A 98,697-nucleotide genomic window follows, 5' to 3' on the forward strand; every position below is an offset into this window, starting at 1 on the left:
CAGAACAGAGTAAATCTGTTAAGGCAGGTGCGAAAAATCCTTCGGGAAAGAAGCAGAAACCTAAATCGTGAGGTTTGGGAATCACCGTCCGTTTACGGCGGTGAGGATGTCAAAATTAAAGAAACATCTATACTGATAGCCGGTTAATTTTTATGAAAACTGTTGCCGATACGGACCTGCAAAGGCTAGAAGACTTAATTATCAACGGACAAAAAGCGATCGAGACTCGTTTCACGGCGATCGAGACTCGTTTCACGGCGATCGAGAATAGTATCGTCGAAATTAAGGCTGATATTGGCGAAATTAAAGCTGATATTAAGGAAATCAAGCAAGATGTTAAATCCCTAGAGATAGGACAGGCAAAATTAACCGAAAGAGTCGAAGGGATGGATAATCGCCTCAAAATAGTGGAGGGCAGTCAAAAAAATCAAATTTGGGCATTGATAACCATTTTAGGGGGTTCACTGATTACCGCTTCCGTCGGTTTGCTGATCGCTATTTTACGCTTTGTCTTGTTTAAGTAAAAAATTATCTTTATGGATGAAACTAAAACCGAAATAAATCAAGAAATCGACTCAGAAACCGAAAAAATTGAGCCATCAGCCTCGGTAATGTCGAGATACGCCCAAATCCACCTAAAAAGTGAGGGTGAGAAATTGGTGCTAATTTTGCCCAAAACCGGCGCCGGGGAGACAAGTCAGGATTGGACAGATATCTTGACAGGATTAAAATATTATCTCCGTAATAGCGGCCAAAACTGCCCCGCTAGAACACCAGTACACCTAAGGGCCAACGATCGCCTGATGGATACGCGCCAACTACAAGCGATCGCCACAATTTTAGACAGTGCCGAATTACCCCTGCATACCATCCAAACCCAAAGAAGACAAACCGCAGTAGCAGCGGCAACCATGGGTTACAATGTCGAACAAATGCGCTCGAATCCGACGGTTTTCGGGGACGAGCAACCGCTGCCATCCCTCCTCGCCGAACCTTTGTACTTAAAAACCACCCTGCGATCGGGTGTAGAAATCCGTCACCCGGGTACAGTTATAGTCATGGGCGATGTCAACCCCGGCGGCTCGATCGTCGCTGATGGCGATATATTAGTTTGGGGGAGTTTACGCGGTGTGGCCCATGCTGGATTCCGCGGCGATCGAGCAGCGGTAATTATGGCCCTGCGAATCGACTTAACTCAACTGAGGATCGCTGAATTAGTGGCACGCGCTCCGGCTTTAGATAGCGATCGCATGGAACCAGAAATTGCCTGTATCAGCGAAGGAGGAATCCGCATCATTGGGGCTTATAATTTTTCCAGAACCTACACCTTTAAAGATAAAGTGGGATGGGTCGAAAAAAAGTGATCAGTGACCGGTAAACAGTGATCGGTAAACGGTGATTCAGTGACCAGTAAAAATAGGGATTAACTGCGTTGAGATGAAAAACTCTATCAAACCAATAACTGATAGCTGATAACTGATAACTGATAGCTGATAACTGATAACTGATAACTGATAACTGATAACTGATATAAATTATGGCTCGTGTAATTGTGGTGACATCGGGAAAGGGAGGAGTCGGTAAAACGACAGTCACGGCGAACTTAGGTTCAGCTTTATCTCAATTAGGCTGTCGAGTCGCCCTTGTCGATGCCGATTTCGGACTGAGAAATCTCGATTTATTGTTAGGATTAGAACAGCGTATCGTTTATACTGCCCTCGATGTGGTGGCGGGAGATTGTAGCCTTGATAAAGCTTTAGTTAAGGATAAAAGACAGGAAAATCTGGTCTTATTACCGGCGGCACAAAACCGCACCAAAGAGGCAATTACTGCCGCTCAAATGAAGGATTTAGTCGCCCAATTGTCAAAAAGTTATGACTATGTATTGATTGATTGCCCAGCAGGAATTGAAATGGGTTTTCGCAATGCGATCGCCGCTGCTCAAGAGGCGATCATAGTTACTACCCCAGAAATGTCGGCGGTGAGAGATGCCGATCGGGTGGTGGGATTACTAGAAAGCGAAGACATCAAGAGTATCCGTCTGATTGTCAACCGGCTGCGGCCAGAAATGATCCAACTTAACCAGATGATCAGCGTCGAGGATATTCTTGACTTATTGGTAATTCCCCTTTTGGGGATTATTCCCGACGATCAAAGAATTATTATTTCCACTAATAAAGGGGAACCATTAGTATTAGAGGAGAAGACCTCTCTCCCCTCCATGGCCTTTAGAAATATTGCCCAACGTTTACAGGGTCGCGATGTGCCGTTTCTAGATTTAATGGCCGGTCAGGAAGGTTTTCTTACCCGTCTGCGTCGTCGCTTATTTGGGCCTTAAACTCTCTCATCTCAACCCCTTAACCTACTATGAATGACCTGATCGATAAACTCCTCGCATGGCGCGGTTCGGGTAAAAGTGGCGACCAAGCTAAAAAACGCTTAAAACTTATTCTGGCCCATGATCGCGCCGATCTTAGTCCCGAACTTCTCAATATGATGCGTCAAGAAATCTTAGAAGTGGTCAGTCGTTATCTTGATATCGACACCGAGGAAACCGAGTTACTTCTAGAAAGTGACCAACGAACTACAGCCCTGATTGCTAATTTTCCGATTCGTCGGATCAAACGCCGTCCTTTAACCGAGAAATTGCCATGAAAACTCAACCGATCGAGCTTTGGCTTAGTCTAGCGGTCAGTCCCTTTCTTTTATCCTACTTGGGACTACGTTCTATTAATAATTGGTTGATAGAAGTCGGGAAAGACAGCGAGGAAATCTTTCGGGGCGATCGCTTGCCCCTTCTCAATATTCCCGATCAGTTACCGGTCAACAGTGACCAATAATCTTTTCTAGAAAAAGTTACCGAAAAAAAGTCCTTTTGCCCCCTGAAAAGAGGCAAAAATAGTGAAATTTTTGTTAAAAATAGGAAAAAATGTGATTCTTTGGGATATAATCTCATTTCTGACCAACCCTAAGAACTAATCCCGATAGATCAGCAATTGAATTACAGCGTTTTTCATTTCAACAAAGTACATCCCGATATATCGGGGAACAGGGGATAGGGATTTAGGGAGATAGGGATTTAGGGAGATAGGGAAATTTCAGCCCCACTGCCCCACGACCCCAACACCCCACTCCTGACTCCTGACTCCTGACTCCTAACTCCTAACTCCTAACTCCTTTTCACTTTTTACTGAAATTATGAGCGTCCTTGTCCCCTCGACCGAAACCGAACAGGATATTTTCACCACTTCCAACCTGTTTCTGCAGCAAAGACTGAAATTAATCGAAGATTTATGGAAAGAAGTCTTAGTCTCCGAATGTGGTCAAGAATTAGTCGATTTACTGGAATTACTGCGCCATCTCTGTTCTGAGGAAGGACAAGTGACCGATGATAGTCCGGAAGCAATGATCGCCAAAATGATCGAAGACTTGGAACTAGGGGAAGCGATCAAAGTTACCCGCGCTTTTGCCCTCTATTTCCAGTTAATAAATATAATCGAACAACACTACGAACAAAGGGATCAGCAACTACTGCGACGGACGGTGATCGGGGAAGAAAACGAAAGTCCCAAGGCTGACCCAACGCAAAAAAGCCTTTTAGCCACCATTGTCGGGGCTGATTGGCTGGAAAAAACCCTGAACGAGTCCGATCACTCCACCCCAAAATCGGGACTATTTCACTGGTTATTTCCCTATCTCAAACAGGTGAACGTCCCCCCCCAGGAAATCCAGCGTCTTCTCGATCAATTAGATATTCGTCTGGTTTTTACGGCCCACCCCACGGAAATTGTCCGTCATACCATTCGCATTAAACAGCGCCGCATCTCGGGCATTCTCGAAAAACTCGACCAAGCAGAAGAAATCTTTCGCAGTATGGGGTTAACTAACTCCAGAGAAGCACAAACAGTCACCAAACAGTTAAAAGAAGAAATTCGTTTTTGGTGGCGAACAGATGAACTACACCAATTTAAACCCACCGTCGTCGATGAGGTGGATTATGCCCTGCACTACTTCGATGAAGTTCTCTTCGATTCCCTACCCCAGTTAACCCTGCGTCTGCAGCAAAGTCTAGAATCCTCCTTTCCCCGTTTACGAGCGCCGAAAAATAACTTCTGTCGCTTCGGTTCTTGGGTCGGGGGAGATCGGGATGGCAATCCCTCCGTTACCCCCGAAGTCACCTGGAAAACCTGCTGTTATCAGCGCAATCTCGTTATTAAAAAATATCTCGATGCTATTCGCGACCTGACCAGTATTTTAAGTGCCTCCCTGCACTGGTGTCACGTCTTGCCGGAGTTACTGGACTCCCTGGACAGAGATAAACAGCAAATGCCCGAAATCTATAGCCAGTTAGCAATCCGCTACCGTCAGGAACCCTATCGCCTCAAATTGGCCTTTATTCAAAAACGTCTGGAAAATACCCGTGATCGCAATGATCGCCTTAATGACCCGGAAGAACGACAATTATTAACTAAACTCAACGAAACCAACATCTATCGCTCTGGTTCCGAGTTTTTAGCCGAATTACAGCTATTAAAGCGCAGTCTCTTGCAAACCGGTCTTTCTTGTCAAGAACTCGATCGACTGATCGCCCAAGTGGAGATTTTTGGCTTTGTCCTGACTCAGTTAGATTTTCGGCAGGAATCCACCCGTCACGCCGAATGTATCGAAGAAATCGCCGAATATCTCGGAGTTTTACCCAAACCCTACGGCCAATTAAGCGAATCAGAAAAAATCGCCTGGTTAGTGGGGGAATTAAAAACCCGTCGCCCCTTAATTCCCCGGGAAATGCCCTTTTCGGAAAGAACCTGCGAAACCATTGAAACCCTGCGAGTTTTAAGAAGTCTGCAAGGGGAATTTGGCTTGGAAATCTGCCAAACCTACATTATCAGCATGACCAACGAGGCCAGCGATGTGCTAGAAGTGCTGTTATTAGCCCAAGAAGCTGGTTTATACGACCCCGCCACTAGCCGCAGTTCCCTCCGCATCGTTCCCCTCTTTGAAACCGTCGATGACCTCAAACACGCCCCCGGCATCATGCAGACTTTGTTTGAATTGCCCCTCTACCGGGCAGCCCTAGCCGGCGGTTACGACCATTTAGGGGCTTTAAACGGGGAGGACGTGACCCCGGAACCGGCCATCCTCGAACCGGGTAATTTACAGGAGATTATGGTGGGTTACTCCGATAGTAATAAGGATTCTGGCTTTTTAAGCAGTAATTGGGAAATTCATAAGGCCCAGAAGGCTTTACAAAAAACCGCTAAACAATACGGCGTGGATCTACGTCTTTTTCATGGCCGGGGCGGTTCCGTCGGTCGCGGTGGTGGACCGGCCTACGCCGCTATCCTCGCCCAACCCCGGGGAACGATTAACGGTCGCATTAAAATCACCGAACAGGGCGAGGTTTTAGCCTCGAAATACTCTTTACCAGAATTGGCCTTGTATAACCTCGAAACGGCCGTAACGGCAGTCATACAGGCAAGTTTACTGGGCAGTGGTTTTGATGATCTCGAACCCTGGAATCGCATCATGGAGGACTTGGCCACCCGTTCACGGCAAACCTATCGCAGTTTGATTTATGAAGAACCGGACTTTTTAGACTTCTTTCTGTCCGTAACTCCCATTCCTGAAATTAGTCTTTTACAGATTAGTTCCCGACCGGCGCGCCGGAAAAGTGGTCAACAGGATTTAAGTACCCTGCGGGCAATTCCCTGGGTATTTAGTTGGACTCAAACCCGTTTTCTTTTACCTGCTTGGTATGGTTTAGGGACAGCTTTACAGATGTTTCTCGATGATTCTCCTAACCGAAATTTGGAATTGTTACGCCATTTTTATCACAAGTGGCCTTTCTTCCAGATGGTGATTTCTAAGGCAGACATGACTCTATCGAAGGTGGACCTACAGATGGCCTATCACTACGTCAGTGAACTTTCTAAACAGGAAGATCGAGAACGTTTTCAACGTCTGTTTGAAAGGATCAAAGAGGAATATAATCGCACTAGCGAGATTGTTCTCCAGATCACCGGCGAGAAACATTTATTGGATAATGATCCGAATTTACAGCGCTCGGTGCAGTTACGCAACGGTTCGATCGTTCCCCTCGGTTTCCTACAGGTGTCTCTCCTCAAGCGTTTACGTCAATACAATAGTCAAGCCCAATCTGGTGTGATTCATTTCCGCTATTCTAAAGAGGAGTTATTAAGGGGTGCTTTAATGACGATTAATGGTATTGCCGCAGGGATGAGAAATACCGGTTGATTACAGATAATTAATGGTAGTTTTCGGGTGGTTATCTTGAAGGTAATCCACCCTATTTTTGGGAGTTGTCAACTTTTTGTAGAACTTCTACTAATACTAAATCCGTTGAGTAACGCACAGAAAACGGGTTTCTCGGAGAAACCCGTTTTCTACTCATGCACTCATGCAAAAAGGGGAATAAATAATCAGTCTTTAATAACCAGATTTAGTATAAGTTGTTATTTTTAAAGGGAAAATCACCGCTAAAATTGGGCATTACTTCCGATTTTATCACTCAATCCAAGCTTTTGGGGGGTAGAACCCCCCAAACCCCGTAGCGTATTAGCTTTTCGGTGGGATGCTTACAGGCAGCTGCTGATCCATTTGTAATTGTTTAAAAGTCACTGATAATTGCTGATTATCGGTATTTCTGCAAATGTGAGATGCACCCAATCTGCTTAACCCGAACTGACGTTAATATTACTATCACTTATTGACTAAAAATGAAGATTTTACCGCTAACAGTTGACAATTGATGAGCGACCCCGAAGAGAAGCAATTAAGCTCACCGGTGTGTCGGAAGATTAGAGATTGTGCCAAAATGGAGAAAGTGACCCAATGATTACAGGTAAATTGTTAAAAAAAGGATCGAGTAACCGTGACTGATACGAACTTAGATATACTATCCCTGACGGATCCAGCGATCGCAGGGATTCTGCAAAAAGAACTGCAACGTCAAAGAGATCACCTAGAATTAATCGCTAGTGAAAACTTTACCTCGGCTGCCGTCATGGCCGCCCAGGGTTCGGTTTTAACCAACAAATACGCGGAAGGACTGCCAAAAAAACGCTACTATGGCGGTTGCGAATACATTGATGAAGCAGAACAATTAGCGATCGATCGGGTTAAACGACTATTTGGGGCAAACCACGCTAACGTACAACCCCACTCTGGTGCCCAAGCTAATTTCGCCGTTTTCCTGACCCTCTTGCAGCCCGGCGATACGATTATGGGCATGGATCTCTCCCACGGGGGTCATCTTACCCACGGTTCCCCCGTTAACGTTTCCGGAAAATGGTTCCGAGTAGTACAGTATGGAGTAAGTCCCGAAAGCGAACGCCTGGACTACGATCTCATCCTTGACATCGCCCGTAAGGAAAAACCCAAACTAATTATCTGCGGTTATTCTGCCTACTCGCGCCGGATTGATTTCGAGAAATTCCGCGCCATCGCTGACGAAGTGGGGGCCTACCTGATGGCAGATATCGCCCATATTGCTGGTTTAGTGGCCACTGGTCATCATCCTAACCCCCTACCCCACTGTGATGTGGTAACTACCACCACTCACAAAACCCTGCGCGGTCCTAGGGGTGGTTTAATTATGACCAAAGACGAGGAATTAGGCAAAAAATTCGATAAATCCGTCTTCCCCGGTACCCAAGGCGGGCCCCTAGAACACGTGGTCGCGGCGAAAGCGGTGGCTTTTGGGGAGGCCCTGAAACCGGAGTTTAAAATCTATTCGGGCCAAGTAATCGCTAATGCCCAAGCTTTGGCAGGTCAGTTGAAAGCTAGAGGGATTAAAATTGTCACCGATGGTACGGATAATCACTTGATGTTACTCGATTTAAGATCCGTGGGCATGACCGGGAAAGAGGCAGATCGCTTGGTGAGTACGATCAATATTACCGCTAATAAAAACACTGTTCCCTTCGATCCCGAGTCTCCCTTTGTCACCAGTGGTCTGCGCTTGGGTTCCCCGGCTATGACCACCAGAGGACTAGGAGAAACGGAATTTATCGAGATTGGCAACATTATCGCCGATATTCTCCTTAATCCAGGTGATGAAGCCCTGAGAACTGCTTGCCGTCAACGGGTAGCGAAACTCTGTGAAAGCTTCCCCCTCTATCCCCATCTCCATATTTCCGTCCCCGCCTTGGCCTAAAACGAGAGATAATAAAAACTCATAATTGGCGATTGTTCTTTGGTCGTCAATTGTGAATTAAATCGCCCCCCAATTCCCATGTCTGGAGATTTATACTATCTAATTGCTTTTCTGATCGCCCATACAGTGGTACTTTGGAGTACCCCCCTCGTCAGAACCGTCGGACTGAAAAGCGGTTACGTCGATAAACCCAACGAAAGGAAGGTCCATGAAAAGCCTATGGTTCGACTGGGGGGAGTTTCGATTTTTGTCGGCGCTTTAACTGCCCTCCTGATCGTTTGGTGGTTGGGAGGGTTTGCCGGTTTAAACAGCGATCGAGAATGGGAAGTGTGGGGCGTAACCCTAGGCGGTTTGGGCTTTTTTCTCATCGGTCTAGCGGATGATCTTTTTAATCTTTCGCCGCTCAATCGTCTGGTAATGCAGTTTAGCGTCGCTTTTCTAGCTTGGCAAGCCGGGGTAAGGATCGATTTCCTGTCTATTCCCTTCGGCGATTTATTACAAATTCATTGGCTAAGTTTACCGATTACTCTCCTCTGGTTAGTGGGGATGGCTAACGCGATTAACTGGATTGACGGTTTAGATGGATTAGCGGCGGGGGTTTCGGGTATATCTGCCGTGGTTATTTTGATTGTAACTTTGGTGATGGGACAACCCGCCGCCGCTATTATCGCCGCCGCTTTAGCGGGTGGGGCCTTGGGTTTTCTGCGTTACAATTTTAACCCCGCCCAAATTTTTATGGGGGATGGTGGGGCCTATTTTATGGGTTTTACCCTCGCGGGTGTGGCGGTGATTGGATTGGCTAAAACCACTGCTGTGACTACTGTTGCCGTTACCGCCGTCCTCTTGCCCTATCTCATCCTCGCAGTTCCTCTCCTCGATATGTCCACGGTGATTATTTCCCGTCTCAAACGCGGAAAATCCCCTTTTGTGGCTGATAAACGTCATTTACATCATCGTTTACTGAAAGCAGGTATCTCTCACCGTCTGACAGTATTATTTATCTACGCCCTAACTCTCTGGGTGGGCAGTTTAGCCCTCGGTTTCTCCAATGTTCCCAGTGGTTGGGGTTTTGCCTTTGGTGCAACTCTCCTCCTCGGTTACGTCGGTTGGCAAGTCTGGCGCAATCGTGGCAGTGAACCGTAAGCCATCTTAAACTAGAAAAAAGATTAATAATTAAGATAGCGGCAGGATAACTCTGGGAGTTTAGCAAATGTCTAACGAAACCGTAACTTATTCCCTTGAAATGGTCCTCAAGGAAATCAAAGACAGCATCAAGGAAGTCAACCACAAAGCTGATAGAATCGATCAACGTCTGACAAAATTAGAAATCGGACAGGCAGAACTTAAAGGAGAAATTAAAGCTTTAGATGAGCGACTAAGCACAAAAATTGACGGATTGACCGCTAGAGTTGCCTATCAAGAGTTTACTAATCGAGGCATTTTGATCGCCCTTGTTGTTGCTATTTTAGGAGGAGCAGCTAAACTTTTTGGGTTTATTGGCAACCCCTAGAAGTTGCCCTTAGCATCATAAATTTTTCCTATCTTATTTTTTCAGCAAGCCCTAATTAAAGTTATCAAAAGTAGGAGTTTAGCAAATGTCTAACGAAACCGTAACTTATTCCCTTGAAACGGTCCTGACAAGGATTGAGGGAAAAATCGACTCTTTACAAAGAGATGTTAATGAGCGTCTCACTAAGCTAGAGATAGGACAATCAGAAATAAGAGGGGATATTAAAGCCCTAGATTCTAAAGTTATGGAAATAGAAAAGCGTATTGACGACCTGAATGCACGGGTGAATATTACTACTAATGGGTTTCTTGGCATTGTCGGAATTTTGGTGACAGGAATACTAGGCATTCTGGGAAAAATCGTCTTTTTCCCTAATCCCTAAAAGTTATCCCTAATGGTAATTCGTCCAGATTTGTTTACTCTACAATTTTCAAGGATACAGAGAAAAATGATCTGCAAAAATCCCTCTTTCCGTTCTCCTCTCTGCGACTGTAGCGCCTCTGCGTGAAACAAAAAATATAACACTCATGCCCGAATCACAGTAATTCTATATTGATTTTCTGTCACCACAACTTCAGTGGATAATCTTTCCTCCATTGGTAAGGCATTTTTTCGCCTATCAAAGATAAATAACCAACCAAAATCTAAACCCAAACGTCCTAAATAAGATTCTAATTGTTCAATTCCATCAGCTTGAGGATCGCGTTTTTTATCCCGCCATACTTTTAATTCAATCCCTAAAATTACATCTTTATAACTCAGACATAAATCCATTCTATCGCTACCAATTGCATATTCCCTTTCTAAAACTCCCCCACCATTAACCACGCGATGTAAAAAAGCCATTAATACTATATGCGGAGCGATTTCATGATATACCGTACTACCTAATAATGGTTCGACCTGTTGTCGCCAAAACTTGAGAAATGCTGTTAATAAAGCATCAATATTTAATTCACCTTTTGCCGTCAACCAACTAGGACTAATTAAAGGTAAACTGTCTTGAGTTTCTTGGAATAAAACGCGGGGAATTACTTCACGATAAATGGGATTAGAAATAACTAATCCTCCCCTTGGATCACGTCGTAATAGTCCTAAATCTATTAAATATTGGCGATCATCTGCTAGGGTATCGGGTAAGGTTTGCCCTGCTAAAATCGGTTCAATAATGTTTTTCACTCGTTTTTCTCTGAGTTTTTCCGCCAAACTATCTAAATGAGTATCCTGACGATTAATTAATATTTCTTTGGCTGTTAAAATGTGTTCTTTGGTAATACCGATATTTCTATCTTTTACCATTTTTTCTACAATTTCTTTAGCTAAAGCATTGACTAACCAAGGTTGTCCTTGAGTTAAATCAAACGCTGTTTCTATAGCTTCTGGTGTGAAAATTTGTCCAGTTGCTGCTGTATGTTGTTGATATAATTCAACCACTTCTGCAAGATTAAAATTTCGCATAGTCAGAGAAGCAACTTTGATATTAAAAGGACTGGATGTATTTAATCTATCACTACCACCAGATGCTACTTTATAATCTCGCACATCTCGCAAACCAATTAATCCTACTGAGGTCGGGAAATTTTCTGGACGATTAGGAAAACCATCTCTTAACTGTCGTAAAACTGATATTAATGTTTGGTCTTGTAAAGAATCAATTTCATCTATAAATAATACTAAAGGTCGGTTTAAAGATTTTGCCCAACCTGTTAAAAAATCATTAATTCTATTTCCTGGTTCTTCCTGTTGCCATTGTTTAACAGGTGGTTGTAATTCTTTGGGTAAGCGGATATTTATTGTATTATACCAAGCTCTTAAAATCGCTAATTCTGCTGCACTGGGATCATGATTAAATGCACTTCCTACTTCCACTGACACCATGACTGCTGCATAATTTCCTGTATTAGTAAGTTGTTGTGCTAGAGCTAACATTGCGGTGGTTTTCCCTGTTTGTCGTGGTGCGTGAAGGACAAAATAACTACGTTGTTGAATTAGCTCCTCTAAATCTGGTAATCGTACTGTGGGAGAGAGCATATAGTGGATATCGTCTTTACAGGGACCGGCAATATTAAACCAGCGAGTCATAGAATTTTGGTAATGAGTGAACAATTTAAGTTTACACTATCTATAATTATGTTGGTATCAAGCAAGATTTTCACAGGTTATGTTTCTCCTTTAAATATTCCCATTTAGCTTGATCTGGATCAAAATCAGGAGGTGCAGGTTGGGTTTTCTCAAACCAGTTTTGCAAAACCTTGATTTTAGTTGGTCTTTTTGGTGTTTCTGGTGCTGGTTCAGTGGTTGGGGTTGTGGTATGATCAAGGGTGTCTGTGGCTGCCCAAACTACAATTTCCACGTTTCTGGGGGGTAAATTCAGGGGTTCGGTAATCAGCAACTTACCAGATTGATCAATTTTTCCTTTGAGTTTGTATGCTTGCATGATGTTTTTTTAGGACTTAAGCAAGACGTGGCTGAACGCCTTATTCTTGCGTAGGGGTAATTCATGAATTACCCCTACTTTCGGTCTTTTTTGCGTAAGTCCTGTTTTTATGATAATCTATTTTTAGATGATATCATATTGAGCAAAATTCCCTCTCTAAATTTGGGTTGAAATTATGATAACTACACTCATCGAACGAGAAGCAGAACCAATTTTAATTAGTGACTTAACCTGGAGAGAATTTAAAGCTGTTGAACAGCTAATTGAGCGCCCAGGGTTAAGGTTATCTTTTTTAGATGGAGTTTTGGAGATTAGAAAAATGCCAGGGAAAAAACAGGAAACTATCAAAAAACGTATTGCTTCTTTAGTAGAAATTTATTTAGAATTTTTGGAATTAGATTTTACTCCTACTGGTTCTGTCACCCTAGAAAATGAATTTGAAAAGGTTAAAAAAGAAGGTGATGAATCTTATGAATTGGGAGCAAATAGAAAACATCCTGATTTAGTGATTGAGGTGGTTGTTAGTAGTGGAGGAATTAATAAACTGGAAGCATACAAACGGTTACAAATTCCTGAAGTTTGGTTTTGGACGAATGATGAGTTATTGTTTTATAGTTTAGGAAATGAGGGATATGAAGCTGTTAGTAAATCGCAACTTTTACCGAGTTTAGATGTAGGTTTATTGATGCGTTGTATTAATACAGAAAATCATGCTCAAGCACTGCGGGAATTTAGAGCAGGGATAAAAATTATTGAACCAACTTAACGGAGGCAGGAGGCAGAGGGCAGCAGGCCGTTTTTGTAACGGGGATTTATGCCCCGCTACAAAAATTTTCGCCTTAAAAGACGAGGTTTTAGACCCGATTTTTTCGATAATTGGGGTCAACTAGAATTTTGGCTAATGGTTGGCGATTATCCCACTGCCTACTTCTTCGACAACTTTGTAGATTTTGTGGCCTCTAGCAACAGCATAATCTTTTAATCGGTCAGCTTGTCTATCTAGATTGTCTTTATTTTCGGCGCTGGAAACTCTTGCATAAATGCCAGCTATCAAGTCGGGTTTTGAATGGTTGTCATCCGTTATGATAATTGTACCAGAAGGCAATTGATAGCCTGTTAAATTCCCTTGTTTCCACCACCTCCAAGCCGTTCGATAACTTATTGCTGCTTTTTTTGCATAGTCTGATAGTTTCCTGTCCACATATTGCCATGCTTGACTATATCTGATTATATTTCTCTTGAAACTTTAAAATACCCTCCGCTCAAAGACAGGGACAACCTTTGATCCTAGCCCATCGATAGAAAAACTACTATTAGGGCCACTGGTAGCAACAAGGTGAACGGTGACAGAACTTAACGGCCTATGATTAAAGAAACGAGGAATCAGAACCCTAAATAAATCCTCGCTCCGCCATTGCCTTGATTCTCCCTGATAATTATGGGACTTTTTGCCCGTCACCAAAACCTCCGTCAGTGGTTTAAATCCCAACACTTCGGACGTAGCGCAACCGATAGTCGTTATGCTTTACTGGTCGCCTGTTTAATCGGAATTCTCTCCGCCCTTGCCGCTATTATCCTGAAATTGGGTATCGGTTGGTTAGGTGGTTGGCGGGTGCATCTAGTAGCCAATTCCTCTCCTTTCCTAGTTTTGCCCCTCGGCGGTTTTCTGCTCGGTTACAGTGCCGGTTGGATTGTCGAACACTTCTCCCCCGCGGCCGCCGGGGGTGGTATTCCCCAAGTAAAAGCGGCCTTAGCTAAATATCCTTTGCCCCTGTCTTGGCGGGTCGCCCTAGTAAAAATGATCGGGGCGATCTTGATCCTTGGCGGTGGTTTAACCCTTGGTCGTCGCGCCCCCACGGTACACATCGGGGCGGCCCTAGCGGCCCAATTAAGCGTCTGGCTGCCCACCAGTCCCGATCACCGTCGTCAGATGATCGCAGCCGGGGCAGCCGCCGGGTTAGCGGCCGGTTTTACTACTCCCATCGCCGGCGTCCTCTTTGTGATCGAGGAATTAATGCGCGATGTCTCCAGTATGACCCTAGAAACGGCGATCGTGGCTTCCTTTACCGGGGCCGTGGTTTCGATGATGCTGCAGAATACCCCCTCGATTATCACTGAATATGCCAATATTAGCTTCTCTGCCCAAGAAATACCCATTTATTGCCTTTTGGGGGCTTTAGCGGGCTTATTGGGGGCTTTATTCAATCAAGGCATCCTTTTTTGTAGTCAGATGCAGCGGCGTTGGCGGTTATCTTTAGCTTGGCGCATCGGTCTGGTCAGTTGCTTATCGGGAACGGTAGTGGCTTTTTTACCCGACTTTTTTCGAGATAATACGGGTTTACGCGAATTTTTGCTGGCAGGGGAATTAAGTTGGCAGAATACCGCCCTCGCTTTTGTGGTCTATTTTTTCCTGACGATGATCTCCTATAGTTCCGGCGCCCCGGGAGGACTGCTCGCCCCCGCTTTGGTGTTGGGATCCTGTTTGGGGTTTCTGGTGGGGGGAATCGAGACGAAAATGATGGGTTTCGGCAGCGAACCTAGTTATACTTTAGCCGGTATGGGGGCTTTTTTTACGGGAGTAGTCAGGGTTCCAGTAACGGCGATCGTGATTGTCTTTGAACTGCATCGCAATTTTAATGTTGTGCTGCCCCTGATGTTGACCTGTGCCGTTTCTTATATCACTGCCGAAAGCATTCACCCCGGTTCCCTCTATCAGCATTTACTTTCCGCTAGTGGTATTATTCTCAACGAGGAAACCCCTGCTAATGATGTGCTGGCCCATCTGTCGGCTATGGATGTGATGCAATCGCAGGTGGAAATTCTGGCGGCAGATTTACCCCTGGGGGAAGTGGTGAAAATTATGTCCCGTTCCCATCATCGCGGTTTTCCCGTGGTGGAACAGGGGCGACTATTGGGGATTTTTACCCAAAGTGATCTGGATAAATGGCGATCAAAAAACAGTCAAACCGTCCTACGGGAGATCATGACTCCCAATCCGATTACCGTGGCCCCCCAGGCAGCTTTAAGCGATGTTTTATTTCTCTTAAATCGCTATCAGCTTTCCCGTTTACCTGTTACCGACGGTCAAAAACTGGTGGGGATCATTACCCGCACCGATATTATTCGGGTGGAAGCCGATCAATTGGGGGGAGTTTGTCAACTGCCCCAACCCAGTACCCCTTCCTATGTGGTTTATCAAACTCGTTCCCCGGCCGTGGGAATAGGCCGGATTTTGTTACCCATTGCCAATCCCGACACCGCTACCGCTTTGTTTAAAATTGCTGCTGCGATCGCCCGTGAACGCAATTATGAGATAGATTGTCTCTATGTGATTACTGTGCCTCGTCTTAGTTCTCCGGCGGAAGTCAGGGTAGATACGCGGGAAGGACGCAAATTACTTCATCGTCTGGAAAGATTAGCCCGACGGCAGAATATCTCTGTTCATACACAAATTTCCGTGGCTCAGGATATCGCCGACGGGATTTTAGCCACGATTCGCGAACGACACAGCAATTTATTAATTATGGGTTGGACGGGGGAAAAATCGACTACTGGGGCGATTTTCGGGTTTTTAGTCGATACTTTGATTGCTGAAGCTCCCTGTGAAACCATCTTGGTAAAATTGGGGACAAAGGATTGTTTTCCCAATGATCTTAATCGGGAAAGGATTTGGCTGATTCCCACCGCCGGCGGTCCCAATGCTCAACGAGCTTTAGCATTATTGCCTAGTTTGCTGTCTTTGTCCGAGTCTTCGGATCATCCCAAACTTTGGTTATGTAAAATTTATTCTCCGACGGAGTTACTGCCAGATCTGTCCACTTTGGAAGTTTTACAAGCATCTTTACAAAAAGCGATCGCACAGATGATCGTGCCTTTACCGATTCCTTCGGCCTCTCCGGCCGAGGCAATAATTAATCTGGTAGAATCGGAAGACTGTTCCTTGGTGCTTTTGGGTGCGTCCAGGGAAAGTTTGCTCAATCAGTTCTTAAATGGCAATATCCCCTCGACGATTGCCCGTGCCGTTAATTGCACTGTGATTCTCGTGCGAGGGGAATTATCAGATTAGTTTATTAGCTAGGCGGAAGCTAAACTTAAACCGAAGGGTACGGTATTGTCAATTTTCGCCCCTTGACTTTCCTCTAGGGAATGGGGGTAGAATATTTCCCCCTCTAGTTGACCATCGGAGTCATCGTCATCCCCATCGCTGATATAAAGGCGTTCACAGGGGATATTATCGGAAAGGATGGCACTGGCCATCATCCCCGTATGAATCTCTAAGAAAGCATCGGCTAGGGTCTCAAATACTAAACGCTGCCCCGGGAAAACCACCCTTTCAAAATACCAGTTAGCAATATTGGTGATGCGAACAATTTGAATATGACTGGTCGCATTGACATAACAACAAAGAATACTATTTTTCTTGCCGTTGGGGAGGGGATCGAGAATCTGTGCCATAGCAATTGGGGTGATCTTAAAGTGGGTTTGTCATCGCTCCTTCACCCTAACATCCTTTGATCCCCGATAGTTGTAAAGATGATTACATTACTCTGATAAAAATCTACCGATCGCTTTTTCTGGTGATAGAAGGCGGTTTTTATTAAAAAATCATTAAATTTAACTACTGCCTAGTTTTGGCTATTTGTCAAGGGGGGAACTACGTTTTTTTGCTGTTTTTCTTGATTTTTTGCTAGGCTATTTATCACTCAATTTTGTTGACGGTTTCAGGATTATCGAAACCGAGGTAATTTTTGTCAAGTTAGATACCTCTTGCTCTTGATCTTATCGATCTGGTTGACTAAAAAGGGGCGGCCTGTGCTGGGACTGATAAGTTTTACAGTGCTGGGGATAATAATCCCTCGATTGTTCGGGGTTTCTAGCCAAATTTCCCCTGAGAATCCCCGTCTTTTGCAAGCGGGGAAATGTCAACTCATCCATACTTGGGACTCTATCAATCGATTTTCCCGGCCGAAGCAGTATTAACTATAAACTTTCTAAAACCTCTTGAGCGGCGGCCAAAGTCCGTTCGATATCGGCCTCTGTGTGAGCTAAAGAAGTAAAACCAGCTTCAAACTGGGAAGGAGCTAGATAAACGCCTCTTTCCAACATTCCCCGGTGAAAACGACCGAATTTAGCCACATCGGCCTTTTTGGCCTCTTCATAGTTATGCACGGGGGTGCCAGTGAAAAACATCCCGAACATGGCACTGATATGACCTCCAAAAACTCTATGACCAGCATCTCTGGCCACTTTCAGCAGCCCTTCAGTTAAGGATTTGGTCACTTTATCGAGATATTGGTAGGTGCCGGGGCGCTGGAGTAACTCTAGGGTTTTAATTCCCGCCGTCATGGCCAGGGGGTTGCCGGATAAGGTTCCCGCTTGGTACATCGGGCCGGCCGGAGCCACCATCGCCATAATATCGGCCCGACCGCCGTAGGCCCCCACTGGCAGCCCACCGCCGATAACTTTGCCGAGGGTGGTTAAATCGGGGGTGATGCCGAATTTTTCCTGAGCGCCACCGTAGGCGATGCGGAATCCGGTCATTACCTCATCAAACATTAATAGGGACCCGTATTCCTTGGTTAATTCCCGCAATCCTTCTAAAAAGCCAGCATCCGGCACGATAAAGCCGGCATTACCCACCACTGGCTCTAAAATCACCCCGGCAATCGAGTCGGGATTTTCGACAAAGAGGGCTTTTACCGCTTCCAGGTCATTGTAGGGGGCGGTTAAAGTGTTGTTAGTGGTGGTTTTGGGAACCCCCGGCGAGTCGGGTAGGCCCAGGGTGGCTACACCAGAGCCGGCTTTAACGAGGAACATATCGGCGTGACCGTGATAACAGCCCTCGAATTTGATGATTTTATCCCGGCCGGTAAAAGCCCGCATTAAGCGCAGGACGGACATACAGGCTTCGGTGCCGGAATTGACAAAACGCACCATTTCAATGCTGGGAACGGCATCAATCACCATTTCAGCGAGAATATTTTCCTGGACACAGGGAGCCCCGAAACTGGTCCCTTTATCTAGGGCATCGTGTAGGGCGGCAATCACTTCGGGATGGGCATGACCACAGATAGCCGGCCCCCAAGTTCCCACATAGTCTATGTATTCGTTACCGTCCACGTCGCGAATATAGGCCCCTTTGACGCTTTCAAAAACGATGGGTTGACCACCGACGGATTTAAAGGCCCGCACGGGGGAACTTACACCCCCCGGCATTAATTTTTGAGCGGCTGTAAAGATTTCTTTCGATTTTGTTGTTTGATACGAAGATGTGCTAACCAATCCTGTCTCCTTGTCTATTTGAGTCTATCGGTTTCGGGGAATGCCAGGAGCTTTGTTTTGTTAACTTCCTGCTGCTTGTTCCATTTTAAAGATCACTGGCCTACATTTGACGCAATTTTTCCCTAGGAAGAGCGCTGGTCGGCTCAAGTCTCGCTCTTCTTGACTTATAGCTTGATGGTTAACAGCTTATAGAATTGGCTGAGAAAGGGCAAAAATTTCACTTTTGACAATTTTTCCACAATCTTTTCAGAATTGCAGTAAAAACCTAGCAATGGGCGAAGTTATTGCTATTGATAGATTTTAGCCCAGAAAGAGCGATCAAAAAAAGCTCCGGTTTTCCACAGATTTTCCACAGGGGAATTCTTGCTATTATTTCTTAGCGTACAAAAAAACTATTCCTGCTATGAAATTTACCAGTAGTCAAAGCGAACTCAACAGCAATTTATCCCTAGTTAGTCGGGCCGTTGCCAGTCGTCCTACCCATCCGGTTTTGGGCAATGTTCTCTTTTGTGCCGATGAGGAAAAGGGCGAAATTAGCCTGACTGCTTTTGATTTGAGTTTAGGGATTCGCACCAGTTTTCGGGCCGAGGTGGTGGAAGGGGGCAAAATTACCCTGCCGGCAAAATTGCTTAACGATATTGTCTCTCGTTTGGGAGAGGGGGAAATCACTATCTCTGTGGAAGAAAACGAGAATGATGAGGAGCATAGTCTCGCTTTCCTGAAAACTGCCTCGGCACAGTTCCAAATTCGCGGCATGAAGGCCGATGAGTTCCCAGAATTGCCCACGGTGGCCGATGGGGAAATTGTTAATTTACCTATAGTTGCCTTGACAGAGGGACTAAAAGGTGCATTGTTTGCCGCTAGTGGCGATGAAACTAAACAGGTGTTGACGGGGGTACATTTAACTAAAACCGTCGATTGTCTAGAATTTGCCGCTACAGACGGTCATCGTTTAGCGGTGGTACAAACTCCCCTAGAGGAGGTAGAAAGTGCCTCTGGTGGCTTTAATGTCACCATTCCGGCCCGGGCCCTGCGAGAATTGGAAAGAATGATGGCAACAAAACAAAATATCGAGACTATTACTCTGCACGTGGATGATTCTCAAGTCATCTTTGAAATGGGGGAACAGAGGTTAACCAGTCGTAAGTTAGAAGGGGCCTATCCCACTTATAATCAGTTAATTCCTAAATCCTTCGAGCGCTCTTTGGTTTTAGACCGCAAACAATTAATCCGTTGTTTGGAATTAGTGGCGGTTTTATCGGACCAAAAGAATAACTTAGTCAAGTTTAGTCTCGATAGCGAAAATGACCGTTTATCCCTAGCGGTGGAATCTCCTGATTTAGGTAGCGCCAAAGAGTCCATGGCGGCGGAAATTCAGGGAGAAAGCGGCGATATTGCCTTTAATGTTAAATATTTGATGGACGGTTTGAAGGCTTTACCTAATAATGATATCCAAATGAAGTTAAATGCTAGTACCCAACCGGTTATTTTTACCCCCTTGGGAGGTTTAAAGATGACCTATTTGGTGATGCCGGTACAAATTCGTCAGTAATTCTGACTTAATCGGAATTGTGGGATCTGTTTTTAACCTATCCCAAGCACTGGATTGTAAGTAGCTGGTTATAATTAAATTGAAGATAGATTTTGGGTTCGATCCCCCCTTAATCCCCCCTTGATAAGGGGGGTGTCGATCCCCCCTTAATCCTAGGGCTAATTCATTCTCCGAATCTAATTCTTTTTTTTGCTACCTTTAATCGCTTACGAGGTAAGTTAGGGAGCAGGGGAGTACCGGTTTTTGCTCTCATAGTAGGTTGATTCATGAATCAACCTACAAAGCACGACGTTTTGACAAATTTTCAGCTATGTATTTCCGAGAAATCGACTAAAAACGTTACCAGATAAGGAGTTGAGAGAATGACATAAGAGAGAATGAATCAGCCCTACATCTGGGGGGTGACTAGCGATTTCTAGCTTAACCTGCGTTCGGGATAACGCTATAGAAGGGACTGTTAGAAAACCTTGGCCAATTCTAGATTCTCAACTCCTTGATTAATAGCCAATCGCTAACAAGAAGTCCCCCCTATCTATGGACTGGGTTTTACATCAATCTGCTTAAACCGAACTCAGTTTAATTTAGGCTTTTCTGCCGAAAACAAAAGATAATCATCAAACGCCATAAACCAACCCCGATTGCTTGACCAAGCTTCAAGTCCAGGGTTATCTTTCTGGAGATCGATAACTAAATCATGCTTACTAATTCCTTGGCTAATCTGGGCAAAATAATGAACCATTGCCGGCCAAACATATTCACTAATAGATAAAGCTTGGATATTAACAAATCCATGCTTTTTGAGTTTTTCCACATAAGTATGTCGGTCGTATTGATTAGCAAAGGGAATACACATTTTCTTACTATTAACCCGCAGCCAGAAGTTAATTTCTCGACCCACTCTAGGCAAACAATCCGCTATAGCCAACCTTCCACCGGGCTGCAAAACTCGAAAAGCTTCCGCGAAAAAATCCTCACGAGTGTCAAAATGAAAAGCACATTCTAAAGCGGTCAACTTATCAAAAGAATTCTCAGGAAAAGGTATTTGAGTAGCCGAGCCGACTTGAAGTTTTATCCTGTCCGATAAACCTGCTTTAGCTACTCTTTCTTGAGCAATTTCTACTTGTAACTCGGTTGTATTTAGACCGATAATTGAGCCAACATTGTTTTCTCTTACCCAGAGTAAATCCTGTTCAGCAAAACCGAAACCCACATCCAAAAGGTGATCTCCGGCTTTAAGTTCGGCTACTTCGGCTAATTTACGCGCTAAAGCGGCACAAGCTCCGTTATAAGTTGTTTCTTCTTGCCAATAACCAAAATTAAGCCATTGGGGAAAATTAGGATCATGAAGATGAGGATCGCGTTTCGCTATATTAGTATACAGTTCAGAAACTTGAAACTGATCTTGCAAAAACGCCATTTCTCGAACCGGATTAAGGATAAATTGTTTGATGGTTGCCCAGCGATTACGCCATTCATCTTTGAGGGGAATTTTGCCGATGTTTTCCAAATTATTATCCTCCTAAGGATTTTGCAGAAATATTGCCATTTTTAATTAACCGAATCCCTGAGATTCTCTAGATGCTTTAAAAAAGATTCCACACCTCCGGATTAATCATATAAGGAGGCTTCTCTCCCTGAAGCACTTGTAATATTTGATTCGCCGCCGAAACAGCAGCCGCTAGACTCGCTTCAGGGGTTACTCCGGCTAAATGAGGTGAGAGAATGACATTCTCAAAATTATATAAAGGATTATCTAAAGCCGGCGGTTCTGGTTCAAAGACATCGAGGGCGCATCCAGCTATCAATTTTTGATTAAGGGCGATCCCTAAATCCTTTTCACAAACGACTTTTCCCCGGGAGGTATTAATTAAAAAAGCTGTTGGTTTCATCTTTTTAAAAACTGAGATATTAAACATTTCCCGCGTTTCACTTGTTAGTTCAGTATGCAAAGAAACAAAGTCCGATTCAGCCAGAAGAACATCTAAATCTTTGACCAAAGTTGCTCCTACTGTCTCCGCTTTGCTGGCTGGAACATAGGGATCATAAGCTAATACTCTCATCCCCAGTGCTAGGTTACATTTGTGAGCCACCAGAGTACCAATTCTTCCTAAACCTACAATACCAAGGGTCTTGTTTTCGAGTTGAATCGGTTGCATCTGATTGCGAATTAAATAGTTACCCTTTTTCACACAATGATCTAAAAAAGGGAGCTTTTTAGCAAGGGCTAAAATCATAGATAAGGTGTGTTCTGCTACAGCTGTAGTTGACATTCCGGGATTATTAACAACGATAACCCCCTGTTCTGTTGCTGCCATAATATCAATAGAATCTGTGCCAAATCCAGAGGTACTAATTACTTTTAATTGTTTTGCTAATCGGATTGATGAAGCCTCTAACTTATTAGGATAACGCACAAATACGCCAGATACTTCTTGAATGGCCTCATTAATTTTATCCAGTGTAGGGTTGGACAAAATCTCTATATTAGTAGATTCTTCAAGAAGTTTTTGCCCCGCTTCATCATACATTTTTCCGATTAAAAGAACCCTGTGTTTTTGAATATCCATAGTCAGAGTTTTTGGTGAAGTAGTAGTCATCGTAATTTTTCCTAAATTGAGTTTTAGCAATGAAACAGTTACAGAGATTTTGAGGCTCGATAATCATCTATGGAAACAAGTCGCCAACTAGAATCCTCTAAAAGTTCTAAGACCCATTGATGATACTTAAATAAACTTTCTCGATGACCTACGCTAATAAAAGTTGTCTGTGCTTTTTGTAACTGGTGATATAAGGTTTGTTCGTTGTTCAAATCTAAAGCACTTGTGGCTTCATCTAAGATTACATAGCGGGGATGGGTTACTAACAATCGTGCAAAAGCAAGGCGTTGTTGTTCTCCTAAAGATAATATATTTTCCCAGGGAACTTCCGCATCAAAGCCATGAACTTTTGTGGCTATATTTTGAAGATTAACTTGTTGTAAAACGGATTCAAGTTCTCCATCGGTCATTTCACGGGTTGTTTTAGGATAAAGTAACTGTTCTCTTAGAGTTCCTAAAATAATATAAGGACGTTGAGGTAAAAAGAGAAATTCTTCTAAGGGAGGTCGTTTTAAACAACCAGTTCCTGCATTCCATAAGCCAGCAATAGCTCTTAATAGAGAACTTTTACCTCGTCCACTCGGTCCGACAATTAATAAACCTTCGCCTGGTTCGATAGATAGGGATAAATGTTGAACAATTACCTTTTCATAATCCGGTGTTTGTAAAGTAACATCCTCAAACTCGATCTCATTTTGTTCAAGGGTTTTAATGGTACTAGCATCCTTGGGTTGTCGGTCCATTTCTTCTAAGGCCGACGAAAATTCAGATAGACGCTCAACATAACTGGAAAATCTGCCCAAAGAACCAAATTCAAGGATTAACTCAGAAAAACCATTAGCAAACATACTGCAAGCAATAATAGCCTGATTAACTTGTCCGAAATCAATTTCCCCCCGAATATAGGCCGGAGCGAAGACGACAAAGGGAAATATTTGAATAACTGAGCGATAACTTCGACTAAAAATGTCTTGATTTTTCTCCCAATCAATCTTACTGAGAGAATTTCTGACGAGATTATTAAATCGACGTTGAATGATTTTCAACTCTTGATTTTCGCCTTGAAAAAAGGCAATAGATTCAGCATGATTCCGAACATGAGTTAAAGTGTAGGTGTAATTAGCTTTGGATTCCAGTTCTTCTTGACTAATCTTATCTAATTCTCGACTTAAAGAAACAGCAATTAGGTTGCCGACAATTGTATAAGCCACTAGAATCAAGGCGGCTAGTCGGGAAATTGAGAAAAGAATTACTAAAAAAGTAGTCATTTCTAAGACTTTTTCTAATAAAATAGCTCCAAAATTAACAGCATTTCTAGCAATGGGTTCTATTTCTTGGGCTATCCTTTGATCCGGATTATCCACATCGGATCTAAAATTAATTTTGTAATAAGCGCGATGGCTCAAATATTGGGTAACAACCTGCTGATTTAGCCATTCATACCAATCCAGAATAATTCTTTTTTTAACAAATTTAGAAAATGCAGTAAACAGGGTAATTAAAAGTAATCCTAAGCCATAAAGTAATAAACTTGTCATAAACTTAGAGGCATTTTTATCTTGAATAATGACATCAACCAAATAGCGATTAACGAAGCTATTAACTGCATTAGAGGCCACCAGTCCAACAATTACTAAAACAAGGAGAAACAGCATTCCCCATGAACTTATTACCTCTGAAAATGTCCTTCCTTTAGGATCGGTTGGATACCAGTAAGGAGCGGCAATCAATTTCAGATTGTCAAAAAATTGATGAGAACTTTTTACGGTTTCTTGTTGAAAAAATGGAGTTTGCATAGTTTGAATATAGGGTAACTTTTAGGAAATGCCTTGAATTTTTTTTAACTTCAAGCTTTCTAACTTCAAGGCTTAGGATTATTTAATCTCCTAAAAAAGCCTCCAAATCAGTAAGTTCTTGTAAGATTAAATCCTCACTAATCTCCTGCTGAACTTCAGTGAAGTTAATCATCTTCTCGGCTGTTTTTTGAACTTTTTCACCGAAAATACGGTCAAACAGATAATCAACTAAGCGTCTAATATTAGGAAAGTCAAAGACTAAAGAAGTGGGTAAGAGAACTTCTAATCCTTTCTCTAAACGATTTTTCAATTCAATAGAGGATAAGGAATCAATCCCCATTTCTATCAATCCTTGTTCTGAATCTGGCATAGATTTAATCCCTAAAATAATTCTGACTTGTTTGCTAACATATTCTAACAAATATTCCCGACGTTCTCCTAAAGGAATATCCTCTAAAAGATGCAGTACAGAGTATGATTCTTGAACAGACTTAATGGGAATTTCTGAGAGTCCTAAATTTTTTAGGAGTGGTTTCTCGCCTTTAAATTGATAGATATTTTTGAAACGAACCCAATCCACATCAGCGATTAAAACTTGTGTTTGATTAGAAGCCATAATAGCATCCATCACCCTCAAGGCCATATCGGGAGCAATTTCCCTGATGCCAATCTGTTTGAGCCAGTCCTCATAGTCTTGAGACACTATACCATGACCCGCCAATAATGCCCAATTTAAAGTCGTTGCAGGAAGTTGTTGAAGATGACGGAAATGAGCCAAAGCATCCAGCCAATGACTAACAGTATCATATAAGCCTTGTTCCTTTGCCCCCCAAATTGCACCCGCCGAAGAAAACAGCACAAAATAGTCTAATTGAGTACCCAAAGATAGTTGATGTAAATTCCAAGAACCCTTAACTTTTGCCTGAAAAACTGCTTCGAGATCCTGCAAAGTACAGTCTTTTAATTGAGCTTGTCGGCCTGAGATTCCGGCAAGATGGAAAATGCCACGCAAGGGATAAGCGGTTTTTTCAATCTGGGTAAATATGGCCTGCATAGCCTCAAAATTGCCAACGTCTGCCGAAATAACTTCGATTGATGCTCCTTTTTCCTCTAATTTTCTGATTTTTTCTGATATTTGGGCTAATTCGGTTGCTGAATCCCACAGGAAGCGAGCCGGTAATGAGCGGCGTGTCGTTAAAATGAGATGTTTTGCTCCTAAATTGACTAAATGTTCCGCCAATTCTAAGCCTAGATGTCCTATTCCTCCCGTAATTAGGTAGGTAGCCTCAGGTTGAATCTTAACGGTTGTTGTCTCTAGAGACTTGAGAGGAAGCAGACGAGCAATATAGCCTTGACCTTTGCGGAAGACCAAATGATCCTCATCGTGAGCATGAGTTAATCCTAATAGTAATGCGGTAATATTTTGATTAATATCAACGTCGGGATCAAGATCCAGCATACCTCCCCATAATTGCGGATTTTCTAGGGCAATAACACGCCCCATTGCCCAAAGAGGAGACTGAAACCCTAAAGAAGGCTGTTCTAATTCAAAGGGTTGGGCCCCCTGAGTGACAAGGAATAATTGAGGAGGATTAGGGATTTTTTGAATAGCTTTGAGAAGATTTAAAAGATAGTTACAGCGATTCAATAAAATGGATTCTGGTTGCTCTTTGCCATCACTATTCAAAAGATAAATGATCCGATCTGGAGATGGATTTGACGCAAACCATTCCTCTAATTGTTGTAGTTGATTAGCATTCAAACAAGACTCAGAAGATGATATTTGTGTATTTTTCTGCCCTTGATAAATTATCCGACAGGAATCACACTTTTTCAGTAGTTGCTCTTGAATCCCTAAGGGAAAAGTATCTTGTTCTGGGTCAATATCAGTAAAAATTAGCCAGTTTTTAGCGGTGTTAGGGGAGATTTCTGAACTTTGAGCCAGAATAATACTTTGCTGAAATAAAACACTACCTATTTTTTGATCAGGAGAAACAAATTCTACCTGAGAAAAACCCGATTTAAGCAGAATAGATTCCCAAGTCGATGCTGTAATTATAGGATGATTTGGGCGCAAATGATAATCGCTAAAACGCCACCAACCTTGAGTGACACCAAAGATTAAATCAATCCAGGAAGATTGCTGAGTTAATTCCAACAGTAATAAATGACCGCCTGGACGTAGTAAACTTTGAATATGAGGCAAGGTTTCCTCTTGTAAATTGGCGGTAGAGTGTAAGACATTAGCTGCGATAATCAAGTCATAAGAATGACTGCAAAACCCTTGTAATTTCGGAGCTTTTTCAATATCGAGTACTTTGTATTCTAGTCCAGAAAATTCAGCTAAATTATCTCTAGCTTTCTCTAGAAAGAAGGGGGAAACATCAGTGAATGTGTAGGTAATTTGACGAGACTTACAAGCTTTAAGAACCTGTTGGGTTGTAGCTCCAGTTCCCGCGCCAATTTCGAGAATGCGGAGGGAGGCTGAGGGAGCATAACTTGAGAGGAGAAGTTCAACGGTTTTAGAGATACCCAGATTGAGAATTTTTGCCGAAGATGTATTTTTATAAAACTCGCTGGCTCCTCCTTGTCCATCTTGAGAAAATAGGATAGATAAAGGAGATATTTTTCCCGTAATAATGGCCGCTAAATTTGTGGCAACTTGTCGAAATAGATTGAGTTCTATTTGAGCATTAGGATAATGATTGATTAAATCCTCTACCGCTAAATCAGGATTAGAGTGTTCGGGTTCTTTAACAATTTTCCATAGGGTATTTTGCTTTTCTAAAATGCCGACTTTCGCTAATATTTCTAGAAGATGATTCCAGAAAGATTTATATTCTTGTTTGAGTTCAGCTTGACTAAAACTTTGATCAGGATCAAGAAAGGTATTCATTTGAAAGAGTTCTAAATCTTGCAGAGCTTTAACAACAAAGTCAGCTGCCAGTTTTTCCATTTCGGAAAAAGCGCGAGAAACTCCCATCAATTCTGAGGAGTGTAATTGGGGTTCTAAGTAAACCTCTAAATCAGTTTTAAGGGGGGTCAAATTTTGTAGCTTACCGTTGGCTAAATCCCAGGGAAGCCAAGCTACTTGATAAAGTAATTTGGCAAAATTAAATTCCTCTTTTTCCTGATAATAGAGTTTAATCAACTGTTGAACAATTGCGGATATTGTTGGTTTTTCATCTTCAGAATAATGACCTGTTTCTAAGAGGGTTTGCATCAAAGTATTTTTGTCCTTTTCAGATAACATTTTGACTAGATTAGATTCCTGTGGAACAGTTGCAGATGGGGTTTTTAAAGGAATCCAGTGTTGACGTTTTTGAAAGGGATAAGTAGGTAAAGCACATCGTCTAGGATGATAGTCTTGATCAAAACTAAACCAGTCTATCTTTGCACCGCGAACATAAAGTTTGCCCAGACTTTCTAATAAAACTTGCCAATCAGAAAATCCTGAGCGTAAACTGGGTAGAGTTAGAGGTTCAGATGAAGATAGGGATGATTGAATAATTCCTGAGAGAATAGGTTGAGGTCCAATTTCAATAAAGGTATCACATCCGAGAGATTGTAGGAATAAAGCCCCTTGATGAAATTGTACCGTATTTAGTAAATGTTGAAGCCAATACTGAGGAGTCATAATGCTGTCATCAGCAATTTCTCCTGTTAGGTTAGAGACCAGAGAAATTTGAGGTTGACTGAAAGAAATCTCTTGAAGAATCGTTTTAAATTCTGCAACCATTGGCTCTACTAAAGGGGAGTGAAAAGCATGGGAAACTTTGAGTTGACGAACTTTCACCCCAGCATTAGTGAAATGGTTACAGAGTTTTTGAATTACGCTTTTTTCTCCAGAAATAACGGTATGTTGTTCCGCGTTAATGGCAGCAATAGCGATTTTTATGCCTTGGCTTTGGCACTGCTCAATAACTGAGTTCTTATCGAGAAAAATAGCGGCCATTTCCCCTTGATTTTGGGGTAATTGCACCATCAAGTTGCCTCGATGGGTGACCAGTTTTAAGCCACTTTCAAGATCAAAAACGCCAGCAAAACAAGCAGCAGAATATTCTCCTAAACTATGCCCTAAAATGGCGGCTGGTTGAATTCCCCAAGAATGCCATAATTGAGCGAGAGCAACTTCAATCAGAAATAGTGCCGGTTGGGTATAAGCGGTTTGGTTTAAGGCGTCATCTGTATCGGCAAATACAACGTTTAGCAGGGATTTACCCGTTAGTTTTTGATAGTAGTTTTCCCCTGCGTCTAAAGTTTTTCTAAAGGTGGGTTGAGTCTGATAGAGTTGATGAGCCATCCCTGCATATTGAGAACCTTGTCCTGTAAATAAAAAGGCAATTTTAGGCGGTCTTTTTTCATCAACTATACCATGAATAGTTGACTGATAATCTAGTTGCTTGAACTGACGTAATTGTTCAAGCAAATCACTGTTTTTATAGCCAGTTAAGGCTAAACGATTCGAGAAATGAACTCGGCCTGTATTTGCCGTAAATACTACATCAGACATATCCTTTTCAGGTTGACTTTCTAAAAAGTCTATGTAGCGACTTACTAACTCTTTTAAAGCTGGTTCGGTTCGAGCGGAAAGGGTGAGCAAATGATAGGGACGTTTGCTCTGATTGTCTTGAGGAATAATGGGAGGAGCTTCTTCTAGAATAACATGAGCATTAACCCCGCCAATACCTAAAGAGTTTACCCCTGCCCGTCGGGGTAATTTTTCGTCCTTGTCTTGCTTAGTAGTCCAAGAAATAGCTTCATTATTAATATAAAAAGGAGTCTGAGAAAAATTAATTTGAGGGTTAGGATTTTGGAAATGTAATGTAGGCGGAATAACTCTATATTTGAGGGCTAAAGTCGCTTTAATTAAACCAGCAATACCGGAAGCAATCTGCATATGTCCGATATTGGTTTTTACTGAACCTAAAGCACATTCTCCCTCATTTGCACCCTGATAAACTTTAGCTAAAGCATCAACTTCAATGGGATCTCCAAGGGGGGTTCCTGTGCCATGAGCTTCCACAAAACTAATTGTATTAGCATCAACACCGGCAAAGGCTAGGGCTTCCGTAGCGGCAGCAATTTGACCCTCTCCACCAGGCGCAGTAAATCCTAATTTTTGGCCACCATCATTATTAATAGCAGAGCCTCTAATAACTGCATAAATATGGTCATGATCGGCTAAAGCATCTGACAATCTTTTGAGCAGAATTACTCCTACTCCACTGCCAAAAATAGTCCCTTTTGCTTCAGCATCAAAGGCGCGACAATGACCATCAGGAGACATGATCAGTCCTTCTTGATATAAGTAACCAATTTTTTGAGGAGAATTAATTGAAGCAGCTCCAGCTAGAGCCATGTCACTTTCTCCACTAATTAGACTCTGACAAGCGAGATGAACTACAACTAATCCAGTAGAGCAAGCAGTTTGAACATTAACGCTTGGTCCCTGTAAGTTTAGTTTATAAGAAATTCGCGTTGTTAAATAGTCTTTGTCATTAGCTACCATTGTTTGAAACCCTCCCGTTGAATCTAGTGTGAAGGGTTGTAACTCGTCATTACTATCTAATTGAACCCGATTAGGATAACAATTATTGATCAAATAGGTGTTCATACTTGCGCCAGCAAATATACCAATTGATCCTTGATAAGTACTAGGATTATAACCGGCGTTTTCTAAACATTCCCAACTACATTCAAGAAGTAAACGTTGCTGAGGGTCTAGTAATTCTGCCTCTCTATCTGTATAGCCAAAAAATTCGCTGTCAAAGTATTCAACTTGATCGAGAATTGGTCTAGCTCTAACATAATTAGGCTGATTAAAGAGTTCTGGAGACACTCCCGACTCTTGTAATTCTTCTTCCGAAAAGAAAGAGATAGTTTCGATTCCATTTTTTAAATTTTCCCAGAAGGTTGTTAAATTTTTAGCCCCTGGGAATTGCCCCGCCATACCAATAATTGCAATGTCATGGGTTTCATTATGGCGACGGATCCGATTTTCGGCACGTTGACGGCTTTTTTGTGCTATAACTTGAGTGGTATTTGATTCTTCGCTTAAGCAACGGGCTAGGGTGGCAACGGTAGGATTTTTAAACATTTCAGCAAGGGATAGCTGACGGTTAAAAAGTTTTTCAAGTTCATTTTGAACTCGGATTAAGTGTATAGAATGTCCCCCTAGTTCAAAGAAGTTATCCTCTAAACCAACTGAGGTTAACTGTAAAACTTCACTCCAAACTGCTGCTATTTGACGTTCATTTTCTGATTGAGGTAAGGTTTGATTTTTCTGACGCTCTTTTGCTAAATATTGATCTATTTCTTGGATACGGCTGCTAAATAATCCCTGTTCAAAATCCTTTTTTAATTTAGATTTTTGAACTTTGCCAATAGAGGTTTTAGGAACTAAATTTCTTTCTAAGGGAATGACATAAGCTGGAGCAATTCCGAATTTTTGGGTCAAATGACTGCGAATTTTTCTAACAACTTTTATCCAGTGTTCAAATTGATCAGATTCTGGGCTAAAAGTAATAATTAATAAGTCAGTTTCTCGACTTTGATCAAAGACGGCAAAGGCGGCTGTATAAGATACTTTAACCCCTTCTAATTCTTCGATTGTTGTTTCAAGTTCATGGGCAAAGTAATTAACACCATTAATTATAATTTCTTGTTTTTCTCGCCCAGTAATAAAGAGTTCGCCCTTAAATAAATACCCCAAATCTCCCGTAGTAAACCACCCTTCTTGAAAAACTTCCTGGTTGAGTTCAGTATTATTGTAATATCCTTTAGTAACAGAATTACCTTGAATTTGAAGCTTTCCAATTTCTCTTTCAGGTAAAGGATTATTTTCCTGATCGACTATCCGGATAGTTGCTCCAGGAATCGGCTTTCCTAGAGAGACAAAACTATTTTCTTCGGTGAGTTCATTTTTACTTAAACCGGCTGACCAAGTAATCCCAGAACAGGATTCAGTCATGCCAAAAGCTGGTTTAATCGCTCTCTCCCGTAGTTGATGTTTTTCAAGAATTTCTAAGAATAGGCGAATCGTTTTTACTGAAACTTGCTCGCCAGCATTCACTAAAAATTTCATTGAGGAGAGGTTATAAGAGGCGTGCTTAAGTTCTTCTGCCTGTTGATTAATTAAGGAAAATGCAAAGTTAGGGGACCAAGAAATGCTTACTTGATGCTTTTGAATGAGTTCTAACCATTGGAGGGGTTGGCGTAGGACTAATTCCATCGGAACGTGAATTTGATGACAAGCCAAATCTACCGCCATAATTCCTAAAAATACGATAGCTCCTACATGATCTAAGGGCATCCAATTAAGGGTAACTTCTTGTTGGGTAAAGTGGTTCATTGCCACTGTACCAGCAGTCATGGACAGAATATTATGATGAGTTAATATTACTCCCTTGGGCATACCTGTACTACCCGAAGTAAAGAGTAATAAGGCTGGAGCTTGTGGATCAAGAATCGGCAATTGATGGACTTTAGAGGTGGCTTTTCTGAGTTCATTAACTGAGATAACTTGCCACCCTTCTAGATGAGAGGAAGTTCCTAATTTTTCAATTTCAGTAATTAGTTCACTATCGGATAATATCAAAGGATTGTCTAAAATTTTCCAAACATTCTCTAGTTTTTTGACGGCAGAATTTTCCAGATCATAGCTAGGAGCAACGGTCAAAGGAACTGGAATAATTCCCCCTAAAAAACAAGCCCAGAGTGCGGGAATAAAGTCTTGATTTTTGGCAATTTGTAGAATGACTTTATGCCCTAATTTTATTCCTTGTTGTTCCAGTCCATTTAAAATAACGAGAGCATCTTGATATAAGTCTTGATAACTCTGAAAATATTCAGTTGCGTCATTTTTGATATAAGTAATTCCATGATTATTATGTTTAGTGGCAGTTTCTAAGACTTCTGACAGAGTCCGCCAATTATCTTCCAATTGTCCTCCAAAACTGATTGAATGCTTAGACACTTTTTTTACACCTCTTAATCAAAAATAGAACCAATCTCGAAAACCCTATGAATCAGTATATCGCTACGCGCAAGTTAAAAGTCAGAAGTGGCCAATTCAAGTTTGAATTGTACCTCCTAGGGCTGCGATGGTCAAGGGCTTTTTGGGGTTGAAGGTTGATGGCAGTCGGTCCCTCGGTCTACCTGAGCTTGTTTGATGATTAACTGAGAAAAGTTTTGAGCGATGGTACTTAAAGGATCGATCGCTTTAATGGAGTCAATTCCTTTGAGTTTGAGAGATTTTGTTAAGAGATGAAATTCGGTACACCCAGAAATATAGGAGCGAGTGTTATATTTCTCTAATAATGCTTCTATATCCCTAAGAATACTTAACGGATCGTGTCCTCTTTTTAGCACTTTATAGATCATTTCATGAATCAACTTTTGATCGCTTTCTGAGAGAGAAATAATCAGATCTGCGGTGGTACAGCCTTCCTGAAATAATTTTTTCTGGTAAGTCCCTGTACTAGCAAGTAAAAGGGTAGGTTCATTATATTCTTGGAGTTCTTGATCCGCTATTTTAATTAAGGAAAGAAGTTTATCCTTCAGATTTTCGGAGATCTGAGGTAGAGCATAATGAGCCGTACAACAGCCAATGACTATGCAATCAGCCAGTTTATTGAGATGTTCCAGATTGACTTGGATAAAATCAATAAATTCTCTTTCTTTTCCACTATCAATAGAACCTGTGCGATCGGGTGCAGAGGGAAGAGAAAAAACGATGACATTAGGGGATTCTTGTTCCTTATCAATAAAAGGATTATATTCATAAATCGACTTAAGAAATTCGGCGGTAACCACTGGGCCCATACCCCCTAAAACGCCAAGAATCGGTAGTTTTGTCTTCATTAAAATCTCCTGCTCGTATAATTGCTGTTGACTAAAAATTAAAATCTTCTGTGAACAGATCCTGCCCCTCTTGAATAAGATTTTCTGAGGAAGCTAAGGATAAGTTGATCAAAGGTTCATGGGCAAATTTTAAAACTTGCTCTAGCCAGTTTTTGAACAAATCTATGAGCAATAAAATTCGCTCATGGATAAATATATCTGTGTTGTAGATTAGCTTGAGATAAAGTTCTTCTTCCTCAACAAAGATAAATTCTAAATCAAATTTAGCGGTCATCATTTTGGGGTCAATGGAGTTAACTGTAATTCCGTTCAATGCCAGATCTATATTTTGATTATTTTGCAGGACAATTGCCACATCAAAGAGAGCATTCCGGCTAGGATCTCGTTGTAAATTCAAATCAGATACGATCTGATCAAAGGGATAGTCTTGATTATCATAAGCCTCTAAAGTGGTGGTTTTTACTTTGCTAAGGAGATCCGTAAAACTGTCGTGATCTGTTATCTGATCCCGCAGGACGAGAGTGTTAACATAAAATCCGATTTGATCTTCTAAATCAGGATGATTTCTGCCGGCGATAGCAGAGCCGATTGTAATTTCATTTTGCTCAGTATAACGGAATAGAAAACTCTTAACCAAACTAACTAAACCCATAAATAAACTGGCTTCTTGTGCTTTAATTAACTTCTCAAAAGTATCGATCAATTCCGGTTCAGGTTGCCATGTAATTGTATTTCCTTGAAAACTTTTAACAGGTGGGCGCGGATAATCAACAGGTAAGTTAAGACGCACAGGGACAGGAGTTAATTTAGCTAACCAGTAATCCCGTTGATCTTGAAGTTTCGAGGTTTCTAATTGACTTTCTTGCCAAGAAGTATAGTCTTTATAATGAATTCTGAGAGGGGGCATTAATTGGGAATTTTCTTGTCCATAGGCGTGATAATGGCTGAGGAAATCTTTAATTAAAACCCCGGCTGACCAACCATCAGAAATGATATGGTGCATATTAAACAAGACGATGTAATTCTCTTGGCTTAGTTTAAGTAAGTTAACTTTAAGTAACGGTCCGACTTCTAAATCAAAAGTCGTTTTGGCATTATGGCTGATCGCTTCTTCGATCAAGTTTTCTTGTTCTGTGCTAACATAAGCTGTCAGGTCTATTTGTTTAATGACAAAGTTCATTTGATTATGGACAACTTGACGGGGTTGATTATTGATTAAAGTAAAGGTAGTCCGCAAAATTTCATGGCGTTGAATTAACTGTTGAAAGGCATTTTCAAAAGCATCAATATTGAGATTGCCCTTGAATTGATAAGCACTGGGCATTCCGTAAGCATTATGATTTTGATCTAGAAATTCTAAAGCCCAAAGACGACGCTGACCATGAGACATCGGATAGGATTTTTGGGGGGGAATTGCCGAAATGGGTTCTTGATAATTGTATTGAGTCTGGGAGATTAAAGTCGCCAATCCAGCAATGGTTGGAACTTTAAAGAAGTCAGCCAATTTTACGGATACATTTAGTTCTTTATGAACCCGGGTTACAACCCTTGATAAGAGTAGAGAATGACCGCCAATTTCAAAGAAGTTATCAAAAATACCGATAGGATGTTTAGAGAGAATTTTTTCCCAGATACTAACGAGATTGGATTCTAAATAATTCCGGGGTGCAACATAATTAGAATTCACCAGAGATTTACCAGTTTCTCTGAGTTCTCTCAGGGAGTGCAGGTCAAGTTTCCCATGTCGAGTTAAGGGGAATTGCTTTAAAAAAATAAAGTAACTCGGAATCATATAAACTGGTAAAAATTTGGCAAGTAATTCTCGAATCTCAGCAATTTCTAGAGTTTTGTCTGTTTGACAGTAAGCAGATAATTGAGTTTGATTATTAACTTGAACGGGTAAAACAATCGCTCTTTCAATGGGAGCATAGCGAGTCAATTGATATTCAATTTCTCCGGGGTCAATTCGATAACCATTGACCTTAACTTGATTATCTTTTCGTCCCATAAACTCAATGATACCGGGAGCAGTTTGCTTGCCTAAATCGCCGGTTCTAAAGAGAGTTTTTGTCTCATCAAGAAAGCTAGGTTTAAATTTTTCTTGAGTCATTTCGGGTTGGTTATGATAACCCGATGCTAGGGCGGCACCTTCTACACAAATTTCGCCGATTACATGGAGGGGAACGGGATTATTAAATTCATCAAGAACCCCTAAGCGATTGTTATGGAAAACTTGACCGAGGGGGATTTCGCTGTCTAAGTTTTCCTTGATTTCATACTGGGATACTCCCACACAAGTTTCTGTAGATCCGTAAACATTGCTAATAATTTCTGCCGGAAAACGTTTCCGCAAAGCTAAGGCAGTTTCCCGATCTAATTTTTCCCCTCCTACCGAGATATATTTTAAGCTGGAAATGGTTTCTCCTGGTTCAAGTAGCCCCAAGATTTCTCGATAGATAGATGGGGTGGTGTGTAGGGCATTAATTTGATTTTCCTGTAGGAAAGAAACCAAATGTCCTATATATTTTATTTCGTACATATATAGGGATGCACCTATGGTTAAGGGGAGAAAAATATTACGAATAGATGGATCATGAGTAACAGCAGCTGTGAAAATATAGCGCCATTCAGGATGTTTATCTAAATCAAAGGTAAGTCGTAAGCTTTGAATAACATTCAAAATTGAGATGTGACGGCCCATGACTCCTTTGGGATTACCAGTTGAACCTGAAGTGTAGAAAATATAGGCGGTTTGGCTAGAGTTGCGGAATATTTTAGGCTCATCTTTGTCATATTTGTTAACAATAGGATCGATTTTATCTAAGCAAATTTTCTCCATTTTTTCAGGTAACTTAGAGATAAAATTACTCTCCGTTAGGCAAACATGACAGCCACTATCTTTTAAAATAAACTCAATGCGACTGTGAGGATATTGAGAGTCTATAGGAACGTAAGTCGCTCCAGTTTTAAAGGTAGCCAGAATCCCGATGATTAAGTGGTGATTACGCTGGAGCATGACCCCAATCACTTTTCCTACACCTAGCTGATATTCCTGCTGTAAATAATGACTAAGACGATTGACTTTTTCATTTAATTCTTGATAGCTAAGGCTAATTTTTCCCGCAATTAAGGCGGGAGCATTAGGGGTTAATTTAACTTGAGCTACAAAGTCATCAATGATGGTGGCTTTTTCAGGGAGTTTGCGAGTTTTTCCCGTTAATTGTCTGAGTAACTTCTCTTGTTGGACTGGGGTTAATAAAGGTAACTGATAAAGGAGATGATTAGCATCGTCAATGATTCCCCTCAGCAAAATTTCAAAGCTTTCAATAAATTGTTTAATTGTCTCTTGTTTAAATAGTTCTGTATTGTAATTGCAGTAAATAATGAGGTTATCATTAAGTTCAATTAAGTTAAATCCTAGATCAAAAGGGGTGTAACTAATTGGTGACGGTGGCAAGGATACTTTTAAGTCTTTAAACTCAGGCAGAGTTAAACTAGGATCCATGTTAAAAGATACAGAAATGAGAGGAGAACGAGAAAAATCTCTAGGTAATTGTAAAGCTGCTAATAAATCCTCTAAAGTATAACTCTGATGGCGAAAAGCGTCGATCAGGGTTTGTTTAGTATGTTGTAAATGTTCAATAAAAGAGGTGGTAGCATCGACTTGTATCCGCAGGGGTAAAAATTGAGAACAAAAGCCTACTAAGTTGTCACTGCCTTCTATTTGTCGCCCAGAAATAGGAATACCAATGACTAAATCCTTATGACCAGAAATTCGACGCAAAAAAGCAGTATAAGCGGCGAACATCGTCATAAATAATGTAGCTTTATTTTTGCGTCCTACTTTCTGCAAATTTTGCCCAACTTCAGAGGGAATGACTTGACTTTCTTGTCCGCCAGTGTAGGTTTTAACGGCGGGACGGGGAAAGTCGGTGGGAAGCTCAAAGGTTGGGAGATCTTCCTGATAGGTTTTCAACCAAAAATCCCGATGCTCTAACATTTGTGGACTTTGCGTCTCTTGCGCTCGCAAAGTTAAATATTGCCGAAACTGCATCGGTGGTGTGAGAACCTCTTTAGTTGTGTTATTTTGGGATGAATAAAGTTGACCAATTTCCTGCAAAATTAATCCTAGTGACCAACCATCTGCCACAATATGATGAGTTTTTAAAGACAGCAGATAATGGTCAGGTTTTAAGCGCATTAAAATCACAGCAAATAAGGGAGCAATCGACAAGTCAAAGGGTTTTTGGGAAAACTGAGATCGTAACGCTAAGGCCGTCGCTTCGGGATTATCTTCATCCTTCAAATCAATGAAGTTTAATTTAATTTTAACTTGATTGACAACTTCCTGTAATTCTCCTTGTTCTATAATTTGGGTTCGCAAAGCTTCATGGCGATTAATAACTTGATTAATCGTTTTTTCTAAAATGTAAAGATCTAAAGAACCTCGTAATTCTAGAGATGTTGTGACGTTATAGGATGCTGAAGCATTACGGTCTAATTCAGCTAATAACCAAAGCTGACGTTGAGCTTCACTGGTGGGAAAGGATTGATTTAAAGATGGTAAATGTCCCCTACCATCTTCATCTTCAGAAAGCGGCTTTTTTTCTTCTTTCTTGACTTGAGGGCGTTTAGCATTAGCAAAAAAACCAGCTTGCTGTAATTCCGTAATCGCTTCTTTGACGGCTACTATAACTTTGTCTATATCTTCATTAGTATGGCAGGTGGAGAGAAAACAAACTCGTTTTTCCCATGTGTAGATTCCTTTAAGATTTAATAGGTAATAAAAGAGGGGTAATTCGATGGGTTGTAAAAAGATACTATAAGCTCCAAAGGGTTCAAAGCGGAATAAAGATCCAAAATTAACAACCCGAATCGGAATGCCTATTTCTTGAAAAAACTGATTGACTTCGGTGGCTAATCGATGAGTTAATTGATTCACTTTTTCTTGAATCGTTGGACTGTTTTCCCGAAGATGTAAAAGCACAGCACGACAAGCAGCAAGGGCTAAAGGATGACGACAAAAAGTTCCCCCAAAAGCGGTTAACTCGGTTTGGGGATGAGAGTCATCTCCGTATTGCCAGAAACCGCCGTCAACGGTATCTAAGAAATCTGCTTTACCGCAGATCATACTAATTGGTAAACCTCCTCCAATGGCCTTACCATAAATGACTATATCAGCTTCAACATTGAACCATTCTTGCGCTCCTCCCGGAGCAATCCGAAAGCCGGTAATAATTTCATCAAAAATGAGTGTGATTCCTTTTTTATGGGTTATTTGTCGTAGTTTTTGCAGAAATTCTTGAGGCTGTAAATCGGGTTTGCGACTTTGAACTGGTTCGACTAATACGGCGGCTAAATCATCAGCATGAGTAGCAATAATATCGAGGCTTTCTTCAACTCCATAACTCAAGACTATTACGTCTTCAACCATTCCTAAAGGGGTCCCTAGACTTAAGGGTTGAGCAGTGGTTTTATCTTCTCCTACTCGTGCTAAGATGCCGTCAAAAGTTCCATGGTAGGAGCCGGCGAACATAACGATTTTTTGACGTTTTGTCCGGGAGCGAGCAATGCGAACAGCCGCCATAATCGCCTCGGTTCCCGTATTACTAAAAGCGACTCTTTCGACTCGGCCCATTTCACTAATTAAAGCGGCGGTTTCGGCAGCCAGATTTGACTGCATTCCTAAGCCTATTCCTCGATTCATTTGTTCTTGAACCGCTTCAATGACAAAATCAGGACTATGCCCAAAAAAGTTAACCCCAAACCCCATAGCTAAGTCAATGTAATTATTGCCATCAATGTCCTTAAAATAAGCCCCTTGAGCGGATTCTGAAACAATCGGATATTGAAATTCTTTTAAGGCCATGCGGAAGTCAATGGTCGGTTTAACATCTACCATTGTCTTACGGCTATTTTGTGAATAGGCTTTTGATTTGGCGGTTTTCTGGTTATAAATACTCTGTAAATTTTGAATAAAGGCTTGTTGTTGTTCGGTTAAGGATTTGTTCTCAGTCAGCTTTAAGGCTAAGGGGTTTAAATTGGGAGAACTAGGTTTCTCAGGAGATTTGGGCTTCTCTTGAGAAACCGGCGGGTAAGTTTCTATTTTAGAGCTTTGGGCAGGAATGATTTGAGTCTGATTCGTTAATATTTCGGGGACTATACCTGGAAAAACGGGGGCAGCTTGAAGAACTTCTAATTGCTTGATAATGGTTTTCTCATGGAGTTCTTTTAGGTCTTTTAAAGATTGTAATTGAGCCATCATTAAGGCTTCTTTACCGGAGCTTTCACCGGAGACAGTAAGCTTAGTCCTTGCAGGAATTGAGAGGGGTTCATCTGGCACACAAGCAAGAATTAATTCTTGTCCATTGTTAATGGGAATATTGTTTTGTTTAGAGAAACTATTCGCCGTAGCAAACCCACAACTTTTTAAAACGGAACACCAATTTTCACCCCTTAATAAGGGTGTATCTGAGCGTAATTGTTGATCCTGAAAGCGCCACCATCCGGGGGTTAATCCAAAGGTTAAATTCAGCCATGAGTTATTTTCTACGGTTTCGAGGAGAACTAAGTAACCACCGGGGCGCAAAAGTTCCCGAATATGGGTTAGAGTTTCTGTAATATTTCGGGTCGCATGAAGGACGTTAGCGGCGACAACAATATGATAATTATGGGCAGGTATCCCCTGAGAAATGGGGGACTTTTCAATGTCTAGTTGATGAAAGTTTAGGTTATATTTTTTCTGAAATTTTTGCCTAGCTTGATGCAGTAAGAAGGGAGAAACTTCGCTAAAAGAATAAGTGACATGATCGAGGTTTAAGTGGTGAAGAATTGCTTCTGAAGTGGCACCAGTTCCTCCTCCTATTTCGAGAATTTGATAGGGGCGATCACTATTAGAAAAGCGCGTTAAAATCTGGTTAATAGCTTGGGCAACTCGTTGATTCATCAATCGAGATACGGGAGAATTGCCATAGATACTTTCTGCATGAGCAACGGAACCTTCTGGGAAAATTAATGTCAAGGGGTCTATATTTCCCTTGAGAACTTCTGCTAAATTTTCGCCGCAGCGTTGCAACATTTCTAATTCAGGTTTTGCAGATGGACAAGTTTTTTCTAGCTTTTGTAGGGCTTGGGGTAAGGAAAAAGACTCAGGCAAGTTTTTGACAGTCCAAATATTCCCTTGATTTTGAAGAATATTAGCTTGCTCTAAATCCTGCAAATAACGATTGAGCAAAATGTGATATTTGGGGGCAACAGGTAAGGTTTGTCTTAGGGTTTCTATTGTCCATTGTTCCCCTTGATTAAGTTTTTTACCTAAGGACTCTAAAGCCTTGATGATATAGGCTGTAGCGATGGGTTGCAATTGATCAATGACTTGCAGATAATTGCTTAATTCTGTCTCTTCATCGATAACTTTAGCTGTTATTTCTGAAGCATTTTCTAAGGGTTTTTCTTTGACAAATTGGCAGAGGTATTCGGCGATATCAACAAGAGTTTGTAAATCGGTAAACAGTTGATCTATTTTCACTTTGACTTGAAATTTTTCTTCAATTTTGCGAGAAAAGTCAGTCAAGATAATTGAGTCTGCTCCTAAGTTTAGTAATGTCTCATCCTCCGGCAGATCGTTCTCATCTTCTTTCAGCAGTAAAGCTAGAATTGATTTTAATTGATTACGGATTTCCTGTTGATGTTTTTGCATATTGAAAACTGTGGTTTCGGTATCGGTAAGGTTAGAGGTTTGTGAGTCTAGGAATATTTTGTCAATGCTCTGATTTTCTGTTCGAGGATTAGGCTGAAATTGGAAAGGTTTCCTTTGAAAGGGATAGTTCGGCAATCTGACTTTTTTATAGCCATAATTCTGATTGAATTGTTCTGGGTTGAAAGGCAGGCCATTGAGGTAGAGTTGTGCCAAGGCTGAAAGAATTGTCTGCCAGTTATCTAAGCCACGATTGAGAGAACTTAACCAGATGACCTCATCTTTATAACGACGACCTTGTTCTGCCAGTATTGGTCTTGGTCCCACTTCTAAAAATAGGTTATATCCCTTGTTGAAAGCGGTTATTAAACTCGACAAAAATCTTACTGGTTCTCGGCATTGTTTGCTCCAGTAAGTGGCATCTGGTGCATTTTCTAAAACCTCTCCATTAAGTCCTGAAAGTAAGAGAATTTGGGGGCGTTGATAAGAAATTTGACGAGCCTCTTTTTCAAATTCTTTTAAAATTGGCTCCATTAAAGGGGAATGAAAAGCCTGAGTAACGGGGAGATATTGAGCGGGAATTTTTTGCTTTTTGCAGGTGCTAATAACTTCCTCAATGCTGGCACTTTCTCCAGCAATAACAATCTGTTGAGGGTGATTAATGGCAGCTATTGAAACTGTTTGAGTATAATTTTTAATTAGGGAAATTACTGTCTCTTCATCAGCAAAAATTGAAGCCATTTTCCCAGAGGTCGTGGTTTGCATTAATTGCCCCCGTTTGACAACTAAGGCGAGTCCAGCTTCTAAGCTAAATACTCCTGCGATACAAGCTGCTACATATTCTCCCACACTATGGCCAATCAGTAAACTGGGGGTAATTCCCCAAGATTTCCATAGCATTGTTAGGGAATATTCTAGGGCGAATATAGCCGGTTGAGCGTAAGCGGTTTGATTGAGTAAATCGGTCTGTTCACCAAATAATATTTCAGTTAAAGGATGGTCTAAATACTTCGCTAATATTTCGGCACATTGATCAATATATTGACGAAATGTCGGCTGAGTTTGATAGAGTTGATGTCCCATGCCAGGATAACAAGCCCCTTGCCCTGTAAAAAGAAAAACAATTTTAGGGGATTTTTCCGATGTAAAACGTTGATAAAAAGTCAAATCATCAAGCGGGTTTTCTTCAGCAAAAGCGGCTAATCTTTGTTGTAATTCTGGACAAGTATCGCCAACAATGGCTAAACGTTCAGGTAAATCTATCCTGCCGACAGCTGCACTATAACAAATATCTCCAATTTCAGGATGAGATTCTAGGAGGGTATGAAAACGTTTAGCTAATTCTTTTAAAGCGGTTTTGTTGTGGGCTGAAAGAGTTAAGAGATGACTAGGAATTTGTTGTTGAATTTCTGAGATTTTGCTGACGGGTGCTTGTTGAACAATGACATGGGCATTTGTGCCGGAAAAACCGAAAGAACTTACCCCAGCTATAGGGACTTTATTGTTATTCGGCCAAGGTATATTTTGAGTAGGAATTTTAATAGGATGGTCTTGCCAATTAATCAGAGGATTAGGGCTTTGGAAATGAAGATGGGGCGGGATTTCACCCTGTTGAAGAATCAGAATTGTTTTAATCATTCCAGCCATGCCAGCCGCGGCTTCAAGATGGCCGATATTGGTTTTCACTGAGGCGACATAAAGAGGGTCAGAGCGCTTTCCATAAACTGAGGCAATGGCATTCAATTCGATGGGATCTCCTAAAGAAGTACCTGTGCCATGAGCTTCTATGTAGCTCACATCTTCCGGGAGTATTCTGGCATCAGCTAGAGCTTGACGGAGCAATTCTTGCTGAGCGGGTCCACTGGGTACGGTTAAACCGGCAGCAGCACCATTATGATTCACCGCCGAACCTCGCAACAGGGCAAGAATTTGATCCCCGTTTTTCTGGGCTTCTGATAAAGTTTTTAAAATCAAAACCCCACAGCCTTCCCCTCGCACATATCCATTGGCAGAGGCATCGAAGGTTTTACAACGCCCATCGGGGGACATCATTCCCGACTGAGAAAGACTAATCGTAATTGCGGGTTCTAAAATGAGGTTTACCCCACCCACTAAAGCGAGTTCACATTCACGATTTCTCAGGCTACGAATCCCCTGATGGACGGCTACTAATGAGGATGCACAGGCTGCATCAAGGGAGAGACAAGGACCGTGAAGATTGAGAAAATAAGATAGCCTTCCGGCGGCTGCGCTTAGAGCATTACCGGTGCCAAAAAAAGAGTCAATTTGATCATAGTTTGTGCCGTAAACCTTCAGAGCATGATCAATGCTAGTAATCCCCACAAATACCCCTACCTTATTATCGGCTAAATTTTTCAGAGGTAAATTGGCATTTTCTAACGCTTCCCAAGCAACTTCTAAGAGTAACCTTTGTTGAGGATCCATGGAGGCTGCTTCTCTTGCTGAGATCGAAAAGAAACGGGCATCAAATTCTGTGATATTCTCTTGAAGAAATCCCCCATAAGCGGTGTTCATTTTTCCTAAAGTTGGTTCTTGAGAATACAGTTTTGAGATATCCCAACGGCTTTTAGGAACTTCTACTATAGCATCAAGTCCGGCTTGACAAAAACTCCAATATTTTTCTGGGGAATTAATACCTCCAGGAAAACGACAAGCCATCCCAACCACCGCAATAGCTTCACTTTGTCTCGTCTCTAATTCATGGATACGAGCCTGCATGACCTCCATTTTGCTTAAGGTCGTTGCCATTAATTTTTTGTAATCTATACTCTCAACCATGCCCTATTCTCGATAATTTCTAAGTTTATAAGCCGTTAAACATAAATTAGGATGCTGTGCTATCAGTGAATATAAACAAAAGTTTAACCCCACAGAGTTAAGCTTACTCATGTTCACCTACTTAGCCTACCACATCTTATGGCTTTTGAAACATTATTTTTAAAATTTAACCTCCATATTGATCAAGCTCCGTTAATTTTTGATTAAGTAATCTTGCCAGTTCGTCTTCACTGAGGCTGTCATAGGGATTATGATTGTCAGGAATTGGATTTATTTTAATCTCAAAATCGAGATGATTGGCTAGAATTTGTTCCCTTAAGTAGGTACTTAAGCTGAGAAGATTAGGATAATCGAAAATGATCGAAGATGGCAATTTACACCCTAAATCTGTTTCTAAGCGATTTTTAAATTCTATGACCATTAGAGAGTTTAAACCTAAGTCTAAGAATGATGTTTGTTGAGGAATAACTTTGTTCCCATTTAACCCTGTCACTTCTCTTAATATTTTCTCCAGTCCTTCTACTAAAGCGGTTATTCGTTCGTCTATAGAGACAGATTTTAATTGTTCTAATAGTTTTGCTGGACTTGTTTGTTTTTGATTGTTTAGGGTTAATACCTCGCTAAAGAAGGGTTGACTAATGTTGAAAGTTTGATTAAAAATTGACCAATTAATATCGATAACTATTCCTTGGTTAATATCATCTAAAATTATCTGGTTGAGATATTGAAACGCTTGCTCAGAAGGCATCATCTGCAAACCCCAATTAGCGAAACGTTGTTGATCAATTTGGTTGCTCGTCTCCCAAGCTCCCCAATTAATACTAATACCAGGTAATCCTAAACTTTGCCGTTGCTGCATTAGAGCATCCATGAAAGCATTAGCCGCCGCATAATTACTTTGACCCGGTGAACCAAGGATGACAGCCGCAGAAGAAAAGCTTACGAAAAAGTCTAAAGATAGAGAGCGAGTATAACGATCTAATAATAAAGTTCCTGCTACTTTTGGACTCATTACCTTTTGATATTTTTGCCAACTTTGATTACTGATAAGCCCATCTTCTAAGACCGCTGCTGCATGAATTATTCCTCGTAAGACGGGCAAGTCTGCCCCAAAACGAGAGAATAAATTTTTCATATCTGTGGGGGAAGTAATATCAGCTTCAATCAAGGTTACTTTTGTTCCTTTCTCTACTAATGGGGCTATCAATTCTGTTGAAGATTTAACATGGCGACTACACAAAACTAGGTGACTTGCTCCCATTTCTGATAACCATTGAGCCACTAATCCGCCGAGTTTTCCTCCCGCTCCCGTGATTAAATAAGCCCCTGACTGATTAATAAACTGTCGTTTTTCTGAGGTAGGAAGAGATGCAGAAACTAACCTGGCTGCGTAGCGGTTTCCTTGACGTAAAGCCAAACGGAATTCATGGGGGAAACACTTTAATTCATTGAATAAAAGTGCAGCTTCATTAGCTTCTTTATGGATTGGTAAATCTAAACAAACACAACCCATTTTAGGATACTCTTGATTAATGACTGCTCCTAATCCCCATAAATGGGACTGTTGAGGAGATAAAGCCGTATCATTGCTAATCTTATTAGCCCCGCGAGTAATCAGCCATAAATGGGGTAATTTCTCCCAGTTATTAGTGAGGGTTTGCACTAAATTTAAGACGGCATGAGAACTCTGATCTACTGTATCTAGAACTTCTTCAGCTTCTGAAGATTCCCAACAAAAAACAACACCAGTCGGAAATTCTCCAGATGGATAAGCTTCTTGATAGAGACGCTGAAAATCAGATTTCTGAGCCGGATTGATCACAAAAGAATCTTGAGAATAACATTGATAATTCTGCCCCATTTCTACAGTAATTACTTTTTCTCCTGCCTTTTTGTATAAATTAATTAGGGAATTTAAGTCTGTTTCTGGACGAACCAAGACTAACCAAGAATTTTGAGGATCGACGGCAACAGTTGGCATTGAAGAAAGTTTTTTCCATTCCACTTTATAAAAGCAATTATTTGACTTTTCTTGCCATAAACTCTGTAAAATAGCTGGATTTATGCGCCGTGCTGTTAAGTCAGTAAAGCGAGCGCAAAGCTGTCCTTGTTCATCATAAATATTAACATTTACTCTCATTTCACCATTAGTATCTGAGATGACCTGAACTTCCGTCCAAACTTGCGAAGTTGGATTTAGGAATATTTCCAAGGAAGAGAATCCATAAGGTAGATGCAATTCTTGACCATGAATTTCGGGGAAAGCTGCCCCAATACTCTGTAAGCAAGCATCCAAAAGAACCGGATGAAAATAATAACGCCGATCCGCTAAACTAGGGTTAATACTAATTTTAGCTTGAGAGCCTTTTTTGAAAGAATATAACTCTTGAATCGCTTGGAACTGCTCTCCATACCTGATACCCATCTGCTGATAAAGCTCATAGAATTCACGAATAGAAATCGATTCTTTAGAGTTTTCCCTTTCTAATTTAGTTTGGTTTAATTCTGAGGCAGCCAAGCTTTGTATATCCTTAGGTTTGACTTCACCTGTAACATGAAGAACCCATTGTTCTTGTGCAGAATCACTGCTAAATATCTCAAAAGTATAAATCAGTTGAGATGATTTTTTAGGTTTAAAAATTATTTGGATTATTGAGGGAGTTGGAGATAAGATTAATCCCTGATGGATAGAGACATTTTCAAGGGTGACAAAATGCCCATTAAATATTTTCTGACTTGCGGCTAAAATGGCTTCAATAAAACCGGTAGCTGGAAATACAATGTTCTCAAATACCTTGTGTTCTTCTAAATAACTAGGGTTAAGAGAACTCACCTCACCTTCAAAGATCATGTCTCCCGTTGCTAACTTTTTAAAATCTCTAATGAAAGGATGTAACTGAGTCTTGATTTGCCCTAGAGAAAATTCCGAATTAGATAGCCAATACCGTTCTCTTTGAAAGGGATAAGTCGGTAAACTAATTCGCTTACCTTGTTTAAATACTTTAGTCCAGTCTACAGAATAACCATTAACAAAAAGTGTCGCTAAACTTCTATACATTTGTGCCTGTTCATCCTGCCCGGGTACAATACTAGGCAACCATAATAGATCCTGGTTGGCAGCAATAAGGCGAGCCATACTCAGTAATACAGGCTTAGAACCGACTTCTAGAAAACAACGATAACCCTGAGCAATTAAAGACTGAAATCCTTGACTAAACTGTACAGTATTACGCAGATGATCTACCCAATAATCAGGAGTTGTAATTTCTGAACCTACAGCTTTCCCTGTCAGATTACTAATAATCGTTAAGTTAGGTTCATGAAAAGAAATTGTTTTTAAGACCTGGGAAAAATCATCAAGAATAGGCTGCATTAAAGGAGAATGAAAAGCATGAGATACCGCTAAACGTTTAGTTTTATACCCTTGATCAATAAATTCTTTTTCGAGTTGCTCAACAATCTCTTTAAATCCAGAAATGACGGTAATTGAGCCATTGGCTGAAGCAATATTAACTTGATTTTCATAAGAAGTTAGAGCGTTTGCTACCGTCTCATAATCAGCATAAATAGCGGACATACTGCCATTGTGGGGCAATTTTCCCATTAATTTACCCCGTTGAGTCACTAATTTTAAGGCATCTTCTAATGAAAAGACTCCTGCCCAACAAGCCGCCACATATTCCCCAATACTATGTCCTAAAAGGGCTGAAGGTTGTATTCCCCAAGATTGCCATAATTTGGCGAGTGCATATTCAAGGGAAAAAATCACCGGCTGAGTGATTTGGGTTTCCTCTAATAACTCACTATTTTGCTCTTGAAAGATTAAATCTAAGAGAGATTTTTCTAAAAGGGGTTCTAGAATTTGATCACAAAGATCTAATGTTTCCTTGAAAACAACTTCTCGGTTATAAAGGGTTTCTCCCATGCCGGAATATTGAGAGCCTTGTCCAGAAAAGAGGAAAGCTATCTTTGGCGGAGTCTCTGATAAAATCGGTCGGATTAATGAGTCAGAATCTTCACCATCTTGGTAATCAATTAATGCTCGTTGTGCCGTGGTTATTGAGTCTGCTAAAATACAGATTCGTTGCGGAAAAATCCCCCGCCCTGTACTGGCGGTAAAACAAACATCAGCTAAATTGATAGACTCAGTCAAAATATCTTGATAACTTCTCGCTAACTCTTGCAGCGATTTTTCAGAACGAGCCGAAAGGGGTAATAGATAAAAATTATTCTCCGAAGGTTGAGGTAAATCAGCGTCAATTTCCCCAACAATGATATGAGCATTCGTTCCACTAAATCCAAAGGAACTTACTCCAGCAATCCTTGGACGTTCGCTGATATGCCAAGGTTTTCCTTGTACAGGAACTTCAAAAATATGAGAACTCCAATCAAAGCGGGGATTAGGATTTTTAAAGTGAAGATGAGGAGGTATTTTATGGTGTTGTAACGCTAGAACGGTTTTAATTAATCCGGCAATTCCGGCAGCACCTTCTAAATGGCCTAAATTCGTTTTTACTGAACCAATAATTAAAGGCCGATTAGGGGAGCGTTGGCCAAAAACGGCGGACATACTTTCTAATTCAATGGGATCACCAAGGGCTGTTCCAGTGCCGTGAGCTTCAATATAATCGATTTGTTCAGGCTTGAGATTAGCACGTTTAAGGGCTTGATGTAATAATTGTTCTTGAGCTTGACCATTAGGAACAGTTAGCCCACTACTTGGACCATCATGATTGACGGCTGTGCCATAAATTTTCGCTAAAATTTGGTCTCCATTCTTAACTGCTTGGCTCAATCTTTTCAGAACAACTATTCCACAGCCTTCTCCTCGCACCATGCCATTCGCGCTCTCATCAAAGGTTTTGCAATGTCCATCAGGGGCAAGCATATGGGCGCGACTTTCGATTAAAGAAATAATGGGAGTTAAAATCATATTAACCCCTCCAGCCAAAGCCAGATCGCACTCACCATTAAGTAAGGCATTATAAGCTAAATGAATCGCTACTAATGAGGAGGAACAAGCGGTGTCAATAGTCATTGATGGACCCTGTAAACCAAGGACATAAGAAAGACGACCCGCCGCCATACTAACAGAAGTTCCTGAACCAGTATAAGCATTAATGGCTTGAGGAGAATAACTTAATTGGGCATAATCTTGAGTCATGCAACCGATAAAAACTCCCGTCTGACTGTTGCGTAATTTTTGGGGATTTTGTCCAGCAGATTCTAAAGCTTGCCAGGTGGTTTCCAAGAGTAAACGCTGCTGAGGATCCATAGCGACAGATTCTCTAGGAATAATGCCAAAAAATTCTCCATCAAATTCCTCAATTTGTTCTAGAAATGCACCGTAAGGAGCGTATATTTTGCCGGGGACATCGGGATTAGGATCATACCATGTTTCCTGATCCCAGCGCTCTTGAGGAATTTCTGTTATAGCATCTTTTCCCTGTTCTAAAAGTTCCCAGAAAGATTGTAAATTCTTAGCACCGCCGGGGAATCGACAAGCCATGCCGACAATAACAATAGGATCATCATCGAGTTGTGATTTTTCTGGCTGTTTTTGAGAAATTTCTGCTTTTATTTGAGGGGTAAATACTGGTTGACAATTATCTAGAACTTCTCGCTGTAAATAATTAACTAAGGCTTCAACGTTCGGAAAACGAAAAGTAATTGTCGAAGGGAGAGAACAATTAAAGTCAGTTTGTAACAGATTTCGTAACTCTGTAGAAGTGAGAGAGTCCATCCCCAAATCAAAAAAGCCTTGTTGAGGGGAAAAAGTTTCATCATTTGAGCGTCCTAAGACAGTAGAAACACGCATAATGATATGATTAGTTAGCCAATTAGGACGCTCTTTTAAGGTTAAATTTTGCCATTGTTTTAAAAACTCAGATGAGGGGGCTGCTTGGGGGTTTCCTTGAGGCAGAAAGTTTTTATAAAAGCTTTGATGAATATAAGGAAATTGTTGCCAGTCAATCTTAATTACACCAGCGCGAATAATCTGATTTAGGAGAATTTTTTCGAGAGCATTAAGGGCTAAATCGGGTTTCATAGCCCCATATCCTTTAGCGGCTAATCTCTCCAAAACATTGCGATCTACTGCTGCACCTATTTCGCTCCAAGGACCCCAATTTATGACCGTTCCGGGTAAATGATGCGCCTGACGATAATAGATAAAAGCGTCTTCAAAGGCATTAGCTGCCGCGGCATTGGCTTGTCCAGCTGAGCCAATTAAAGATACAGCAGAAGTATAACAGACAAAGAATTCTAATGGGTCATTTAGGGTGAGTTGATGAAGCAACCAAGTTCCTTTAACTTTGGGAGCTAAAACATAATTAAAGCGCTCTGGTGTTAGTCTTAATAAGGTGGTATCGTCTAAGGTTCCAGCAATGTGAAAAACGCCCCGTACAGGATATTTAGAACGGCATTCTTCTAAGACAGTGTGCAGTTTTTCAGCATCGGTAATATCAAGTTTTTTGAGGGTAATTTCTGCCCCACTAGAGGAGAGATTGGCTAATATTTCAGGGCTAACTCCTTCTGCCCCTCGACGACTACACAAAACTAAATTCCGCGCCCCTTTTTCAATCATCCATCGGGTTGTTGCTAATCCTAACCCCCCTGTGCCTCCTGTGATTAAATAATAGCCATCAGGACTAAAATTGATATTTCCCTCTTCAAGTTTTCTCTGCACTAAACGGGGATAAAAACGCTGTTCCCCCCGCAAAGCAACCCGGTTTTCTTGGGGATTACTGTAGATTTCTTGCAGCAGTTTGTCGGCTGAGTTTACTTCATCTGGATCTAGGTCAATCGCCTTAAAATTAAGTTCAGGATGTTCTAAGACTAGGCTGAAGGCTATTCCTAATAAGGATGCTTGAGAGGGAGAGGTCAGGGTTTTAATGGCTTTTGCTGGTACTGCTCCTTGAGTCACTAAAATCAGAGCCGGCGGATTTTCTTGCTGCAATAACGCTTGTAAGAAAAAGAGAAATCTTTGACAATGAATCTCGACTTGTTGATCCATTTCTCCAGGGATTTTTTCTAAGCCCCAGAAGTACAGTATTTGACGAGTTTCTGAAGTTATCGAGTTTCTCAATATTGATAGGTAATCTTCAGCAATTTCTGGGTTAATATCTTGGGAAAAGACGCAGGAACAACTTATTCCTCTCTGTTGGAATAGAGGGATTAAACCGTTAGCAATTCCTTGACTATCTGCCCAGATTATTTGATGATAGTAAGATTTTGCCGAAAGAGAAGGTAATTGCTCACTGCTGCGACTAATGATGACACTTTGTTTTAATAAATTTCGGGTTTTTGCTTGGCTTGGTTCGATAATATTAATGTCTTCAAATTGATTCTCAATCAGTAAATTTTGCCAATCTTTTGTGCTGATTAACGGATAACCATTCCGCCGCAGATCTTGACTACATAACCACCATCCTTCTGTCAAGCCAAAGGTTAAATCTACCCAACGTCTTGCCCCTGTACTTTCTAAGAGGATTAGTAGTCCCTTAGGAGCGATGAGAGAGCGCACATTTTCCAGGGTTTTTTGAAGGTTGGCTGTGGCATGAAGAACATTAGCGGCGATGATTATGTCAAAACTGCCGGGGAGAAAATCTTGAGTAAAGGGATTTTTTTCAATGTCTAAAGTTTGATATTTAATAAAGGGGTAGTTTCTAAAATTTTCCTTAGCTCTTGTTAAGAAACTAGAGGAAATATCGGTGAATACATATTCGATATGTTCTGTGGGTAAGTGAGGTAAAATGCCAGCAGTAACGGCTCCTGTTCCTCCTCCAATTTCGAGAATTCTTAGGGGATAATGGGGGGGTAAATTCTCAATAGCACGGCTGATTGTGGTGGCGACTAACTGATTCATCAATTTAGCTCCGGCAGCTTCCGAATAAATTGATGCGATCGCTTCTAAATCCCCTTGAGGAAAGAGTAGTTCTAATGGCTCAACTTGACGACTCATGACTGCTGCCAAAGCAGAGCCACAACGCTCCATGAGACTAATTTCTGCTGGATAATCGGCAAATTCTTGGCGGAGAATTTTAATTTGCGATGGCGATGAAGGTGCTTCTAATTCTTTGAGGAATAACCAGCCATCTTTTGTCTGATTAACGATTTTTTCTTCAGCTAAAATGCTTAAACATCGAGATAATAAAGGTCGGTAAAAATCGACAATTTGACCTTGATTTGCTATCTGTGCTTCGGAATAAGTTTGACCTAATTTTGGCTGTCCATTAAGTTTTGTTAAGGCTTGCCAAATATAGGTTACGCTTAACTTTTCTAAGGCCTCCATTAAGCGCTCATATTGCCCCAATTTTTCCCCTAGTTGTTGTTCTAACTGTGCGGGGTGAATTTGATTTTTAATCACCTGGGGAGCTACTAAAGTGTCTCTACCATTCCCTAATAATTCCTCGCAAGGTATCCATTCTTCTAGATAGATTTGAGGGGGGATTTCTTGGGGGATAATCTCTTGAGATTGAACGGCTTTTAGTTCTAAGTTGGTGAGGGATGCTAAGGGTTGACCTTGGGGGGAATAGATATCAATATCAGCGATAATAATGTTAGGGTTAGGGGAGGAGTTCTTCAGTCGAACCGCGCTGATTACCTGCTCATCAGGAGGGTGGAAAAATGCCAATTTACCAAGGCGAACAGGAACATAAGTTACTGAGGATTCTTCTTTAAATAAAATGGCAGCAATACCTTGAAAACAAGCATCTAACATAGCCGGATGGAAATGATATTTTTCCCGCTCTAACCTATCGGTTAATTTGATTTGAGCAAAAGCTGTATTTTCTCCGCGCTTCAGTTGATGAATGAGCCGAAAGTTACTCCCGTAATTTATCCCTGATTTTTGATAAGTTTCATAAAAGGAGTTTATATCGACTTCTTCAGGACAATTTTTGGCGATTTCTTCTAGATGACAATGGGTTAAATTAGTTGATTTCAATTCCTCAATTTTTCCAGTAACTAATATTTCCCAATTTGGCTCAAGTTCATGGTAAATTTTAAAGCTTTTTTGCTCAATGATTAACTGTAATGTGTCTTCCGTATCTTTTAAAATTAATGCCTTCTTAAATTCAACATTTTCTAAAATAACTCTTTGATTCTCCCCGGCAGCTAAAGCCATTTCTATCAAGGCAGATGCTGGCAATATGGCCTGATCAAAAACCTGATGTTCTCCTAAAAATGCAGGTTTATGTTGACTAATGCTCCCTCGATATTGAAGGAGAGCTAAGGGAGAAGGAAAACGATCGCCTAGTAAGGGATGTCCAGAGTAATAATTAGGGTTTTTATAGCTAGAAGACTCTGATTTATTGCCAGAATTTATCCAGTAGCGTTTGCGGATAAAAGGCGAATTAGGTAAACTAATTTTTTGCCCGGGATGTGAGCGATGAAAGGCTTCCCAGTTAATATTAAATCCTCGTACATAGAGTTGACCTAGCACCCTTTGCTCATGCTGATCACTGTGACAATCTTCCCCTAAACTAGATAACCATAGAATTGAATTTACCCCTAACTTTTGACGACCTATATTAATGAGATTGGCACTGATTCCCATTTCTAGGAAGATTTGATATCCCATTTGATGCAAAGTAGAAATTCCCTGGGCGATTTCGTCGGATTTTTGCCTAATCCTTTCCCCTCTATTCACGGAATTTCTGAGGGATTTTTTCACCACTTCACCCTGATAAATTAGGGTAATATCGGGAGAGTTAGAATCGACTTCTGGGGTGCTTTTGAGCAAGGATAAAAGTTCTTCTGAGTTGGGGTTTTGTGGACCAATTTGAGCGCGTTTCGTCACCAGCTTGACGGTATCTTCAAGGGAAAAAACGCCCGCTTGTTGAGCGGCGAGATATTCCCCTAATCCAGAACCTAAAATCGCAGAAGGAGAAATTCCCCACGATTTCCAGAGTTCACAAAGAGCATATTGATAGGCAAATAATACCGGTTGTACAGACAAAGGAATCTGAGGCTCTAAGGCTTTTTTAGATGACAATAATTCCTGAAGAGAAAATTCTAAATATTTTTTAAACAGATGATCACAGTGCCTAAAAGCATCATAAAATACTGGCTCATTATTGAGCAGGGTTTCAATGATTTCTGGACTAATTTCTTGCTCGTCATGGCAGAGAAAAGCAATTTTAGGATTGCTTTGCGCTTCTCCATAAATGATGTCGAAGCTATTATTTTGAATATTTTGAAATTGCTTTTCATCCCCATCGCTCTTGAGAAAAGCCTGAATGCCTTGGCGCAGATTCTCTTGATTAGAAACTAAAAGAGCGAGACGATGTTTATGGGGAAAACGACCGGTATTTAAAGATAGGGCAATGTCCTTGACGTTGAGAGATGTTTTCTGCTCAAGATCATCCACAAATTGAGTCGTAAAAAGACGTAAACGTTCGGGTTCTTTAGCCGAAAAAGTAACGAGAATGGGGGATATTTTGGGGTTTTGGGGTTGCGGTTGAGGCGGTTCGCTTAAAATAACATGAGCGTTGGTTCCCGATGCTCCAAAAGAACTGACTCCAGCCGCTTTGAGCTTGCCATTGTTAACATTCCAAGGACAATTTTGCGTAACGATACTAATCGGTAAGGCATCCCAATTAATATGAGGATTGGGTTTTTTAAGATTTAGATGAGCCGGAATTTCACGGTAGTGTAGCGATAATGCGGTTTTAATTAATCCTGAAATTCCAGCCGCCGCCGCCAGATGACCTAAATTAGTTTTGAGAGAACCGACTAATAACGGGTTAGATTTCCGACGATTGAGGCATAATGCCTCGGCTATGGCTTTAATTTCGATGGGATCTCCCAAAGATGTTCCTGTACCGTGAGCTTCAACATAATCGATCGCCTCGGCATCTAAACGAGCGTCAGCCAGAGCTTCTCTGATTAATTCTCTCTGCACAGGCCCATTAGGAACGGTAAAGCCGCCACTAGCTCCATCGTTGTTGACTGCGGTCCCTCGAATCACTGCCCAAATGTGATCACCATCTTCCAGAGCGTCACTGAGTCTTTTTAAGACGATGACTCCGCAACCTTCGCCGATTCCAAACCCATCGGCACTTTCGTCAAAGGTTTTGCATTGGCCATCTGGGGCCAACATCTGATTGCGGCACAAGGCGATGACGACTTCTGGAGTTAAAACTAAGTTCACTCCTCCGACTAAAGCTTGTCTGCATTCTTGGGAACGTAAGGAACGGCAAGCGAGATGAACAGCGACTAAGGAAGAAGAACAAGCGGTATCTACTGCCAAACTCGGACCATTAAGATTTAAAAGGTAAGAAATACGCCCAGCTGCCGCATTAGTATGATTACCCGAAATATGATAGGCTCCGATGGCATTATAGTCCTCATTTGAGGTAAGAATACGGGCATAGTCATTGTTGGTAATCCCGATAAAAACCCCTGTTTTTCCCCTTCTAGCCGTCGTTGTTGCCATTCCTGCATTTTCCAAAGCTTCATAGGCTACCTCTAAAAGCAACCTTTGCTGAGGATCCATAGCGACGGCTTCCTTGGGAGCAATTCCGAAAAAATGGGCATCAAACTGGGAGACATCATCAAGAAACCCCCCCTGAGAAACATAGATTTTACCCACTTTATTCCGATCTGAATCATAAAAATCCTGCTGGTTCCAGCGCTCCTTAGGTATTTCTCTGAGGTTATTTTTACCCGCTTTGAGGAAAGACCAGAAGGATTCAGGTGTCGCAATATTATGACCGAAACGACAACCTAAACCGACGATAGCTAAGGGTTCGCTTTGTTGAGACTCGAAAGCTTTTAATTTTTCTTTAGCTTCACTAAGAGCTTTAAAAACTCTAGCTTGGATTGATTGGTCGTTTTCGGATAAGTTCTTTTTATCTTGAAAGTCCATAGTGTTAGAATCGACTTGGAAAAGAATAATTATTGCGACTGACGGGGTGACAAGCAGATGGAAAGTGAAACAGGGTGTAGAGTGTCGGGGTTAGGGTGTAGGGAAAAAGCTTGAGACTTTCGCCGAAAGATAACGAGGGAATTTGGTTTTTACCTGGTGAGTCGATTAATTTGATGGCTTACAGTGAGGAAATTTTCCCCGCACCTCACTTAAATTTCCACCTCGTTGTCACTTCTTCAGCTATTACGACCAGACAGCTAATCGTACCTGATCAAGGTAGTAATTGTCAATAGACATCTGCAATAAACGTTTATGGGGTGTGGCATCCTCAGATCTGATAGTCTTGCGCTAATCTATCTTTAAATGTCACACTTTCCGCACTTCTTAATATTCAATTAATAATTTTTACTAATTTATTGCTCCCACAGTAGTTTCTACAATGAAGATTTTTCGTCAAAACATCCCAGGGAATGTAAAAATTTGTAAAAGTATATGGAGATGTGCAGAATGTCGGTTAATATGCTATGATGTCGAGGCTCAGAACAATTGTGAACAAGCGACAGAAACCTCGACCTTAGCCCTAGGCGGGTTTCCTGTAGTTCGTATAGCAATAATCCCACTCGTCAGAGACGGGAATTATCGCTTTAAGGGAACTGGGAACGGGGAAAAAAGCATTGTACCCCATGACTCTGAATACCGCCATCAACTACTATTTAGGGAAAAGGTTAAGTAGTCGGACATAAATTCTGTTGTCTATCTTAAGAAATGTAAATTGCCGCAATTCTTACTGACTCCTGACTTGAAAGTGGCAAGTGGCAAGTGGGGAGAATACACAAAAGCTGTCTCCTGTCTCCTGACTCCTGACTCCTTACCCTACAGTTAACTTTACTTTTGTCCAACTACTTAGAACAGCAATGGAAGCACATCTGGTTTCAATAGATTACCAAATTCGGCAACTTCAAGAAATAGATCCAGTAACTACTCTATTTGGTAATGTAAGTCAGAATAAAACCGGGGAGCAAGATAGCGTTATTGAAGTTATCTCTACAGATTTACAGGAAAAAATCAACAGTTTAACGGCAAACAATTCCGTTAATAAATTAGCATTTTATCTGGCTGTTGTCCAAGTTTTAATGTTTAAATATACTGCTCAAGTCGAGTTTGCCACGGCTACAGGAGCTTTGAATACAGAAAAATTAGAGAGCCTGATATTCTGCCGATTCAATCAACAGAATTTTAGTTCATTTAAAGATTTACTAAGAATCATTCGTAAAGATTTACAAGAAGGATATCGCCATCAAAACTATACTCTGGATAGTTTGGTCAAAACCTTGGCAGCAAGAGGAGGAAATCTAGAGAATATTTTTGACGTTGCTGTGATCAAAGAAGGGCTGTGCGCCGACATTTCTTCCTTAAATCGGTTTCAATTAGTTTTTGCCATAGCAGCGGATGATAGTGGTGTTTCTGTCACTTTTATTAAAGATAAATTTCCCAGAGATTTTGTCGAGAGAATGCTAGGACATTACCGGAAAATCTTAGAAACAGTGACGAGTAATCCCGATATATATTTATCAGAAATTGATATATTAACGACAAAAGAACGAGAACAATTGCTGAGAGATTGGAATGATACGGCCATTCAATATCCTGAAAAGCAATGGATTCATCAGCTATTTGAAGAGCAAGCCAAACTTTACCCTGAGAGAGTGGCGGTCATTTTTGAAAATCAAGAATTAACTTATCAAGAATTAAATGAAAAAGCCAATCAACTTGGTCATTATCTACAAAAATTAGGAGTAAAACCAGAGGAATTAGTAGGAATTTATCTAGAGCGTTCCTTAGAAATGGTAGTAGGATTATTGGCTGTTTTGAAGGCCGGAGGAGCTTACGTCCCCTTAGATCCTAATTATCCTCAAGAACGCCTAAGTTATCTATTAGAAGATACTGGGGTAAAAGTGATCATTACTGCGGAATCGCTGCGGGGATTGTTGGCGGAATACCGGGGAATTGTTGTTGCTTTGGATACAGATTGGCCAGCAATTTCTCAAGAAAGTCAGAACAATTGTGACAGTGGCGTAACGGGGGAAAATTTAGCCTATGTTATTTATACTTCGGGATCCACAGGTAAGCCTAAAGGCGTAATGAATAATCATAAGGGGATTAGGAATCGTTTGTTGTGGATGCAGGATACTTATCAGTTAACTAAGAGTGATGGCATTTTACAAAAAACCCCTTTTAGTTTTGATGTTTCAGTCTGGGAATTCTTTTGGCCCTTATTAGCCGGTGCAACCCTAGTGGTAGCTAAACCAGAAGGTCATAAAGATAGTACCTATTTAATACAATTGATCCAAAAGCAGCAAATCACTACCCTTCATTTTGTCCCCTCAATGTTGCGAGTGTTTCTGCAAGAACCAGAGCTAAAAGAATGTAGTTCTCTCAAGCGGGTTTTCTGTAGTGGGGAAGCTTTGTCATTAGAGTTAACACAACGCTTTTTTGAGCATTTTGACTGTGAACTTCACAACCTCTACGGTCCGACTGAGGCGGCGATTGATGTGACTTACTGGCCCTGTTTGCCGGAGAATCAAAAAGCTCTAGTGAGTATTGGTCAACCAATTGCCAATACTCAGATTTATATTCTTAATCCGGATTTACAACCAGTTCCTATAGGAATTGTGGGAGAATTACACATTGGTGGCATAGGTTTAGCTCGTGGATACCTCAATCGTCCCGAATTGACGGCCGAGAAATTTATCCCTAATCCTTTTGCTAAGGTCGAAGGAGAAATAGGGGGAGAAATTAGGGCAAAATTATATAAGACGGGAGATTTAGCCCGGTATTTACCCGATGGAAATATTGAATTTTTGGGGCGTATTGACCATCAAGTTAAGATTCGAGGTTTCCGGATTGAGCTTGGGGAAATTGAAACTATACTCAGTGAACATCCAGCAGTTGAGCAAGCGGTAGTCATTGCATCGGAGACAGAAACAGGGAGTAAAACACTAATTGCTTATGTTGTGGGTCAGTCTCAAGAGGGGGAACTCTTGGCGACTTCAGAAAAAGGGCAATTATTCGATGAGCAAATCGAGCAATGGCAAAGCCTCTATAACCAAATTTACAGCCAAACATCGGCAGATTCTGAGGGTATATTTAATATTGTTGGCTGGAATAGTAGTTACACGGGGGAACCTATCCCAGTTGCTCAGATGCGAGAATGGCTAGATGATAAAGTTAAGGTTATTCTCGCTCAACAACCTAAAAAAGTTCTGGAAATAGGTTGTGGAACCGGGTTAATATTATTCCAAGTTGCTCCCCATTGCCAGTGTTATTGGGGAACCGATATTTCATCAGTAGCCTTAGACGATATTCAGCGAATTAATCAAGAAGGGCCTCAGCTAGAGCAAGTCAGGCTATTGCATAGCACAGCCGATAATTTTGAGGGTTTGGAGTCAGAAGGATTCGATACAATTATCCTTAACTCGGTTGTGCAGTATTTCCCCCATATAGATTACTTACTGAGGGTTTTAGAGGGAGCTATCAAGGTACTAACTCCGGGGGGGTGTATTTTCCTTGGAGATGTGCGAAACTTGCAACTCATGGAAGCTTTTCACGCTGATGTAGAACTTTATAAGGCTAACCCTGAAGATTCGATTAAGGATTTTAAACAGCGAGTACAGAGAAAAATTGAGCAAGAAAATGAATTATTTATTGACCCAGATTTTTTTAGAGCAATTCAGTCCTATTTTCCTCAGATTACTGAAGTCGAGATTCATCTAGAGAGAGGTCAACACCACAACGAATTAACTCAATTCCGTTATAATGTTGTTCTGCGGATTGAAACGATTCTGGATTTTAGCACCGACTTTCCAGAATTAAACTGGACTGAACAGCAGCTGACTTTATCTGAGGCAAGAAATCAACTGGGGAAATCTGAGGGGTTAAGGGTGATAGGTGTCCCTAATTCTCGCTTGTTCAGACCTTTAAAAAGTGCGGAATTGTTGAGGAATTCTCAAGACTTGGGGACGACCGAGGAATTTCAAGCCATTAAATCGGACATTATACCAGAAAATGCCGTAGAACCTGAAGATTTTTCGGCTTTAGCTGAGGATTTATCCCTTTCGGTTTGGGTAACTTGGTCGGATACTCCAGACCGTTACGATGTGATTTTTGCCCCGCTGGAAAATTCCCGTAGAAATTACATCGCTTTTACCCCCACCCACACCGCAAAACCTGAATGGCAACTTTATGCAAATCACCCTTTAAGGTCTAAGTTAAACAGTAAACTGATTCCCCAACTGCGGAGTTATCTGCAAAACCAACTCCCAGAATACATGATACCTCATGCCTTTGTGCAATTGGATGCTATTCCTCTGACAAATAGTGGAAAAATTGACCGTCGCGCCCTACCCTCTCCAAGCTATAACAGTTTAAGGAATTCGGAGAATTTTGTCGCACCTTGTACCCCTCTTGAGGAAATTTTAGCACTGATTTGGGCTGAAGTTTTGGGCATCGAAGAGGTTGGTATTCACGATAATTTTTTTGAACTTGGGGGGGATTCGATTCGGGGAATACAAGTGATCGCTAAGGCGCGACAAATGGGTTTTCATTTTTCCTTACCCCAATTATTGCAACATCAAACCATTCAAGAATTGGCCAATTGCGTTAGCTATGAAATTGATACTTTAGGGACTGAAAAAACGGAAGTTTTTAGTTTAATTTCTCAAGAAGTTCGCCTCAATTTACCGGAGGAAGTGGAGGATGCTTATCCTCTAACTGCTCTACAATTGGGGATGATATTTCATAGTGAATATCAGGGGAATCTATCGGTGTACCATGATGTGTTTACCTATCATATTCGTGCTGATTTTAGTTTTCCCGCTTTACATAGTGCTATTCAGGAGATTGTCCAGCGGCATCCGGTATTACGAACCAGTTTCGCACTCTTTGAATATCAGGAACCCCTACAATTAGTTCACCGACAAATCGATGTTCCTTTAGGATTAGATGACCTAACCCATCTATCTACTTCTGAACAAGACACGGCTATTGATGATTGGATTGAGCGGGAAAAAATCCGCACTTTTGACTGGAATATTCCTCCTTTATTTCGCTTTCATCTCCATCGCCGCAGTCAGGATAACTTTAACCTAACTTTCAGTTTTCATCACTCTATTTTAGATGGGTGGAGTGTGGCTTCGTTGCTCACAGAATTGTTACAGCAGTATCTCTACCTTCTCGACAAAAAAGTTCTCCCTCTCTCTCCACCTCCCGCTCTCAGTTTTAGGGATTTTGTTGCCTTAGAAAAGAAAACTATTCAATCGCCAGAATGCCAGAATTATTGGCAAGAAAAACTCAGAGATGTGACGCTGACTAAACTTCCTCAGTGGTCGAAATCTAATCAAGTTAATCAAGATTGGGATTGGTTAGTTCCTATATCTAGTCAGGTATCTCAGGGATTAAAACAACTCGGTAAACAAGTGGGAGTCCCCCTAAAAAGTGTTTTATTGGCGGCTCATTTTCGGGTATTAAGTTTACTGAATAATCAGAGGGATATTGTTACGGGTTTAGTCTCTAATGGACGGTTAGAAGCAGCCGATGGGGAAAAGATATTAGGTTTATTTTTGAATACTTTGCCCCTACGTTTAGAGTTATCTGGAGGCCCTTGGAGCGATTTAGTTAAGCAAGCTTTTGATGTTGAAAGAGAATGCTTATCTTGGCGAAGATATCCCCTCGCTGAGTTACAAAAATCAGGTCAACCTTTGTTTGATACGGCTTTTAATTTTATTCATTTCCATGTTTATCAAGGTATCATCGGGGTGAAAGATTTAGAGGTCTTAGGAGGGAAGTTTTTTAATCAAACTAATTTTACATTGTTAGCTAATTTTAGTCTTCATCCCCTTTCATCTCAAATAGAACTTACCCTTAAATATGATGGGAATTATCTAGGGGAAAAGCAGATGGAGTTAATCGGAGGATACTACGAGAAAACTCTCATCGCTATGGCAACGGAAGGGTTAGAACGTTATGAAACTTGTTGTTTACTTTCTGAGCAAGAACAACATCAATTATTAAAAGAATGGAATGATACTGAGGTTCACTATCCGGATGGGTGTATTCATCAATTGTTTGAGGAGCAAGTTAAGCGCAGTCCTGATGCGATCGCTATTATTACAGAAAATGAACAATTAACCTACCGTCAATTAAACGAAAAAGCGAATCAATTAGGGCATTATTTAGGCAAAAAAGGGGTAAAAACGGAGTCTTTGGTGGGAATTTGCCTAGAACGGACCCCTGAGATGGTTATAGGGTTATTAGCTATTCTCAAAGCAGGGGGAGCTTATGTACCTTTAGATCCAGCTTATCCAACTGAACGCCTCAATGTTATCTTAGAAGATGCTCAAGTTTCCTTGTTGCTAACACAAGCAAAATTAGTAGAGAAATTAGGGAATTATCCAGGGAATCTGGTGATATTAGAGGCAGAAGCCAGAAATATAGCCCTAGAAAGTCCCGAAAACCTCTCTTTACCCGTAAGTTCCAGTAATACCGCTTATGTGATTTATACCTCCGGTTCAACGGGGAAACCAAAAGGGGTTGTCATTGAGCATCACAGCACCACAACCTTACTGAATTGGTCCAAGGAAGTCTTTAGCAGTGAGGAATTAGCGGGGGTTTTGGGAGCTACTTCTATTTGTTTTGATTTGTCAGTATTTGAACTATTTTTGCCCTTGGCTGTGGGGGGTAAGATTATTCTGGCCCAGAATGTTTTAGATTTGCCTAGTTTAAGTGCAGCCAAAGAGGTAACATTAATTAATACCGTACCTACAGCGATCGCTCAACTGCTGGAAATTGAGGCGATACCTGAGACTGTGCAAACGGTAAACCTCGCCGGAGAAGCTTTGTCTAATCAATTAGTCCAGAAGCTTTACCAGCAGGAGAACATTAAGAATGTTTATAATCTCTACGGTCCGTCAGAAGATACCACTTATTCCACTTTTAGCTTAGTGCCTAAAGGACACCATGGACAACCGAGTATCGGCCGGCCTATTGCCAATACTCAAGTTTATATTCTGGACTCTTTTAAGCAACCGGTTCCTCTAGGAACTATTGGTGATTTATATATCGGGGGTAAAGGGTTAGCTCGATGTTATCTGAATCAACCTGAATTAACCGCCGAGAAATTTATCTCCAATCCGTTTAGTAATGAACCCAATGCCAAACTCTATAAAACAGGAGATTTAGCCCGATATTTACCCGATGGAAATATTGATTTTTTGGGGCGGGGTGATAATCAGGTAAAATTGCGGGGTTTCCGTATTGAATTAGGAGAAATTGAGGCAACTCTAGGGACTTATCCCCAAGTTAAGCAAAAGGTGGTGAAGGTTTGGGAAGACTCCTATCGGAATAAGAGGTTAGTCGCTTATCTAGTAGGAGAAAATGGCCCGATAAATACTGAGGATTTGCGTCGTTTCTTGGGACAGAAATTGCCAGAGTATATGATTCCGGCTCTTTTTGTCTCCTTAGAAGCTCTCCCTCTGACTCCCAATGGAAAAATTGACCGTTCCAGTTTACCCCTCCCTGAGATACCTTGGACATCTGAGCAGGATTTTGTCCCCCCGCATACTCAGAAAGAAAAGATTTTGGCCAGTATTTGGCAAGATGTTCTCAGAATTAAACAAGTGAGTCGTTATGACCGCTTTTTTGAAGTTGGGGGCGATTCTATTCTCAGTATTCAGGTTGTCGCTCGCGCTCGTCAAGCCGGGTTGAAGATTACCCCTAAACAGATATTTGAATATCCTACTCTTGCTGAACTAGCTACAGTTGCCGATTATTCCACAGCCGAATTAGCTAAACAGGGTTTAGTGACGGGTATTGTGCCTCTCACTCCCATTCAACTGTGGTTTTTTGAGCAAAATCGCGCTGAAATGCACCACTTTAATCAGTCTGTCCTCTTAGAAGTTCCCCGTCACCTGAAAGCTGATTTGTTAGCTCAATCTCTGAGAAAATTAATTGAACATCATGACGCTTTGCGGTTACGGTTTACTGTGGAGGAAGGACAATGGCAACAAGTTAATGAAGGAATGCCGGAGGAAGTACCTTTTGAAGTGATTGATTTGTCTTCTATTCCTCAATCTCAGCAAAGGGAAACTCTCTTAGCAATGGCAACAACTCAACAGGCAAGTTTAAACCTCTCTACTGGACTATTAATCAAGGCGGTACTATTGGAATTGGCACCCTATCAACCCAGTCGGTTACTGATTATTATTCATCACTTGGGGGTTGATGGTGTATCTTGGCGAATTTTGTTAGAAGATTTATTGATGACTTATCAACAGCTAGAAAGGGGGGAGAATGTAGAACTTCCACCTAAAACCATAGCCTTTCAGGATTGGGCGCTTCTCTTGAGGGATTATGGACAAGGGGAAAAAGCGAAAGAGCCATTAGACTATTGGTTAACTCAACCTTGGTTAGAGGCGAGAAATTTACCTGTAGATGACGAGGCTGGAAAACAATACAATACAGTAGCGACGGCAAATGATGTCACGGTGACTCTAGATGAAGAACAAACCCGCACCCTCTTGCAAAAAGTCCCCGCTGCCTATAACACTCAAATTAATGAGGTTTTGTTAACCGCTTTAGCGGAAACTTTGACAGAATGGACAGAAAATTTGACCATATCTCTTGATTTAGAAGGACACGGACGAGAAGATTTGTTCAGTGAGGTTGACTTATCGAGGACGGTAGGTTGGTTTACCAGTCTTTTTCCGGTTATTTTGCGACTCCCCCCCGAAAATCACCCCGGTGAGCGGCTCAAATCTATTAAAGAACAGTTACGAGCTATTCCTCACAGGGGAATTGGCTATGGAATTTCGCGATATTTGAGTGATGATGCTGATATTAAGTCTCAATTAGCTGAAATTCCTGCCAGAGAAGTTTTGTTTAATTATTTAGGTCAATTTGAGCAAGGACAATTGCAAAAAGGGGATTGGAAATTAGCGGATGAGTCTAAGGGGCCCAATCACAGTCTTAAGGGACATCGTAGTCATTTATTAGAGATTACGGCCAGAGTTATCGAGGGACAGTTACAAGTAAACTGGACTTATAGCGATCTCATCTATGAACGTTCGACGGTAGAATATTTAGGGCGCAGCTATAAAGAAGCTTTGCTGAAATTGATTGAGCATTGTTTATCTCCTGATGCTGGGGGTTACACTCCCTCAGATTTTCCAGTAGCGCACTTGAATCAACAGGAATTAGACGATATTCTGGCAGAAATTGACTAATAAGGAGAATCTTTCATGGCAGACACAAAAAATCAACCCGCCAAAAATGTGGAGTCTATTTATCCTCTTTCCCCCATGCAGGAAGGGATGCTCTTTCATAGTCTTTATACTCCTGATTCAGGGATTTATTGTAGTCAAACTCTAATTACTCTGGAGGGAGAAATTAACCTTGCAGTTTTTAGGCAAGCGTGGGAAAAAGTTGTAGAGCGTCACTCGGTATTAAGGACTCTATTTCTTTGGGAAAAACGGGAAAACCCTCTGCAAATTGTGCGAAAAAAGGTTGATTTGCCTTGGGATTATCAAGATTGGCGCAATCTTTCCCCCACAGAGCAACAACAACGTTTAGATTTATTGTTACAAACAGAGCGTCAACAAGGGTTTGAACTCAAAGTTGCTCCTTTGATGCGCTGCTTGATGATTCAACTATCGGACCAAACTTATAAATTCCTCTGCAATCATCATCATATTATTCTGGATGGTTGGAGTATGCCTATTATTTATCAAGAAGTTTTAGGGTTTTATGAGGCAGGTATTCAAGGGAAAAGTTATCATCTTCCTTTGCCGCGTCCTTATCAAGATTATATTGTTTGGTTACAGCAGCAAAACCCATCTATTGCTGAGAGTTTTTGGCAGCGAACTCTTGAAGGGTTTATGACTCCCACCCCCCTGAGGGTGGACAGACTCCAGTTAATGAAATCTGAAGGTAAGCCGACTTATAAAGAGTATAACTGTCATTTATCGGCTTCTCACTCCAAAGACCTGCAATCTTTGGCGCAAAAGCATAATCTGACCTTATCTACTCTAGTACAGGCCGCTTGGGCGATTCTTCTCAGTCGCTATAGTGGGGAGTCAGAAGTTTTATTTGGGGTTACGGTTTCTGGTCGCCCTCATGATTTATCAGGGGTAGAACATAGGGTAGGATTATTTATTAATACATTGCCGCTGCGAGTCTCCATCAGAGAATCAGATTTATTGCTATCTTGGTTACAGGAATTACAGCAAAAGCAAGCAGAAATTCAGGATTATGCTTATGTTTCTCTGGCTGAAATACAGAGATTAAGTGATATTCCACCGGGGGTTCCCCTGTTTGAGAGTTTGGTCGTTTTTGAGAATTATCCTAGAGAAGCGTTATCGAGAGATTCTCGTCAATCCTTAAGGGTTAAGGATGTGGAGAATTTTGAGGAAACTAATTATCCTTTGACGGTGGTTGCTATTCCTAAAGAGGAGTTACTGATTCAGTTAGTCTATGATACTAGCCGTTTTACTCAGGATACGATTGAACGGATGGCAGCACATTTACAGACTATTTTAACAGGGATTGTTACTGATACTCGGCAACGGGTAACACAATTACCTATATTGACAACACAAGAGCAACATCAGTTATTAGTAGAGTGGAACAATACCGAGGCAGATTATCCTTTAGATAAGTCTTTACATCAATTATTTGAGGAACAAGTTGCACAGAATCCGCAGGGAATAGCGGTTATTTTTGAAGGACAAAAATTAACCTATCAACAGTTAAATAACCGGGGCAATCAGTTAGCTCACTGTTTACGAGATAAGGGTGTAGGTCCAGAAAGTTTGGTCGGGATTTTTATGGAGCGTTCCCTAGAGATGGTCATCGGTTTATTAGGGATATTAAAAGCCGGGGGAGCTTATGTACCTTTAGCTCCGGATTATCCTACCGAGCGCTTGGGGGATATCCTCTCAGATTCGGGGGTTTCTTTGGTGTTAACTCAGGAATCTTTAGGGGATTTTCTTCCCCAAACTGAGGCCGAGTTACTGTGTTTAGATAGGGATTGGGAAAAGATAGCTACCTATAGTCCAGAAAATCCCTTCAATCTAACGACTCCTGAGAATTTAGCCTATGTTATTTATACATCAGGTTCAACGGGAAAACCCAAAGGCGTGATGAATATTCATAGAGGAATTTGTAATACTCTGACATATACTATTGGTCATTATAATATTACCTCTGAAGACCGCATTCTCCAAATTATTTCCTTGAGTTTTGATGGTTCAGTCTGGGAAATTTTTTCGTCTTTAATATCTGGTGCTTCTCTAGTCGTGGCTAAACCTGACGGGTATAAAGATATAGATTATTTAATAGATTTAATTGTGCAAGAACAAGTAACTTATTTCACTTGTGTTCCCTCAATATTGCGAGTTTTTCTGCAACATCCCAAGAGCAAATATTGCCACTGTTTAAAACGAGTAATTGTCGGGGGAGAAGCCTTATCTTATGAACTCAATCAACGATTTTTTCAGCAGTTAAACTGTGAATTATATAACGCTTATGGACCAACAGAAGTAGCGGTTGAGACTACTATCTGGTGCTGTCAGCCAAATTCCCAAATTTCTATTGGAACTCCCATTGCTAATGCCCAGATTTACATTCTCGACAGTTATCTCCAACCGGTTCCTATTGGTGTTGCTGGAGAATTACATATTGGTGGAATGGGTTTAGCGCGTGGATATCTCAATCGTCTGGAATTAACTCAAGAAAAATTTATTTCTAACCCTTTTGCTGAGGGGAAATTATATAAAACCGGAGATTTAGCTCGCTATCTTCCTGAGGGCAATATTGAATATTTAGGGCGGATTGATAATCAAGTTAAGCTGAGAGGTTTACGCATTGAATTAGGAGAAATTCAGACGGTTTTAGAAACTCATCCCAACGTTGAACAAACTGTTGTGATTATGCGGGAAGATACCTTATATAATCAACGGTTAGTTGCTTATGTAATCAGAAAAAATTCTTTATTAACTCCTCAGGATCTGCGTCGTTTCTTACAGCAGCAACTCCCCGCTTATATGGTCCCTTCTGCCTTTGTAATGTTGTCGGATTTTCCCTTAAATAACAATGGCAAGATAGACAGGAAAAAATTACCTATCCCCGATGAGACATCAATTATTGAATCTGCTTATATAGCCCCAAGAAATGAAAAAGAAAGCCTCTTAGCTCAGATTTGGCAAGATGTTCTTCAGGTATCCAAAATAGGGGTTAGTGACAACTTCTTTGAGTTAGGAGGACATAGCTTAAAAGCTATTTCTCTAGTGAGTAAAATTCAGGAAAAGTTAGGTCAATCTTTGCCTATTAAACAAGTATTTGCTCATCCTACCATTGCTGAACAAGCAGCATTATTAAGCACTGTTACCCCTCTGACGGTAGCCACTATTCCCCTTGTATCTGCACAGGAAACCTACGAAACATCCCATGCTCAGAGACGTTTCTATGTCTTGCAACAGATGGATCTCAATAATGTAGCTTATCATATTGTTTCCACTCTCAAAATAGCAGGAGATTTTAGCCCAGATGTCTTTGAAAAAGCCATACAATTATTGATTTCCCGTCATGAATCCCTGCGGACATCTTTCATTTTAATTAACGGTGAACCACAACAGAAAATCCTGCAAAATCGTCCTTTTGATTGGGAATTTAAAGACTGGACAAATAAACCTGATGAAGAAATCCTAGAAACGATTGCAAAAGAGAGAAAACCGTTTGACTTAGAGAAAAGTCCCCTGGTGCGCTCTAAGATTTATAAACTATCTCCGAATGAATATATTTTAGAGTTAGAAATTCATCATATTATCTGTGATGGTTGGTCAATGAGTTTGTTAGCTAAAGAATGCTTACAATACTACTCTGATTTAGCCAAAGGATTACAGCCTAGTATAGAGCCATTGCCGATACAATATAAAGATTATGCAGGATGGCAAAATAATCTTTTAAGAAGCGAAAATAATCCCAAAAACCTAGATTACTGGCGGCAAAAACTGGACAATGGACAACTGACCAGAGTTCACTTACCGACAGACTTTAAACGTCCCCAAATAAAGACGTTTAAGGGTTCTCATTTAAGCTGGACATTTGACCGAGAAACGATTTCTAAATTAAGAAAAATTTGTCAAGAAAACGAAATCACCCTATTCATGGCATTGGTAGCGGCTGTCAAAATATTACTGTATCGCTACAGTGGTCAACATGATATTACTATTGGTACAGAAATCGCCACCAGAAGCCATCCTCAACTGCAATCTCTAATCGGTTTATTTCTCAATACCTTAGTTATTCGTGACCAAATTGAACCCGAAAAAGGCTACAAAAATCTACTCGCAAAGGTTCGTCAAACCGTTACCGAAGCCTTAGAACATTCCGATTATCCCTTTGATATTTTAGTAGAAAAATTAGCTGTTTCTAGAGAAATTAACCGCACTCCCTTGTTTGATATATTAGTCCTTCTGCAAAATTTTGATCAACCTGTAGGCTTGGAAAATATACAAATAAAATCTCTAGATTCCCTGACCCCGACCAGTAAGTTTGATCTATCTTTTGTGTTTAGTGAAGATCAGGAAAAACTCAGATTAGAGCTAATTTATAACACCGACTTATTCCAAGAGGAGAGGATGAAAAAATGTCTCATTCACTTCGATAAACTCTTGAATGAAATGCTATCTAACCCCGCCCAACCAGTCAAAGACATTTCTTTGTTATCGGCAGCAGAAACCGCTTTTATTGCCAATTTTATCAATCCTATTCCTCGCTTAGAAACCCGTACTATTATCCATGATTTTATTGACCAAGTTGCAGCCAAACCAGAGAAAACATCGATAATTTATCCTGGGGGTAAATTTAGCTATCAAGAATTACATGAACTAACTAACTTTTGGGCTTATGCCTTAAAAGAATTAGGCGTGGAAAAAGACAAGGTTTGTGGTGTTCTCCTAGAGGGAGATTATCGTCAGTTAATCGCTATGCTGGCAGTATTTAAAGCTGGAGGAATCTATTTACCTTTACGTTTAGATGAACCAGAGGAGCGCCGGCAACGCATGATGATTAAAACTAGCCCCGAAATTATCTTAGTTGCGGCTGAGAATTTAGAGGGGATTAAACCCCAACTATCCGCATTAGAAAAACCGCCTCATATCTTAGTGGTTAAGGCTCATAAAATTCAGCAATATCATCAGTGGAATGGCATGGATTATCAAGAGTTTCCTTGCCAATTAAGCAAACTGCAACCCCTTCTAGCTATGCCGGATGCTGATGATTCTAATTATATTATGTTTACTTCTGGCTCAACCGGTGAACCTAAAGCAATTTTAGGCAGTCACGGCAGCTTACGTCATTTCATTGATTGGGAAAAACGGGAATTTGGCATTAATGAAAGTTGGCGCTGTTTACAAATTGCTCAAATTAATTTTGATGCTTATTTGAGGGAAACCTGTGTGACTTTATGCTCAGGGGGAACTCTGTATATTCCAGAGAGTACAGAGCGAGAAGACTTAGAGCTTTTATTACTGCGAATAGGAGAATGGAAAATTAACTTACTACACACTGTCCCCTCGGTAATGCGTCTATTTTTAAAGATGGGGCGTGGTTTAGTTAATGCACATAATCTCCTGAAAAGTTTGCGAATTTTTGTCTTAGGAGGAGAGCCTTTATTTGTGAAAGAACTGGCTGAATGGCATCAAATTTTTGGCTCTCAGACAGAATTTGTGAATATTTATGGGGCAAGTGAAACTACATTTGTTAAGCATTTTTATCGAATTCCTAACCCTAATAATATTCCCTATGAACGGGTTCCGGGTGGTCAAACTTTGCCAGATGCCGCTTATGCAGTGGTTGATGGAAATCGCGCCAGGGCAATAGGAGAAGTAGGAGAAGTGTTCGTTAAATCCCCCTATTTAACCAAAGGTTATTATCAAGATGAAAGCTTAACTCATTCAGTTTTTGTGCCTAATCCTTTGAATGGGGGGAGGGATATAGTTTATCGTACTGGAGACTTAGGCAGACTGCTTCCTGATCTAACTTTAGAAGTAATAGGACGCAGTGACAATCAAATTAAATTAAATGGGGTACGGATTGAATTAGGAGAGATTGAAGATGTCCTCAGTGGGATTGAGGGAGTAGAAAAAGCCTTAGTTATGGCTAATAAAAAGGAGGAATTAGTAACCGTAATTGCTTATTATCAAGCAGAGGATACAGTTCATCAGGAATATATTCGAGGTAAATTAAAGCAACTCTTACCGATTTATATGCAGCCTAGCTTTTTAATGCGGTTAGAAGCTTTTCCCTTGTTACCCAATGGAAAAATTCATCGTCTAGCTTTGCCAAAACCCGAAGAAAATATTACTGACTCAACTAACCAAGTCCCAGATTTTAATCCACAAGAAGCTTTATTAGCTTCCCTTTGGGGTGAGTTATTAGAAGCAGAAGTTAGTAACAGTAATCAGTCATTTTTTGAACTAGGAGGAAACAGTCTAAAGGCGATGCGCTTAGTGTCACAAATCCGTAATCAATTTGGGGTTTCCCTCCGATTACGGGAAATTTTTACCCATAATACTTTAAAAGAACAAGCTGTATTAATTCAATCCCGACAAAAACGATGATCAACTTACCACAATCTGACTCAATTAACCCACTGGAAAAACAAAAATATTACCAAGTCTCTCACGGTCAAAGAAGGCTTTGGATTTTGCAGCATATCAGCGAATCTTCTAGTGCTTATAATATTAGGCTTGCCATGAGAATTAATGGCAAGTTAGATGTTTCTATATTAACAGCAGCCTTTCAAGAACTGGTGAACCGTCATGAAATTCTCAGAACCACTTTTACCAGTGTTGGGGGCAATATTAAGCAAGTTATTCATGAGCAAATACCCACAGAACAGTTAATCATTTTTAAAGATTTAAGAGCAGAAAAAGATGCTGAACTCTTGGCAGATGATTTAATTCAAGAGTCGGCAAATTTACCTTTTAGTTTAGAAAAGTTGCCCCTTATTCGGGTCTTATTGGTGCAGATTAAGTCAGAAGAATTTATCTTTGGTTTGACTGTCCATCATATTATTGGAGATGCACAATCACTTGATATTATCTTTCAAGAGTTCTTTACATTATACTCTGCTTATAGTCAACAAAAAAAAGCTGAATTACCCCCTCTTACTCTACAGTATAAAGATTATGCGGCATGGCAAAATCAGTGGTTAGAAAGTGAAGAAGTTAGAGAACAACATGAGTATTGGTGTGAGGTTTTTACCGAACATCCCCCTATCTTAAACTTACCGATAGACTTCCCTCGACCTCAAGTAAAATCTTCTCAAGCGGCTTCCTACACTTATCAATTTAGTGAGAGTCTTAGCCAACAATTACAAACCTTTGCAACTGGAAATCAGACGACTCTATTTATTACCCTACTGACCTTCTTTAAAATATTACTCTACCGCCACACCGGCCAGCGTGATTTAGTAGTTGGTATCCCTATTTCAGCACGAAATCATCCTGATTTAGAAAACCAGATCGGGTTTTATGTTAACACCTTGGCTTTGAGATCTTTATTACCAGAGGGAGTAACTTTTAAGCAAGTCTTAGGGGAAGTAACTAACACCTGTCTTGATGCCTATGAATATCGTGATTATCCTTTTGATAAATTAGTATCCGCTCTCAATTTAGAACGTGATTTGTCCAGAAATCCCTTATTTGATGTCATGTTTTCTTTACTGGGTAAAGAAAGCAAAACCGTCTTAAAAATTCCTGGTTTGGAACATCAACCCTATCCCTTAAAACCACGCATGGCTCAATTTGATATGACTTGGAGCTTCTTTGAAGATAGTCATAATCTTACATTAGCTATTGAATATGAGCCAGATTTATTTTTGCCTGAAACTATCGCCAGAATGAACGGTCACTTTTTACAAATTATTGAAAGTGTAATTCAGAATCCCGATTGTAAATTATCTGAGATTAATTTATTAACCCCTGAAGAACGGCATCAATTACTAATAGAGTGGAATCAAACCGAAGTCGCTTATTCTCAACAGTGTCTGCACCATTTATTTGAAGAAAAAGTTAGAGATAATTCCGAGGCAATAGCTCTTATTTTTGAGGGCAAAAAATTGACCTATCGAGAGTTAAATAGTCGAGCTAATCAAGTCGGTCACTATTTACAAGAAAAAGGCGTAACTTCAGAAGTTTTAGTGGGGATTTTTATTGAGCGTTCTTTTGAGATGATCATCGGAATATTGGGAATTATGAAAGCTGGGGGAGCTTATGTTCCTTTGGATCCTAATTATCCCCCTGAGCGCTTGGATTATATGATATCTGATTCGGCGATTTCTCTGTTGTTAACTCAGCAATCTTTAGTTCAATCTCTGCCCGAAAATCAAGCCGAAATACTGTGTTTAGATACAGATTGGTTAAAGATAGCTAATTATAGTCAAGAGAATTTGACCTCTCCAGTTAAACCAGAAAATTTAGCTTATGTTATATACACTTCGGGTTCAACGGGAAAACCTAAAGGTGTGATGAATATTCATCAAGGAATTTGCAATACTCTAAAATACAATATTGACAATTATAATCTTAACTCTGAAGATCGCATTCTCCAAATTACTCCCTTTAGTTTTGATGTTTCAGTTTGGGAAGTTTTCTCATCTTTAACATCTGGTGCTACCCTAGTCGTGGCTAAACCTGACGGGTATAAAGATATAGATTATTTAATAGATTTAATTGTGCAAGAACAAGTAACTTGTTTCACTTGTGTTCCCTCAATATTGCGAGTTTTTCTGCAACATCCTAAGCTCAAAGATTGTCACTGTTTAAAACGAGTAATTGCCGGGGGAGAAGCCTTATCTTATGAACTCAATCAACGATTTTTTCAGCAGTTAAACTGTGAATTATATAACGCTTATGGACCAACAGAAGCCGCCGTTGATGCTACTGTCTGGTGCTGTCAGCCAAATTCCCAGTTAATTCCTATTGGACGTCCCATTGCTAATGCCCAAGTTTATATTCTCGATAGTTATCTCCAACCAGTTCCTATTGGTGTTGCTGGAGAATTACATATTGGTGGAATGGGTTTAGCGCGTGGATATCTCAACCAATCTGAATTAACGGCTGAAAAATTTATTCCTCATCCTTTTGCTCAGGGGAAATTATATAAAACGGGAGATTTAGCTCGCTATCTTCCTGATGGAAACATTGAATATTTAGGGCGGATTGACAATCAAGTTAAGCTGAGAGGTTTCCGCATTGAATTAGGAGAAATTCAGACGGTTTTAGAAACTCATCCTAACGTTGAACAGGCTGTTGTGATTATGCGGGAAGATACCTTATATAATCAACGGTTAGTTGCTTATGTAATCAGAAAAGATACTTTATTAACTTCCCAAGATTTGCGTCGTTTCTTACAGCAGAAATTACCCGTTTACATGATCCCTTCTGCCTTTGCCATGTTGTCGGATTTTCCCTTAAATCCTAATGGGAAAATAGACGTTCATAAATTGCCTATACCGGATGAAACTTCTCTAGTTGAATCACCCTATTTAGCCCCCCGCAATTCAACGGAAACTATCTTAGTAAGCCTTTGGCAACAACTTCTACAAGCTGGCAAGATAGGGGTTAATGATAACTTCTTTGAGTTGGGGGGTCATTCCTTACAAGCTATGAATCTTATGGCTTTAATTTATGAAAAAATGGCCATAGAAATTCCTTTATCAATGATTTATGAAAAGCCAACAGTCGCCGAATTAAGCGATTATATTATCTATGCTCAGGAGATGAATATTCAACCGAAAGAACGCCCGTATGTGGTGTTTAATAAGGAGCAAGAAAAGGCCGTCTTTTTATTTCCACCCGCCCTTGGTTTCGCTGCTGCTTATGCCAATTTAGCAGAGTATCTAAGGAATTATGCTATTTATACTTTCCGGTATATTAGCGATGAATTAATGTTAAAAAAATACGCTGAATTAATTGAGGATTTGGCTCAGAATCAAGATATAAAATTAATGGGACATTCCGCCGGCGGATTTTTAGCGATGTTAATGGCGCAACAATTAGAAAGTCGAGGGAGAGTTGTTTCTGATGTCATTTTACTGGATACTTACAGAGGAGGACGTGAGGCTAAAAAAGCTGATATGTCAGAGATTCAAGAAGGGGTTGATGCTTTCTTATTAAATCCCAAACGTCAGGAATTAAGAGGTTACTTTTTAGAAAATCAAAAACTCCGTGATCGCACTTATCATCAAGTGTGGGAATACTTTAATTTTCTTTGGAATTCTGACTTAAAAAATGTACAAATTCAAGGGACCATTCATTTGATTCGTGCTGAGGGAAACTATGAAGCTCAAGATGATTGGACACAAGCAACAAAAGGAGAAAGAATCAATCATTATGCCACTGGTATTCATCGTGAAATGATTGATCCTCCTTATCTTCCAAAAAACGCTCTGATTATTAATAGTATTCTCAACCCAAAACAGTCGTAACCGTTGAGGGGGGGGGACGAAATCGGGCAATCTGAGAGACATGGATGAGCAGTACCTAGGGTCTGCTGAAAAAGTTTTTTCAGCAAACCCTAATTAATACCAATCATCCATCGACCGGAAAATTGAGGCATCGGGGAACACAGTTGGATTACCACTAGCAGCGATTTTTTGCCGTAATTCTCGCAATTGTTGATTGCCGATGAGAAAATCACTTTCTACTAATTGATAGGGCAGTACATTATTATCTAAAGCATACACTGCCGTGATGCCAGCAGCTACCCCAGAGGACCACTCGAAGGAATGGACACGATAGGCAGCCGCAGCAATATGACTAAGGGCGATACTTTTGCCCGCTATCAGTAAATTATCGATTTTTTGGGGAATTATAGCCCTTAAAGGAATCTCAAAAGGATAAGCTTGGCCCTGTCCCCGTCTTTCTCCTGCTTTTTCTGTATTACCCGGTTTTTCGGGGGGATGTTCTGTCATGCAGGGATGAAAATCAATCGCATAGTGACCGATACCGACGGAATCGGGGTAAATAGTCGATCGCTTGCGTTTAACGGCCTGATCGGGGGATAATGTGCCATCAAGTACGGAAAATCCCTCTAATCCTGCCAAGGTGGCAATTAAGCGCCGATATTCTGCCGGAGAAAGATTTTGACGATAGAAATCGCTTTGAAAATTTTGTCGGGAAATATCGATTTCTGTGACGGTAAAACCAGCGGGGTAAGTCAGGGAAGGACGACCGATAATCCGTCTTGCTTCCCGAATATAGGGATATTTTGACAAACCGTGGGCAGTTCCCATGGGAGAATCAAAACCGGAGAGATAACGGTTATTCAAATGGGGAACTTTTACCCCGTCCCCTAACTGGGAATCGGTGGTCCCTTCTACTAACCAATAATAGTAGGAAATGGCGTGTTCTTCGCCCCTCGCGAGGGTTTCGGTGCGTAATCCTCCCATCCATCCCCCCGGAGATAACTGTCCTAACTTTTGCAACTGTTCACGGGTGTAGATAAAGTTATCCTTCGCAGTCCCCGGACGGTAATCATTTCCCCAGGTCCAATTCTGCATGGAAATATCCCCCGGGACGGGTTCGGTAAAAGTAATTCCCCCAAAGGTTTTCTCTTTACCCAGTTGCGGACTCCAAATACGACGATAGGTGAAAACTAGGTCAAAATCGGCTAATCGCGGCAATTCATAGCTAAAATAGGGGGCATAGCGTTCATAATAAACGGGTTTCTCGTGGGTTTGTGGTTTTTCTGTTTCCTCCATGGCGAAGGTATAGGTAAAGCCTTGGGTACAGTAGGGGTCTCCAGTGACGCTAGAGGAAGAAGGTTCGAGATAACTGCGCTTATCGACACCTAAACGGTAGGGAATATCTGATAATCCGATTATTTCCCCGGTTTCGGTCGCTTCAATCACATACCAATCTGCTAATTGATTCGGTTGGGAGGATTTGGGGACAAAACGGAGGATTTTCTTATCAAAACGGGGAGAATTTTCGTAGCGATAGATATCCTCCATTTTTTGCGATAAAAACTCGGTATTTAGGGGAGGAGTACCTTTTGCGGGACTATGTTGAATAGCAATTACACCGGTAATCTGTTGACCAGTACCGCGATTGGGTAAAGTTTCAATATTTAATTCTTTGACTACCGTGGAGGGAAACCATTTCAGAGTTCCTTTGCCTTTTTTGGCAGCGTCTTCTAACTGTTGAAATAATAATTTATGTCCATCAAAAGGCAAAAAACAAGACCCGCTTACCCAACATTCTCCGGGGTTGCGTTTCCCGTAATGCTTTCTAATTCTTTCCCTAAATTCTAGATAACCTTTCGGGAAAAATAATTTTTCTCTTTGTGTCCGTCTTTCATCTAATGCGGAGGTTCCCTGAGAAGATATCTGTCCCCCCACCCAGTCGGTAATCTCGGTTAAACAGACGGTTTTTCCTAATAATAAAGCTTCGTAGGCCGCACCGGCACCGGCTAAACCACCACCCACCACCAGAATATCACAGCCGACGGTTTTATCCAGTTCTCGCGGGGGGGCAGCTAGGGTAAGGGGAGTGAAAGCTTGTAGGAGAAATAATCCCAGAGAGAGGGATTTGAGGGGAGTAAAGTGATGATTGAAAATTTTAGGGGACATTATTGACAAATATCAATGTTGTGACTGAGAGTTTCCTCTTTCTTTGAAGAAGAAGCCAGAGCATCTGTTCCTGAAATCCTGATTGTTTTTTTGGACAATATTGAGAACTTTGTAGCTTGATGCTGGCTTTTGAGAGATTATACATCGCCAAGCTGACAATCGATCGCTTTTCCGGAAATGTTTTGACACAATAGAGATATCCTGATTCTGTCTCATTCCCTTTGTTATTCCCTGTCATCCTTGCTAAGTTAAATTCAAAACAAACCCGGGTAACACATCTTCCCCGGATAAAATAGCAGGTAAATTAATAATTTCCCCATCGCTATTTAGTCGGTAGATTTCCACCTGCTGCTGTTGAGGATTAATCAACCAACCTAAACGTAAACCACTGGCTAAATATTCACTCATCTTGTCGCGTAAAGAGGTTAAAGAATCGGTACGAGAACGTAATTCAATCACAAAATCGGGACACAAAGGCGGGAACTTTTCTCGCTCTTCTGCGCTCAAAGCTTCCCATCTCTCCCGTTTTATCCAAGCAACATCAGGAGAACGATATCCTCCATTTGGTAAACGAAAAATTGTCGAAGAACTAAACACCTCACCAATTTGAGTTTGCTCGTTCCATACCCCAACTTTAACAATCAAATTAGCTTCTTGTTTACCAGTATTTCCACCCACGGGAGGCATAATTAATAATTCTCCTTTTTGATTACGTTCTAAATTCCATGTTTGATTAGCCTGACAGAGATGATAAAATTGTTCATCAGTCAAATTAACTGTCTCTAGATTTAACACTACAGTTTCCATAATCGCTTCTCCTTCTTGCTGCTTTATACAAGATAACTCATCGCATTTATCTTAAGAGTGAGGTACAAAGTCTCTGGTTTTAGGGAACGCCAGAACTGCTGTATCAGTTATCAGTTCAGAGAAAAATATGTGTAATTAATTCTGTCTGGGTACTCAATCCTTCCTAAGTTAAATTCAAAACAAACCCGGGTAAGACATCTTCCCCGGATAAAATAGCAGGTAAATTAATAATTTCCCCATCGCTATTTAGTCGGTAGATTTCCACCTGCTGCTGTTGAGGATTAATCAACCAACCCAAACGTAAACCACTGGCTAAATATTCGCGCATCTTGTCGCGTAAAGAGGTTAAGGAATCGGTACGAGAACGTAATTCAATCACAAAATCAGGACACAAAGGTGGGAACTTTTCTCGCTCTTCTGCGCTCAAAGCTTCCCATCTCTCCCGTTTTATCCAAGCAACATCAGGAGAACGATATCCTCCATTTGGTAAACGAAAAATTGTCGAAGAACTAAAGACTTTACCGGAATTACTTTGACGATTCCAAATCGTTACATCAGCAATTAAATCAGCTTCTCGATTACCACTATTTCCACCCACGGGAGGCATAATTAATAATTCTCCTTTTTGATTACGTTCTAAATTCCATGTTTGATTAGCCTGACAGAGATGATAAAATTGTTCATCGGTCAGATTAACTGTCTCTAGATTTAACACTACAGTTTCCATCGCTTCTCCTTTTTGCTACTTTATATCATTGATTCATATCAACCTATTTACCTAATTGACTCTCTAAAAATTCTGGCCAATTGGGATTAGTAGTATCTAGGGAAATTAGATAGGGTTGTTCTTTTTCATTAAAAGGTTCTGTTTTCTCAATTTGGGCATTTAAAACCTCGATAGTAGCGTCAGAAATATCGCCTTTTCTAGCGGCAATCCGTTGTTTTAAAACTTCTATAGGTGCGCGACAATGGACAATATGAAAAGGAATCTGTAAATTTTGGGCATAGGTTAATAAGGGTTCTCGCCAAGCATATTTATCGTAGCGTGCATCGAGAATAACCGGATAACCTAAAGCTATTAAAATTTCGGCTAATTCCGCCAGTCGAGCGAAGGTTTTTTGACTCATTTCGAGACTATATATGTCTAGACTTCCTGTTTGATTTAAGTCAATTCCAGCCAAATGTTTGCGAACTGCATCGGAACGAATCTGAATAGCATTAAGATTTTTAGCAATTACTTTTCCTATGGTACTCTTACCCGAGCCAGAAAATCCCGACATCAGAATTAATCTCGGTTTCTGCGGTTGTGTGTACTGCCAAGCTAATTGATAATAATCCTGTGCATTGGCTTTAATTTTCTCAGAAAAAGTGTCACCATCAAGCAAAAAACTATTGACTTTTGCCCTCACATACGCTTGTCTAGTCAGGTAGAGAGGCAAGACTTTTAAACCCTCCCAGTCGGCGGTTTGTTCTAAATAAGTATTGACAAATAAATTAGCGAAATCTTCTCTCCCCCTAGCGGTTAAATCCATGGCTGTAAAAGCAAGATCATACATGACATCAACGAAGCGAAAAGATTCATTAAATTCTATGCGATCAAATAATTGTATTTCTCCCTGCCACTGACAGATATTATTTAAATGTAAGTCGCCGTGACATTCGCGAATCATCCCTTTTATTTGTCTTTCCTCTAACCAATCTCCGTGTTCTGCGAAGAATTTATCTGTATAAGCTTTCGTTTCATCGTATTGTTTTTGGGTTTGGACAAAATTAATATATTTCTCGGTTTGTTGGTAGTTTTCATCAAAAGCTTGTTTAATAACTTCTAAATTGCCAAATTGAGTAATATAGGAATTAGTCACAGCTTGTCGATGAAATCCTGCCACTTTTTCAGCCAAAGATTTTATAGCTTTTTCCGTTAGTTCTCCCCGTTCAAAAACTTTACTCAGTAAACATTCTTGGGGAAACTGATTCATTTTTAAAATGTATTCGATCGCTTTCCCTTCTCCATTTAAACTTATGCTACCCCGTTCCTCATTAATTGACAAAACTTCCAGATAGATATTCGCAGCAACTCTTTGATTTAACTCTAGTTCCTGTTCTAGATAATACTTTCTCTTTTCTAAAGTGGAGAAATCTAAAAAATGATAATTAACTGGTTTCTTGACTTTATAGGCATAATCTCCTGTCAAGAAGATAATTGAAGCATGGGTTTGGATAATTTCAACGGGAATTTTGACAGAATGAGGATAAAAGTCGGGATTTTTTAATTCTTCGATTAATCGGTTGCTATCCATAGGGAGAACTCCTGTCGGTTGCCTCTCATTTTTGTAAATTTACTAGGTTGGGATTTTTAAAGGGAAACTCTCGGCTAGAATTGGCTGTTATTTCCGATTTTATCACTTAATCTTTGACTCTTGGGGGATTCTACCCCCCAAACCCTCCGTTGGGGAGTGGGAAGTGGGAAGTGGGGAGAAGGGAGCGGGTTTTTCAAGTTTGATTGGCAGTTAATCGTACCACTAAAAACCGATTTGCTATCAGATGTCCGTGGAGGAACTGTCTCCCCCAAACGCTGGAAAGCATTAGCGGGAGCAAGTGGGATGCTTACAGGGGTTTGTTTATACATTTGTACCAGTTTAAGGATGACTGTTAACGAAGGCAGGGGGCAGGGGGCAGGGGGCAGGAGGCAGGAGGCCGTTTTTGTAACGGGGATTTATGCCCCGCTCCCAAAACTTTTCGCCTTAAAAGGCGAGGTTTTAGACCCGATTTTTTCGATAATTGCTGATTGTCGGTAAGCTGTTGACTATCTAAATTACTCGTTAAGACCCCCTAGAAGCGGGGTCAGCTTTAAGCCAAGGAATTAGGGGTACAGTTAGTTTTAGATAATTTTGATGCTGGCTATTCCTTCTTAAGTTATATTGATAAATATCCCCTCGACAGCTTGAAGAGCGAACCTTTATCCCATCTTTACCATCAAAAACCGAGCATTTAGCCATGTTATCGACTATAATCGGCCTAGTACAGAATTTGAAGAAGTACAAGGATTTTGGTTGACTCAGGCCTTGAAACCAGAAGATGTGACTCAATTCTTGTTAAGTAACTGTTCCGAATCACACCCAACACTTGATTGAGAAAATAAATTAAGTCAAAGACGAATAAGCCATGACTTTTTGAGGGAGCATATTAACTTATATTTTGTCGAGGTATCGAAAAAATGATTAATGGTTCATCCAATTCCCGTTATCTCCTCATTGTGGAAGATCCTCAAGGGAGAAGAACAATTACCCTAGAAGACATGAAATATTCTCTCGGCCGTAAGTCCGATAATCAAATTGTTCTTCGCTCCAAATACGCGTCTCGCTATCATGCGACTTTAATTAAAAAGAGTATTGATCGCCAAAATTTTTCCTATTGGATTCTTGATGGTGATTTAGAGGGAAATAAAAGTCATAATGGTATTTATGTCAATGGGTCTAAATGCTTGGTTCATGAATTAAAAGATGGTGATTTAATTAACTTTGGCTGTGATATAAACGCCAGTTTTCATTTAATAGCCAGTCAAGAAAAAATAGAGCAAGCACCGGTTAAAAGTTCAGGACAGCTACGAGTGGATCTGACGGAAAATGAAGCAAATTATAGCCGGGATAACCTCCACACAAAAAGTACCCTAATTCTCCATCATTCCCCATCCCAGACCATTAGTTTTGATCACAGGACTCAAGAGGAATCTTTCCTAGATCCTCTCACGAATTTGCCTAACCGTTCTATCTTTAATGAATATCTGTCAAATGCTATTAATAATGCCCAGAAAAGTAATCAAATGCTCGGTCTGTTATTAGTGGATGTAGAGCGGCTAAGAAATGTCAACAATCGACTAGGTTATCGACTGGGAGATAAGCTATTAAAAATCGTCAGTGAACGGTTAAGAAAAAATTTGAGATCGGGGGATATAGTCGCTCGTTGGGGAGGGGACGAATTTATTATCCTGCTGCCACAAATTAATAAGGCTAATGATCTGGAAAAAGTTAGTCAAAGAATTATTGAAACCCTAGAAAATAATTACGAAATCGAAAATCACTCCCTAGCCGTGCGATTCAATTTAGGTTCAGTTATCTGTCCCCCCGTCGGCACAGACAGAAAAATAATTTTACAGAAACTGGAGGAAAATTTAGTAGCGGTCAAGAATAATATCAATAATAACTCCAAGATAGAGTCAGTTAATGTTCACCCTAAAAATACTCGTAGTTCTAAAGTTGAATATTTTCTCTATCAGGCAATCAGAAATAATGAATTAGCTCTTTACTATCAACCGCAAGTTAATATGACTCAGTGGCAAGTGGAAGGGTTAGAGGTATTATTGCGCTGGTTACACCCTCAATTCGGATTAATCGCTCCTAATCGTTTCTTACCCTTAATCCAAGAAAGCGAGTTAATCCTTGAGCTTAATCGTTGGGTGCTGAAAAATGCCTGTCAACAAGCACAAATATGGCAGCAGCGAGGATTATTATACACTCCCATCTCGATCAATCTGTCCCCGCACCAATTGCGGGATCCGCAGTTGCTCACCATCCTCAAAGAAGTCTTGACTGAAAGCAAAATCGGGCCTTTCTTTCTGGAGATGGAAATAACCGAGACAAGTTTACTAGAAAATAGCCGCGAAACCGGTCGAATTCTTGGGGATTTGCAGGAATTGGGTATTAGTATCACCCTTGATGATTTTGGCAGCGGTTACGCGTCGATCGCCTATCTCGGTCAATTTTCCGTGAAAAAACTGAAAATAGAGCAATCTTTAACGAAAAACCTGAGTAATAATCCCCAAGATACCCGTTTTATCTCGTCATTGCTGGCGATAGCGAAAAGTTTTAACTTAATAGTGATCGCCAAGGGAGTAGAAACCCAACAACAATTAGAAATCCTGCAAGAATTAGGTTGCGAGAGAATGCAAGGCAATCGCATCAGTGGCCCTCTAGCAGTGGAGGAAATGACTAAATTTCTCCACACCCACCGCAGTCTGTCAGTAATCAGTGATCAGTGATCAGTTACCAGTTATCAGCTCTGGGTTTTTAGTAAGGAGGAGTAAATAGGGTTTGCGGCAAAAAGCTTTTCCTAGGGGCAGGGTGTGGGGTGTGGGGTGTGGGGTGTGGGGTTTTACCCATTTTCAGGTGGTCAATTACCTAATTTTCAGGGAAAAATTACCTGAATTTTCCCCCCAATCACTCCAATGGTCGGCACTTTTTGAGGTCAAAAAAGTCTAAAAGCCTTATCCAAAAAGGTTTTTAGATTTATTCAGCAAGCCCTAAATAGCATTAAGTACCTAAGCAAAATTAATTACACATATCTAACCACCTCTTGCCTCTTGCCTCTTGCCTATCTTCACTAGGAAATTAATTTTGCACGACTACTTAACAGTGCTGTCCTTTCACTGATCACTGTTTACTGATAACTGATTACTGATAACTGATTTTGGTCACTGATTCCGGTATGATCTGAACAGAATATCTAGTATCAAATACCTACTCATTCTAGCGTGAGGCTCTTGCCGAACCTGTCAGCAGCAGCAATTTGTGGCGGCGGGGTGCTGCTGGATCCAGAGTCTGGTTTAATTACTACTATGGGTTAACAATTAGTCGTGTATTTAGAGGGAAACTATGGCCAATAAGCCAGAGCGCGTGGTTCTAATCGGTGTAGCTGGGGACTCCGGTTGTGGGAAGTCTACTTTTTTACGTCGTTTGACGGATTTATTCGGGGCCGAGTTTATGACAGTGATCTGTTTAGATGACTACCATTGCCTCGATCGCAAACAGAGAAAAGAGGTGGGTGTCACCGCACTCAATCCGAAAGCGAATAACTTTGACCTGATGTACGAGCAGATTAAAGCTCTCAAGGAAGGTCAAGCCATTAATAAACCTATTTATAATCATGAAACGGGGATGATCGATCCCCCCGAAATCATCGAACCGAATAAGGTAATCGTGATCGAGGGACTGCACCCCTTATATGATGAACGAGTCCGGTCCCTATTAGATTTCAGCGTTTATCTCGATATTAGCGATGAAGTCAAAGTTAACTGGAAAATTCAACGGGATATGGCCGAGCGCGGTCACACCTATGATGATGTGATGGCGGCTATTAATTCTAGAAAACCGGATTTCAGTGCCTATATCGATCCCCAGAGACAGTACGCTGACGTGGTGATTCAGGTGCTGCCCACCCAATTACTTGAAGATCACGAAAGTAAGTTACTACGGGTCCGTTTAATCCAGAAAGAAGGGGTGGAAAACTTTGAACCCGCTTATCTGTTTGATGAAGGTTCCACCATCGATTGGCGGCCCTGCGGTCGTAAATTGACCTGCGCTTATCCCGGCATTAAACTCTACTATGGTCCAGATGGCTTCTTGGGGAATGAAGTGTCGATTCTGGAACTAGATGGTCAATTCGATAACCTCGAAGAAATGATCTACATCGAAAGCCATTTGAGCAAAACCGGCACTAAATACTACGGTGAAATGACCGAATTACTGCTCAAACACAAGGATTATCCCGGCTCTACCAATGGTACGGGTTTATTCCAAGTGTTAGTCGGTCTCAAAATGCGTGAAACCTACGAAAAACTAATGGCCGCTGAAGCAAAAGTGGCAGCGTCAGTCTAGTTTCTAGTTTTCACCGAACCGGCATCCTACCTGGGTAGGATGCCGGTTTTTTTTAACCCACTAATCCCGATCGCAGGGCCAGCACTGCCGCTTGAGTCCGATCATCCACAGAGAGTTTATTTAAGATATTGCGGACATGGGTTTTCACCGTGCCGATGGTGATATAGAGTCGCTTGGCAATCTGGGCGTTACTAAAACCCGCAACAATCAGATCGAGAATTTCTAGCTCTCGTGCCGTTAGGGGGGCATTTTCCAGCAATTGGTGATATTCTCGGTCAACGCCTTGAATTATCACTGTTTTGGTCTCGGCAGCCGCACCCACGGGAACATTTTGGCGCACTTGTTGCAGAACCACATCTGCGATCGCAGGATCCACCCAGGGATTGCCTTCCTGGGTGGAATAAATCGCCTCGACTAATTTATCGACGCTAATATCCTTCATACAGTAGGAATCAGCCCCAGCACTAAAAGCCGCTAAAACCAGTTCTGGGGTTTTGTGCATGGTTAGCATGAGGATTTTCGTGGCCAGGGGGTCTTCGCCCCGATTTTGTTGGAACCGTCGCACTAACTCGATCCCATCGATCATGGGTAAACCTATATCGATGATCGCCACATCGGGTTTAGTCTCCTCTAGCAGTTTCAGTCCCTGTAATCCACTGATCGCTTCCCCTACCACTTGGATACCTTCCCGATGCTGGAGAGCCACCACTAAGCCCATGCGGGTTAAATCGTGATCTTCTACAACGATAACCCGGACTTTATCCATATTTTTTGACCAGTTTCGCCGAAGTAAGTGATGATTTGATAATTTTGGCTTTTCGATTATTAGAGCCGCTCCTTAACATTGACTTCACTCCCTTCCTCCTTCTCTGAATTCCGCTTTCTTATCTTCATTCGGCAATCCCCTTTTTCCGGTTGATTTTATTGATACTTACTAAAAGCAGAGATGGCAAATATACTTAGCCTCCCCTAAAATATACTCAAATCTACCCAAATTACCCAGAATTTTCTGCTTTAATTATTTATTTATAATATCATACAAATCTCGATTATGCAAGGATTTGGCTTTTCTGGTTTCTGTGTGGAAACGAGGCCTATACTGATAGTTGATTTATTCACCAAAATAGCCCTGAAAGTCTTTCCCAGTAAACATTTCAGAATTTGATCGGCAAAAATTATTACACAAAGTCGAGAAGAGCCAAGATAATTTTAAGAAGAATACATCTTTGAGCTGCTTGGATTTTCATAGAATAGAACCAAACTCTGGTTCAATTAATTTTTTAGTCTATTGGGACTTAGGCATTTTCGGTCTCGGTCAAAAAAAGGATACATTTGAAGACTAATTAAGTGGGTGGGTGGAATTAAATATAAGATGAACGTAGGTTGGGTTGAAGCATGAAACCCAACGTCCGCATGGGTTACGCTACCGCTAACCCATCCTACAAATAATTGTGCCTCCCTACTTATTAGGGTTTGCTGAAAAAGTAGGGACGCGATCGCCGCAAGATGCAAGGTTTTCGAGCCACTAGCTTTAAAAGCTTGCAGAGCCTTCGCCAAAAAAGCCACCACAACGCTTACCCCGTCTATATTTCACATTTATTCAGCCAACCCTAATTAGGATTATTAACTAAATAATAGTGTTTAACTATAGATAAAAGTAAATCTTAATCATGGTTTTTCTTGATTGTATTGTTGTACACCATTTTGGTTTATTTGTCAATAGTGATCTTACCCATTTTTTCCTTGGCCGTCACCTCCAATGGGATTGAGGCGGAATTTTTCCCCACTGTGCCAATCCAGATAAAAATGGTGTCAGTGGGGAAAAAGCTCACCCCCTAGGAGTCCTGTAAAAAAATTAATTCAGCCGGTGTTACCGCTCCTTTTTCCGTAATGATAGCGGTGATTAAAGCGGCGGGAGTAACATCGAAAGCGGGGTTATAAAAGTTAACATCTCTAGGGCAAAGGGTAGTTGTCCCCACCTGATAAATTTCGGCACGATCGCGCTGTTCGATCGGTATCCCCGTACCATCCTTAAGGGAAAAATCCACCGTCGATAGGGGGGCAGCCACATAAAAAGGCAGATGATGAGCTTTTGCCAGCACCGCAAGGGAATAGGTGCCGATTTTGTTGGCCGTGTCCCCATTGGCCGCAATGCGATCGGCCCCAACGATCACCGCATCGATCAGTTTTTGCTGCATACAGTGGGCCGCCATGCTATCGGTGATCACGGTGACGGGAATTCCCTCCCGCAGACATTCCCAGGCGGTTAATTTTGCCCCTTGCAGCCGCGGCCGGGTTTCGTCTGCATACACTTGTATTAATCTCCCTGCTGTCCAAGCGGAACGAATTACCCCTAAAGCAGTACCATAACCGGCCGTGGCTAGGGAACCAGTATTACAGTGGGTTAAAATTGTCAGTTTTTCCGGTTGCTCCGGCAGCGCCAATAAACCATGGTGACCGATCGCCCGACAGGTTTCCACGTCTTCTTTTTGGATATTTTGGGCAGTTTCAAGGAGATTTTTGGTAATTACTGCCACTTCTGGGCCACTTTCCCTGGCCACTTTTAACATTCGCTCGATCGCCCAGAATAAATTCACCGCCGTCGGCCGGGTTTGGGCTAATCGATCGGCTATTCTAGTTAAATCAGCCAGAAATTCCTCTTTCTGGTCGGTGGTAATTTCCTGCGCTCCTAAAACCATACCGTATGCAGCCGCCACCCCGATCGCCGGAGCGCCGCGGACAATCATCGTTTCGATCGCCCGGGCCATGGCTTCACTGCTGGTGATTTCAACTTCCCCATACTCCATGGGTAAACGGGTTTGATCGATCAGCCAAACTTTGTTATCTTGCCAACGCACGGGATAGATCGAGTTACTCTCGCAAGCGGTTGTGGTCATAAACATTTTTAGATTGAGAATTAGCTAAATTTACCACTATAGCAGCGGCCTTTCTCCACGGCTGATCAGCAGTAAAAACTATTTTGTGTTTTTTTGTAAAAAGTAATTTTAAATACAGAAACTTTTTTTAGAATGTATAGATAAGTGACTAGGAAAAATTTAAGAATACTTTCTCACCTAGCCCGACCTTTTATACTAACCGATTAAGAGGATAATTACCGTGAAAACAGCAAAATATCCCGAAAAAATTGCCGCTCTCTGGACAACATTCCTCTTGGGAACCCTATTTCACACCCAACTGGGTTTAATGCCGCTCTTCCATGGTCAATCGATCGTCGAGAGTCATCAAACCAGCAATCTCGATCCGATTTTCTGGGGAATGTTGCTCTTTTTTTTGCTGCCAATGTTAGCGATTATCGGGGTCAATTTTAGCGAAAGTCGCTCCTTGAGAAAGACCCATTTCTGGCTGACAATTCTCTATTCTGTCTTGAATTTAGCCCATCTGATCGCCGATCTTCTGGTCAGACCGATCGCCTGGTATCAAATCGCTCTCATGGCAATTTTATTGATCATCGGACTGATTTTAAATCTAGTTTCCTATCAATGGCTGCGGTTAGCGATCGCCCATCCGCACCATCTCTCCGAAAGTCATTAGTAGTGCCAAGATCAAAAGGTAGCCAGTTGACTAACTGATTCAGACAAGAGGAGGCCTTTTGATCTCAAGTTGGTGCTTATTAAGGCAAAAGCAAGCTTAAACCGTAGCTAAAGCAATTTTTTTGAAAATATAGCTTAAAAAATCCAATTAATCCCTATTATTCCCCAGATCAGCCCATAAATTGCCCCTATTTCCTGGCCGCCGCTGCGACCACATCTCACCAAATATGGAGCTTTTTAGCTATGATGGTTCAGAAGCAAGCCAATAAAGGGAACTTTTGGGGCTGGTTATTCATCGGAAAACTCCTGATCGGAGGAGTTAAGCAGACGATATAGTTCAGATTAATGGCAAATATTGGTTAATAGTAATAACGAGGTAATTATTTTGATGAAATCTCTCATTCGTTGGACAGCAACTCTTGGTTTAGTAGGAACGACAATGTTGACTTCGCTGCTGGGCAGCTATTCTAAAGCACTCGCTTTACCGGAAGAACAAATCGTCAAAACCTTGCAGTCTGTACCTGTCTTCGCTATTGCCGACGATCAAGGAGTTCCCCTAATTGCCGTAGGAGAAAAAGAACAGAAATTCACGGGGGTTTTTATCAGTCGGCAGGACGCACAAAACTTTTTTGAACGACTGAAAAAAGAGAATCCTGAAGTGGCTAGTAAAGTTAAAGTTCAGCCTGTTTCTTTGGCACAGGTCTATAAAATGCAAACCAGTCAAACCGATCAAAATCGTTTAATTATCGATTTTGTTCCCAAAGAGTCGGAAGTAGAATCAGCGAAAAAACTGCTCAGTGAAAGAGGTCAACAATATCAAGGTGGTGTACCTTTGTTTGTGCCGAAAGCAGGAAAAGAGAGTAATTTTCTGGTGATCAGTCGCAATAATCAGGATTTGATTCCTTTCTTCTTTGAAAAGGCCGCCGCTTTGCAAATGGTAGAACAATATAAAAAAGCTAATCCCGCAGAAGCGACCACGGTGAAAATTGATGTTATTCCCTTAGAAAATGTCATCGCCACCCTACAACAAAGCAACGATGAAGCTTTAACTAAAATTCTCCTCTATCCTAGCCAAGAAACGATTGATTTTATTCGGGCAAATAGCAACCAAAATGCTCCCAAACAACCGCCAGCAAAGCCCTAATCATAATACCAATAATCCCCCCGCCCCCAATCGTTAAGTCTTGTGTCTGCTAGTATTTCCGGTCAAGAATTAAGTCAATGGCGCCAACAGGCGATCGCCGATTTAGAGCAAGCGCAACTATCTCCGAAAGAAGTGGATATCTTTCTGCAAGCAGTGACAGATATAGATACTCTTTCCCTGCGCTTACAATCCTTTCGCGAACGAGAAAAAATCCCTTTGAGTTATTCTTGGTCGGAAATTACTAAACGCTGGCAAAAACGCCTGCAATCAAGGGTTCCCTTACAGTATTTGCTCGAATCGGTGGTCTGGCGTAATTTTACCCTCAAAGTCTCCCCAGAAGTCTTAATTCCTCGTCCCGAAACCGAGTTATTAATCGATATTGTTGGAGAAACCGTCAGAGGAGAAGACGGGGGAATCTGGGTAGATCTGGGAACCGGTAGCGGTGCGATCGCTATTGGTTTAGCCAGTATCTTGACAAAAGCAGAAATATATGCTATTGATTACAGTCAAACGGCTTTAGCGATCGCCAAAGAAAATATCATCAATACCGGTTTTGCCGAGAGAATTATCTTAAAACAGGGTTCTTGGTGGACACCCCTAGAGAAGTGGCAAGGACAGATTAGCGGTATGCTGTCCAATCCTCCCTATATTCCCAGTGCAGAAATCCTTGACTTACAAATTGAAGTGCGGGAACATGAACCCCGTTTGGCCCTCGATGGAGGTGAAGACGGATTGACCGCGCTGCGCTATCTAGTGGCCACTGCTCCCGATTATCTGCGATCGGGAGGCCTTTGGCTAGTGGAAATGAGAGCCGGTCAAGGGGAAAAAGTAGCGCAAATGCTGGAAAATCAGGGCAATTATCGACAAATTCAGATTATTAACGACCTAGCAGGTTTCGATCGCTTTGTTTTGGCCGAGCGAATTTAGCGCAATGCAGCCGCTTCGCAGTCCCGCAGCCAGAGACGCACCGCTTGGCCGATGGTGCCTTGGCTGGTTTCTAGGGGAGGTAAGGGGACTTGAGCGGGTTCAAGGGCAGCTAATTGACTGTAAACCGTCACTAATCGCCATCCTTCCCCAGTTTTAGTTAAAAATAACCAGTGATAATTCTGGAGAGTGACAAAGCGATTTTTGCTATACTGACGCTCTAAAGTCGTAAAAAAAACCTGTTGAGTGTCATCGGCAATTTGACCAGAATATTGACTGGCAGTTAAAGGTAGGGGTGTAAATTCGGGACGACCGGCAATAATCACAAAAACCGGTGTAGATAATTCTTGATCGATTTGGGAGCGGGTAATAACTCGATTAGCATAACTGGGTAAATCTGACAAGAGGCGATCGACTAAAAGATTTAAATCCTCCGGACAGCTAGAAAGAGGACGACTAACTGCTGGCAAGTTAATCCCGAAAATAACCAGTAATACCCCTAAATATCGGCTAATTCGTGACAAATTTTTGCCCATGCTACCTTTGGCTCCTCGGCACCGGTGATCGGTCGTCCAATTACTAGATAATCAGCCCCAGCTTTAAGCGCTTGGGCCGGAGTCATCACCCGACTTTGATCCCCTTTCGTTGACCAGGAGGGACGAACTCCGGGGCAAACTAAGAGAAAATCCTCTCCACAGACGCGACGCAATTGCGCCACTTCCTGGGGAGAACAAACCGCCCCATCAATTCCCGATTCTTTGGCCAATAATGCCAGATTTAACCCATATTCCGATAGTTCTAGGGGAATTTTGAGGTCGAGGGCTAATTCGCGGGCGTTAAGGCTGGTTAAAACGGTGATAGCGAGAAGTTTTGGCGGCGATAGCAGGTCAGAGATTGCCCCCTTAGCCGCCGTCAGTGCTTGCCGTCCGGCCGTAGCGTGCAGGGTGAGTAAATCCACTTGATAGCGACTAGCTGAACGACAGGCCCCGGCGATTGTATTGGGAATATCATGAAATTTTAGATCGAGAAAGCTCTTTTTTTGTCTTTCTTGCAGAATCCCTAGAATTTCTGCACCGCTACTGACAAATAATTCTAGTCCCACTTTCCAAAAATTGACTTCCGGCAACAGATCAAGCAGTGCGATCGCTGATTCTAAATCCGGCACATCGAGAGGAACAATAATTCGGTCTGAGTTGGTCATATTGGGGTGATAAATCAGAGAAAAATCCAATCGGCAAAAGTGGCAGCCTGTCCGCAGTAAATGCCATCACGATCGATGATATTCCAAACGATCGCTTTTTCGATGCGAAATAGTTGACCGTTTTTCGTGATCCTTACCCCGTGATAATCGTTGATATAGCCCTGTTTTTTGACTAAATCTAGCATTTTTTGGCGTTCTTTGGCGATTTCCTCCCCCTCTACCGTCGCTCGCGAAGGAGTTGTTAATAATTCTGGCCAAGTTAAACCCCAGAGATCGAGGGCGCAGCGATTACCATAATTGAAGATCGGATTAGTTTGTGTACCGTGGGAAACTAGCACAAAAGGGGCATAAAAGAGCATTTTACTCTGTTCTTTGCCAGTACCGATCCGGGGTAAAAGCGATCGCCCGATTAATCGTTCATAATTATCCAGCAGCAATTCCGTCCAAGCTATAATAGCTAAATCTTCCCAAATTTCCATAAAATTATCTTGAAAAACCGGTTTAAGTAGGGAGGCACAATTATTTGTAGGATGGGTTAGCGGTAGCGTAAACTATGCGGGTGTTGGGTTTCATGCTTCAACCCAACCTACGTTCTAAATCTTGCCAAATTTCCATAAAATTATCTTGAAAAACCGGTTTAATCTGGCCGTTGCCAATATTTATAGGCCGCGTAGGCTAAAGTAATCACTCCCGTGAGAATTGCCGACTCATCCACTAAAAATTCCGGATGGTGAAGGGGGGGATTGAGGAGGTGAGGAGAACCCACTCCCAGACGGAACATTGTCCCCGGGGCCTGTTGCAAATAAAGGGAAAAATCCTCGGCCCCCATGGAGGGTTCCGAGAGAATTAAAACCCGATCCTGTCCCCAAGCTTCTAAACCAGCTTCTTCGACTAACCGGGTTAAAAATTGGTCATTTTGTACCGATGGCACGCCCCGGCGATAATTTACTTGACATTTAGCGTTATATGTGCTACAGACATTCGTGACCAAACTCTCGATCCATTCCGGGAGATGGGCGTGGGTTTCTGGGTGCAGCGATCGCACGGTTCCCGCCATGCGTACCTGATCGGCGATGACATTGGGGGCGCGACCACCGCTAATCTGCCCGATGGTGAGGACAATGGGACGCAAAGGGTTTTGAGTCCGACTAATTGCCTGTTGTAAAGTGGTGATTACTTGCGAAGCGATCCAGATAGCATCGATCGCCTCGTGGGGCCGGGCCCCGTGGCCGGATTCCCCTTGAATAAAAATCTCCAGATCGTCGGCAGCTGCAGTTAAGGCCCCGTAACGAACTCCGATCGATCGGGCCGGAATCGAGGGGAAAACGTGCAGCCCCAAAACGGCGCTGACATCCCGCATCACCCCCTCCCGGATCATCCAATTGGCCCCCTGGGCGATTTCCTCTGCTGGTTGAAAGAGAAAGCGTATTTTTCCCCCCAAAGGTTCCGAGAGACGGGAAAGCACCATCGCCACCCCTAAACCGACGGTAGCATGAACATCGTGACCGCAGGCGTGCATAATCCCCGGTTTGCGGGAAGCAAAGTCTAAATCGGTTCTTTCTTGGATCGGTAGGGCATCCATATCGGCGCGGATGGCTAAAATCCTTCGATCACTGCCTTTTCCCGCCAATTCTCCCTTAACTCCCGTTTTTCCCACCGCTTCCTGCACCGATAGACCACAGGAAGACAAAACCCCGGCAATATAGGCGGCCGTTTGATATTCTTGCCCACTTAACTCTGGATTCGCGTGAATGTGGCGGCGAATCTCCACTAATCGGGGTGCGAGACTCTCGGCTATGTTTTTAATCTCGGAGAGCATGAAACCAGTTTTACAGTATCTTTAGAGTTAATCATAGAGCATTTTTTACCTGAAAATTCGACTTGGCTGATTTTAAGTCTGCATTGTCTTCTCGGCATTCTTTCAACCCTGGACTAAGCTAATTTGTCAATAGGATGCAGGAGTTACTATTCATCTCTTGATTCGGTAACGCCTCTTGAGAGAATATTCCAGCTATGATAGGAAACATTGTCTAGTTAGGAAAAAACATGGTTCAGTCTTCCGAAAAAATTGAAGTTAAGTACGGGGAAAGAGAAATTGCCGAAGGAACATTAATTACTTTCCCCAATCCACGCCCTGGCAGAAATTACGATATTCAGATCACTCTGCCGGAATATACCTGTAAGTGTCCCTTTTCCGGTTATCCCGATTTTGCCACTATTTATCTTAGCTACGTTCCCGATCAAAAGGTGATGGAATTAAAGGCGATTAAACTTTATATTAATAGTTATCGCGATCGTTATATTTCCCACGAAGAAGCAATTAACCAAATTTTAGATGATTTGGTGGCCGCTTGCGAACCCTTGCAGATGAAAGTTAAGGGGGATTTTCATCCCAGAGGTAACGTACATACCGTGGTGGAGGTGATGTATAAAAAAGAATAGCATAATTGTCTAGTTTGGGGATGGGAGCAACCCCATCCCTTGCTGTTCTAGTTTTTGTTGTTCAAGTTTTTTGCTGTTGGAAGGTGTTCTGCGCTCTGCTTTCTGTTGTTCGTGTCTCTATGGTTGCTCCTTAACCCTTGGCACAACCCGAAAGAATTGTAAAAGTTAGTGTCATTAAAAAAAGCTGGGATTATCATTAAAGTAGTCCGAATCGTGATCCTGATTTTATGTCCCAGAAAAATGAAATTCTTCCGCTGCTGTTGACGGTTATGGTGACATCGACACTTTTAGGAGGAATTGCTTGGTGGTTGCTCAACAAAACCTTTCCCAATCTCAATGATCGATCTAATTCTTCTTCCTCCTCGAATAATCAAATTTCCGAAACGTTAGCTGCGGTTAAAAATGTCCCGGAAGGATTATTTAACTACGGGGGAAGTACCACTTGGGCCCCGATTCGCAAGGAAGTGGACTTTATTATCCAGCAAGTCTGGCCGAAATTTCGCCTCGTCTATACCGATCCCACTGCGGGAACCCCCGGCACCGGCAGCGGTATTCGGATGTTAATCGAGAATCAATTGGCTTTTTCCCAAGCATCTCGATCGCTCAAAGATGAGGAAATACAACGCGCTCAACAACGGGGATTGACCTTAAAAGAGGTTCCCGTGGCTATCGATGGAATTGCGATCGCAGTTCATCCCGATTTACCGGTTTCCGGTCTAACAATTACCCAGTTAAAAGATATTTATACAGGAAAAATTCGCAATTGGCGGCAAGTGGGCGGGCCTAATTTAGCCATTATTCCCTATTCCCGACGCAAGGAAGATGGGGGAACCGTGGAATTTTTTATCGATCAGGTTTTAGAAAAAGCCGATTTTGGAAATAATACTCAGTACGTTTATAGTACAACTCCCGCTCTCAGAAAAGTTTCCCAAAATTTAGGAGGAATTTACTATGCTTCTGCACCGGAAGTAGTTCCCCAGTGTGGAATTAAAACTTTACCCCTCGGTAAAAGCGAAAATAAGTTAGTTGCCCCCTATCAAGAACCTTCGATCCCGTCTTCCCAATGTCCCCAGAAGCGTAATCAACTGAATGAATTAGCTTTTCAAAAGGGAGAATACCCGATCACCCGTCGTCTTTTTGTTATTATCAAACAAAATGGTCAATTAGACGAACAAGCGGGGGAAGCTTACGCTGATTTATTATTAACCGATCAAGGACAGGAATTAATTGAAAAAGCTGGTTTTGTTCCCTTGAGATAATTTAATCCAACTTCTACAAATCTAGGTTAAAGTGAATTTGAGCAATTTTCATCTGAGTGTGCGCTTGATTGGGCGCATCTAGAGGACTGCTACTCCCAGTTTTGTCCAGATTTTCGGCTATCCCGTCGCAATCATCCCTCAGTGCGAAAGATTTTTACCGAACAAGCAGGGCATCGATGACGGTGGGATTTACACCTTCTGTCGCTACTATCCCACCTACGTCCAGCTTGCAGTAGTAGCCAACAACCCCGACGAGCAAGCCATTTGCGCCCAATACCTGCGCCATAATCGCGTCAGATACTTTGCTTTGATCTAAAATTGAGTCAGCAATATCTAATTTGGAGTCTCAGGCAATGGAACCAATTTCTCTAATTCTCGCTGCGTTGGCTGCTGGTGCGGTTGCTGCTGCTAAGGATACGGCAGGAACAGCGGTTAAGGATGCTTATGAGGGTTTAAAAGCGTTGATTAAGAAGAAATTTGCAGAAAAAGGGAAAACAGATGATAGTGATATCGTCGATAAACATGAGAAAAAACCAGATTCAGAGGGGGTAAAAACACTGCTCAAAGAAGAGTTACTTGAAGCAAAAATTGATAGAGATGCAGAGGTTATTAAGACAGCAGAAGCATTACTCAAGCAATTAAAACCTGAAGAATTTGCCGCAGGTAAGTGTAATATTAATGTTGGTGGTGATATTAAGGGAATGGTGGTAGATGGTACTTTTAAGGGAATTGCAGGAGAAATTAGTGGTGGAGATATTAGTCAGAACATTAATTAGTTGAGGATTATTTAGGAGGGAAATTTATGTCAATTACTGTTGAGGTAGAACTTAAAGATTTTCTAATTCAAATCAATCAAAAGTTAGACAATCTTCAAAAAGATGTTACTGATATTAAGATTGAACTTAGTGAAGTTAAAGGTGAAATTAAGCGTCTGGAGGGAAAAATTGATGGTGTCGAGAAGCGTCTGGAGGAAAAAATTGATGGTGTCGAGAAGCGTCTGGAGGAAAAAATCGATGGTATTGAGAAGCGTCTAGAGGGAAAAATTGATGGTAGTGAGAAGCGTCTAGAGGGAAAAATTGATGGCGTGGAAAAGCGCTTAGAGAATCAAGAGTTTGTCAGTCGAGGGATTTTAGTCGCTTTAATTGTAACGATTTTAGGCGGTTTGGCTAAATTGTTTGGTTTAGTAGGAAGTCCTTAAAGAGTGCTAATTCTAAAACTGCAATTTAAAGTTAACTTGAAAAGAATAATTTTGGGGTAGCAAAAATGACTGATAAAAGTTATTATTCAGAAATAGGTGGTGATGTTAAAGGTCTTATTGGTGATGGTGAATTTAAGGGAATTGCAGGTGATATTAGTGGCGGTGTAATCAATCAATATATTATCACCCAAAAGTCAGGAGTTGAGATTCAGTCTCAACCTTTAATTACGGGTTCACCTTATTTGGGTTTAAGGAAGTTTGAGGTAGATGATAAGGATAGGTTTTTTGGGCGAGATAATTGGATTATTGAGTTAACCGATTATTTAAAGCAAAAGAATGTTTTATTGCTTTTAGGTGCGTCAGGAAGCGGTAAATCTTCTCTCGTGCAAGCGGGTTTAATTCCTAAGTTAAAGGATGATTTTGGCGCAAATAAATTGGTTAATTTAACTTTTGTTCCTGATGTTAATCCCTTTGAGTCTTTTTATGGTTGTCTTTTGGCAAATAGATATAAACAATACCAAGCAAAATTAGCACAATCTGTTCAGGAAGATACTTTAATTAAGGTGGTTGAAGGATTAAAAAATAATTCTGATTTATGGTTTATTTTTATTGACCAATTTGAGGAGTTATTTACTCGTACACCGAAGACGGAAAGAGATATTTTCATTAAAAGTTTGATTAAATTAATTGAAAAGAATGATAGTTTAGTTAAAATTGTGATGACGATGAGGGCGGATTTTTTAGATAAATTAAGTCCTTATCCCAGTTTAGGAAAAATCCATGATCAGTATAGCAAGATGTTAACGGATATGGATGAAAGTGAGTTAAGATTAGCTATTGCTGAACCGGCGGCGAGAAATGGGGTAATCTTTGAAAAGGGATTAATTAATCAAATTATTGCCGATTTTTATGAACAGGCTGGCTCTTTACCTCTGTTACAATATACGTTAGATTTATTGTGGGAAAAAGATCATATTCAAAATCGGGTTTTAAATAATAAGATTTATCAAGAGATTGGTGGGGTAACGGGTGCGCTAGAAAAACAAGCGGATAAAATTTATAGTCAATTTAATGAACAGCAACGGAAAGCAGCAGAGGAAATTTTTCTAGAGTTAATTAGTTTAGAAGGGAAAGAAGCGGTTAGCAGAAGGGCGGATAAATCGAGTTTTGAACAGGAGGAAATGCAAAGGGAGGTTCTCTATCAATTGATAGATAATCGTCTTTTGGTGAGTAAGGGAGAAGACGGGAAAGCAACGGTTGAGGTGGCACATGAGGCGTTATTACGTTCTTGGAAAGTGTTACAGAATTTAATTCGAGAAAAAGAGGAGATAATTGTTCTCAGAAGTCGTTTATATGCTGATGCTAAACAGTGGGATGATTTACAGAAGCAAGATGCAGTAAAAGCGAGTAGTGAGCTTTGGGGAGGTTCTAAGTTAGCTAAAATTGTTGAATTTCAAAAGAATAATTCTCTGCCTAATTTAGAGGCTTTGGCGATTGAGTTTATTAAGGCGAGTATTAGTCAAGCTGAACGACAAAAAAATGAAAAAATTAGAACAGCGCGAAGGATTGCGGCGGGTTCTTTAGTGGCGGTGGTGGTTAGTAGTAGTTTGGGTTTGATGGCTTGGAATAAGACAAAAGAAGCCGAATATAATCAAGCTGAGTCTCTTGGTAGATATTCCTTATCTCTATTGAATGAACATAAAAACTTGGAGGCTTTCGTTGAAGCGATTAAAGCGGGAAAAATTCTACAAAAGCAGCAGGCATACAACAAAAATGTGACAAATGCCTTACAGGAACTTCTCAACCGGAAAAGTGAACGCAATCGCTTAGAAGGGCATAAGGACTTTGTCACAAGCGTTAATTTTAGTCCCGACGGCAAGACTTTGGTGAGCGGTAGTAATGACAACACTATCAAACTCTGGAATGTAGAAACAGGCCAAGAAATCCGCACCCTCAAGGGGCATGATGGCTATGTCTATAGCGTTAATTTTAGTCCCGATGGCAAGACTTTGGTGAGCGGTAGTTGGGACAACACCATCAAACTCTGGAATGTAGAAACAGGCGAAGAAATCCGCACCCTCAAGGGGCATGATAGCGCTGTCAGAAGCGTTAATTTTAGTCCCGATGGCAAGACTTTGGTGAGCGGTAGTTGGAACACCATCAAACTCTGGAATGTAGAAACAGGCGAAGAAATCCGCACCCTCAAGGGGCATGATAACTGGGTCAATAGCGTTAATTTTAGTCCCGA

Annotated in this window: 47 protein-coding genes and 1 pseudogene; 26 read left to right on the forward strand and 22 right to left on the reverse strand. The window is 41.3% G+C overall.

All coding sequences use genetic code 11. From position 1 onward, the window contains the following. Positions 1–152 precede the first annotated feature (152 nt). The 10 genes from H6G48_RS20320 to H6G48_RS20365 all read left to right on the forward strand — a co-directional run bounded on the left by H6G48_RS20320 (position 153) and on the right by H6G48_RS20365 (position 10,068). Entirely contained in the window at positions 153–524 is a 372-nt protein-coding gene (locus H6G48_RS20320) for a hypothetical protein (RefSeq protein WP_190722997.1), read from the forward strand. A gap of 12 nt (positions 525–536) precedes the next feature. Further along, positions 537–1,364: a septum site-determining protein MinC gene (gene minC / locus H6G48_RS20325; protein ID WP_190722998.1), complete on the forward strand. Its 828-nt coding sequence runs from the start codon at positions 537–539 to the stop codon at positions 1,362–1,364. Positions 1,365–1,537: 173 nt separating this feature from the next. Then, a complete protein-coding gene (minD, locus tag H6G48_RS20330) occupies positions 1,538–2,338 on the forward strand; it encodes a septum site-determining protein MinD (protein WP_147069275.1) in 801 nt (266 codons plus the stop codon). 29 nt (positions 2,339–2,367) lie between these two features. Next, positions 2,368–2,655, forward strand: a complete 288-nt coding sequence (gene minE, locus H6G48_RS20335) for a cell division topological specificity factor MinE (protein WP_004160373.1) — start codon at positions 2,368–2,370, stop codon at positions 2,653–2,655. Continuing rightward, positions 2,652–2,840, forward strand: coding sequence for a hypothetical protein (locus H6G48_RS20340; protein ID WP_002761679.1), 189 nt, complete (start codon positions 2,652–2,654; stop codon positions 2,838–2,840). Before minE ends, H6G48_RS20340 begins: the two co-directional genes overlap by 4 nt. Before the next feature lie 358 nt (positions 2,841–3,198). Continuing rightward, complete coding sequence (gene ppc / locus H6G48_RS20345) at positions 3,199–6,255, forward strand: phosphoenolpyruvate carboxylase (protein WP_190722999.1); 3,057 nt, start codon at positions 3,199–3,201, stop codon at positions 6,253–6,255. A 637-nt stretch (positions 6,256–6,892) separates the two neighbouring features. After that, positions 6,893–8,176: a serine hydroxymethyltransferase gene (gene glyA / locus H6G48_RS20350; RefSeq protein WP_147069279.1), complete on the forward strand. Its 1,284-nt coding sequence runs from the start codon at positions 6,893–6,895 to the stop codon at positions 8,174–8,176. Between the two features lie 78 nt (positions 8,177–8,254). Next, positions 8,255–9,319 carry a glycosyltransferase family 4 protein gene (locus H6G48_RS20355; protein ID WP_002732067.1) on the forward strand — a complete coding sequence of 355 codons (1,065 nt, stop codon included), beginning with the start codon at positions 8,255–8,257 and terminating at the stop codon, positions 9,317–9,319. A 67-nt stretch (positions 9,320–9,386) separates the two neighbouring features. Beyond that, positions 9,387–9,686 (forward strand): DUF4164 domain-containing protein, encoded by a 300-nt coding sequence (locus H6G48_RS20360; RefSeq protein WP_190723000.1) that lies wholly within the window; start codon positions 9,387–9,389, stop codon positions 9,684–9,686. Positions 9,687–9,771: 85 nt separating this feature from the next. After that, complete coding sequence (locus tag H6G48_RS20365; protein WP_002751121.1) at positions 9,772–10,068, forward strand: DUF4164 family protein; 297 nt, start codon at positions 9,772–9,774, stop codon at positions 10,066–10,068. A 143-nt stretch (positions 10,069–10,211) separates the two neighbouring features. Here H6G48_RS20365 and H6G48_RS20370 read toward each other — a convergent pair whose 3' ends face one another. Further along, complete coding sequence (locus H6G48_RS20370; protein ID WP_190723001.1) at positions 10,212–11,768, reverse strand: AAA-like domain-containing protein; 1,557 nt, start codon at positions 11,766–11,768, stop codon at positions 10,212–10,214. Positions 11,769–11,838: 70 nt separating this feature from the next. Then, a complete protein-coding gene (locus tag H6G48_RS20375; protein WP_190723002.1) occupies positions 11,839–12,123 on the reverse strand; it encodes a hypothetical protein in 285 nt (94 codons plus the stop codon). A gap of 175 nt (positions 12,124–12,298) precedes the next feature. Here H6G48_RS20375 and H6G48_RS20380 point away from each other — a divergent pair, with 175 nt between their 5' ends. Then, complete coding sequence (locus H6G48_RS20380; protein WP_012266637.1) at positions 12,299–12,889, forward strand: Uma2 family endonuclease; 591 nt, start codon at positions 12,299–12,301, stop codon at positions 12,887–12,889. Positions 12,890–13,021: 132 nt separating this feature from the next. On the opposite strand, the gene H6G48_RS27270 is transcribed toward H6G48_RS20380, so the two are convergent. Beyond that, positions 13,022–13,324 (reverse strand): recombinase family protein, encoded by a 303-nt coding sequence (locus H6G48_RS27270; RefSeq protein WP_341275521.1) that lies wholly within the window; start codon positions 13,322–13,324, stop codon positions 13,022–13,024. 237 nt (positions 13,325–13,561) lie between these two features. Here H6G48_RS27270 and H6G48_RS20390 point away from each other — a divergent pair, with 237 nt between their 5' ends. Beyond that, entirely contained in the window at positions 13,562–16,189 is a 2,628-nt protein-coding gene (locus H6G48_RS20390) for a chloride channel protein (RefSeq protein ID WP_190723003.1), read from the forward strand. 8 nt (positions 16,190–16,197) lie between these two features. Here H6G48_RS20390 and H6G48_RS20395 read toward each other — a convergent pair whose 3' ends face one another. Next, positions 16,198–16,578: a DUF1830 domain-containing protein gene (locus H6G48_RS20395; RefSeq protein ID WP_002761692.1), complete on the reverse strand. Its 381-nt coding sequence runs from the start codon at positions 16,576–16,578 to the stop codon at positions 16,198–16,200. A gap of 525 nt (positions 16,579–17,103) precedes the next feature. After that, a complete protein-coding gene (gene hemL, locus H6G48_RS20400) occupies positions 17,104–18,405 on the reverse strand; it encodes a glutamate-1-semialdehyde 2,1-aminomutase (RefSeq protein ID WP_072923782.1) in 1,302 nt (433 codons plus the stop codon). A 403-nt stretch (positions 18,406–18,808) separates the two neighbouring features. Between hemL and dnaN the strand changes: the two genes are divergently transcribed. Further along, positions 18,809–19,957, forward strand: a complete 1,149-nt coding sequence (gene dnaN / locus H6G48_RS20405; RefSeq protein WP_190723004.1) for a DNA polymerase III subunit beta — start codon at positions 18,809–18,811, stop codon at positions 19,955–19,957. A 571-nt stretch (positions 19,958–20,528) separates the two neighbouring features. Here dnaN and H6G48_RS20410 read toward each other — a convergent pair. The 7 genes from H6G48_RS20410 to H6G48_RS20440 all read right to left on the reverse strand — a co-directional run bounded on the left by H6G48_RS20410 (position 20,529) and on the right by H6G48_RS20440 (position 55,582). Next, positions 20,529–21,464, reverse strand: a complete 936-nt coding sequence (locus H6G48_RS20410; RefSeq protein WP_190723005.1) for a class I SAM-dependent methyltransferase — start codon at positions 21,462–21,464, stop codon at positions 20,529–20,531. Between the two features lie 76 nt (positions 21,465–21,540). Continuing rightward, positions 21,541–22,554 (reverse strand): hydroxyacid dehydrogenase, encoded by a 1,014-nt coding sequence (locus H6G48_RS20415; protein ID WP_079210277.1) that lies wholly within the window; start codon positions 22,552–22,554, stop codon positions 21,541–21,543. Between the two features lie 38 nt (positions 22,555–22,592). Then, positions 22,593–24,350: an ABC transporter ATP-binding protein/permease gene (locus H6G48_RS20420; protein ID WP_190723006.1), complete on the reverse strand. Its 1,758-nt coding sequence runs from the start codon at positions 24,348–24,350 to the stop codon at positions 22,593–22,595. Positions 24,351–24,432: 82 nt separating this feature from the next. After that, positions 24,433–32,328, reverse strand: a complete 7,896-nt coding sequence (locus H6G48_RS20425; protein ID WP_190723007.1) for a type I polyketide synthase — start codon at positions 32,326–32,328, stop codon at positions 24,433–24,435. 131 nt (positions 32,329–32,459) lie between these two features. Continuing rightward, entirely contained in the window at positions 32,460–33,215 is a 756-nt protein-coding gene (locus H6G48_RS20430) for an aspartate/glutamate racemase family protein (protein ID WP_190723008.1), read from the reverse strand. 31 nt (positions 33,216–33,246) lie between these two features. Next, positions 33,247–43,710 (reverse strand): non-ribosomal peptide synthetase/type I polyketide synthase, encoded by a 10,464-nt coding sequence (locus H6G48_RS20435; RefSeq protein WP_190723009.1) that lies wholly within the window; start codon positions 43,708–43,710, stop codon positions 33,247–33,249. 166 nt (positions 43,711–43,876) lie between these two features. Beyond that, complete coding sequence (locus tag H6G48_RS20440; protein WP_190723010.1) at positions 43,877–55,582, reverse strand: type I polyketide synthase; 11,706 nt, start codon at positions 55,580–55,582, stop codon at positions 43,877–43,879. Positions 55,583–56,496: 914 nt separating this feature from the next. Between H6G48_RS20440 and H6G48_RS20445 the strand changes: the two genes are divergently transcribed. The 3 genes from H6G48_RS20445 to H6G48_RS20455 are packed head-to-tail and all read left to right on the forward strand — an operon-like array spanning position 56,497 to position 75,128. Next, positions 56,497–64,860, forward strand: coding sequence for a non-ribosomal peptide synthetase (locus H6G48_RS20445; protein ID WP_190723011.1), 8,364 nt, complete (start codon positions 56,497–56,499; stop codon positions 64,858–64,860). A 15-nt stretch (positions 64,861–64,875) separates the two neighbouring features. After that, the gene (locus H6G48_RS20450; protein ID WP_190723012.1) at positions 64,876–71,256 is read left to right on the forward strand and encodes a non-ribosomal peptide synthetase; all 6,381 of its coding nucleotides are present in this window, start codon (positions 64,876–64,878) and stop codon (positions 71,254–71,256) included. Continuing rightward, complete coding sequence (locus H6G48_RS20455) at positions 71,253–75,128, forward strand: non-ribosomal peptide synthetase (RefSeq protein ID WP_190723013.1); 3,876 nt, start codon at positions 71,253–71,255, stop codon at positions 75,126–75,128. The genes H6G48_RS20450 and H6G48_RS20455 overlap by 4 nt, the downstream gene beginning before the upstream one ends. A 93-nt stretch (positions 75,129–75,221) precedes the next feature. On the opposite strand, the gene H6G48_RS20460 is transcribed toward H6G48_RS20455, so the two are convergent. From H6G48_RS20460 to H6G48_RS20475, 4 genes are all read right to left on the reverse strand, one after another. Continuing rightward, the gene (locus H6G48_RS20460; RefSeq protein ID WP_190723014.1) at positions 75,222–77,273 is read right to left on the reverse strand and encodes an FAD-dependent oxidoreductase; all 2,052 of its coding nucleotides are present in this window, start codon (positions 77,271–77,273) and stop codon (positions 75,222–75,224) included. A 243-nt stretch (positions 77,274–77,516) separates the two neighbouring features. Beyond that, entirely contained in the window at positions 77,517–78,080 is a 564-nt protein-coding gene (locus H6G48_RS20465; RefSeq protein WP_190723015.1) for a Uma2 family endonuclease, read from the reverse strand. A gap of 163 nt (positions 78,081–78,243) precedes the next feature. Continuing rightward, positions 78,244–78,807, reverse strand: coding sequence for a Uma2 family endonuclease (locus tag H6G48_RS20470; RefSeq protein ID WP_061431783.1), 564 nt, complete (start codon positions 78,805–78,807; stop codon positions 78,244–78,246). Between the two features lie 43 nt (positions 78,808–78,850). Further along, positions 78,851–80,377 carry a bifunctional aminoglycoside phosphotransferase/ATP-binding protein gene (locus tag H6G48_RS20475; protein ID WP_190723016.1) on the reverse strand — a complete coding sequence of 509 codons (1,527 nt, stop codon included), beginning with the start codon at positions 80,375–80,377 and terminating at the stop codon, positions 78,851–78,853. A 917-nt stretch (positions 80,378–81,294) separates the two neighbouring features. Between H6G48_RS20475 and H6G48_RS20480 the strand changes: the two genes are divergently transcribed. Both H6G48_RS20480 and H6G48_RS20485 read left to right on the forward strand, forming a co-directional pair. Continuing rightward, positions 81,295–83,115 (forward strand): EAL domain-containing protein, encoded by a 1,821-nt coding sequence (locus H6G48_RS20480; protein WP_190723017.1) that lies wholly within the window; start codon positions 81,295–81,297, stop codon positions 83,113–83,115. A 613-nt stretch (positions 83,116–83,728) separates the two neighbouring features. After that, positions 83,729–84,730, forward strand: a complete 1,002-nt coding sequence (locus H6G48_RS20485) for a phosphoribulokinase (protein ID WP_079210290.1) — start codon at positions 83,729–83,731, stop codon at positions 84,728–84,730. A 52-nt stretch (positions 84,731–84,782) separates the two neighbouring features. Here H6G48_RS20485 and H6G48_RS20490 read toward each other — a convergent pair whose 3' ends face one another. Beyond that, positions 84,783–85,496: a response regulator gene (locus H6G48_RS20490; protein WP_190723018.1), complete on the reverse strand. Its 714-nt coding sequence runs from the start codon at positions 85,494–85,496 to the stop codon at positions 84,783–84,785. 1,069 nt (positions 85,497–86,565) lie between these two features. Further along, positions 86,566–87,627: an S-methyl-5-thioribose-1-phosphate isomerase gene (mtnA, locus tag H6G48_RS20495; RefSeq protein WP_190723019.1), complete on the reverse strand. Its 1,062-nt coding sequence runs from the start codon at positions 87,625–87,627 to the stop codon at positions 86,566–86,568. 220 nt (positions 87,628–87,847) lie between these two features. Here mtnA and H6G48_RS20500 point away from each other — a divergent pair, with 220 nt between their 5' ends. From H6G48_RS20500 to prmC, 3 genes and pseudogenes are all read left to right on the forward strand, one after another. Beyond that, positions 87,848–88,282, forward strand: coding sequence for a hypothetical protein (locus tag H6G48_RS20500; protein ID WP_045362781.1), 435 nt, complete (start codon positions 87,848–87,850; stop codon positions 88,280–88,282). A 387-nt stretch (positions 88,283–88,669) separates the two neighbouring features. After that, positions 88,670–89,462, forward strand: a pseudogene (locus H6G48_RS20505) (Tic22 family protein). A gap of 5 nt (positions 89,463–89,467) precedes the next feature. Continuing rightward, entirely contained in the window at positions 89,468–90,352 is an 885-nt protein-coding gene (gene prmC, locus H6G48_RS20510) for a peptide chain release factor N(5)-glutamine methyltransferase (protein ID WP_061431789.1), read from the forward strand. Here the strand turns inward: prmC and H6G48_RS20515 are convergent. The 4 genes from H6G48_RS20515 to H6G48_RS20530 form a co-directional block, all read right to left on the reverse strand. Continuing rightward, positions 90,349–90,885: a hypothetical protein gene (locus tag H6G48_RS20515; RefSeq protein ID WP_061431790.1), complete on the reverse strand. Its 537-nt coding sequence runs from the start codon at positions 90,883–90,885 to the stop codon at positions 90,349–90,351. The two genes, prmC and H6G48_RS20515, sit on opposite strands and share 4 nt — an antisense overlap. After that, complete coding sequence (pyrF, locus tag H6G48_RS20520; RefSeq protein WP_190723020.1) at positions 90,849–91,550, reverse strand: orotidine-5'-phosphate decarboxylase; 702 nt, start codon at positions 91,548–91,550, stop codon at positions 90,849–90,851. The genes H6G48_RS20515 and pyrF overlap by 37 nt, the downstream gene beginning before the upstream one ends. Positions 91,551–91,564: 14 nt before the next feature. Further along, positions 91,565–92,029, reverse strand: a complete 465-nt coding sequence (locus H6G48_RS20525) for an MEKHLA domain-containing protein (RefSeq protein WP_190723021.1) — start codon at positions 92,027–92,029, stop codon at positions 91,565–91,567. 158 nt (positions 92,030–92,187) lie between these two features. Next, the gene (locus H6G48_RS20530; protein ID WP_190723022.1) at positions 92,188–93,369 is read right to left on the reverse strand and encodes a M20 family metallopeptidase; all 1,182 of its coding nucleotides are present in this window, start codon (positions 93,367–93,369) and stop codon (positions 92,188–92,190) included. A gap of 227 nt (positions 93,370–93,596) precedes the next feature. On the opposite strand from H6G48_RS20530, the gene queF reads away from it, so the two are divergent. From queF to H6G48_RS20555, 5 genes are all read left to right on the forward strand, one after another. After that, complete coding sequence (queF, locus tag H6G48_RS20535) at positions 93,597–93,992, forward strand: preQ(1) synthase (protein ID WP_002740916.1); 396 nt, start codon at positions 93,597–93,599, stop codon at positions 93,990–93,992. A gap of 227 nt (positions 93,993–94,219) precedes the next feature. Next, positions 94,220–95,251 carry a PstS family phosphate ABC transporter substrate-binding protein gene (locus tag H6G48_RS20540; protein ID WP_190723023.1) on the forward strand — a complete coding sequence of 344 codons (1,032 nt, stop codon included), beginning with the start codon at positions 94,220–94,222 and terminating at the stop codon, positions 95,249–95,251. A 353-nt stretch (positions 95,252–95,604) separates the two neighbouring features. Further along, positions 95,605–96,027 (forward strand): hypothetical protein, encoded by a 423-nt coding sequence (locus tag H6G48_RS20545; protein ID WP_190723024.1) that lies wholly within the window; start codon positions 95,605–95,607, stop codon positions 96,025–96,027. Between the two features lie 26 nt (positions 96,028–96,053). Continuing rightward, positions 96,054–96,449 (forward strand): DUF4164 family protein, encoded by a 396-nt coding sequence (locus tag H6G48_RS20550; RefSeq protein ID WP_072923704.1) that lies wholly within the window; start codon positions 96,054–96,056, stop codon positions 96,447–96,449. A 65-nt stretch (positions 96,450–96,514) separates the two neighbouring features. Beyond that, positions 96,515–98,697 (forward strand): NACHT and WD repeat domain-containing protein (locus tag H6G48_RS20555; protein ID WP_190723025.1); only part of this gene is annotated, 2,183 nt, incomplete at its 3' end.

It is taken from the genome of Microcystis flos-aquae FACHB-1344 (assembly GCF_014698375.1).
Classification (GTDB): domain Bacteria; phylum Cyanobacteriota; class Cyanobacteriia; order Cyanobacteriales; family Microcystaceae; genus Microcystis; species Microcystis aeruginosa.

What these genes read in the sequence shown, in the direction of transcription:
- H6G48_RS20320 (WP_190722997.1), top strand. Translation starts at nt 153, where the DNA reads ATGAAAACTGTTGCCGATACGGACCTGCAAAGGCTAGAAGACTTAATT.
- minC (WP_190722998.1), top strand. Translation starts at nt 537, where the DNA reads ATGGATGAAACTAAAACCGAAATAAATCAAGAAATCGACTCAGAAACC.
- minD (WP_147069275.1), top strand. Translation starts at nt 1,538, where the DNA reads ATGGCTCGTGTAATTGTGGTGACATCGGGAAAGGGAGGAGTCGGTAAA.
- minE (WP_004160373.1), top strand. Translation starts at nt 2,368, where the DNA reads ATGAATGACCTGATCGATAAACTCCTCGCATGGCGCGGTTCGGGTAAA.
- H6G48_RS20340 (WP_002761679.1), top strand. Translation starts at nt 2,652, where the DNA reads ATGAAAACTCAACCGATCGAGCTTTGGCTTAGTCTAGCGGTCAGTCCC.
- ppc (WP_190722999.1), top strand. Translation starts at nt 3,199, where the DNA reads ATGAGCGTCCTTGTCCCCTCGACCGAAACCGAACAGGATATTTTCACC.
- H6G48_RS20355 (WP_002732067.1), top strand. Translation starts at nt 8,255, where the DNA reads ATGTCTGGAGATTTATACTATCTAATTGCTTTTCTGATCGCCCATACA.
- H6G48_RS20360 (WP_190723000.1), top strand. Translation starts at nt 9,387, where the DNA reads ATGTCTAACGAAACCGTAACTTATTCCCTTGAAATGGTCCTCAAGGAA.
- H6G48_RS20365 (WP_002751121.1), top strand. Translation starts at nt 9,772, where the DNA reads ATGTCTAACGAAACCGTAACTTATTCCCTTGAAACGGTCCTGACAAGG.
- H6G48_RS20370 (WP_190723001.1), bottom strand. Translation starts at nt 11,768, where the DNA reads ATGACTCGCTGGTTTAATATTGCCGGTCCCTGTAAAGACGATATCCAC.
- H6G48_RS20375 (WP_190723002.1), bottom strand. Translation starts at nt 12,123, where the DNA reads ATGCAAGCATACAAACTCAAAGGAAAAATTGATCAATCTGGTAAGTTG.
- H6G48_RS20380 (WP_012266637.1), top strand. Translation starts at nt 12,299, where the DNA reads ATGATAACTACACTCATCGAACGAGAAGCAGAACCAATTTTAATTAGT.
- H6G48_RS20390 (WP_190723003.1), top strand. Translation starts at nt 13,562, where the DNA reads ATGGGACTTTTTGCCCGTCACCAAAACCTCCGTCAGTGGTTTAAATCC.
- H6G48_RS20395 (WP_002761692.1), bottom strand. Translation starts at nt 16,578, where the DNA reads ATGGCACAGATTCTCGATCCCCTCCCCAACGGCAAGAAAAATAGTATT.
- dnaN (WP_190723004.1), top strand. Translation starts at nt 18,809, where the DNA reads ATGAAATTTACCAGTAGTCAAAGCGAACTCAACAGCAATTTATCCCTA.
- H6G48_RS20415 (WP_079210277.1), bottom strand. Translation starts at nt 22,554, where the DNA reads ATGACTACTACTTCACCAAAAACTCTGACTATGGATATTCAAAAACAC.
- H6G48_RS20420 (WP_190723006.1), bottom strand. Translation starts at nt 24,350, where the DNA reads ATGCAAACTCCATTTTTTCAACAAGAAACCGTAAAAAGTTCTCATCAA.
- H6G48_RS20430 (WP_190723008.1), bottom strand. Translation starts at nt 33,215, where the DNA reads ATGAAGACAAAACTACCGATTCTTGGCGTTTTAGGGGGTATGGGCCCA.
- H6G48_RS20435 (WP_190723009.1), bottom strand. Translation starts at nt 43,710, where the DNA reads ATGGTTGAGAGTATAGATTACAAAAAATTAATGGCAACGACCTTAAGC.
- H6G48_RS20440 (WP_190723010.1), bottom strand. Translation starts at nt 55,582, where the DNA reads ATGGACTTTCAAGATAAAAAGAACTTATCCGAAAACGACCAATCAATC.
- H6G48_RS20445 (WP_190723011.1), top strand. Translation starts at nt 56,497, where the DNA reads ATGGAAGCACATCTGGTTTCAATAGATTACCAAATTCGGCAACTTCAA.
- H6G48_RS20450 (WP_190723012.1), top strand. Translation starts at nt 64,876, where the DNA reads ATGGCAGACACAAAAAATCAACCCGCCAAAAATGTGGAGTCTATTTAT.
- H6G48_RS20455 (WP_190723013.1), top strand. Translation starts at nt 71,253, where the DNA reads ATGATCAACTTACCACAATCTGACTCAATTAACCCACTGGAAAAACAA.
- H6G48_RS20460 (WP_190723014.1), bottom strand. Translation starts at nt 77,273, where the DNA reads ATGTCCCCTAAAATTTTCAATCATCACTTTACTCCCCTCAAATCCCTC.
- H6G48_RS20465 (WP_190723015.1), bottom strand. Translation starts at nt 78,080, where the DNA reads ATGGAAACTGTAGTGTTAAATCTAGAGACAGTTAATTTGACTGATGAA.
- H6G48_RS20470 (WP_061431783.1), bottom strand. Translation starts at nt 78,807, where the DNA reads ATGGAAACTGTAGTGTTAAATCTAGAGACAGTTAATCTGACCGATGAA.
- H6G48_RS20475 (WP_190723016.1), bottom strand. Translation starts at nt 80,377, where the DNA reads ATGGATAGCAACCGATTAATCGAAGAATTAAAAAATCCCGACTTTTAT.
- H6G48_RS20480 (WP_190723017.1), top strand. Translation starts at nt 81,295, where the DNA reads ATGATTAATGGTTCATCCAATTCCCGTTATCTCCTCATTGTGGAAGAT.
- H6G48_RS20485 (WP_079210290.1), top strand. Translation starts at nt 83,729, where the DNA reads ATGGCCAATAAGCCAGAGCGCGTGGTTCTAATCGGTGTAGCTGGGGAC.
- H6G48_RS20490 (WP_190723018.1), bottom strand. Translation starts at nt 85,496, where the DNA reads ATGGATAAAGTCCGGGTTATCGTTGTAGAAGATCACGATTTAACCCGC.
- mtnA (WP_190723019.1), bottom strand. Translation starts at nt 87,627, where the DNA reads ATGACCACAACCGCTTGCGAGAGTAACTCGATCTATCCCGTGCGTTGG.
- H6G48_RS20515 (WP_061431790.1), bottom strand. Translation starts at nt 90,885, where the DNA reads ATGGGCAAAAATTTGTCACGAATTAGCCGATATTTAGGGGTATTACTG.
- pyrF (WP_190723020.1), bottom strand. Translation starts at nt 91,550, where the DNA reads ATGACCAACTCAGACCGAATTATTGTTCCTCTCGATGTGCCGGATTTA.
- H6G48_RS20525 (WP_190723021.1), bottom strand. Translation starts at nt 92,029, where the DNA reads ATGGAAATTTGGGAAGATTTAGCTATTATAGCTTGGACGGAATTGCTG.
- H6G48_RS20530 (WP_190723022.1), bottom strand. Translation starts at nt 93,369, where the DNA reads ATGCTCTCCGAGATTAAAAACATAGCCGAGAGTCTCGCACCCCGATTA.
- queF (WP_002740916.1), top strand. Translation starts at nt 93,597, where the DNA reads ATGGTTCAGTCTTCCGAAAAAATTGAAGTTAAGTACGGGGAAAGAGAA.
- H6G48_RS20540 (WP_190723023.1), top strand. Translation starts at nt 94,220, where the DNA reads ATGTCCCAGAAAAATGAAATTCTTCCGCTGCTGTTGACGGTTATGGTG.
- H6G48_RS20545 (WP_190723024.1), top strand. Translation starts at nt 95,605, where the DNA reads ATGGAACCAATTTCTCTAATTCTCGCTGCGTTGGCTGCTGGTGCGGTT.
- H6G48_RS20550 (WP_072923704.1), top strand. Translation starts at nt 96,054, where the DNA reads ATGTCAATTACTGTTGAGGTAGAACTTAAAGATTTTCTAATTCAAATC.